General features: G+C 65.0%; 108 protein-coding genes, 2 tRNA genes, 1 other RNA gene and 1 pseudogene (1 of these 112 running past the window's edge). 75 read left to right on the top strand and 37 right to left on the bottom strand.

Annotated elements, in window-relative coordinates; all coding sequences use genetic code 11:
- The 10 genes from AB0O58_RS17295 to secA all read left to right on the top strand — a co-directional run.
- Positions 1–50: the final stretch of an amino acid permease gene (locus tag AB0O58_RS17295; protein ID WP_032401410.1), read on the top strand. Its footprint begins 1,462 nt before the window's first position; 50 of the gene's 1,512 nt are visible here — the last part of the coding sequence; its start codon lies off the left edge, out of view; its stop codon occupies positions 48–50.
- 299 nt (positions 51–349) lie between these two features.
- Complete coding sequence (locus AB0O58_RS17290) at positions 350–1,453, top strand: alkane 1-monooxygenase (RefSeq protein ID WP_283541586.1); 1,104 nt, start codon at positions 350–352, stop codon at positions 1,451–1,453.
- Between the two features lie 120 nt (positions 1,454–1,573).
- A complete protein-coding gene (gene ahcY, locus AB0O58_RS17285) occupies positions 1,574–3,058 on the top strand; it encodes an adenosylhomocysteinase (RefSeq protein WP_027496506.1) in 1,485 nt (494 codons plus the stop codon).
- Positions 3,059–3,075: 17 nt separating this feature from the next.
- Positions 3,076–3,741 (top strand): dTMP kinase, encoded by a 666-nt coding sequence (locus AB0O58_RS17280; RefSeq protein ID WP_283541562.1) that lies wholly within the window; start codon positions 3,076–3,078, stop codon positions 3,739–3,741.
- A 4-nt stretch (positions 3,742–3,745) separates the two neighbouring features.
- A complete protein-coding gene (gene mtrA, locus AB0O58_RS17275) occupies positions 3,746–4,423 on the top strand; it encodes an MtrAB system response regulator MtrA (RefSeq protein WP_027496508.1) in 678 nt (225 codons plus the stop codon).
- On the top strand, positions 4,420–6,102 hold the full coding sequence (gene mtrB / locus AB0O58_RS17270) for an MtrAB system histidine kinase MtrB (protein WP_032366296.1): 1,683 nt from the start codon (positions 4,420–4,422) through the stop codon (positions 6,100–6,102). The genes mtrA and mtrB overlap by 4 nt, the downstream gene beginning before the upstream one ends.
- Positions 6,103–6,119: 17 nt before the next feature.
- Complete coding sequence (gene lpqB / locus AB0O58_RS17265; RefSeq protein WP_094663248.1) at positions 6,120–7,880, top strand: MtrAB system accessory lipoprotein LpqB; 1,761 nt, start codon at positions 6,120–6,122, stop codon at positions 7,878–7,880.
- Positions 7,881–7,921: 41 nt separating this feature from the next.
- The gene (locus AB0O58_RS17260; RefSeq protein WP_027496510.1) at positions 7,922–8,605 is read left to right on the top strand and encodes a ComF family protein; all 684 of its coding nucleotides are present in this window, start codon (positions 7,922–7,924) and stop codon (positions 8,603–8,605) included.
- A 233-nt stretch (positions 8,606–8,838) separates the two neighbouring features.
- Entirely contained in the window at positions 8,839–9,507 is a 669-nt protein-coding gene (raiA, locus tag AB0O58_RS17255; RefSeq protein ID WP_027496511.1) for a ribosome-associated translation inhibitor RaiA, read from the top strand.
- Positions 9,508–9,827: 320 nt separating this feature from the next.
- Positions 9,828–12,749: a preprotein translocase subunit SecA gene (gene secA / locus AB0O58_RS17250; protein WP_283541561.1), complete on the top strand. Its 2,922-nt coding sequence runs from the start codon at positions 9,828–9,830 to the stop codon at positions 12,747–12,749.
- 45 nt (positions 12,750–12,794) lie between these two features.
- Here secA and AB0O58_RS17245 read toward each other — a convergent pair whose 3' ends face one another.
- Complete coding sequence (locus AB0O58_RS17245) at positions 12,795–13,391, bottom strand: Rv3235 family protein (RefSeq protein WP_141215098.1); 597 nt, start codon at positions 13,389–13,391, stop codon at positions 12,795–12,797.
- Between the two features lie 174 nt (positions 13,392–13,565).
- Here AB0O58_RS17245 and AB0O58_RS17240 point away from each other — a divergent pair, with 174 nt between their 5' ends.
- From AB0O58_RS17240 to AB0O58_RS17220, 5 genes are all read left to right on the top strand, one after another.
- Positions 13,566–15,011 (top strand): wax ester/triacylglycerol synthase family O-acyltransferase, encoded by a 1,446-nt coding sequence (locus tag AB0O58_RS17240; RefSeq protein ID WP_027496513.1) that lies wholly within the window; start codon positions 13,566–13,568, stop codon positions 15,009–15,011.
- Positions 15,012–15,022: 11 nt separating this feature from the next.
- Complete coding sequence (locus AB0O58_RS17235) at positions 15,023–15,547, top strand: hypothetical protein (protein ID WP_032366300.1); 525 nt, start codon at positions 15,023–15,025, stop codon at positions 15,545–15,547.
- A gap of 138 nt (positions 15,548–15,685) precedes the next feature.
- The gene (locus tag AB0O58_RS17230; protein WP_206497969.1) at positions 15,686–16,801 is read left to right on the top strand and encodes a ferredoxin reductase; all 1,116 of its coding nucleotides are present in this window, start codon (positions 15,686–15,688) and stop codon (positions 16,799–16,801) included.
- A gap of 108 nt (positions 16,802–16,909) precedes the next feature.
- Complete coding sequence (locus AB0O58_RS17225; protein ID WP_032370714.1) at positions 16,910–18,205, top strand: fatty acid desaturase; 1,296 nt, start codon at positions 16,910–16,912, stop codon at positions 18,203–18,205.
- A 129-nt stretch (positions 18,206–18,334) separates the two neighbouring features.
- Entirely contained in the window at positions 18,335–19,585 is a 1,251-nt protein-coding gene (locus tag AB0O58_RS17220; RefSeq protein ID WP_032370715.1) for a fatty acid desaturase, read from the top strand.
- A 48-nt stretch (positions 19,586–19,633) separates the two neighbouring features.
- Here AB0O58_RS17220 and rsgA read toward each other — a convergent pair whose 3' ends face one another.
- The 3 genes from rsgA to ybaK are packed head-to-tail and all read right to left on the bottom strand — an operon-like array spanning position 19,634 to position 22,434.
- On the bottom strand, positions 19,634–20,668 hold the full coding sequence (rsgA, locus tag AB0O58_RS17215) for a ribosome small subunit-dependent GTPase A (protein ID WP_283541558.1): 1,035 nt from the start codon (positions 20,666–20,668) through the stop codon (positions 19,634–19,636).
- The gene (gene aroA, locus AB0O58_RS17210) at positions 20,620–21,936 is read right to left on the bottom strand and encodes a 3-phosphoshikimate 1-carboxyvinyltransferase (RefSeq protein WP_283541557.1); all 1,317 of its coding nucleotides are present in this window, start codon (positions 21,934–21,936) and stop codon (positions 20,620–20,622) included. The genes rsgA and aroA overlap by 49 nt, the downstream gene beginning before the upstream one ends.
- A 6-nt stretch (positions 21,937–21,942) precedes the next feature.
- Positions 21,943–22,434, bottom strand: coding sequence for a Cys-tRNA(Pro) deacylase (gene ybaK / locus AB0O58_RS17205; RefSeq protein WP_032372692.1), 492 nt, complete (start codon positions 22,432–22,434; stop codon positions 21,943–21,945).
- A 91-nt stretch (positions 22,435–22,525) separates the two neighbouring features.
- Between ybaK and AB0O58_RS17200 the strand changes: the two genes are divergently transcribed.
- The 4 genes from AB0O58_RS17200 (at position 22,526) to AB0O58_RS17185 (ending at position 25,613) form a co-directional block, all read left to right on the top strand.
- Positions 22,526–23,302 (top strand): sigma-70 family RNA polymerase sigma factor, encoded by a 777-nt coding sequence (locus AB0O58_RS17200; RefSeq protein WP_027496521.1) that lies wholly within the window; start codon positions 22,526–22,528, stop codon positions 23,300–23,302.
- Positions 23,303–23,346: 44 nt separating this feature from the next.
- A complete protein-coding gene (rsrA, locus tag AB0O58_RS17195; RefSeq protein ID WP_027496522.1) occupies positions 23,347–23,634 on the top strand; it encodes a mycothiol system anti-sigma-R factor in 288 nt (95 codons plus the stop codon).
- 263 nt (positions 23,635–23,897) lie between these two features.
- On the top strand, positions 23,898–24,113 hold the full coding sequence (locus AB0O58_RS17190) for a biotin/lipoyl-binding carrier protein (RefSeq protein WP_027496523.1): 216 nt from the start codon (positions 23,898–23,900) through the stop codon (positions 24,111–24,113).
- A gap of 21 nt (positions 24,114–24,134) precedes the next feature.
- Positions 24,135–25,613: a sensor histidine kinase gene (locus tag AB0O58_RS17185; protein WP_027496524.1), complete on the top strand. Its 1,479-nt coding sequence runs from the start codon at positions 24,135–24,137 to the stop codon at positions 25,611–25,613.
- A gap of 152 nt (positions 25,614–25,765) precedes the next feature.
- Here AB0O58_RS17185 and AB0O58_RS17180 read toward each other — a convergent pair whose 3' ends face one another.
- Both AB0O58_RS17180 and AB0O58_RS17175 read right to left on the bottom strand, forming a co-directional pair.
- On the bottom strand, positions 25,766–26,020 hold the full coding sequence (locus AB0O58_RS17180) for a WhiB family transcriptional regulator (RefSeq protein ID WP_032366305.1): 255 nt from the start codon (positions 26,018–26,020) through the stop codon (positions 25,766–25,768).
- Positions 26,021–26,286: 266 nt separating this feature from the next.
- The gene (locus AB0O58_RS17175; protein ID WP_366238526.1) at positions 26,287–27,240 is read right to left on the bottom strand and encodes a diacylglycerol kinase family protein; all 954 of its coding nucleotides are present in this window, start codon (positions 27,238–27,240) and stop codon (positions 26,287–26,289) included.
- 253 nt (positions 27,241–27,493) lie between these two features.
- Here AB0O58_RS17175 and AB0O58_RS17170 point away from each other — a divergent pair, with 253 nt between their 5' ends.
- Complete coding sequence (locus AB0O58_RS17170; RefSeq protein WP_027496526.1) at positions 27,494–27,925, top strand: hypothetical protein; 432 nt, start codon at positions 27,494–27,496, stop codon at positions 27,923–27,925.
- On the opposite strand, the gene AB0O58_RS17165 is transcribed toward AB0O58_RS17170, so the two are convergent.
- On the bottom strand, positions 27,922–28,398 hold the full coding sequence (locus AB0O58_RS17165; protein ID WP_167328699.1) for a GNAT family N-acetyltransferase: 477 nt from the start codon (positions 28,396–28,398) through the stop codon (positions 27,922–27,924). The two genes, AB0O58_RS17170 and AB0O58_RS17165, sit on opposite strands and share 4 nt — an antisense overlap.
- Positions 28,395–29,054, bottom strand: coding sequence for an acid phosphatase (locus AB0O58_RS17160; protein ID WP_155288783.1), 660 nt, complete (start codon positions 29,052–29,054; stop codon positions 28,395–28,397). The genes AB0O58_RS17165 and AB0O58_RS17160 overlap by 4 nt, the downstream gene beginning before the upstream one ends.
- Before the next feature lie 196 nt (positions 29,055–29,250).
- On the opposite strand from AB0O58_RS17160, the gene AB0O58_RS17155 reads away from it, so the two are divergent.
- Together AB0O58_RS17155 and AB0O58_RS17150 are read left to right on the top strand one after the other, a co-directional pair.
- Positions 29,251–30,717 (top strand): DHA2 family efflux MFS transporter permease subunit, encoded by a 1,467-nt coding sequence (locus AB0O58_RS17155; protein ID WP_032372689.1) that lies wholly within the window; start codon positions 29,251–29,253, stop codon positions 30,715–30,717.
- A 56-nt stretch (positions 30,718–30,773) separates the two neighbouring features.
- Positions 30,774–31,568, top strand: a complete 795-nt coding sequence (locus tag AB0O58_RS17150; RefSeq protein ID WP_027496529.1) for a ParA family protein — start codon at positions 30,774–30,776, stop codon at positions 31,566–31,568.
- Between the two features lie 23 nt (positions 31,569–31,591).
- Here the strand turns inward: AB0O58_RS17150 and AB0O58_RS17145 are convergent, their stop codons facing one another.
- Both AB0O58_RS17145 and AB0O58_RS17140 read right to left on the bottom strand, forming a co-directional pair.
- A complete protein-coding gene (locus AB0O58_RS17145; RefSeq protein WP_366238525.1) occupies positions 31,592–32,845 on the bottom strand; it encodes a hypothetical protein in 1,254 nt (417 codons plus the stop codon).
- A 9-nt stretch (positions 32,846–32,854) separates the two neighbouring features.
- On the bottom strand, positions 32,855–34,411 hold the full coding sequence (locus tag AB0O58_RS17140; protein ID WP_366238524.1) for a DEAD/DEAH box helicase: 1,557 nt from the start codon (positions 34,409–34,411) through the stop codon (positions 32,855–32,857).
- 413 nt (positions 34,412–34,824) lie between these two features.
- On the opposite strand from AB0O58_RS17140, the gene AB0O58_RS17135 reads away from it, so the two are divergent.
- Both AB0O58_RS17135 and AB0O58_RS17130 read left to right on the top strand, forming a co-directional pair.
- A complete protein-coding gene (locus AB0O58_RS17135) occupies positions 34,825–35,559 on the top strand; it encodes a ferritin-like fold-containing protein (RefSeq protein WP_241257832.1) in 735 nt (244 codons plus the stop codon).
- Positions 35,560–35,697: 138 nt separating this feature from the next.
- Complete coding sequence (locus AB0O58_RS17130; protein ID WP_027496533.1) at positions 35,698–35,925, top strand: DUF3107 domain-containing protein; 228 nt, start codon at positions 35,698–35,700, stop codon at positions 35,923–35,925.
- A gap of 83 nt (positions 35,926–36,008) precedes the next feature.
- On the opposite strand, the gene AB0O58_RS17125 is transcribed toward AB0O58_RS17130, so the two are convergent.
- Entirely contained in the window at positions 36,009–36,662 is a 654-nt protein-coding gene (locus AB0O58_RS17125) for a TetR/AcrR family transcriptional regulator (RefSeq protein ID WP_027496534.1), read from the bottom strand.
- A 384-nt stretch (positions 36,663–37,046) separates the two neighbouring features.
- On the opposite strand from AB0O58_RS17125, the gene AB0O58_RS17120 reads away from it, so the two are divergent.
- The 3 genes from AB0O58_RS17120 (at position 37,047) to AB0O58_RS17110 (ending at position 40,193) form a co-directional block, all read left to right on the top strand.
- Positions 37,047–38,027, top strand: coding sequence for a DUF3152 domain-containing protein (locus AB0O58_RS17120; protein WP_094622501.1), 981 nt, complete (start codon positions 37,047–37,049; stop codon positions 38,025–38,027).
- A 76-nt stretch (positions 38,028–38,103) separates the two neighbouring features.
- Positions 38,104–39,270, top strand: coding sequence for an adenylyltransferase/sulfurtransferase MoeZ (gene moeZ, locus AB0O58_RS17115; protein WP_366238523.1), 1,167 nt, complete (start codon positions 38,104–38,106; stop codon positions 39,268–39,270).
- Between the two features lie 68 nt (positions 39,271–39,338).
- Complete coding sequence (locus AB0O58_RS17110; protein WP_027496537.1) at positions 39,339–40,193, top strand: TIGR02569 family protein; 855 nt, start codon at positions 39,339–39,341, stop codon at positions 40,191–40,193.
- On the opposite strand, the gene AB0O58_RS17105 is transcribed toward AB0O58_RS17110, so the two are convergent.
- On the bottom strand, positions 40,183–40,875 hold the full coding sequence (locus tag AB0O58_RS17105) for an FCD domain-containing protein (RefSeq protein ID WP_032372686.1): 693 nt from the start codon (positions 40,873–40,875) through the stop codon (positions 40,183–40,185). The genes AB0O58_RS17110 and AB0O58_RS17105 overlap by 11 nt on opposite strands.
- A gap of 98 nt (positions 40,876–40,973) precedes the next feature.
- On the opposite strand from AB0O58_RS17105, the gene AB0O58_RS17100 reads away from it, so the two are divergent.
- The 6 genes from AB0O58_RS17100 (at position 40,974) to AB0O58_RS17075 (ending at position 48,837) form a co-directional block, all read left to right on the top strand.
- Positions 40,974–42,215, top strand: coding sequence for an MFS transporter (locus AB0O58_RS17100; RefSeq protein ID WP_283541553.1), 1,242 nt, complete (start codon positions 40,974–40,976; stop codon positions 42,213–42,215).
- Between the two features lie 224 nt (positions 42,216–42,439).
- Positions 42,440–43,843, top strand: a complete 1,404-nt coding sequence (locus tag AB0O58_RS17095) for a nitrate/nitrite transporter (RefSeq protein ID WP_032372878.1) — start codon at positions 42,440–42,442, stop codon at positions 43,841–43,843.
- A gap of 59 nt (positions 43,844–43,902) precedes the next feature.
- The gene (nirB, locus tag AB0O58_RS17090; protein ID WP_032366317.1) at positions 43,903–46,398 is read left to right on the top strand and encodes a nitrite reductase large subunit NirB; all 2,496 of its coding nucleotides are present in this window, start codon (positions 43,903–43,905) and stop codon (positions 46,396–46,398) included.
- Positions 46,399–46,526: 128 nt separating this feature from the next.
- Positions 46,527–46,904, top strand: coding sequence for a nitrite reductase small subunit NirD (gene nirD, locus AB0O58_RS17085; RefSeq protein WP_283541552.1), 378 nt, complete (start codon positions 46,527–46,529; stop codon positions 46,902–46,904).
- A gap of 20 nt (positions 46,905–46,924) precedes the next feature.
- A complete protein-coding gene (locus AB0O58_RS17080) occupies positions 46,925–48,106 on the top strand; it encodes a uroporphyrinogen-III synthase (RefSeq protein ID WP_045841967.1) in 1,182 nt (393 codons plus the stop codon).
- The gene (locus AB0O58_RS17075) at positions 48,103–48,837 is read left to right on the top strand and encodes a sirohydrochlorin chelatase (RefSeq protein WP_080733166.1); all 735 of its coding nucleotides are present in this window, start codon (positions 48,103–48,105) and stop codon (positions 48,835–48,837) included. The genes AB0O58_RS17080 and AB0O58_RS17075 overlap by 4 nt, the downstream gene beginning before the upstream one ends.
- On the opposite strand, the gene AB0O58_RS17070 is transcribed toward AB0O58_RS17075, so the two are convergent.
- The 4 genes from AB0O58_RS17070 to AB0O58_RS17055 are packed head-to-tail and all read right to left on the bottom strand — an operon-like array spanning position 48,794 to position 52,150.
- Positions 48,794–50,575 carry an NTP transferase domain-containing protein gene (locus AB0O58_RS17070; protein ID WP_366238522.1) on the bottom strand — a complete coding sequence of 594 codons (1,782 nt, stop codon included), beginning with the start codon at positions 50,573–50,575 and terminating at the stop codon, positions 48,794–48,796. The two genes, AB0O58_RS17075 and AB0O58_RS17070, sit on opposite strands and share 44 nt — an antisense overlap.
- A gap of 13 nt (positions 50,576–50,588) precedes the next feature.
- Positions 50,589–51,035, bottom strand: coding sequence for a PaaI family thioesterase (locus AB0O58_RS17065; protein ID WP_228139195.1), 447 nt, complete (start codon positions 51,033–51,035; stop codon positions 50,589–50,591).
- The gene (locus tag AB0O58_RS17060; protein ID WP_027496546.1) at positions 51,032–51,373 is read right to left on the bottom strand and encodes an MGMT family protein; all 342 of its coding nucleotides are present in this window, start codon (positions 51,371–51,373) and stop codon (positions 51,032–51,034) included. The genes AB0O58_RS17065 and AB0O58_RS17060 overlap by 4 nt, the downstream gene beginning before the upstream one ends.
- Complete coding sequence (locus tag AB0O58_RS17055; RefSeq protein WP_032372875.1) at positions 51,374–52,150, bottom strand: alpha/beta fold hydrolase; 777 nt, start codon at positions 52,148–52,150, stop codon at positions 51,374–51,376.
- Between the two features lie 120 nt (positions 52,151–52,270).
- Here AB0O58_RS17055 and AB0O58_RS17050 point away from each other — a divergent pair, with 120 nt between their 5' ends.
- Both AB0O58_RS17050 and AB0O58_RS17045 read left to right on the top strand, forming a co-directional pair.
- A complete protein-coding gene (locus AB0O58_RS17050) occupies positions 52,271–55,588 on the top strand; it encodes an ATP-dependent DNA helicase (RefSeq protein WP_366238521.1) in 3,318 nt (1,105 codons plus the stop codon).
- Entirely contained in the window at positions 55,585–58,998 is a 3,414-nt protein-coding gene (locus tag AB0O58_RS17045; protein WP_283550098.1) for an ATP-dependent DNA helicase, read from the top strand. Before AB0O58_RS17050 ends, AB0O58_RS17045 begins: the two co-directional genes overlap by 4 nt.
- Here the strand turns inward: AB0O58_RS17045 and AB0O58_RS17040 are convergent.
- Positions 58,961–59,347 (bottom strand): membrane protein, encoded by a 387-nt coding sequence (locus AB0O58_RS17040; protein WP_032370928.1) that lies wholly within the window; start codon positions 59,345–59,347, stop codon positions 58,961–58,963. The genes AB0O58_RS17045 and AB0O58_RS17040 overlap by 38 nt on opposite strands.
- A 139-nt stretch (positions 59,348–59,486) precedes the next feature.
- On the opposite strand from AB0O58_RS17040, the gene AB0O58_RS17035 reads away from it, so the two are divergent.
- Positions 59,487–60,554 carry a TrkA family potassium uptake protein gene (locus tag AB0O58_RS17035; RefSeq protein ID WP_027496550.1) on the top strand — a complete coding sequence of 356 codons (1,068 nt, stop codon included), beginning with the start codon at positions 59,487–59,489 and terminating at the stop codon, positions 60,552–60,554.
- Between the two features lie 23 nt (positions 60,555–60,577).
- A complete protein-coding gene (gene nudC, locus AB0O58_RS17030) occupies positions 60,578–61,480 on the top strand; it encodes an NAD(+) diphosphatase (RefSeq protein ID WP_032370929.1) in 903 nt (300 codons plus the stop codon).
- Between the two features lie 7 nt (positions 61,481–61,487).
- Here the strand turns inward: nudC and AB0O58_RS17025 are convergent, their stop codons facing one another.
- Positions 61,488–61,757 carry a mycoredoxin gene (locus AB0O58_RS17025; RefSeq protein ID WP_366238520.1) on the bottom strand — a complete coding sequence of 90 codons (270 nt, stop codon included), beginning with the start codon at positions 61,755–61,757 and terminating at the stop codon, positions 61,488–61,490.
- A gap of 122 nt (positions 61,758–61,879) precedes the next feature.
- Between AB0O58_RS17025 and AB0O58_RS17020 the strand changes: the two genes are divergently transcribed.
- The 3 genes from AB0O58_RS17020 to AB0O58_RS17010 all read left to right on the top strand — a co-directional run bounded on the left by AB0O58_RS17020 (position 61,880) and on the right by AB0O58_RS17010 (position 64,923).
- Entirely contained in the window at positions 61,880–63,994 is a 2,115-nt protein-coding gene (locus AB0O58_RS17020; RefSeq protein ID WP_032366325.1) for an ATP-dependent DNA helicase UvrD2, read from the top strand.
- A 143-nt stretch (positions 63,995–64,137) separates the two neighbouring features.
- A complete protein-coding gene (locus tag AB0O58_RS17015; RefSeq protein ID WP_032366326.1) occupies positions 64,138–64,449 on the top strand; it encodes a hypothetical protein in 312 nt (103 codons plus the stop codon).
- A gap of 153 nt (positions 64,450–64,602) precedes the next feature.
- Positions 64,603–64,923 (top strand): WhiB family transcriptional regulator, encoded by a 321-nt coding sequence (locus AB0O58_RS17010; RefSeq protein ID WP_032401423.1) that lies wholly within the window; start codon positions 64,603–64,605, stop codon positions 64,921–64,923.
- A gap of 34 nt (positions 64,924–64,957) precedes the next feature.
- On the opposite strand, the gene AB0O58_RS17005 is transcribed toward AB0O58_RS17010, so the two are convergent.
- The 3 genes from AB0O58_RS17005 to AB0O58_RS16995 all read right to left on the bottom strand — a co-directional run bounded on the left by AB0O58_RS17005 (position 64,958) and on the right by AB0O58_RS16995 (position 68,778).
- Positions 64,958–66,268: an AarF/UbiB family protein gene (locus AB0O58_RS17005; protein ID WP_032366327.1), complete on the bottom strand. Its 1,311-nt coding sequence runs from the start codon at positions 66,266–66,268 to the stop codon at positions 64,958–64,960.
- Between the two features lie 95 nt (positions 66,269–66,363).
- Positions 66,364–67,251 (bottom strand): hypothetical protein, encoded by an 888-nt coding sequence (locus tag AB0O58_RS17000; RefSeq protein WP_032372873.1) that lies wholly within the window; start codon positions 67,249–67,251, stop codon positions 66,364–66,366.
- Between the two features lie 123 nt (positions 67,252–67,374).
- Positions 67,375–68,778: a zinc-dependent metalloprotease gene (locus AB0O58_RS16995; protein WP_032366328.1), complete on the bottom strand. Its 1,404-nt coding sequence runs from the start codon at positions 68,776–68,778 to the stop codon at positions 67,375–67,377.
- A 144-nt stretch (positions 68,779–68,922) separates the two neighbouring features.
- On the opposite strand from AB0O58_RS16995, the gene AB0O58_RS16990 reads away from it, so the two are divergent.
- On the top strand, positions 68,923–69,948 hold the full coding sequence (locus AB0O58_RS16990) for a PDZ domain-containing protein (RefSeq protein WP_032366559.1): 1,026 nt from the start codon (positions 68,923–68,925) through the stop codon (positions 69,946–69,948).
- 15 nt (positions 69,949–69,963) lie between these two features.
- On the opposite strand, the gene AB0O58_RS16985 is transcribed toward AB0O58_RS16990, so the two are convergent.
- Positions 69,964–70,542, bottom strand: a complete 579-nt coding sequence (locus AB0O58_RS16985; protein ID WP_155288788.1) for a PPA1309 family protein — start codon at positions 70,540–70,542, stop codon at positions 69,964–69,966.
- Positions 70,543–70,818: 276 nt separating this feature from the next.
- On the opposite strand from AB0O58_RS16985, the gene AB0O58_RS16980 reads away from it, so the two are divergent.
- Positions 70,819–73,779, top strand: a complete 2,961-nt coding sequence (locus tag AB0O58_RS16980; protein ID WP_366238519.1) for a UPF0182 family protein — start codon at positions 70,819–70,821, stop codon at positions 73,777–73,779.
- Positions 73,780–73,922: 143 nt separating this feature from the next.
- Here the strand turns inward: AB0O58_RS16980 and AB0O58_RS16975 are convergent, their stop codons facing one another.
- Positions 73,923–74,498, bottom strand: coding sequence for a transglycosylase family protein (locus AB0O58_RS16975; protein ID WP_032401398.1), 576 nt, complete (start codon positions 74,496–74,498; stop codon positions 73,923–73,925).
- Positions 74,499–75,000: 502 nt separating this feature from the next.
- Here AB0O58_RS16975 and AB0O58_RS16970 point away from each other — a divergent pair.
- Both AB0O58_RS16970 and AB0O58_RS16965 read left to right on the top strand, forming a co-directional pair.
- A tRNA-Met gene (locus AB0O58_RS16970) sits at positions 75,001–75,077 on the top strand.
- Positions 75,078–75,183: 106 nt separating this feature from the next.
- On the top strand, positions 75,184–75,696 hold the full coding sequence (locus tag AB0O58_RS16965; RefSeq protein WP_366238518.1) for a putative immunity protein: 513 nt from the start codon (positions 75,184–75,186) through the stop codon (positions 75,694–75,696).
- 2 nt (positions 75,697–75,698) lie between these two features.
- Here AB0O58_RS16965 and AB0O58_RS16960 read toward each other — a convergent pair whose 3' ends face one another.
- Both AB0O58_RS16960 and AB0O58_RS16955 read right to left on the bottom strand, forming a co-directional pair.
- A complete protein-coding gene (locus tag AB0O58_RS16960; RefSeq protein ID WP_202902204.1) occupies positions 75,699–76,319 on the bottom strand; it encodes a hypothetical protein in 621 nt (206 codons plus the stop codon).
- 5 nt (positions 76,320–76,324) lie between these two features.
- A complete protein-coding gene (locus tag AB0O58_RS16955; RefSeq protein WP_032366331.1) occupies positions 76,325–76,513 on the bottom strand; it encodes a hypothetical protein in 189 nt (62 codons plus the stop codon).
- A gap of 73 nt (positions 76,514–76,586) precedes the next feature.
- Between AB0O58_RS16955 and AB0O58_RS16950 the strand changes: the two genes are divergently transcribed.
- The gene (locus AB0O58_RS16950) at positions 76,587–77,126 is read left to right on the top strand and encodes a GNAT family N-acetyltransferase (protein ID WP_032401422.1); all 540 of its coding nucleotides are present in this window, start codon (positions 76,587–76,589) and stop codon (positions 77,124–77,126) included.
- Here AB0O58_RS16950 and AB0O58_RS16945 read toward each other — a convergent pair.
- From AB0O58_RS16945 to AB0O58_RS16930, 4 genes are all read right to left on the bottom strand, one after another.
- On the bottom strand, positions 77,099–78,379 hold the full coding sequence (locus AB0O58_RS16945) for an RNA polymerase sigma factor (RefSeq protein WP_366238517.1): 1,281 nt from the start codon (positions 78,377–78,379) through the stop codon (positions 77,099–77,101). The two genes, AB0O58_RS16950 and AB0O58_RS16945, sit on opposite strands and share 28 nt — an antisense overlap.
- Positions 78,380–78,395: 16 nt before the next feature.
- Positions 78,396–78,740 carry a YciI family protein gene (locus AB0O58_RS16940; RefSeq protein WP_027496565.1) on the bottom strand — a complete coding sequence of 115 codons (345 nt, stop codon included), beginning with the start codon at positions 78,738–78,740 and terminating at the stop codon, positions 78,396–78,398.
- A 184-nt stretch (positions 78,741–78,924) separates the two neighbouring features.
- Entirely contained in the window at positions 78,925–80,145 is a 1,221-nt protein-coding gene (locus tag AB0O58_RS16935) for an acyl-CoA dehydrogenase family protein (protein ID WP_032366333.1), read from the bottom strand.
- Between the two features lie 44 nt (positions 80,146–80,189).
- Positions 80,190–81,593 carry an acyl-CoA dehydrogenase family protein gene (locus tag AB0O58_RS16930; protein WP_205913876.1) on the bottom strand — a complete coding sequence of 468 codons (1,404 nt, stop codon included), beginning with the start codon at positions 81,591–81,593 and terminating at the stop codon, positions 80,190–80,192.
- 150 nt (positions 81,594–81,743) lie between these two features.
- Between AB0O58_RS16930 and AB0O58_RS16925 the strand changes: the two genes are divergently transcribed.
- Positions 81,744–82,112, top strand: a complete 369-nt coding sequence (locus AB0O58_RS16925) for a DUF1304 domain-containing protein (RefSeq protein WP_094717645.1) — start codon at positions 81,744–81,746, stop codon at positions 82,110–82,112.
- A gap of 45 nt (positions 82,113–82,157) precedes the next feature.
- Here the strand turns inward: AB0O58_RS16925 and hisN are convergent, their stop codons facing one another.
- Together hisN and AB0O58_RS16915 are read right to left on the bottom strand one after the other, a co-directional pair.
- On the bottom strand, positions 82,158–82,949 hold the full coding sequence (hisN, locus tag AB0O58_RS16920; RefSeq protein ID WP_363798024.1) for a histidinol-phosphatase: 792 nt from the start codon (positions 82,947–82,949) through the stop codon (positions 82,158–82,160).
- A 59-nt stretch (positions 82,950–83,008) separates the two neighbouring features.
- A complete protein-coding gene (locus tag AB0O58_RS16915) occupies positions 83,009–83,500 on the bottom strand; it encodes a carbonic anhydrase (RefSeq protein WP_027496570.1) in 492 nt (163 codons plus the stop codon).
- 202 nt (positions 83,501–83,702) lie between these two features.
- Here AB0O58_RS16915 and prfB point away from each other — a divergent pair, with 202 nt between their 5' ends.
- The 19 genes from prfB (at position 83,703) to AB0O58_RS16820 (ending at position 101,448) form a co-directional block, all read left to right on the top strand.
- Entirely contained in the window at positions 83,703–84,815 is a 1,113-nt protein-coding gene (gene prfB, locus AB0O58_RS16910) for a peptide chain release factor 2 (protein ID WP_027496571.1), read from the top strand.
- Positions 84,816–84,818: 3 nt separating this feature from the next.
- The gene (locus AB0O58_RS16905; RefSeq protein WP_032401394.1) at positions 84,819–85,718 is read left to right on the top strand and encodes a mechanosensitive ion channel family protein; all 900 of its coding nucleotides are present in this window, start codon (positions 84,819–84,821) and stop codon (positions 85,716–85,718) included.
- Entirely contained in the window at positions 85,715–86,164 is a 450-nt protein-coding gene (locus tag AB0O58_RS16900) for a hypothetical protein (protein ID WP_366238516.1), read from the top strand. Before AB0O58_RS16905 ends, AB0O58_RS16900 begins: the two co-directional genes overlap by 4 nt.
- An 86-nt stretch (positions 86,165–86,250) precedes the next feature.
- Complete coding sequence (ftsE, locus tag AB0O58_RS16895) at positions 86,251–86,940, top strand: cell division ATP-binding protein FtsE (RefSeq protein WP_027496574.1); 690 nt, start codon at positions 86,251–86,253, stop codon at positions 86,938–86,940.
- A gap of 66 nt (positions 86,941–87,006) precedes the next feature.
- The gene (gene ftsX / locus AB0O58_RS16890) at positions 87,007–87,912 is read left to right on the top strand and encodes a permease-like cell division protein FtsX (RefSeq protein WP_283313995.1); all 906 of its coding nucleotides are present in this window, start codon (positions 87,007–87,009) and stop codon (positions 87,910–87,912) included.
- A gap of 83 nt (positions 87,913–87,995) precedes the next feature.
- The gene (smpB, locus tag AB0O58_RS16885; protein ID WP_027496576.1) at positions 87,996–88,469 is read left to right on the top strand and encodes an SsrA-binding protein SmpB; all 474 of its coding nucleotides are present in this window, start codon (positions 87,996–87,998) and stop codon (positions 88,467–88,469) included.
- Positions 88,470–88,477: 8 nt separating this feature from the next.
- The gene (locus tag AB0O58_RS16880; RefSeq protein WP_366238532.1) at positions 88,478–89,332 is read left to right on the top strand and encodes a DMT family transporter; all 855 of its coding nucleotides are present in this window, start codon (positions 88,478–88,480) and stop codon (positions 89,330–89,332) included.
- Positions 89,333–89,363: 31 nt separating this feature from the next.
- Entirely contained in the window at positions 89,364–90,824 is a 1,461-nt protein-coding gene (locus tag AB0O58_RS16875) for an SDR family NAD(P)-dependent oxidoreductase (protein WP_366238515.1), read from the top strand.
- 65 nt (positions 90,825–90,889) lie between these two features.
- Positions 90,890–91,260: a transfer-messenger RNA gene (ssrA, locus tag AB0O58_RS16870) on the top strand.
- A gap of 116 nt (positions 91,261–91,376) precedes the next feature.
- Positions 91,377–92,069: an alpha/beta fold hydrolase gene (locus tag AB0O58_RS16865; protein WP_366238514.1), complete on the top strand. Its 693-nt coding sequence runs from the start codon at positions 91,377–91,379 to the stop codon at positions 92,067–92,069.
- Positions 92,048–93,334 carry an FAD-dependent oxidoreductase gene (locus AB0O58_RS16860; RefSeq protein WP_230593583.1) on the top strand — a complete coding sequence of 429 codons (1,287 nt, stop codon included), beginning with the start codon at positions 92,048–92,050 and terminating at the stop codon, positions 93,332–93,334. The genes AB0O58_RS16865 and AB0O58_RS16860 overlap by 22 nt, the downstream gene beginning before the upstream one ends.
- The gene (locus AB0O58_RS16855; protein WP_366238513.1) at positions 93,325–94,104 is read left to right on the top strand and encodes a DUF1365 domain-containing protein; all 780 of its coding nucleotides are present in this window, start codon (positions 93,325–93,327) and stop codon (positions 94,102–94,104) included. Before AB0O58_RS16860 ends, AB0O58_RS16855 begins: the two co-directional genes overlap by 10 nt.
- The gene (locus AB0O58_RS16850) at positions 94,101–95,402 is read left to right on the top strand and encodes a cyclopropane-fatty-acyl-phospholipid synthase family protein (RefSeq protein WP_366238512.1); all 1,302 of its coding nucleotides are present in this window, start codon (positions 94,101–94,103) and stop codon (positions 95,400–95,402) included. Before AB0O58_RS16855 ends, AB0O58_RS16850 begins: the two co-directional genes overlap by 4 nt.
- The gene (locus tag AB0O58_RS16845; protein WP_366238511.1) at positions 95,399–96,724 is read left to right on the top strand and encodes a cyclopropane-fatty-acyl-phospholipid synthase family protein; all 1,326 of its coding nucleotides are present in this window, start codon (positions 95,399–95,401) and stop codon (positions 96,722–96,724) included. Before AB0O58_RS16850 ends, AB0O58_RS16845 begins: the two co-directional genes overlap by 4 nt.
- A 56-nt stretch (positions 96,725–96,780) precedes the next feature.
- The gene (locus AB0O58_RS16840) at positions 96,781–97,512 is read left to right on the top strand and encodes a DUF1295 domain-containing protein (RefSeq protein WP_366238531.1); all 732 of its coding nucleotides are present in this window, start codon (positions 96,781–96,783) and stop codon (positions 97,510–97,512) included.
- 89 nt (positions 97,513–97,601) lie between these two features.
- Positions 97,602–99,242 (top strand): phosphoglucomutase (alpha-D-glucose-1,6-bisphosphate-dependent), encoded by a 1,641-nt coding sequence (gene pgm / locus AB0O58_RS16835; protein ID WP_027496584.1) that lies wholly within the window; start codon positions 97,602–97,604, stop codon positions 99,240–99,242.
- Positions 99,243–99,319: 77 nt separating this feature from the next.
- Positions 99,320–100,477: an MFS transporter gene (locus AB0O58_RS16830; RefSeq protein WP_045841964.1), complete on the top strand. Its 1,158-nt coding sequence runs from the start codon at positions 99,320–99,322 to the stop codon at positions 100,475–100,477.
- Between the two features lie 25 nt (positions 100,478–100,502).
- A complete protein-coding gene (locus AB0O58_RS16825; RefSeq protein ID WP_032372668.1) occupies positions 100,503–101,249 on the top strand; it encodes a DsbA family protein in 747 nt (248 codons plus the stop codon).
- A gap of 126 nt (positions 101,250–101,375) precedes the next feature.
- Positions 101,376–101,448 (top strand) — tRNA-Ala (locus AB0O58_RS16820).
- 114 nt (positions 101,449–101,562) lie between these two features.
- On the opposite strand, the pseudogene AB0O58_RS16815 reads toward AB0O58_RS16820, so the two are convergent.
- A pseudogene (locus AB0O58_RS16815) lies at positions 101,563–101,906 on the bottom strand (Lsr2 family protein).
- A gap of 549 nt (positions 101,907–102,455) precedes the next feature.
- On the opposite strand from AB0O58_RS16815, the gene AB0O58_RS16810 reads away from it, so the two are divergent.
- Positions 102,456–103,541, top strand: coding sequence for an N-acetylmuramoyl-L-alanine amidase (locus AB0O58_RS16810; RefSeq protein ID WP_230597463.1), 1,086 nt, complete (start codon positions 102,456–102,458; stop codon positions 103,539–103,541).
- Between the two features lie 11 nt (positions 103,542–103,552).
- Positions 103,553–104,611: a CobW family GTP-binding protein gene (locus AB0O58_RS16805; protein WP_094622397.1), complete on the top strand. Its 1,059-nt coding sequence runs from the start codon at positions 103,553–103,555 to the stop codon at positions 104,609–104,611.
- A gap of 5 nt (positions 104,612–104,616) precedes the next feature.
- Here the strand turns inward: AB0O58_RS16805 and AB0O58_RS16800 are convergent, their stop codons facing one another.
- From AB0O58_RS16800 to glp, 3 genes are read right to left on the bottom strand one after another with little or no spacing between them, the layout of a single operon-like run.
- The gene (locus AB0O58_RS16800) at positions 104,617–105,030 is read right to left on the bottom strand and encodes a molybdenum cofactor biosynthesis protein MoaE (protein WP_027496591.1); all 414 of its coding nucleotides are present in this window, start codon (positions 105,028–105,030) and stop codon (positions 104,617–104,619) included.
- Complete coding sequence (gene moaCB, locus AB0O58_RS16795) at positions 105,023–106,039, bottom strand: bifunctional molybdenum cofactor biosynthesis protein MoaC/MoaB (protein WP_045841881.1); 1,017 nt, start codon at positions 106,037–106,039, stop codon at positions 105,023–105,025. The genes AB0O58_RS16800 and moaCB overlap by 8 nt, the downstream gene beginning before the upstream one ends.
- Complete coding sequence (glp, locus tag AB0O58_RS16790) at positions 106,027–107,217, bottom strand: gephyrin-like molybdotransferase Glp (RefSeq protein WP_032390071.1); 1,191 nt, start codon at positions 107,215–107,217, stop codon at positions 106,027–106,029. Before glp ends, moaCB begins: the two co-directional genes overlap by 13 nt.
- Positions 107,218–107,396: 179 nt before the next feature.
- Between glp and moaA the strand changes: the two genes are divergently transcribed.
- On the top strand, positions 107,397–108,449 hold the full coding sequence (gene moaA / locus AB0O58_RS16785; RefSeq protein ID WP_283549262.1) for a GTP 3',8-cyclase MoaA: 1,053 nt from the start codon (positions 107,397–107,399) through the stop codon (positions 108,447–108,449).
- Positions 108,450–108,480: 31 nt separating this feature from the next.
- Positions 108,481–108,726, top strand: coding sequence for a MoaD/ThiS family protein (locus AB0O58_RS16780; RefSeq protein ID WP_032401382.1), 246 nt, complete (start codon positions 108,481–108,483; stop codon positions 108,724–108,726).
- Between the two features lie 30 nt (positions 108,727–108,756).
- Here AB0O58_RS16780 and nadE read toward each other — a convergent pair whose 3' ends face one another.
- A complete protein-coding gene (nadE, locus tag AB0O58_RS16775) occupies positions 108,757–109,602 on the bottom strand; it encodes an ammonia-dependent NAD(+) synthetase (protein ID WP_032366345.1) in 846 nt (281 codons plus the stop codon).
- A 66-nt stretch (positions 109,603–109,668) separates the two neighbouring features.
- On the opposite strand from nadE, the gene AB0O58_RS16770 reads away from it, so the two are divergent.
- Positions 109,669–110,451 carry a fructosamine kinase family protein gene (locus tag AB0O58_RS16770; RefSeq protein ID WP_048320249.1) on the top strand — a complete coding sequence of 261 codons (783 nt, stop codon included), beginning with the start codon at positions 109,669–109,671 and terminating at the stop codon, positions 110,449–110,451.
- Positions 110,452–110,461: 10 nt separating this feature from the next.
- Here AB0O58_RS16770 and AB0O58_RS16765 read toward each other — a convergent pair whose 3' ends face one another.
- Entirely contained in the window at positions 110,462–111,061 is a 600-nt protein-coding gene (locus AB0O58_RS16765) for a TetR/AcrR family transcriptional regulator (RefSeq protein ID WP_027496598.1), read from the bottom strand.
- Between the two features lie 104 nt (positions 111,062–111,165).
- Here AB0O58_RS16765 and AB0O58_RS16760 point away from each other — a divergent pair, with 104 nt between their 5' ends.
- The 5 genes from AB0O58_RS16760 to nrdE all read left to right on the top strand — a co-directional run bounded on the left by AB0O58_RS16760 (position 111,166) and on the right by nrdE (position 115,220).
- Complete coding sequence (locus AB0O58_RS16760) at positions 111,166–111,732, top strand: NAD(P)H-dependent oxidoreductase (protein ID WP_094717631.1); 567 nt, start codon at positions 111,166–111,168, stop codon at positions 111,730–111,732.
- 43 nt (positions 111,733–111,775) lie between these two features.
- Positions 111,776–111,898, top strand: a complete 123-nt coding sequence (gene ykgO, locus AB0O58_RS16755; RefSeq protein WP_027496600.1) for a type B 50S ribosomal protein L36 — start codon at positions 111,776–111,778, stop codon at positions 111,896–111,898.
- 402 nt (positions 111,899–112,300) lie between these two features.
- Positions 112,301–112,534 (top strand): redoxin NrdH, encoded by a 234-nt coding sequence (locus tag AB0O58_RS16750; protein ID WP_027496601.1) that lies wholly within the window; start codon positions 112,301–112,303, stop codon positions 112,532–112,534.
- A gap of 24 nt (positions 112,535–112,558) precedes the next feature.
- Positions 112,559–113,020, top strand: coding sequence for a class Ib ribonucleoside-diphosphate reductase assembly flavoprotein NrdI (gene nrdI, locus AB0O58_RS16745; protein ID WP_027496602.1), 462 nt, complete (start codon positions 112,559–112,561; stop codon positions 113,018–113,020).
- A gap of 94 nt (positions 113,021–113,114) precedes the next feature.
- Positions 113,115–115,220 carry a class 1b ribonucleoside-diphosphate reductase subunit alpha gene (gene nrdE / locus AB0O58_RS16740; RefSeq protein ID WP_230591982.1) on the top strand — a complete coding sequence of 702 codons (2,106 nt, stop codon included), beginning with the start codon at positions 113,115–113,117 and terminating at the stop codon, positions 115,218–115,220.
- Positions 115,221–115,343 lie beyond the last annotated feature (123 nt).

Genomic DNA, 115,343 nt, shown 5'->3' with positions numbered 1-115,343 from the left:
CGGTGATGGGTCTGCGCGAGGCGAAGAAAGTCGAGTCGCGACCCGAGTGAGACGCGGCCGAGTCGTCTTGCGAGGCCGGCCCCGACCGTCGATCGTGCGGGCGGGGCCGGTTTTCTCGGATCCGACGTGTCCGGGGTATCCGTCACACCCCTCGGTCCGAACGCCCGGCATGTTATACCCTTGAAAACAAACTGACAGGACCGCAAACATTCGGTGAGAGGGTGTGGCAACTGTGAGCGTGGACGGCCGAATCACCTCATCGGACGATTCGGGTGTCGCTTTCGGGGAGCGGAATTCGGCCGGGGCTGCACCTGCGGTTCGGCGGTGGGACAACAAGCGCTACCTGTGGATGCTGGGTCTGCTGGCACCGGCATCGGCACTGTTGCCGTCCCAGTTGGTGTACTGGACCGGCATGCCGGTGTTCTGGTGGAGCGGCGTCCTGGTGTTCTTCGTGATCATTCCGATCATCGATCTGCTCGCGGGCGAGGACGGTCACAACCCGGACGCGTCTGCGGCCGACGAGCTGCAGAACGACCGCTATTACCGCTGGTGCACCTACCTGTTCCTGCCCATCCAATTCATCGGTCTGATCGTCGCCTGCTGGATGTGGGCGTACGGAGGTCTGAGCGTGGTGGACAAGATCGGGCTCGCGGTGACGGTGGGCCTGGTCGCGGGAACCGGAATCAACGCCGCCCACGAGCTGGGCCACCGCGTCGAGCAGCACGAACGCTGGTTGGCGAAGGTGGCCTTGTCGCAAACCCTGTACGGACACTTCTTCGTCGAGCACAACCGCGGTCACCACGTGCGGGTGGCCACTCCGGAGGATCCGGCCAGTGCCCGGCTGGGAGAGAGCGTGTGGACGTTCGTGCCGCGCAGCGCTGTTCTCGGGCTGGCCTCGGCCTGGAAGCTCGAGGCAGGCCGGCTGCGTCGCAAAGGCCACTCCGTGTTTCACCCGTCGAACGCCCTGCTACACACGTGGCTGCTCAGCGCCGTTCTCTTCGTCACGCTGATGGTCGTCTTCGGCTGGGCGATCGCGCCGTATCTGCTGATACAAGCCGTCGTGGGATTCGTGCTCCTGGAGATGGTGAACTACGTGGAGCACTACGCACTGCTGCGCGAGACGAACGAGCGAGGCAGATACGTGCGGTGCGCACCGCGGCACAGTTGGAACAGCGACCGGCTGTGCACCAACATCTTTCTCTACCACCTGCAGCGACACAGCGATCATCACGCCAATCCGGGGAAGCGGTACCAGACCCTGCTCTCGTGCGACGAGGCCCCGCAGTTGCCTGCCGGGTACGCGACGATGGTTCTACTGGCAGCGGTACCGCCGCTGTGGCGTCGGGTGATGGACCCGCGGGTGCTCGACCACTACGACGGTGATCTCGTCCGGGCCAACATTCTGCCCCGAAAGCGCGATCGGATTCTGGCGCGAGCCCAGCAACACGGGTGACCGCGGGACCACTCGACGAATCGTCTCCCGGGCATCGGACCGATTCGCCGGGCAGGCGGTCGCCGCGCGCCGCGACCCGATAGCCTGGACGAAGACATTCAAGTCAACAGGAGAGGCAAGATGACGACCTCAGTTACGTCAGGATCGGCACTCACCGTGGAACACCGCGGTGGAATCGACTTCAAGGTCGCAGACCTGTCACTCGCAGAATTCGGCCGCAAGGAAATACGGCTGGCAGAGCACGAGATGCCCGGCCTGATCGCGCTTCGTCGCGAGTACGCCGACGTTCAGCCGCTCAAGGGCGCACGAGTATCCGGATCGCTGCACATGACCGTGCAGACCGCCGTGTTGATCGAGACGCTGGTGGCACTCGGTGCCGAGGTGCGTTGGGCCTCGTGCAACATCTTCTCCACCCAGGATCACGCAGCCGCGGCCGTCGTCGTCGGCCCGTACGGCACCGTCGAAGAGCCCAAGGGCGTTCCGGTGTTCGCCTGGAAGGGTGAGACCCTCGAGGAGTACTGGTGGGCCGCCGAGCAGATGCTCACCTGGCCCGAGCAGCCTGCCAACATGATCCTCGACGACGGCGGTGACGCCACGATGCTGGTGCTGCGCGGCGCTCAGTTCGAGAAGGCAGGCGTCGTTCCGCCGACCGACGACGACCAGGATTCCGACGAGTACAAGGTGTTCCTCGGCCTGCTGCGTCGCTCCCTCGAGGCGTCGACGACCAAGTGGACCGAGATTGCCGCATCCGTGCAGGGTGTCACCGAGGAGACCACGACCGGTGTGCTGCGGTTGTACCAGTTCGCTGCTGCCGGTGAGCTGTCGTTCCCGGCCATCAACGTCAACGACTCGGTCACCAAGAGCAAGTTCGACAACAAGTACGGCACTCGCCATTCGCTGATCGACGGCATCAACCGTGGCACCGACGTTCTCATCGGCGGCAAGGCCGTGCTGGTCTGTGGCTACGGAGATGTGGGCAAGGGCTGCGCCGAGGCACTCAAGGGCCAGGGCGCTCGCGTGACGGTCACCGAAGCAGATCCCATCAACGCCCTGCAGGCACTGATGGACGGCTTCGACGTGCGCACGGTCGACGAGTTCATCGAGCAGGCCGACATCGTGATCACCTCGACGGGCAACCTCAAGATCATCACGTTCGAGCACATGCGCAAGATGAAGCACCAGGCGATCCTGGGCAACATCGGCCACTTCGACAACGAGATCGACATGGCCGGCCTCGAGAAGGCTGCCGACGTCACGCGGATCAACATCAAGCCGCAGGTCGACGAGTTCCAGTTCAAGGACGGGCACTCGATCATCGTGCTGTCCGAGGGCCGTTTGCTGAACCTCGGCAACGCCACCGGTCACCCGTCGTTCGTCATGAGCAACAGCTTCTCCAACCAGGTCATCGCGCAGATCGAACTGTGGACCAAGCCGAGTGAGTACGACAACGAGGTCTACCGGTTGCCCAAGCACCTCGACGAGAAGGTTGCTCGCATCCACGTCGAAGCGCTGGGCGGCTCGATCACCAAGCTCACCAAGGAGCAGGCCGAGTACATCGGCGTCGACGTCGAGGGCCCGTACAAGCCCGAGCACTACCGCTACTGACCGAGAGAGTTCGGTCGTTGGGGAAGCTCTTCGTCATCGAGGGAGTCGACGGAGCGGGCAAGAACACGCTCGCCCGTCGGCTCGTCTCGGCGTGGGAACGCGACGGCCTGGCCGTCGTCAGGGTCGGGTTTCCCCGGTACGGCAGGTCGGTTCATGCCGATCTGGCGGCCGAGGCGCTGCAGGGGGAACACGGAGACACCGCGGGCAGCGTGCACGCCATGGCGCTGCTGTTCGCACTCGACCGCAAGGATGCGGCCGACGAGATCCGAAACTTGTTGTCCCGCAACGATATCGTGTTGCTGGACCGGTACGTGGCGTCCAACGCCGCCTACACCGCGGCGCGGTTGGAGCAGTCCGTCGACGGAGCGGCCGTCGAGTGGATCCGGTCACTCGAATTCGAGCGGTTCGGTGCGCCCGTTCCGGACGTGCAGGTGCTGCTGGACGTACCGGTGGCTCTCGCTGCGGAGCGCGCCGCCGCGCGTGAGAGTGCGGACGCCGCGCGCACCCGGGATGCCTACGAACGCGACGGCTCGCTGCAGACCCGGACCTCGGCCATCTACGGCCGTCTCGCAGAAACGAACTGGGCGTCGCCCTGGCGAGTCGTGCGCGCCGACGTCGACCCCGATCGACTCGCCGCCGACATGTTCAATCAGCCATCCGCCGAGCCGAAAGTGACACGATAGAGCCATGAAGCCTCGGATTCTGGTTGTGGACGACGATTCGGCTCTGGCGGAGATGCTCACCATCGTGTTGCGCGGTGAGGGATTCGAGCCGTTCGTCGTCGGAGACGGCACCCAAGCGCTGGCGGCCGTCCGCGAGAATCGACCCGATCTGGTGTTGCTCGACCTGATGCTTCCCGGAATGAACGGCATCGACGTCTGTCGCGTGCTGCGAGCCGACTCGGGCGTCCCGATCGTCATGCTGACGGCCAAGACCGACACCGTCGATGTGGTGCTCGGTCTCGAATCCGGGGCCGACGACTACATCATGAAGCCCTTCAAGCCGAAGGAGCTGGTGGCACGCGTCCGGGCACGACTGCGTCGAACCGAGGACGAGCCGGCCGAGCTGTTGTCGATCGCCGACATCGTCATCGACGTCCCCGCCCACAAGGTCAGCCGCGGCGACGAGCTGGTCTCGCTCACTCCGCTCGAATTCGATCTGCTGGTCGCCTTGGCTCGCAAGCCGCGTCAGGTGTTCACCCGTGAGGTTCTGCTCGAACAGGTGTGGGGCTACCGGCACGCCGCCGACACCCGCCTGGTCAACGTCCACGTTCAGCGTCTACGCGCCAAGGTCGAGAAGGATCCGGAGAACCCGGAGGTGGTGTTGACCGTGAGGGGGGTCGGGTACAAGGCCGGACCGCCGTGATCGGTTTTTCCCACTCTCGGCGACGAATCAACGGCAAGTTCTCCCCGCTCCTGCGTTGGTTCAGGTCGCTGAGCACATCGCTGGGTCATGCCTGGCGAAGGTCACTGCAACTGCGCGTGGTCGTCTCGACCCTGACGTTGTCGCTCGTGGTGATCCTGATTCTCGGCGTCGTTCTGACCAGCCAGATCACCGATCGGTTGCTCGAAGCGAAGCTGTCCGCAGCCACCGAGGAACTCGACCGCTCGCGCACCACGGTGGAGGGCAACCTCGCCGGTGCCGATGATTCTAGCGGCCTGTCCACTCGTCTCGAACGGGCGAGAGCTGCGTTGACGAACCAGGACCTCGACGCCGCGTCGACCACCGGGTCGGCAGGGTCCTTCGATCCTGTTCTGATCGTCGAGGGCGACGCGACCCGCGCGGAAGCGTCGGTCGGTCCGGTCGACCAGATACCGGCCAGCTTGCGCGACTTCGTCAAGAAGGGCCTGATCAGCTCGCAGTACGCCACCGTGACCGACAGTGACGGCGGATATTCCGGGTCGGCGCTCATCATGGGGTCGCCCACCGGTTCCGACATATCGGCGCTGCAGCTGTATCTCATCTTCCCGCTCGCCAGCGAAGACCGGACGCTCTCCCTGGTCCGCGGCACGCTGTTCATCGGGGCCGTGGTGCTGCTGGTACTACTCGCGGCGATCGCGATGCTCGTCGCGCGGCAGGTGGTGCTACCCATTCGATCCGCGTCCCGCATCGCAGTACGCTTCGCCGACGGCAGGCTCAAGGAGCGAATGCCGGTTCGCGGTGAGGACGACATGGCGAGGCTGGCGATGTCGTTCAACGAGATGGCCGAAAGTCTGTCCAAACAGATCACCCAGCTCGAGGAATTCGGAAACCTGCAGCGCCGGTTCACCTCCGACGTCAGCCACGAACTACGGACGCCGCTCACCACCGTGCGGATGGCCGCGGATCTCATTCACGACGCCAGTGACGATCTCGAACCTGCCCTCAAGCGTTCCTCCGAGCTGTTGGTCAACGAGCTGGACCGCTTCGAGACGTTGCTCGGTGATCTGCTCGAGATCAGTCGCCACGACGCCGGTGTCGCCGAATTGGCCGCCGAGCAACTCGACCTGCGGATGTGTGCACGCGCGGCGGTCTCCACGGTGCGTCACCTCGCCCGCGAAACCGGCACCGAGGTGATCGTCGACATGCCCGAGACGGCGGTCATCGCCGAGGTGGACCCGCGGCGCGTCGAACGTATCCTGCGCAACCTTCTGGCCAACGCCCTCGATCACGGGGAAGGCAAGCCGGTGCTGCTGCGCCTGAGATCGGATGCCGACGCGGCAGCCTTCGTGGTGCGCGACCAAGGAATCGGTCTGCGCCCCGGCGAGGAGAAGCTGGTGTTCAATCGGTTCTGGCGCTCGGACCCCTCCCGCGTCCGGCGCTCCGGCGGTACCGGCCTCGGGTTGGCGATCAGTGTCGAGGACGCCCGGCTGCACGACGGTAAGCTCGAGGCGTGGGGTGCAGTCGGCGAAGGCGCATGTTTCCGGCTCACGGTGCCACTGGTCCGTGGTCACAAGGTGATCGGCTCACCTCTGCCGTTGAAGCCGAGCACCAAGAAATACGCTCAGGGACAACCGATCCCGGCTATCGGTGCGCAGCGGGCCGCGTCGGAGTCGTCGACGTGATTCGCTCGTCTCGTCGGCTGTCTCGCTCGGTTGCAGTCTGCGCCCTGATCGCCGCCCTCGTCTCCGGTTGTGCCAGCCTGCCCGAGTCCTCGAGCCCCCAGGCCATCGGCACGTTGACCGACGGTGCCGCGCCGACCAGCGCCCCGGCCCCCGAACCCGGACGTGAGCCCGACCGGCTGCTCGACGACTTCTTCGAGGCCAGCGCAGTGTCGGCCAACCGCCACCAGGCCGCCCGACAGTTCCTGACCGAGGACGCGTCGAACACGTGGGACGACGGCGCTCGTACCGTCGTCGCAGATCGGATCGACACCCTGTCGGGGCCCCGAACTGCAGACTCTGCGCAATTCACGATTCGGTCGACGACAGCGGGAATCCTGGCTCCCGGCGGGGAATATCAGGCCGGATCGGACACCTTCGACATCGCGATCGACATGACGCGCGTCGACGGCCAATGGCGCATCTCGAAGCTGCCACCGGGTGTGGTCATCGATCGCTCGGCGTTCATGGACACCTATCAGCAGCGATCCATCTACTTCGTCGATCCGCTCGGTGGGGTGTTGGTGCCGGATGTTCGGTGGACGAGCGGGTCGCAGGATCAGCTCGCAAACCAGCTCGTGCAGCTGTTGATCGATGGACCCAAGTCCGCGCTGTCCGCAGCGGTGAGCAACGAATTGTCCGACGACGTCAGTATCCGGGGGCCCATCACCAAGGCCGACGGACAGACCACACAGGTCGGAGTCGGTCTCGGCGGCATCAGAATCGACTTCGGTGGTTTGCAGAACAAGGGCGACCGCGACCGAGAATTGCTTGCCGCACAGGTGATCTGGACTCTGGCCTCGGCGGAGGTGGCCGGGCCGTACGTGCTGCTCGCCGACGGACAACCCATCGACACGACCAAGCCGGACGGGTGGACGACGGCCGGGGTCGACTCCTTCGATCCACAGAGCTCCACCAACGAATCGGTCGGCCTGCACGCACTGGCCTCCGGTCGACTGCTCCGCGTCGAGGAATCCGCGACCACACCCGCCCCCGGGTACTTCGGGCAGGCACGGAATCTGCGCTCGGTGGCCTTGTCGAACGACGGAACACTCGTGGCCGGCGTTGCGGACACCGGTAGACCCGCTCCGGCACCGTCGAGCACATTGATGGTCGGTAGCTACGACGGTGGCGCGTTCCCGGTGGCCGAGGGGCAGTCGATCACGCGTCCGACATGGGGAGCCGATGACAACGCCGCCTGGGCGGTCATCGACGGCACCAACGTCATTCGCGCTGCCCGTGACCCCTCGACCGGTCAGGTATCGGTCATACCGGTCGATGCCCGCGCGGTCACCACCCTGGGAACTCGCATCACCGAACTCCGGCTGGCCCGCGACGGCGTTCGGGCCGCACTCATCGTCGACGGCGTGGTGTACGTGGCCACCGTGGTACGCGATCCGTCGGGCGTCTATTCGCTGACGGCCCCGCGCGCGGTTGCGATCGGACTCGGCAGTGACGCCACCAGCCTGGACTGGAGCACCGGCGAGGCCATCGTGATCGCACGGGTTGCCACCGATACACCGGTGGTCCAGGTGACGGTCGACGGCTCGAGGATGGACGCCCTGCCGTCGCGCAATCTCACCAATCCTGTTCTGGCGGTCGATGCGTCGCCGGAGACCGAGTACGTTGCCGACGCTCGCGCCGTGTTCGCACTCAACAACGCCGATCCGGTCGGCGACAGGTACTGGCGCGAGGTCACCGGCCTGGCCGGGGTGAAGGCCGTCCCGATCCTGCCCGGCTGACGTCCGGCGGGTGTCGGTGGCTACCGGCACACTTCACGATCATGAGAACGCTTCTCGACCTCGTCCTGCCCCTCGAATGTGCCGGGTGTGGGGTGCCGGGGGAGCAGTGGTGTCGCCGTTGTGAACAGGCGCTGTCGGTGCCGCCTGTCCGGGTGCGTCCGCGGGTCGATCCGGGGGTGCCCTGCTGGGCGCTGGGCACGTACACCGGTCCTCGGCGCAACGGGGTGATCGCACTGAAGGAACGGGGCCGACGGGCCGTGTCCGTGCCGTTCGGGCGGGCGCTGGCCGGTGCGGTGCACCAACTGCGTGCTGCGGGCGAGATCGATCCACCCGAGCTGAGTCACCTCGTTCTGGTGTGCGCTCCGTCCCGGGCGCGCGCAGCGCGAGTCCGAGGGGGTGATCCGGTGCTGCGGTGTGCGAGGAACGCAGCGACCGAGTTGGCACCGGAGCGAGTATCGGTTCCCCAGCTGCTGAAGATGGCCGGGGGAGTGCGGGATTCGGTCGGGCTCTCGGCAGGTCAGCGTCAACACAACGTGGCGGGCCGGATCGAACTGATCGGACAGTCGCGCCAGGGTATCGGCCGGCCGCGGCCGCGAACCGACGAACTGACCGTTCTTCTCGTCGACGACGTGGTGACCACCGGGGCGACCCTGGCCGAATGTGCAAGAGTGCTTACCGATTTCGGGATCTCGTTGGCCGGTGCGATCGTGGTGGCCAGCGCGTGAACGCGAGTCGACGAGACACGCCGACAACCAATTCGGGGTGAACGGTGGCACACGCGTCGATGACCGACTAACGTCGCGGACACGCTCCATCACGACGGAGCGGACCGGTAGAACGACCCGTAGAAACACGGACGTGAGGTGATGCCCCGGACTCGAGATGCCGGAAGGTTCCCCATTCGGCATGCACACCTGCCACGTCCAACAGTGGGCGTGGCCGATATCGGGAGGTACACGTGACGACCCCTTCACAAGCCTCGGTTTTCTTCGACGAGAAGCCTTCGGAAGAACCCGCCAAGAGCAATGCCGACGTTGTGGTCAAGGGCCGCAACGTCGAGATACCGGACCATTTTCGGATATACGTGTCCGAGAAACTGGCTCGCCTCGAGCGCTTCGACCCCTCCATCTACCTGTTCGATGTCGAACTGCAGCACGAACGAAATCGCCGTCAGGCCAAAGCATGTCAACGCGTGGAGATCACCGCGAAGGGCAAAGGCCCGGTCGTTCGTGCCGAAGCGTGCGCAGACAGTTTCTATGCCGCACTCGAAGCAGTGACCTCGAAACTCGAAAGCAGACTCAGGCGTACCAAGGATCGGCGCAAGGTCCACTACGGCGAGAAGAGACCCGTATCCGTCGCCGAGGCCACCGCAGAACTTGCCGAAGACGACACACTTGCGCTCGATCCCGAGACCAAGCTGGATTCGTTCGAGGACGATCAGACCGGCCCCGGGCACATTGTTCGCACGAAGGTTCACTCGGCGGCACCGATGAGCGTCGACGATGCGCTGTACGAGATGGAACTGGTCGGCCACGACTTCTTCCTGTTTCACGACAGCGCCACCGACCGGCCTTCCGTGGTGTATCGACGGCACGCCTTTGACTATGGCCTGATCAGGCTCACCTGACCGAGCGTGACGGCGAACGGGTCGTTCGCCGTCCGTGAAATATCCGACCACTGCAGGCTCGACGCCGGAAGACACGATCCCCACGTCGAGCCTGCAGTGCTGTGTCGGGGTTGTCCGAATGGTGGCGTGGTGTCGCTCGGGACCGACAGTGGGACTGCCGTACCCACAGCGAGACCGCCTACCATGGACGCGTTCGGGTTACTGCCGCGCGGACGTCACGGTGACGAACCCGTGCGCTCGTGCAGGTAGCAGTAACGCGTCGACTAACAGATTTGTTCGTGTCAGTACCCGTGAACCGAGGATCGAGGACGAGAAAACCCGTGCCGTCGCTGTCGTTTTCCAAGCTGCTCCGTGTTGGTGAAGGTCGCATGGTCAAGCGGCTCAAGAACATCGCTGACCACGTCTCGACCCTGTCTTCGGACGTCGAGAGTCTCTCCGACGACGAACTGCGGGGTAAGACCGCCGAGTTCAAGGAGAGGTATTCGTCCGGGGAGACCTTGGATCAGTTGCTGCCCGAGGCATTCGCGGTCGCCCGTGAGGCATCGTGGCGGGTGCTGTCCCAGCGGCACTTCGACGTGCAGGTGATGGGCGGAGCCGCCCTGCACTTCGGCAACATCGCCGAGATGAAGACCGGCGAGGGCAAGACCCTGACGTGTGTTCTGCCTGCTTATCTCAACGCCATCTCCGGCGACGGTGTGCACGTGGTGACGGTCAACGATTACCTCGCCAAGCGTGACTCGGAGTGGATGGGCCGTGTGCACCGCTTCCTGGGTCTGTCGGTGGACGTCATCCTGTCCGGGATGACGCCGGTCGAACGCCGTGCAGCGTATGCCGCCGACATCACCTACGGCACCAACAACGAGTTCGGGTTCGACTACCTACGCGACAACATGACGCACTCGCTCGACGATCTGGTGCAGCGCGGACACAACTTCGCCGTGGTCGACGAGGTCGACTCGATCCTCATCGACGAGGCGCGAACCCCACTGATCATCTCGGGCCCCGCCGACGCGTCGAGCAAGTGGTACGGCGAGTTCGCCCGGATCGCCCCCATGCTGAAGGTCGACACCCACTACGAGGTCGACATTCGCAAGCGAACCATCGGTGTGCACGAGGCCGGCGTCGAGCTGGTCGAAGATCAGCTCGGTATCGACAACCTGTACGAGGCGGCCAACTCGCCTCTGGTGAACTACCTGAACAACGCCATCAAGGCCAAAGAGCTCTACACCAAGGACAAGGACTACATCGTCCGCGACGGCGAGGTCATCATCGTCGACGAGTTCACCGGTCGCATCCTGGTGGGACGCCGCTACAACGAGGGCATGCACCAGGCGATCGAGGCCAAGGAGAAGGTGGAGATCAAGGCCGAGAACCAGACCCTCGCCACGATCACTCTGCAGAACTACTTCCGCCTGTACGACAAGCTCTCCGGCATGACCGGTACGGCCGAGACCGAGGCCGCGGAGCTGCATCAGATCTACGGATTGGGCGTCATTCCGATCCCGACGAACCGCCCGATGGTCCGCGTCGACAACGGCGACCTGATCTACAAGACGGAAGAAGCCAAGTTCGACGCGGTGGTCGACGATGTCGTCGAGCGGCACGAGAAGGGCCAGCCGGTTCTCATCGGCACCACGAGCGTGGAACGGTCGGAGTATCTGTCGAAGCAGTTCACCAAGCGCGGCGTCGCGCACAACGTGCTCAATGCGAAGTTCCACGAGCAGGAAGCGACGATCATCGCCGAGGCCGGGCGACAGGGCGCGGTGACGGTGGCGACCAACATGGCCGGCCGTGGCACCGACGTCGTGCTCGGCGGCAACCCGGACATCCTCGCCGACCTGAAGCTGCGTAAGCAGGGCTTGGACCCGGTGGAGACGCCCGAGGAGTACGAGGCCGCCTGGGAGCCTGCTCTGGAAGAGGTCAAGGCACAGGTCAAGGCCGACGCGGACACCGTGCGCGAGGCCGGTGGCCTGTACGTTCTCGGAACCGAGCGCCACGACTCCCGCCGTATCGACAACCAGCTCAGAGGGCGCTCCGGTCGTCAGGGTGATCCGGGCGAATCGCGGTTCTACCTCTCGCTCGGCGACGAGTTGATGCGTCGATTCAACGGCGGCGCACTCGAATCGATCATGACTCGGCTCAATTTGCCCGACGACGTCCCGATCGAGGCCAAGATGGTGTCCAAGGCCATCAAGAGCGCACAGACCCAGGTCGAGCAGCAGAACTTCGAGATCCGCAAGAACGTCCTCAAGTACGACGAGGTGATGAACCAGCAGCGCACCGTCATCTACGAGGAGCGCAGGCGCATCCTCGAAGGTGCCGACATGGAGGGCCAGGTCGAGGGCATGATCACCGACGTGATCACCGCCTACGTCGATGGTGCGACGAGCGAGGGCTATGTCGAGGACTGGGATCTGGAGCAGTTGTGGACGGCACTGAAGACTCTGTATCCGGTCGGTATCGACCACAAGGTTCTCTCGGGCGAGAACGAGGACGGCGAAAAGGGTGACCTGAGCCGCGACGAGCTGCGCGAGGCGCTGCTCGAGGACGCCCGCTCGGCCTACGCCGCTCGCGAGGCCGAGATCGACGGCATCGCAGGCGAGAACGGAATGCGGGAGCTCGAACGTCGGGTGCTGCTGTCCGTCCTCGATCGCAAGTGGCGCGAGCATCTCTACGAGATGGACTACCTCAAGGAGGGCATCGGACTGCGTGCGATGGCCCAGCGAGACCCACTGGTCGAGTACCAGCGGGAGGGCTACGACATGTTCCAGGGCATGCTCGACGGCCTCAAAGAGGAGTCGGTGGGCTTCCTGTTCAACCTCCAGGTCGAAGCAACCCCAGCCCCGTCAGGTCCGGCCGCGTCCGCAGGTCTCGCGGTTGCCCCCGGGTTGGCCTCACCCGTCGGATCCGGTCGCCCGGCACCTGCGGCAACGTCGGCACCTGCGGCCACGTCGGCACCTGCGGCCACGGGCGGTCAGCCTGCGGCCAAGGCGGCCCCGGCCCCTGCCGCTCCAGCTCAGGCAGCTCCCACAGCTCTGCGTGCCAAAGGACTCGACGAGCGGGACGAACAGAGATTGACGTTCTCCGGCCCGGCCGAGGGGGGCGGTACGGCTGTGCAGCGATCGGATGCTGCAGCGAGCGCGGAGTCGGCGGCCGAGGGAACCCGACGCGAGCGTCGCGAAGCAGCGCGAGCGCAGAACAAAGCACCGAAGAAGTCGACGCGCTCCAAGCGCAAGAAGTAGTCGGCCGGGTCGATCCGGCGCGACCTAGCCGGGCGACCCGTGTTCTCAACCCACTCGCAACGAGGTGACCGTCCATCCTGGCCGCCGCGGGTCGACCGCTTGCTCGATTCGGCCCGCGAAGGCGAAGGTGCGTGGACCGCGGGTGTACGAGCCGAATATCTCGGCCGACGTGTCCGATCTATAGGCGACGTGCACGCGACGCACCGCGGCGAATCCGAGTCGCCGTCCCGGTGGGGGCGTGCGGACGATGGTGCGAATCAGGTCGATCACGGGCGCAGTGAACAACGAGGACAGTTGCTCGGCACTGCGCCTGCGGTCGATCACCTCGATGAGCAACCGCATGGCGCGTTCGGCGCTCGCCCGCGCATCGGCGGGCACCACTTGCACGATCGGTCGATGGGGTGCCTCGGCCCGGCGGCGGGGGCGAGTGCTGCGTACCGATGCCGGATGGCGTTCCGGTGGCCTTTGCGGGCTCTCACCCCGTCCCCAGGTGTGCACCGCGCCTGCCGAGAGTGGCGGCTCGAACTGGGTCGGCCGCGACAGAAAGCAATGGTGCTCGGCGCGCAGCCGAGAGTCCGCCGGCGACGGTATCGGGCTGTCGTCCCCGGTGTCCGGCGGATCGTTGGATTCGATGACGCTCACACCGACATTGACGGTCGCGATCGAATTTCGGTTCCCGAGATCGGCGACACGTCGGTGCCCACCCGGCACTGGGACTCACGTCGCGAACCCACGTACTCTGAGTTCGAGCACACCGTGCAACAGGCGGTATCGATCGGGGCGCACCACGTGCGAGGACGGGGACCGAGACACGCGATGGCGACCAGACTGACGGCGCAGGATGCGTCGTTCTACTTTCTCGAGGCCGGCAGCAGTCCCATGCACCTCGGCTCGCTCGCCGTCTTTCGGACCCCGCGGAGCGGTTTCAGTTACGACCGACTGCTGTCGTTGGTCGAACAGCGACTGATGCTGGTTCCGCGCTACCGGCAGAAGGTCCGCGAAGTCGCGTTCGGTTTGGCGCGGCCGGTCTGGGTGGACGACGCGGATTTCGACATCACCTATCACATCCGTCGTTCGGCACTACCCAAGCCGGGGACGGACGATCAGTTGCACGACCTGATCGCGCGACTGACCTCACGGCCGCTCGATCGCACCCGACCGTTGTGGGAGATGTACCTGGTCGAGGGCCTCGCGAAGAATCGTTTCGCCATCTTCACCAAGTCTCATTCGGCCCTCGTCGACGGCGAGAATGCGCTCGACATCGGTCAGGTCATTCTGGACGCGAGCAAGAACCCCGCGCCGATGGCCGAGGAGCTGTGGATGCCCGCCCGTGAGCCCAAGGACTCGGTGTTGGTGCTCGACGCGCTCACCGAACTGGTGGTGCGTCCGGGCGAGAGCATCGAGACGTTGCGCGGCGCGGTCAACGGGGTTGCCGGTCTCGCGGGCGACGCATTGCGCGCCGCGGGCAAGGTCGCGGCCGTGCTGCGTACCGCGACACAGAGCGCCCCGTCCAGCCCACTGAACGCGCCGATCTCGCGAAATCGTCGGTTCGCCGTGGCCAAGACCGAGCTGGCGGATTACCGCAGGATCCACGACAGATTCGACTGCTCGATCAACGACGTCGTGCTCGCAGTCGTCACCGGCGCGCTGCGAAATTGGCTGCTCTCGCGCGGCGAACCCGTCACGGCATCGTCCACCGTGCGGGCCATGGTGCCGATGTCGGTGTACGTCTCGTCCGATCGAGTCGGCTTCGGTGAGGGCAGCGACATGTCCGGTGAGCCGGCAGAGGACGATCGCAGCGAAGTGTCCTCGTTTCTTGTCGACCTCCCGGTGGGGGAGTCGAACGCCGTCGTTCGGCTGTCTCACATCGCGCACGCAACCGAGGCGCATTCTCATCAGAGCCGCGGTGTGACGGCTCAGACGCTGATGCGGATCAGTGGGTTCGCTCCGGCGAGCCTGCATGCCATGGGTGCGCGGGCGGGTAGCCGACTCTCGCAACGAGTGTTCAACCTGATCGTCACCAACGCGCCGGGACCGCAGTTTCCGCTGTACGTCGGTGGTGCCCGGATGCTCGAGATGTACCCGGTGTCGCCGCTGTTCGAGAATCAGGCGTTGAGTATCGGGCTGACGTCGTACGACGGTTTCGTGTTCTTCGGGCTCAACGCCGACCGCGGAGCGATGCCCGATGTGGATGTGGTGACAGCGCTGTTGCACGAGGCGCTGGAAGAGTTGGTCGACGCCAGCAACGAATCGAGAGTGTGAGGTCTTTTGCAATGCGTGTCTACGTTCCGGCGACGCTGGAATTCTTGAAAGTGCTCGCAGCCGAGGGCGAGTTCAGTCCGGTCTCGCGCACCGCATTCGCGGTGACGCCCACCTTGCGTGAGGCGTACTCGTCGGGCGACGACGAGGAGTTGTCCGAGGTCGCGATGGGGGAGGCCGCGCGTGCCTCGCTGCGCCTGATCGCCGCGGCCGTCGACGACGAGGCGGACACGGGGACGGTGGCCGACGGCGTGGTCTACCGACGGGCGGTGATTGCCGCAGACGTCGACGATCCCACCCTGCGTCCCGATCTCGACGACGCTGTCGTTCGGCTGAAGGAACCGCTGCGAATGGATCAGGTCGCGTCGGTGCACGTCGATCTGGAAGGGGCCGAAGAAGCAGTTGCCAAGGCTGTCTCCGCCGTGGACGCAGCGGACATGGGCGATGCCGATGCAGAATTCGTTCTCGGTGATGCCGAAGACCACACGCTGGCGTGGTACGCCCCCCAGGAACTACCGTTTCTGCTCGATCTGCTGTGATCCTGCTCTCGGCCACGACCTGGCGATATCCGCGGTTGGGCTGCCTGCAGAGGTGACCAGGGGACTCAACCTACGGTAGCGTAACCTCGATGCCCGCACGCGGTTCGGTACGACGATCGAGGGGATGGGGAACACCCGATGGATCTGAAGAAGTGGTTGGAGGCCCCGGTGGCCGGTGTCTCGGCACCCAAGCGGCCGAGGCTGAACATGCTGCGTGGTGCTTTCACCCGCATCACCACTCCCTTACTGCCCGACGACTACTTGCACCTCGCCAACCCGTTGTGGTCGGCCCGTGAACTGCGCGGCCGCGTCGTACGCGTAGAGAAAGAAACCGCTACCGCGGTGACACTGGTGATCCAGCCCGGGTGGGGCTTCAATTTCGACTATCAGCCGGGTCAGTACATCGGAATCGGACTGCATCTCGGCGGTCGGTGGCACTGGCGCTCGTATTCACTGACCTCGCCGCCGAACTGGGAAGACAAGCTGATCTCCATCACCGTCAAGGCGATGCCCGAAGGGTTCCTCTCGTCACACCTGGTGGGCGGCGTGCCGCAGGGGACCATCGTGCGACTGGCGGCACCGAAGGGCAATTTCGCACTGCCCGTTCCGCCGCCCGCCAAGATTCTCTTCGTCACCGCAGGTAGCGGCATCACCCCGGTCATCTCGATGCTCAGAGCACTCGATCGCCACGGCGACATGCCCGATACCGTGCATATCCACTCGGCCCCCACCGAGGACGAGGTGATGTTCGCGGCCGAACTCGCAGCCCTCGAGAAGTCGCATCCCGAGTTCACCTCTCACGTGCAGCTGACGCGTTCCGATGGCAAGTTCGCTCTGTCCTCGCTCGACGAGCTGTACCCCGACTGGCGTACCCGCGACACCTGGGCCTGCGGTCCCGCGGCACTGCTCGAAGAAATCGAGAAGACGTGGAAGCGCGAGGGAATCGAGCACAAGCTGCACCTCGAGCGGTTCGAGATCTCACGCGCCGATACGTCCGGTTCGGGCGGAACCGTCACGTTCTCCAAGTCCGACAAGAAAGCGGCGGCGGACGGGGCGACCACACTGCTCGAAGCGGGCGAAAAAGTGGGTGTTCGGATGCCGTTCGGCTGCCGTATGGGTATCTGCCAGACGTGTGTGGTGCCGTTGACCGCAGGGCATGTGATCGACCTGCGTTCCGGTAAGGAACACAGCGAGGGTGACCGCGTCCAGACGTGCATTTCCGCGGCCGCGGGCGACTGCACATTGGAACTGTAGGTCTGTTTTTCGCACACTGCATTCTCAGGCTGCTGGGTTACGCTCACGTAGGTTGCCCACGCTGAACCCCGGTATTTCGGGCGCCGCACACAACTGTTGGAGGACCCGGTGGCCATCACCGACATCAAAGAGTTCGCTCACCTGACCGAAGAAGACATGGAAGCGTTCGGGCGCGAACTGGACGCCATTCGCCGCGACGTCGAGGACAGTCGCGGTGAACGCGATGCCGCATACATCCGCCGGACCATCCGAGCTCAGCGCATGCTCGAGCTCGGCGGACGCGCCGTGCTGCTCGGCAGCAAGTACCGGCCGGCATGGCTCGTGGGGACCGCGATGCTCAGCGTCGCCAAGATCATCGAGAACATGGAACTCGGCCACAACGTGATGCACGGCCAGTGGGACTGGATGAACGATCCGGAAATTCACTCCACCTCGTGGGAGTGGGACCAGACCGGACCGTCGGAGCAGTGGAAGCGGGCGCACAACTACTCGCACCACACGTACACCAACATCGTCGGAATGGACGACGACATCGGGTTCGGCATCCTACGGATGACCCGCGACGAGCCGTGGAAGCCGATCAACCTCGTTCAGCCGCTCGCCAACATCGTGCTGGCGACGACGTTCGAGTGGGGCATCGCGCTGCACGACTACGACGCTCAGAAGCAGCTCGACGGGGACCACGAAAAGGGCCTCTTCAAGTCACCGGCGGCCCGCGCTTTCGCGCGCAAGATCGCCAAGCAGGTCGGGAAGGACTTCGTCCTGTTCCCCGCCCTGTCCGGCCCGGCGTGGAAGTCCACGTTGACCGCCAATGCCACGGCCAACCTGGTTCGAAACCTCTGGGCCTACGCCGTGATCTTCTGCGGTCACTTCCCCGACGGTGCCGAGAAGTTCACGATCGGTCAGTTCGAGAACGAGACCCGTCCCGAGTGGTACCTGCGGCAGATGCTCGGTAGTGCCAACTTCGAGGCCGGCCCCGTCATGGCGTTCATGAGCGGAAACCTCTGCTACCAGATCGAGCACCACATGTTCCCGGACCTGCCGAGCAATCGGTACTCGGAGATCGCAGAGAAGGTGCACGCGCTGTGCGACAAGTACGACCTGCCGTACACGACAGGGTCGCTCGGTAAGCAGTACCTGTTGGCACTGCGGACCATCCACAAGCTGTCGCTGCCCGACAAGTGGTTGCGCGCAACCTCGGACAACGCGCCCGAGACATCGTCGGAGCGGCGTTGGCGCGTCGGCGATTCTCCGACCGTGCACGCACTTCGGATCGACCCGCTCACCGGCCAGCGCCGTGGACTGCGCTCGGCGATGCAGGAGGCGCGAGGAGCTCTGCGCAACGCGAAGAAAGAAGCCAAACGACAGGCGAAGGCGCTCCGGCGATCGGACGTCACCGCCTGATTGTGAATCGTCACACAGATTCGCGCCCGTAACCTACGCGACCGTAAGTTACGATACGGTAGGTGACGGAAATGCACACGGCTCACTACCGCACGCTGTGTGTTCACAACTGCCAGGAGGCTGTTTCCCATGGCGATTTCGGACATCAAGGAATACGCGCATCTGACCGACGCCGACATCGAAGCACTGGGCCACGAGCTCGATGCGATTCGGCGAGACATCGAGGCGTCCCGTGGTGAACGCGACGCCCGGTACGTGAAGAACACGATTCGGCTGCAACGCTCGCTCGACATCGGCGGACGTGCAGTCCTGTTCGCCAGTCGCCGCCGCCCGGCATGGCTGGTCGGTACCGCCATGCTCGGGGTCGCGAAGATCATCGAGAACATGGAGCTCGGCCACAACGTCATGCACGGCCAGTGGGACTGGATGAACGATCCGGAGATCCACTCCACCTCGTGGGAGTGGGACAACACCGGGCCCTCGGCGCACTGGAAGCAGACGCACAACTACATTCACCACAAGTACACCAACGTGTTGGGCATGGACGACGACGTGGGTTACGGCCTGCTGCGCGTCACCCGCGACCAGCGTTGGAAGCCGTTCAACATCGGCAACCCGGTCTACAACCTGTTGCTGCAGCTGTTCTTCGAGTACGGCGTGGCGCTGCAGCACCTGGAACTGGGCAAGGTGGCCAAGGGCCGCGTCCCACGTGAAGAATTCGAGCAGAAGCGTCGCGAGGTCCTCGAGAAGGTCGGCAAGCAGATGGGTAAGGACTACGTCCTGCATCCGCTGCTCACCGGACCTGCCTGGAAGAGCACGCTGACGGCGAACATCGTCGCCAACATGATGCGCAACGTGTGGACCAACACCGTCATCTTCTGCGGGCACTTCCCCGACGGTGCCGAGAAGTTCACCAAGTCGGACATGGAAGGCGAAACGCAGGGGCAGTGGTACCTGCGTCAGATGCTGGGCAGCGCGAACTTCAACGCCGGTCCGGTCATGGAGTTCATGAGCGGCAATCTCTGTTACCAGATCGAGCATCACCTGTTCCCCGATCTACCCAGCAATCGTCTGCGGGAGATCAAGGTTCGGGTTCTCGAACTCGCGGAGAAGTACGACCTGCCGTACACGACCGGTTCGATCGTGCATCAGTACTTCCTGTCGTGGCGAACCATCGCCAAGCTGTCGCTTCCGAACAAGTACTTGAAGGCGACCAGCGACGACGCGCCGGAAACCGCGTCCGAGCGTAAATGGGAACAGGCACCTGCAGGTCTGTTCGCCGTCGACCCCGACACCGGAAAGCGGCGTGGCCTCCGTACAGCGATCGCAGAAACCAAGAAGCGCAAGGGAATTCGCAGACTGGTCGGCAAAGCAGCCTGACCGACTCCGATTTCGAGTAGCGAAGCCTGGTACAGACCCCGTGGGTCTCTACCAGGCTTCGTTCGTTCGAACCGCTTCCAGCAGGAGCCGTACGGCAGCCACCCGTCGTGCTGCATCCCCGGTGAGCGTGTCGAGAGCGCACTCGGGATCTGCCGGGGGGCCCAGGTGAGTGCATCCGCGGGGGCAGTCCTCGATGGTCTCGGCGAGGTCGGAGAATGCGGCCACGACGTTCTCCGGCGAGATGTGCGCCAATCCGAACGACCGGATGCCGGGGGTGTCGACCACCCATCCGCCGCCCGGTAGCGGCAGCGCCACCGATTGCGTCGACGTATGGCGGCCCTTGCCGACGCCCGAGACCACCCCGGTCGCGCGATAGGCGTCGGGCACCAGTCTGTTGACGAGTGTCGACTTGCCGACACCGGAGTGTCCGATGAGCGCGGTGACCTTGTTCGTCAGCATGGCGGTCAGTTCGGTCAGGTCCTCGGACTGGCCCGCCAGTACCACCGGGACGTCCAGATCGGCGAACGACGCGGTGAACTCGTCGGGTGCAGCGAGATCGCTCTTGGTCAGGCACAGTACCGGTTCGAGTCCGCCGACGTACGCCGCGACGAGGGCGCGCTCGACGAAGCCGGTGCGGGGAGGTGGATCGGCGAGCGCTGCGACGATGAGCAGTCGGTCGGCGTTGGCCACCACGACGCGTTCGAACGGGTCGGTGTCGTCCGCGGTGCGGCGCAGCACCGTTCGCCGCTCGGCCACGCGCACGATTCGGGCCAGAGTGTCGACCTTGCCCGACAGATCTCCGACGATGCCGACCTCGTCGCCCACCACGATCGGGGTTCGACCCAGCTCGCGGGCCCGCATCGTCACGACCGGCCGAGACGGGTCACCATCGAGTACGCAGCCCCAGCGGCCGCGGTCCACGGACACCACCATGCCGGCTTCGGCGTCGTTGTGTTCGGGTCGAGTCTTGGTGCGCGGACGAGAACTCTTGCCCGGCCGGATGCGGACGTCGGACTCGTCGTAGCGGCGCGCGGTCAGGATCCGACCCCGCTGGGTGTAGAGGCGGACAACATCGTGTCCCACAGGTTCTCGAAGCCGGGGAGAGTCTTGGCGGTGGTGCCGATGTCGTCGACCTCGACGCCCGGGACGCGGAGCCCGACGATCGCGCCGGCAGTGGCCATCCGGTGGTCGGCGTAGGAGTGCCAGGTGCCGCCGTGCAGCGGTGCGGGATCGATGCGAATGCCGTCCTCGGTTTCCACCGCTCGCCCGCCGAGGCGCACAATCTCGGTCGTCAGTGCGGCCAATCGGTCGGTCTCGTGACCGCGTAGGTGGGCGATGCCGCGCAGGATGGACGGCCCCTCGGCCAGGGTGGCGAGCGCTGCGACGGTGGGGGTCAGCTCGCCGACGTCGTGCAGATCGAAGTCGATGCCGCGCAACGTGTTCGGACCTTCGACGGTCAGCACCCCTGCGCGTAGTTCGACCACCGCGCCCATCTGCGTGAGGATCTCGCGGAACACGTCACCGGGTTGAGTCGTAGACTCGGGCCAATTCGGTACTCGCACAACACCTTCGGTGACAGCGGCGGCAGCGAGGAACGGGGTGGCGTTCGAGAGGTCCGGCTCGATGCTCCAGTCCACGGGGGTGACCGAACCGGGATGCACGCGCCAGGTGTTCGCGTCTCCGCTCGATTCCGGGGTGTCGACTCGGACGCCCGCACGGCGCAGCATCTCCACGGTCATGTCGATGTGCGGCATGGACGGGACGGGCTTACCGATGTGATGGATTTCGATTCCCTCGTCGAACGCCGCGGCCGAGAGCATCAGGCCCGAGACGAACTGCGACGACCCCGAGGCGTCGATCTCGACGGATCCACCACGCAGCGAACCGGTACCGCGCATCGTGAACGGCAGTGCGCTGCCGTCGACGTCGGCGCCCACGGCGCGCAGTGCGTCGAGGATGGTGTCGAGCGGCCGGATGCGAGCCTGCTCGTCTCCGTCGAAGGACACCACGCCGTCGGCGAGCGCGGCCAGGGGTGGGACGAAACGCATGACCGTTCCGGCCAGGCCGCACTCGACGGATCCACCGTGCAGCGTTCCCGGTGTCACACGGAGAGACGTCGGATCGTTGCGGTCGGCGCCCACCTGCACGCCCAGTGTTTCCAGAGCATGGATCATCAAGTCGGTGTCGCGGCTGCGAAGCGCGCCGGTGACGGTCGACGGGCCGGATGCGAGCGAGGCGATGATCAGCGCGCGATTGGTGATCGACTTCGATCCGGGCAGAGTGACTGTCGCGTCGATGGGTCCATCGGCGGCGGGGGCTGTCCAAGTGCTCACCGGTCCATCTTCGCTCATCGGCGGTCAGTGTGCGGCGATGGGCGCGGTGACGGCGCGCGTGAGGCGAATGAGATCGGCTGGAGCGAGTTCGATCTCCAGGCCACGGCGACCCCCGCTGCACAGCACACGGTCGAACTCGAGTGCCGAGTCGTCTATGACGGTGGGCAGGGATCTACGTTGGCCGAGCGGAGAAATTCCACCGAACACGTAGCCCGACGACCGTTCGGCGGCAGCTCTGTCGGCCATCGCGACCTTCCGCGTGTCCAGAGCGGCTGCTGCCGCTTTCAACGAGAGCATTCCGGTGACGGGGACCACCGCGACGGCCAGCGAACGATCTGCGCGTTCGACGACCAGGGTCTTGAACACCTGCTCCGGGCGCACGCCGAGGCGCTCGCCCAGAATCTCGGCGGCCTCGCTGCCGAACGACTGCGTGCGCGAATCGTGCTCGTAGGTGTGCACGGTATGCGCCACCTTCCGTGCGGTGAGCAGCGCAAGAGCGGGAGTCGACGCAGCCATTCGTCGGACTCTATCGACTGCGGCGGGAACACCGCGGCGCGCGGCAGTGTTGTGACAGGGCAGATACGGATGCAGGCGGAAGGAATGACGAATGGCAGTGCTGACCGCGGGACGTCCCTTGGCGATCAAGGGGGTGATCTCGTCGCAGAAGCCGACTTCGGGCGCGGTAGCCTGGGTGGTGGAAGCTACCGAAGGGATCAGCGTGACAGAAGCCAGGACTCCCACCGAAGCGGACGAGAAGGCGATCGCCGAGCAGCGGGCAGCCGAGACCGAGGCCCAGCTGACCGAACGCTTCGAGCGTGACGCGTTGCCGATGCTCGACCAACTGTACGGTGCCGCGCTGCGGATGACGCGCAACCCCGCAGATGCCGAGGACCTGGTGCAGGAGACGTTCGTGAAGGCCTACTCGGCGTTCCGGTCGTTCCGTGAGGGCACGAACCTGAAGGCGTGGCTCTACCGAATCCTGACCAACACCTACATCAACTCCTATCGCAAGAAGCAGCGTCAGCCTGCGCAGTACCCGACCGACGAGATCAGTGACTGGCAGCTCGCCGCGACCGCTGAACACACGTCCACCGGACTGCGCTCGGCCGAGGTCGAGGCGCTGGACGCACTGCCGGACGACGACATCAAGGCCGCTCTGCAGTCGTTGCCCGAGGAATTCCGGATGGCGGTGTACTACGCCGACGTCGAGGGTTTCCCGTACAAGGAAATCGCGGAGATCATGGGAACGCCCATCGGAACGGTGATGTCGCGCTTGCATCGTGGGCGTAAGCAACTTCGAGGTTTGCTGGCGGGTGTGGCCCGCGACCGTGGATTCAACCGGGACGGCGCAGTCGACCGGCACGAGCAGGAGGTAGTCCAGTGACGCGCACCGGTGATTCCGGCGATGACATCATCGGCGGCGGTTCTGTGGGCGACGGCGGAGCCGACGCCGAATTCGAGCGACTGGATTGCTCGGCCGTGATCGCGGACGTATGGATCATGTTGGACAACGAGTGCGACGAGGCCAGCAGGCAACGGTTGCAGAAGCACATCGACGAGTGCGGATCGTGCTTCGAGGCGTACGGCATCGAAGAGAAGGTCAAGCGGCTGATCTCCCGTAAATGTGGCGGAGATCAAGCGCCCGCCGGGCTTCGCGAGCGACTCAGCGTGGAAATCCGACGTACGGTGCTGACCCGTAGCGTCGACTCCGAATAACCTGATCGTACCGACGACGAAGGGCCGAGAAGCAGTGCTTCTCGGCCCTTCGTGGCTGGTGGCAGAACGTCAGCTGTTGGGACGTTTGCCGTGGTTGGCCTTGTTGCCCTTACGAGCACGCTTCTTACGTCCACGCTTTCCCATGATGGGCTCCTCTCGTTTGTTCACTACAGTCTCCCACGTGTGATTGGCTTACTGCGACGGGCATGGTCTCCGGTGTGTGCCCGCCGCGGTTCGAGGTGTCGTGAGAGAGGGGTTCGCCGGTGTCCGAGGATGTTCGTGCGGAGATGGTGTCGACGGTGTTTCAGGTGGTCGTGGCCCGCGGTGATGCCGTCGAGGTCGGTGACACGTTGGTCGTGCTGGAGTCGATGAAGATGGAGATTCCCGTGCTCGCCGAGACCGCAGGCACCGTCACGTCCGTGGACGTCGCAGTGGGGGATGTCATTCAACAGGGCGACCTCATCGCTGTGGTGTCCTGACCGACGGCTGCGTGAGAACCCGTGTCGACCCTCAGTGACCTGCTGGCCGAACACACCGATCTGCCCGGTGCCGCGGTGGACCATCTGCAGCGCGTCGTAGGGGAGTGGCAGCTCCTGGCCGACCTGTCGTTCGCGGACGTATTGCTCTGGGTCGGTACCGACGATGTCTCGGACGGGTCGGCGGACGTGCTGTGTGTCGCCCAGTGCAGACCCACCACCGCGCCGACGGTGTTCACCCACGACATCGTGGGGACGACCATCTCCGAGTCCGAGCACCCCGAAGTGCTCGTCGCGTTGCAACAGCGAAAGATCGTGCAGGGTGGTGTTCTGACCCGCAGCGAGAGCATTCCCGTGCGATGTGGAGAGCACGTCATCGCCGTGCTGACCCGCGACACCAATCCGGCCCAGCTTCGTCCGCCGAGTGCGCTCGAGGTCGCGTATCGGGAATGTGCGGACGATCTGTGCCTGATGATCAGCGAGGGAACGTTTCCGACGCCGGAGGAGCGAACCGACGTCAACTCGTCGCCGCGGGCCGGCGACGGCTTCATCCGCATCGATACCGAGGGACGGGTGGATTACGCGAGCCCCAATGCGCTGTCGGCGTACCACCGGATGGGTTTGACGACGGAACTGTCGGGCCGTGACCTCGCGTCGGTGACGCGGTCTCTGGTGACCGACCCGTTCGATTCGCAAGAAGTGGCCGACCATATCCGGTCGTCACTGTCCGGCAACGTCGGGCACCGAATGGAAGTGGACGCCCGCGGCGCGACGGTTCTGGTGCGCACGTTGGCACTGCAGCCGCACGGTCGATCCGCGGGCGCAGCCGTACTCGTCCGAGACGTCACCGAGGTGAAGCGACGCGACCGTGCGCTGCTCAGCAAGGACGCGACGATTCGCGAAATCCACCATCGAGTGAAGAACAACCTGCAGACCGTGGCGGCTCTGCTGAGGCTGCAGTCGCGGCGGCTCGAGAACGAGGAAGCTCGCACCGCGTTGTCCGAATCCGTTCGCCGCGTGACGTCCATCGCGCTGGTGCACGAGATGCTGTCGATGTCGGTCGACGAAGAAGTGGATCTCGACGAGATAGTCGACCGGTTGGTGCCGATCATGCTCGACATCGCCACCGTCAACCCTCGGGTGCGGGTGGTCCGAGACGGCCAACTCGGTGTCTTCTCCGCCGAGCGGGCGACACCGCTGGTGATGGTGTTGGCCGAGCTGGTGCAGAACGCGATGGAGCACGGGTTCGACGCCGGATCGGTCGGCGTGGTGCGCATCGGTGCCGATCGTTCGTCGAAATGGCTCGACGTCGTCATCCACGACGACGGTCGCGGATTGCCCGCAGGGTTCTCGTTGGAGCGTTCGGACGGACTGGGGCTGCAGATCGTACGCACTCTGGTGTCGGTCGAACTGAACGGTTCTCTGGGCCTGCATCCGGCTCCTGGAGGTGGCACCGACGCCATGCTGCGAGTGCCACTGGGCCGTCGGGTGCCGCGAGCCTGACGGGCCGCTCGTGAACAGTGCGTTACGAACCGGCCGCACTGTGACGTGAGAACGCCCGATCCGTGGAAGCGCCCGCTATGCAGTCCGACATGCAGAAGGCCCGGTATCCGCTGAGCGGATACCGGGCCTACCGAGTGTTGTGTGCCTGCGTCCTAGACGGAGCTACGTGCGCGCGTACGTGCGTTGCGTCGCTTGAGTGCACGGCGCTCGTCTTCGCTCATTGCGCCCCATACTCCTGCGTCCTGGCCGGATTCGAGTGCCCAGGACAGGCATTCTGCGGTGACGGGGCACCGAGTACAGACGACTTTGGCATCGGCGATCTGCGCGAGCGCCGGACCACTGTTTCCCACCGGGAAAAATAGTTCCGGATCTTCATCGCGACAAATTGCCTTGTGGCGCCAGTCCATCCTCTGCTCCTTACCGGGCGCCGAAGCGCCGTTTCGTTTCTCTTCTGTTTCACGAGTGGGTAACCAATGTTTCCGCACTGTTGCTTGTGAATGCTTTCACGAACTCAGGTGAAGTCAAGGGATACGCGCGTGACCGTGGTCAAGCTCACTCTGTTAGGCTCGCTTTAGCCTTCTGCGCTCCTTTGTACCCCGACTCGGCAGATATTGCTCGTGATTTCGCAGGAAATTGCCCATCGAGCATCTTCGCGCCCAGGTCACAGTGGGTCTCACGTGACGGGCGCGACAACATCCAATGCGTCGGGAGTCGAGAAGAACTCCGCCTCGGTGCGTTCACCCAGATAGTCCCCGTCCATCTGCAGCCCCATCGGTTCTGCAGACGTGATTCGAACACTCGGGACGTCGTCGACTCGAATCAACTTGCGAGACTTCGGTTCTGCCCCTTTGGCCAACAGCTGACGCGACACCCGCAGCGTGGGGAACAGTGCCGTCGAGCGCATCGCGAACACACCGAGACCCGAATCGAAAGCGGTCCCGGGATTGGTATGGACCGGACGATAGTTCAAGAAGGTCCACGGACTCGAGTTCGACACGAACGCATAGTGCACGTTCTCGAACGGATCCCGCCCGGGAACCTCCACCGTCAACTGCGCCGGACGACGCTTGTGCTTGAAGAACTCCTGCACCGAGAACCGGAGATAACGCGTCGCCGACACGGGCGTACCGTCCTTCCGGCTCGCATCGATGGCCCGACACACTTCCGCGTCCAAACCCATCCCGGCATTGAACGTGAACCACCGGTTGTCGCAATGCCCCAGACCGACCGTCCTCCGCGCCCGCGCGTCCAGCAGACCGATCAACTGATTCGTGGCCGCTACCGGGTCCGCCTCGATTCCGAGAGAGCGCGCGAACACATTCGCACTACCACCGGGAACGACCGCAATAGGCGGAATCGCGCCGATCGTCACCGCCTGCATCGACGTCGGCAACGGAACCCCGAGCAGACCGTTGATGACCTCGTTCACCGTGCCGTCACCCCCGTGAACGATCACCAGGCCGACCCCGTCCTCACGGGCACCCCGAGCCAACTCCGACGCATGATCACGATGCGTCGTCTGCGCCACCGTCACTCGCAACCGACTCGACAATGCATGAGCCAACAGATCCCGAGCTGCAGCCGTCGTAGAAGTCGCATTGGGATTGACGATCAGCAGCGCACGCACAGGAACAAACACTAACCGGGTGGCTCGGCGGACTCCACCGGCACCACCCGGGTCGTTCCGCAGGCTCCACTCGCGCCCCCCGGGTCGTTCCGCAGGCTCCACTCGCGCCCCCTGGGTCGTTCCGCAGGCTCCACTCCCGCCCCCTGGGTCGTTCCGCGGGCTCCACTCCCGCCCCCTGGGTCGTTCCGCGGGCTCCACTCGCGCCACCCGGGTCGTTCCGCAGGCTCCACTCCCGGTTGCTTAGGCTGGTCCCGTGTCCACCCAACCCGAGAACCTCACCCCACCGGCCACTTTTCGATCCGCCGGGGTCCTCGTCGCAGCACAAGGTGCCGTCTCGCTGGTCGCGGCCTTCGTTCTCGTCGTGCGCGCGGTCTCCGGGGAGGGCGACAACGCTGTCGCCAACGGGTACGGCACGGCCGGGTGGTTCGGCGTGCTGGGCCTCGGCGTCGGCGCTGCAGGCGTCGCCCTGATTCTCGGCAAACGGTGGGGGAGGGCACTGGCAACCGTCGTACAGCTACTGCTGCTTCCGGTCGTCTGGTCGCTGCTCACCGGTTCACATCAGACCGTCTACGGCATCGTTCTGGGAATCGTCGTGGTTGCCGTGCTGGTGCTGCTGTTCAGTCCACCCTCGTCGCAGTGGATGGCGGCCGAGTACAGCGACGTCGACGACGAACCGCGTCTCTAGGACGCTTTCGCTGCCAGGTCCCTCAGGGCACCGTCGGTCAATCGGAATGTGGTCCACTCGTCCTGAGCCTGCGCGCCCAACGCTCGGTAGAACCCGATCGACGGAGTGTTCCAGTCCAACACCGACCAGGTCAGTCGCGTGTAGCCGTTGGTTTCGCACTCGGCCGCCAACGCTGCCAGCAGTGCGGTTCCGAACCCATGGCCGCGTGCGTCCGGCTGCACGTAGAGGTCCTCCAGATAGATTCCGTTGACCCCGTCCCAGGTGGAGAAGTTCAAGAACCACAGAGCGCACCCCACCACCACGCCGTCGTGCTCGGCGACGTGCGCGAACACCGACGGATTCTCACCGAACAGAGCCGACCGAAGGTGGTCGTCTCGGACCGTGCACAACGAGGACGCCTTCTCGTACTCCGCCAGTTCGTGGACCAACCCGCAGATGGCGGATACATCGTCTTCGGTGGCGCGGCGGATCATCGTGGACCTCCGGTCGGGTCGGTGCCGATCGAGCGATCGGTGGCTGCAGAGAGAATCGAGGGGTGAACATTGTGGGCGATGAGCTGTCGAAAGGAGTGCTCGAAACCGAGCAGTGAGTAGGCGGCCGGGGACAATGCGAAGCGCTTCCCTTCGGTGATGGACGCTTCCGTCCAGCCGGCGATCAGTGCTCGCGAGAAATGGCCGTGTCCCACCAGCACCACGTCCCGGCCTTCGAGCAGTGGAAGAACAACGGACAACACCAGTTCGACGCGAACAGCGATGTCACCGATCGACTCTCCGCCCGGGCACGGGTGCGTCCAGACGGTCCAGTGCGGCACTGTCTCGTGGATCTCCGACGACGTGATGCCCTCGTAGTCGCCGTAGTCCCATTCCGACAGCGCATCCCATGTTCGATCGACCTCGAGCCCCGCGAGATCGGCTGTTCGACGGGCCCGTTCGCGCGGGCTGCTGATGACCACCGGGTCGCGCAGTTTCAGCAGAGTCAGCAGTGAGCCGGCCTCGACTGCCTGCTGCTCACCGTGGGCGGTGAGTGGAACATCGGTGTTTCCGGTGTGCTTACCCGCGAGGGCCCATTCGGTTTCCCCGTGACGGAGCAGAACGACTCGGCCGGCCTCGACGGCTCCGTGGTTGGTCATGCACTCGATCATGCCTGCCGGTCGGGTGTGGGCTTCGTCATACCGAACCGGTGGATGTGTCCGAAAACGCGATTGAGTCCAGACCTACCGGACGGTTATTCTCTTCTGGATCTTCACCGTCGCAGGCAACGCAGTCCTGTCCGTCAGTGTGCTCACTGCATTGACCTCGTAGCTCTTCTCATCGATCTGGAGAACAATGACCGACTTGCAGAAGCCCGCGCCCTCCGGTGCCCCGGAGAAGCTCGACGGAGCGTTGCTGAAGATCGCCGGTGTCGTCGTTCTCGGCGCGATCATGTCGATTCTCGACGTCACCGTCGTCAGCGTGGCCTTGAGGACGTTCACCGACGTGTTCGAGACCACGTATGCCAACGCGGCCTGGACGATGACCGGTTACACCCTCGCCTTGGCCACCGTCATCCCGTTGACGGGCTGGGCTGCGGACCGTTTCGGCACCAAGCGTCTCTACATCACGGCACTGGTGCTGTTCGTTCTCGGTTCGGTGCTGTGCAGTTTCGCCTGGGACATCACGTCGTTGATCGTGTTCCGCGTACTGCAGGGCCTCGGCGGAGGCATGTTGATGCCCCTGGGCATGACGATCATGACGCGTGCCGCCGGCCCCGAACGGATCGGCCGCGTGATGGCCGTGCTCGGTGTGCCGATGCTGATCGGGCCCATCGCGGGCCCCATCCTCGGCGGTTGGCTGATCGAGGCCGCGAGCTGGCACTGGATCTTCCTCATCAACTTGCCGATCGGCATTCTCGCGCTGATCGCCGCAATCGTGATCTTTCCGCGAGACAATCCGACCCCGTCGGAATCGTTCGACTTCCGCGGCATGCTGATGCTCTCGCCCGGTCTGGCCCTGTTTCTCTACGGTGCGTCGTCGGTCGTCGAAACCGAGACCGTGCTGGCCGTCAAGGTGCTGGTTCCGGTCATCGTGGGCCTGGTGCTGATCGTGTTGTTCGTCTTCCACGCTCTGCGCGTCGAGCATCCGTTGATCGACCTGAGGCTCTTCCGGAACCGCTCACTCACCGTCGCGGTCATCACGACCACCTTCTTCATGGTCGCGTTCATGGGCGCAGGGTTGCTGTTTCCCAGCTACTTCCTGCTCCGCGGCGAGTCCACACTGTCGGCCGGGCTGCTTCTCGCACCGCAGGGTATCGGCGCGATGATAGCCATGCCGATCGCCGGAGTGATCGCGGACAAGACCGGTCCAGGACGAATCGTGCTGATGGGCATGGTCCTGATCACTGCAGGCATGGCGGTGTTCACCCAGGTCGGCACCAGCACGTCGTACACGTTGTTGATCGGAGCCTTGTTCGTCATGGGGCTGGGGCTCGGCTCGACGATGATGCCCATCATGACTGCTGCGCTGCAGACGTTGACGAACGAAACAGTCGCTCGCGGTTCGACATTGATGAACATCGTCCAGCAGGCCGCCGGATCGATCGGAACCGCGTTGATGTCGGTGGTGTTGACCGCGCAGCAGAAGCCGGCGCTGACGGCCTCGAGCCAGCTCGAAGCATTCGACATCTCGGCGCGCGCGTTCGGGACCACCTTCATGGTCGCGTTGGTGCTCATCGTCATCACGTTCGTGCCCGCGTTCTTCCTGCCCCGAACCAAGCACGTTTCTCAGGAATCCGCGCCGCCGATCGTGATGCACTGACGCGCCCGGAACCGACAAACCTCGCTCGAGCGGCGAATCTAGGCAAGGATCAGGGCGTGACGACAATTCTTGCGGTAGCGAATCAGAAGGGCGGCGTGGCCAAGACCACTACGGTCGCCTCGCTGGCAGCCGCGCTGCACGCACTCGACCGACGCGTTCTGGTGGTCGATCTCGACCCGCAGGGATGCCTGACGTTCTCGCTCGGTCACAACCCGGACAAGCTCGACTCGTCGGTGCACGAAGTATTGACCGGGGACGCACAGGTCGAGGACGTGCTGATCGAGACGGCGGAGGGGATCGTGCTGTTGCCCGCCACGATCGACCTCGCGGGTGCGGAGGCGCTGTTGCTCATGCGCGCCGGTCGCGAGTTCGCACTCAAGCGTGCTCTGGCACCGATTCTGCAGGATTTCGACGTGGTCGTCATCGATTGCCCACCCTCGCTCGGTGTTCTCACGCTGAACGGTCTCACGGCAGCGCAATCGGTTCTGGTCCCGCTCCAGTGTGAGACGCTCGCTCACCGCGGCGTCGGACAACTACTGCGGACGGTGTCCGAGGTGCAGCAGATCACCAACCCCGACCTCGCACTGCTGGGTGCACTGCCCACCCTGTTCGATGCCCGTACCACCCACAGCCGTGACGTGCTCGGCGATGTTTCCGACCGGTACTCGCTGCCGGTCCTCGCTCCGCCGATCCCCAGGACGGTGCGTTTCGCGGAGGCGAGTGCATCCGGCGCAACGGTGCTGTCGGGGCGAAAGAACAAGGGCGCGCAGGCGTATCGCGAGCTGGCCGAGAACTTGTTGGCCCACTGGGAGGGCACAGCGGAACTGAAGACGTACGACCCCGCGGAGTAGCTCCTCCAATCGGCCGTCCTCGATCAACCCAGCGCGACCAGGTCGGAACCGCGCTGCTCGACGACGACATCGCCGATCACGGAGGTCTGCACCGGTCCGTCGTAGTCGCCGCGATCGATCGGAATCTCGGCAATCACCGTGCCGGTGGCGAGCTCGACCACCGCGATCGCGTCGGGCACGGGAACCAGTAGCCTGCCGGCCATGACGGCACCGCTGCCGAGGGCCCCGGGCATGGACCACGCCGGAGTCAGGTCGGTGGAGTTCAGTGCCTGGACTCCCGAGCCGGTGAACCAGGTGAACACCGAACCCTGTTTCGCTGCCGGCGAGGCGGGCGGTGCGGATGCTGGGCCGAGGCCCGCGGGGAGAGCGAACTCGGAGACGGCCGTGGCGGTGTCGTCGTAGAGCGCGATGCGCGCAGGGACACCCTTTGCGGACGGAACATACAGCGCGACAAGGCTTCCCGTCAGAGCCAGCACGCGTCCGGATGTCGGCTCCTGCCCCGAGGTGACGAGATCCGGGACCACCGAGGATCCGTACTCCTCGGGTTCGCTCGCATCCTTGGGGGCAGGGTTGAGCAGAGACAGTCGTGCGGCCGGCTCACCCGGGCACTGTTCGAGCACTGCCGTCCGCGAATTGGACGACGTGGTGGACAGGAGCGTGCATCCGGTTCTCGGCTGAGTACCTGGGTTGACCGGAGCATCGACGCGCCCGTATTCGAGTGTGCGCACCATGTCCGAGCGCCACAGTTCCATCCGAGTGTCACCTCGCGAGGTCACGTAGGTGCCGTCGGAAGAGAGGTGCACCGAGTCGTCTGCGTCGGACGTGCGCTGTGCTGTGCGGACGCCGGTCGATCCGTCGAGCGTGGTCACCTGCGAGCAACCGCGGTCGTCGCGGTAGACCGAGACGGCAGTGTTCCAGGAGGCGATCACCGAGCACAGGGGTAGGTCTCGCGAGTACGACCACGCCGGGTCGCCGGAACGGGGGTCGTGGCCGACGACCGAACCGCCATCGGCGGTCACGACTGCCGAACCGGTCACGACCGGAACCGGCGTATGCGCCGAATCCGTCGCCGAACTCGGTGCCCGCCACAACTCGGACAGGGCGGCGGGCACGGAGGCGGCCGCCTCGGACGGCGCGAGTGGATTGTCGGCCGTGACAGAGGTGGTGCCCCGAGCGTCACCCGTGAGCCAGGCGACGCTCGCGGCCACGACCACCGTCACCGCGATGACTGCCGCGACGACGAGATCGGTTCTCGACCTACGTTCTGGAGCCAGCACGGCTGGAGATTACTCCGACGCGCTCGCCGTCGACGGCCCGGTCTCGGCGGACGATCCGCTCGTGCGGCGACGGCGTCGGCGACGAGGAGCGGTCTTGGTCGACGCTTCCGGTGTCGACGAATCGGTCGAATCCGACTGTGCTGCAACAGGATTCGCGGTCGATGCGGAGGCGTTGACCGAGTCGGTCGAGGTCGAGGCCTGGTCCCCGTCCTGTCCCGCGCGGGTGCGACGGCGGCTGCGTGAGCGGCGCGGCTTGCTCGGTGCGGACGCCTCTGCCGACGGTGCTGCGGACTCGGTGTCGGGGGCCTTGTCAGCGGCCTGCTCCGCGGCTCGCGCGGGTGCCGCCTTGCGTACGGTGCCGGTCGCATCGGTGGGGATATCGAGCTCGGCGAACAGATGCGGCGAGCTCGAGTAGGTCTCGACCGGATCCGGCATACCCAGATTCAGGGCCTTGTCGATCAGCTGCCAGCGCGGGATATCGTCCCAGTCGACGAGGGTGACGGCGATACCGGTGCGCCCTGCACGGCCGGTACGGCCGATGCGGTGGACGTAGGTCTTCTCGTCCTCGGGGCACTGGTAGTTGATGACGTGGGTGACGTCGTCGATGTCGATACCCCGGGCCGCGACGTCGGTGGCGATCAGCACGTCGATCTTGCCGGTGCGGAACGCCTTGAGAGCCTTCTCGCGTTGGACCTGCCCGAGATCTCCGTGGACCGCGCCGACCAAGTAGCCACGCTCGGCGAGCTCGTCGGAGACCTTCTGCGCGGTGCGCTTGGTGCGGGTGAACACCATCGTCGCGCCGCGGCCTTCCGCCTTGAGGACCTTGGCGACCATCTCGACCTTGTCGAGTGCATGCGCCCGGTAGACGTGCTGGGCGGTGCGATCGTGCACGGCGGAGGACTCAGCCTCTTCGGCCCGGATGTGCGTCGGCTGCGTCAGGAACGTGCGCGCCAGCGTGATGATCGGGCCGGGCATCGTCGCGGAGAACAGCATCGTCTGACGCTTGTCGGGGACCATGCCCAGGATGCGTTCGATGTCGGGAAGGAACCCGAGGTCGAGCATCTCGTCGGCCTCGTCGAGAACCAGGACGCCGACCTTGCCGAGGATCAGGTGGTTCTGCTTGGCGAGGTCGAGTAGACGGCCGGGGGTGCCGACGACGACGTCGACGCCGTTCTGGAGCGCGCTGATCTGAGCTTCGTACGGGCGACCGCCGTAGATGGAAAGAACCTTCACCGGGCCGTTCGCGCCGCTGAGGTACTTCGATGCATTCTCGAGGTCGGAGCTGACCTGAACACACAGCTCACGGGTCGGCACGATGATCAGCGCGCGTGGCGTGCCGTCGAGCGGGGTCGTTCCGGAATTCTCCGTGGCGAGACGATGCAGAAGGGGCACGCCGAAACCGAAGGTCTTGCCCATTCCGGTCCTGGCCTGCCCGATGAGGTCGTCGCCCGCGATGGCCAGCGGAAGAGTGAGCTCCTGGATGGCGAAGGTGCGCTCGATACCCATGTCGGCAAGTGCGCGAACGATGTCGGCGTCGACGTTCAACTCGGCGAACGTCGGTGGCACATGCGTGTCGTCCAGTTGGGCCGACAGGGTGGTGTCGCCGGTCTCGGATTCTTGGTCTACGACTATCTTGCTCAGGGGACTGGCCTTCCTCGTGGTCGAACGTACGCACAAGGAAGGGCACAGGCCTATTGCCGGCCGAAGTCGATGCCCTCAATCCGATGTGATGTCGCCGTCAGCCTCAGCGCGGCCGCGAACTGTGACGTTCGCTGCGGCGAAGCTCTCGAGGCGACCCGGATCAGGTGCGCACACATTATCGATGATCGCCGCATCGGCTTTCGGTCCGTGTGACAGGTCCGCGAGCAACGATCGACACCATGGTAGCTTGCCCGGCCCGATTCTCCACGGTCGACGGGTCGCGGCAGGTGTGACGCGCCCCGCGACGGGGCGTCGGACACGGGTCTACGATTCGTGGAATGGGAGCCCATTCGTCGGAGTCGTCGTCGCCCGCAGTTGCATCCACCGCCCTCGTCGGGTCGAGCGATCCGAACAGAGGGGAGCCCGCGATCGCACACGATCACCCGGGCGTTCCCGACTTGTTCGCCGTGCTCGCCTACGGCGAGATCTCTGCGTTCTACCGGTTGGCGGAGGACGCTCGAATGGCTCCGTCCATGGAAGGCCGGGTGGCGCTGGCGAGTATGGCCGCCGCCGAGATGAGTCATTTCGAGACGTTGGAACAGGCTTTGTCCAACCGTGGCCTCGACGTGTATTCGTCGATGGATCCGTTCGTGCGGGCTCTGGACGAGTACCACGCCTCCACCACGCCGTCGACCTGGTTGGAGTCGTTGGTCAAGGCATACGTGGGTGACGGAATCGCCGCTGATTTCTACCGGCAGATCGCGCACAGCCTCGCCCCCGACGTCGCGGAGATCGTCCGCGACGTGTTGGCCGAGACCGGGCATTCGGAGTTCGTCGTCCACGAGGTGTCCGAACGGGTCCGGGCGAGCTCCCAGGACAAGGCACGCCTGATGTTGTGGGGGCGTCGACTGCTCGGCGAGGCGATCACGCAGGCCCAGTTCGTGCTCGCGCAGCGCGAGTCGCTGACCGATCTCGTCATCACCGCGTCGGGCGACCTCAACGGGGTCGTCGCTCTGTTCGATCGCATGCAGGAGCAGCATGCCGAACGGATGTCCTCGCTCGGGTTGGACTGATCGGCTCGATCGGGCACCGGGCGGGGCGGGTCCCCGCCCGGTGTTCGCTGACAGCACAGGCCTGGAAGCGGCTGCGGCACGCGGGCTGCACTAGCCTGGCGAGAACAGCGTCAGTTGTCGAGAGTTCGGAGGTTGACCGTGGAGGTCAAGATCGGTGTGTCGGAGAGTTCCCGTGAGCTCGTCGTGAACAGTGCGCAGTCCCCGGCCGAGGTCGAAGCGCTCGTATCGACCGCCTTCGCAGGTAAGGACGGAGTGCTGTCGTTGGAGGACGAGAAGGGACGCAAGTTCTTGATCCAGACCGCCAAGGTGTCGTACGTCGAGATCGGCCCGTCCGATCCTCGCAAGGTCGGGTTCGCAACCACCTGAGACGGCCGGTAACACCACACGCCCCTCGTTCTTCTCGAACGAGGGGCGTGTGGCGTATGTGGGCGGGATGCCCGACCGGCTGGTTACGGAGACTGCAGCGGAACGTGCGACAGGCCGCCCCAGGCCAGTGAAACCGTGGTGTCGACGGCGTCTTCCTTGGAGATCGGCCGATCTGCTTCGAGCCAGTAGCGTGCGGTGAACTGGCTGGCACCGACGAGGCCGACGGCCAGCACTCGTGCTCGGTACGGATCGAGTCCGGAATCGTGGGCGACCAGGTCGAAGACGGCGTCGACGCATGCTTCGGTCGCCTGCTCCACGCGGGCGTTGACCTGAGGGTCACCCATCAGATCCGACTCGAAGACCAGGCGGAAACCCTGGGTGTCGGTGTCGACGAAATCGTAGAACGCCAGAACCGCAGCGCGGACGCGTTGCTTGTTGTCGGTCGTCGAACGCAGAGCCTGACGAACCCCGGCGATGAGGGTGTCGACGTAGCTCTGCAGTACCGCCAGGTACAGCTCGAGTTTGCCGGGGAAGTGCTGGTAGAGAACCGGTTTGCTGACTCCGGCGCATTCGGCGATCTCGTCCATTCCCGACGCGTGATAGCCGCGGGTCACGAAGATTTCGCTCGCAGCAGCCAGCAGTTGCGCCCGACGGGCATCACGCGGCAGCCTGGCGCTGCGGCGGTTGCCGGTGGTGGCCGGACGGTCGGAGGACCTCCGGTCGTCGAGATCTGTCATCAAATATGTTCCCATCGCGTCGACAGCTGCGCTCGTCTTGGTTCGACAACGTGCGGTCCGGCGTGAACTTCCGGCGGGTGGCCTTCGGTTCGGACCGCTCGTAGCGCAGATCACGGGCAACGATACTCGTGGCCGTCGGCACCGCTGGGATCCTGGGGGATCCTTGTCGGAAACGGGCGATCTCGAATCACATCGCATGGTTTGTTTGTACGATGTTTGTCGTACCGAGAGCCCGATAGATCCGTCCCCGGTATCGGCGTGCCGAGCGGCGAGCGAGCAGGATTGTGAGATCGTGAGCGAGTGACTGACCGAGGCGAGCCGCGAATTCGCGGCGGTGTGCAGTCCGGCGGGTTCGACGAGCGGTCGGACGATCTTCCACGAGGCGTGGGTGGTCGTGGGTCGCATCAGCCCTTGCGCGCGCAGTGGGACCCGACGCAGCGCGAGGTCAAGGACCGCAGTCGCCGCCCCGAGCGTGACGTGCGTAAACAAACCAAGTTGGGAAAGTTCGCCGCCACCTACGGCTGGCGGGCGTACGCGGTACCGATCCTGATCGCCGTCACCGCGCTCGTGGTCGTCGATGCCGTTAGGGCCGGTGACCCGGTCGTCGGCACCGCCTCTCAGGGCACCTCCCAGGACCCAGGGTTCGGCACGCTGAGCTCCGATACGTCCGGAACCGGAATCATCGGGGTCCCGCCGCAGGCCGACGGCAACTTCGCGGAAACGATCTCGTCCGGTGAGCTGCCCGACGGTGGACCGTTCGCGGTGCAGGGGGCAGGCACCTGGCACACCGTCGCCGGCAGCACCGAGCAGGTCGGCCAGGGAACCGAGCGGGTGTTCACCTATACCGTCGAGGTCGAGGACGGTGTGGACACCGTCGGTTTCGGCGGCGACGAGTCGTTCGGCCGTCTGGTGGATCAGACGTTGGCCAACCCCAAGAGCTGGACCAACGACCCACGTTTCGCGTTCCGCCGTATCGATCAGGGTGACCCGGATTTCCGGATCTCCCTGACGTCGCAGATGTCCATTCGGCAGGCGTGTGGATACGACATCCAACTCGAGGTGTCCTGCTACAACCCCGGCATCGAACGGGTCGTGCTCAACGAACCCAGATGGGTACGCGGAGCGATCTCCTTCCAGGGAGACATCGGTTCGTACCGTCAGTATCAGATCAACCACGAGGTCGGGCACGCCATCGGCTACCAGCAGCATCAGCCGTGCGAAACCGACGGCGGGCTGGCACCGGTGATGATGCAGCAGACGTTCGGAACGGCCAACGACGACATCGCGCGGCTCGACCCCGAGGGCGTCGTGCCCATGGACGGCAAGACCTGCCGGTTCAACCCGTGGCCCTATCCGCGCGGGTGAGCGATCGCGGATTAGATTCGAAGGCGGCGAACGCAGTTATGTGGTCGCCCCGTCGAGTCGAGGAGTGTCGCTGAGCGTGGTCCACCTACCGCCACTGGTCGAAGCCACCGGTGAACTGACCTCCGAGGAGGTTGCCAGGTACAGCCGTCACCTGATCATTCCGGACGTCGGAACGGACGGCCAGAAGCGGTTGCGGAACGCCCGCGTGCTCGTGGTCGGAGCCGGCGGACTGGGTTCGCCTGCGCTGCTGTACCTCGCGGCCGCCGGCATCGGAACTCTGGGCATCGTGGAATTCGACGACGTCGAGCTGTCCAACCTCCAGCGACAAGTCATCCATGGGCGGTCCGACGTCGGACGACCGAAGGCCGACAGCGCACGGGACTCGATCCTCGAACTCAACGACGGCGTCTCGGTGGTGCTGCACAGGGTCCGCCTCGACTCGTCCAACGCGATCGACATCTTCGGCAATTACGATCTCGTTCTCGACGGCACCGACAACTTCGCCACCCGATACCTCGTCAACGACGCGGCCGCACTGGTCGGTATCCCGTACGTGTGGGGTTCGATCTACCGGTTCGAGGGGCAGGTCTCGGTGTTCTGGGATGCAGCTCCGGGCGGCGTCGGGATCAACTATCGAGATCTGTACCCCGAGGCTCCGCCGCCGGGAATGGTGCCCTCCTGCGCCGAGGGTGGCGTCCTGGGCGTGCTCTGCGCCTCGATCGGGTCGGTCATGGTGACCGAAGCCATCAAGTTGATCACCGGAATAGGCGAGACGCTGCTGGGACGGCTGATGATCTACGACGCGTTGGCCATGAGCTACCGAACCGTCGGACTGGCCCGTGATCCGCACCGAACCCCGATCACGGAACTGATCGATTACGACGCCTTCTGCGGGGTGGTGCCGGCCGTCGAATCCGACGACGCCTCGATCAGCCCCGAGCAGCTACGGGCGATGTTGGATTCCGGACGCGAGGTCGCCTTGATCGACGTGCGTGAGCCGGTGGAGTGGGACATCGTGCGGATCGAGGGCGCTCGGCTGATACCGCGCGGGCGAATTCTGTCCGGGGCGGCGTTGGCCGAACTGCCACAGCAGGTACCGATCGTTCTGTACTGCAAAACCGGCATCAGGTCCGCGGAGGTTCTCGACGCTCTCGTCGGTGCCGGTTTCACCGACGCAACCCATCTCGACGGCGGAATCGTGGGGTGGGCCAAGCAGATCGAGCCCGGCCTGCCCATCTACTGACGTGGCGGCTGGGCCGCATGCGCGCGTCGTCCGCAGAGCTCTGCCCGATCGGCGGTACCGTGGCGTTCGTGAGCTCTGTCGAACCTCCTCAGCACGTGATCTCTACGTTCGGGCTGCGCGATGTCGAACCTGCGCCACTGGGTGCGGACTGGGACGGAGGGTGGCGTCTGGGTGACGTCGTGCTCTCGCCCGTCGCCGATCACGCTCGCGCAGCCTGGTCTGCGAAGGTGCGAGAAACACTGACTGTGGACGGTGTGCGCCTCGCTCGACCGGTGCGCTCGACCGATGGTCGATACGTCGTGTCCGGTTGGCGTGCAGATACGTTCGTCGCAGGCGAACCCGAGCCTCGCCACGACGAAGTGGTCTCGTTGTCCATGCGGTTGCACGCAGCGACCGCGCAGTTGGAACGTCCCCGCTTCTTGGTGCAGCCACCCGTCGCCCCGTGGGCCGACGTCGACGTGTTCGTCGCGGCCGACCGGGCCGCCTGGGAGGCCGTTCCGCTACGGACCGCTCGCGGTGCGGGTGCGCCGGAGCCGTCGTCGAGTGACGGCAAGAGCAGCCTCGAATTGGTCAAACAGCTTGCGACACTGCGTAAGCCCGTCGAATCGCCGGACCAATTGGTACACGGCGACCTGTTCGGGACGGTGTTGTTCTCCGGCAGCGATGCTCCGGGGATCAGCGATATCACCCCGTACTGGCGTCCGGCGTCGTGGGCTGCCGGCGTCGCCGTGGTGGACGCGCTCTCGTGGGGAGACGCCGACGACGGTCTGGTGGGCCGGTGGGACGATCTACCGGAATGGCCGCAGATGCTGTTGCGCGCGTTGATGTTTCGTCTGGCTGTGCACGCACTTCATCCGCGGTCGACGTCGGAGGCATTTCCCGGCCTCGCGCGCACGGCAGATCTGGTGCGTCTCATTCTGTAGGTTCGGGCGCGTGGCCCGGAGCGGCGGAGAGTTCGCGGAACAGCGACCGGGCGGAGGCGATTGCCCGGGCCGAATCACCGTCCACGATCGCGTCGACGAGGGCTGTGTGCTCGGCGACGTAGTCGTCGTCGTGAGCGGTGGCGTGTTCTCTGATCGTCTCGTGGATCACCGGTAGCAACGAGTCGTAGAACTCCAGGTAGATCGCGTTGTGGCTGGCGGCGACGATGCTCCGATGCAGGCGCGCGTCGATTCGTACGGCGTCGGCCAACGGCACGTCGCCGCTCGACCAGGCGACATTGCGGTTCTCGAGGGCGTCGTTCATCTCTCGGATGTCGTGCTCGTCGCGTCGATCCGCAGCCAATGCTGCTGCGGTCACCTCGAGAGTTTCCCGGAGCTCGGTGACGTCGCGATAACGGGCGTCCGAGAAGTACTTGCCCAGGGTGCCGCCGAGGTCCGAGCAGGTCATGACGAACGTTCCCGACCCCTGCCGTCGCTCGACCATGCCGGCGTGGACGAGTGCCTGAACGGCCTCACGAACCGTGTTTCGCCCGGTGCCGGTCATCTCGCACAGCTCCGGTTCGGTGGGAATTCTGCTGCCGACCGGCCATCGTTTCGACGTGATCTCGTCGCGCAGGGCTGCAGTGACCTGGGTGATCAGGCTCGATCGGTGGACCTGGCGCACGGAGGCTCCTCGTTCTGGGGGCGGTGCAGTGCTCGGGGTGCTGCGCCGACGATGATACTGCGTTGCACCCGATGATCCGGTCATCCTATGATTACGCGGTGAGTGCGCCTACCGTTTCCGAGACCACCCAGACCGGTACATCACTCGTTCGCGGCCGACTGCTGGTGTTCGCTGCCATCGTTCTTTCTGCGCTGACGCTGCGCGCCGCCGTGACGTCCATCAGCCCTCTGTTCGGCAGGATCGCAACGGATCTGCAGTTCGGGGATGCCGTCATCGGCGTCGTCGGGATGCTGCCACCGGCGATGTTCGCCGTGTTCGGGTTGGCGACACCGCTTCTCGCCAAGCGCACCGGTCTCGAGCGCGCCGCCCTGCTCGCCATGGCGTTGACCACGATCGGGATGGCCACCCGGGCATTCGCGCAGAACACGGCGTCGTTGCTGGCGCTGTCCGCGATCGCCCTCGCCGGCATGGGTATCGGAAACGTCGTCATCCCACCTCTGGTCAAGCGGTACTTCTCGGATCGACTCGCAGTGGTCAGCACCATCTACATCTGTGCACTCCAGATCAGCACCATGATTCCGCCGCTGCTCGCGGTTCCGGTCGCCGATGCCCACGGGTGGCGGCTCTCCATCGGGGTCTGGGCGATCGTCGGTGTTGCCGCAGCATTGCCGTGGCTCGGTGTCGTGATCGCCCGACGTGGTCGCGACGAGAAGGACGTCTCTGCCGAGGCCGGTTCGGCGGCCGTGCACACCCGATCCGGCGGCCGCATCCATCGATCCTCGCTCGCGTGGGGAATGGTGATGATGTTCGCGATGACGTCGCTGATCACGTATTCGATGTTGACGTGGCTGCCGACGCTGTTGATCGACTCGGGTATCGGCGAGGGGTTGGCCGGAGCCTCGGTCGCCGCGTTCGGAGCGATGGGCCTGGTCACGTCGCTGGCCACGCCGACCCTCTGCGCAAAACTGCGAAATCCGTTCGGCCTCGTCCTGGTCGCCGCGGTGTGCTACCTCTGTGGGTTCTCCGGCTTGCACTTCTCGCCTGCCGCCGGAACGGTGATCTGGGTGTGCCTGATCGGCCTCGGCACGATGACCTTTCCGATGTCGCTGACGCTGATCAATCTCAGGACCCGCACCGCGGTGGGCTCATCCTCGCTCTCGGGCTTCACCCAGGGGCTGGGCTACGTGGTGTCGGCCACCGGACCGATACTGTTCGGCTTCCTGCACACCGTGTCCGGCGGTTGGGGATTGCCGCTGACGCTGCTCACCGGATGCGTTGTGATTCTGCTGGTCGGCGGCTATCTGTGCTGTCGACCTCGGATGCTCGAAGACTCCTGGTGACCCGGCTCGTCGACGCGTTCGATCTCACGTACGCGCCGACGAGCGGGTGAGAACGAGTTAATCAGCGGGTCACCGCACGCAGCGCCGCTGCAACATGGCTTTCCTATCTTGGTGTCACTCACCGAACCAGGAGGCCATACGTGACCAGCCTTTCTCGCAGCGCTTCAGCCGAAACCGGCTCTGCTGCCACCGCACCCGTTCCGCCCGGGACCGTTCCCGTCTCGGTGAATCACCGGATCGCGCATTGGAATTCCGAGGACGTGCAGGCGTGGGAAGGCGGCGGTAAGCAGATCGCCAAACGAAACCTGATCTGGTCGGTCGTCGCCGAACACGTCGGCTTCTCGATCTGGTCGATCTGGTCGGTGATGGTGCTGTTCATGCCGTTGTCGGTTTACGGCATCGATGCCGCGGGCAAATTCTTCCTGGTGGCAGTCCCCACTCTCGTCGGTGCTGTCCTGCGTATTCCGTACACGTTCGCCACGGCGAAATTCGGCGGGCGCAACTGGACCATCTTCAGCGCTCTGGTGTTGTTGATTCCCACGCTGTTGACGATGTACTTCATGTTGAACCCGGCCTCGTACACCACGTACATCATCGTGGCGGCGTTCGCCGGAGTCGGCGGCGGTAACTTCGCCTCGTCGATGACGAACATCAACGCCTTCTATCCGCAGCGCGAAAAGGGATGGGCCCTCGGACTGAACGCCGGCGGAGGCAACATCGGCGTACCGGTCATCCAGCTCATCGGTCTGCTGGTCATCGCTACCATCGGCAACACCGCACCCGAGATCGTCTGCGCCGTGTACCTGGTGTTCATCGCGATCGCCGCCGTCGGTGCCGCGCTGTACATGGACAACCTCGACAACCAGAAGACCAACGGCCGCTCCATGATCGACGTGTTGAAGTTCTCCGACGCATGGTGGATCGCCTTCCTCTACATCGGTACGTTCGGATCGTTCATCGGCTTCAGCTTCGCATTCGGGCAGGTACTCCAGATCAACTTCCTGGCCGGATTGACCGACGGGGCACCCGCCACGGCGGCTCAGCAGGCCCAGGCCTCGCTGCACGCTGCACAGATCGCGTTCCTCGGGCCACTGCTGGGGTCGCTGTCGCGTCCGTTCGGCGGCAAGCTCGCCGACAAGATCGGCGGCGGAAAGATCACCCTGTACACGTTCGTGGCCATGACGTTCTCCACCGGAATTCTGGTAGCGGCCAGCACCTGGGACGACTCGACGCCCGGGGCGGCCAGCGGCACTGTGATGGTCCTCTTCGTCATCGGATTCATCGCACTCTTCTTGCTCTCGGGCCTCGGCAACGGGTCGGTGTACAAGATGATTCCCGCGATCTTCGCTGCGAAATCTGTTGCACTGCAGGGCATGACGGTCGAGGAACAGCAGCACTGGTCCCGCAAGATGTCCGGCGCACTGATCGGGATCGCCGGTGCCATCGGCGCACTCGGCGGTGTCGCCATCAACTTGGTGCTGCGGGCGTCGTACTCCGGTAGTGCGAAGTCGGCAACCACAGCGTTCTGGGTGTTTCTCGGCTTCTACGTGGTCTGCGCGATCGTCACGTGGGCGATCTACCTGCGCAGGACAAATTCCGCCGACGCCGACGCACCGGTAGCCGTCTGACGCTCGGTGTAGGCGCACTCAAAACACTCTGCACGGCAACGAAATCGGAAGGACCCGCAATGAAGAACGCGGTAGTGGTAGGGCACGGAATGGTAGGGCACAGGTTCGTCGAGGCGCTGCGGGCGCGCGACGAGGGTGCCGAGTGGAAGATCACGATCCTGTGCGAGGAAGCTCTGCCTGCGTACGACCGGGTGGGTCTGTCGTCCTACGTCGGTGCCTGGGACCACAAGGAACTTGCGTTGGCGGGCAACGACTATCCGGGCGACTCCCTCGTCGAGATGCGTACCGGGGTGCGGGCCGAACGCGTCGACCGTGACCACCGAACCGTCGTCACCTCGGCCGGCGACACCGTGGAATACGACGCGCTGGTCCTCGCCACCGGCTCCTACCCGTTCGTCCCGCCGATCGCCGGACACGACCTGCCCGCGTGCTTCGTCTACCGCACCCTCGACGACCTGGACAGGATCCGTGCACGCGCCGACGCCGCTGGACCGGGAGCCGTGGGCGTGGTCGTCGGTGGCGGCCTGCTCGGCCTCGAAGCGGCGAACGCGTTGAAGAAGATGGGCATGACGCCGCACGTCATCGAGTTCGCGCCGCGATTGATGCCGCTTCAGGTGGACGAAGGCGGCGGTGCGCTACTGGCCCGCCTCGTCACCGATCTGGGGTTGAACGTGCATGTGGGAGTGGGCACGTCGTCGATCACCGAGAACGACAGCGCCGGATTGACGGTCGAGCTGAGCAACGGCGATACGATCGACGCGGCGCTGCTGGTGTTCTCCGCGGGGGTACGACCGCAGGACCGGCTGGCTCGCGAAAGCGGCCTCGACGTCGGCGAGCGCGGCGGTATTCTGGTCGACATCGGCTGCACCACATCCGATCCCGACGTCTACGCCATCGGCGAATGTGCTGCGGTCGAAGGCCGATGCTACGGACTCGTCGCGCCCGGATATTCGACGGCCGAGGTGGTGGCCGACCGATTGCTCGGCGGCGCAGCGGAATTCCCCGGAGCGGACATGTCGACCAAGCTCAAGCTCATGGGCGTCGATGTGGCGAGCTTCGGTGACGCGATGGCCGCAACTCCGGGTGCGCTCGAGGTGGTCTTCAGCGACGCACCCAAGGGCACCTACGCCAAGCTCGTCGTCACCGACGACGCCAAGACGTTGCTCGGCGGCATCCTCGTCGGCGACGCATCGGCGTACTCGTTGCTCCGGCCGCTCGTCGGACGCGAATTGCCGGGCGATCCGGGTTCGCTGATCTCTCCGGCGGCCGAGCAGGTCGGCATCGGAGCGCTTCCCGACGACGCCGAGATCTGCTCGTGCAACGGTGTGACGAAGGGTGCGATCTGCTCGGCTATCTCCGACGGTGCGTGCGATCTGGCCGCGGTGAAGAGCTGCACCACGGCAGGCACCACCTGTGGAGGATGCTTGCCGTCGATCAAATCGCTGCTGGCGGCATCGGGAGTGGTGCTGTCGAAGTCGTTGTGCGAGCACTTCTCTCAGTCGAGGGCCGAGTTGTTCGAGATCGTGCGGGCGACGAACACCCGAACTTTCTCGTCGTTGATCGCCAAGTACGGATCGGGTGCCGGCTGCGACATCTGCAAGCCCGTCGTGGCCTCGATTCTCGCGTCCACCTCGTCGGATCACATTCTCGACGGTGAACTGGCGTCGTTGCAGGACACCAACGACCACTTCCTGGCCAACATCCAGAAGAACGGCACCTATTCGGTGGTGCCTCGGATGCCGGGAGGGGAGTGCACGCCCGAGCAGTTGATCGTCATCGGTGAGGTCGCCCGCGACTTCGGGCTGTACACCAAGGTGACCGGCGGGCAACGCATCGACATGTTCGGTGCCCGCGTCGAACAGCTTCCCGAAATCTGGAAGCGGCTCGTCGACGCAGGCATGGAATCGGGTCAGGCGTACGGAAAGTCGCTGCGTACGGTCAAGAGCTGCGTCGGGTCCAGCTGGTGCCGCTACGGTGTTCAGGACTCGGTGGGAATGGCCGTCGACCTCGAGAACCGGTACCGCGGACTGCGTTCGCCGCACAAGATCAAGTTCGGAGTGTCGGGTTGCGCACGTGAGTGCGCCGAAGCCCGCGGCAAGGACGTCGGCATCATTGCCACCGAAGGCGGCTGGAATCTCTACGTCGGCGGCAACGGTGGCCAGTCGCCCAAGCACGCCCAGTTGCTCGCGTCCAACCTCGACGACGCCACACTCGTCAGCTACATCGACCGCTATCTGATGTTCTACGTCCGCACCGCGGACCGCCTGCAACGCACCGCACCGTGGCTGGAATCGCTCGATGGGGGATTGGACCACCTCAAAGCCGTCGTCTGCGAGGACAGCCTGGGCATCGGCGCAGAACTCGAGGCAGACATGGCACGCCATGTCGCCGGCTACAAGGACGAATGGGCAGGGGTGCTCGAGGACGAGGAGAAGCTCGGCCGGTTCGTGTCCTTCGTCAACGCTCCGGCCGAGGCCGATCCGACCATCGCGTTCGACGAGTCCGGCGCACGCAAGGTGCCCGTGCTGATGGGGATGCCGCGCATCGGAGCGTGACGTGCTCGAGTGACGGGTTCCTGACAACCGACAGGTCACGAACCTGAGCGCATGTGCACAGGTGGGTAATCGCCGCTTAACGGCCAAGAAACACGGGCAGCGTCAAATAGCTGACCAGGAGGTACGCCATGACTGTCATCGATTCACATACTTCGGTACCGAACGATTTTTCGCGAGACTGGACCCCGGCCTGCACCCTCGACGCTCTCATCCCGGGTCGCGGGGTAGCGGTGCTGCTGCGCGGCGGCACCCAGGCGGCACTGTTCTTGCTCGACGACGGTCGACTGTTCGCGGTCGGCAACATCGATCCCTACGGCCGCGCTGCAGTGATGTCGCGTGGTCTGGTCGGCGACCGCGGCGGCGAGCCCACCGTCGCGTCTCCGCTGCTCAAGCAGGTCTTCTCTCTCGTCGACGGACGTTGCCTCGACGATGCGGAGGTCTCGCTCGGCTCGTTCGAGGTCGCCACGGTCGAGGGTGTCGTGCTCGTGCGCGGCGGATCTACGTGACCGAAAATGCCGGGGCGGACATGCCTCTGGCCGGGTTCACCGTCGGGGTGACGGCGTCGCGTCGCGCCGAGGAGTTCGCGACTTTGCTCGAGCGGCGTGGGGCCAGCGTGATGCACGCGCCTGCGATCAGGATCATCCCGCTCGCCGACGACGCAGAGTTGGAACGCGTCACCGCGGCGATCATCGCTGCACCACCCGAGATCACCGTCGCCACCACGGGAATCGGTTTTCGTGGCTGGATCGAGGCCGCCGACGGTTGGGGGCGAGCCGAAGAACTCGGTCGTGCTCTGGGTGCGTCGCGACTGTTGGCGCGCGGTCCGAAGGCTACCGGTGCCATTCGCGCGGCGGATCTACGTGAAGAATGGTCGCCTGCCTCCGAGTCGTCCGCCGAAGTGCTCGAACATCTGCTCGCCGAGGGCGTCGAGGGCAAACGCATAGCGGTACAACTTCACGGCGCGACCACCGAGTGGGAGCCGGTTCCGGATTTCTGCGAGGTACTGCGTTGCGCCGGAGCCGAAGTGGTGCCGGTGCCCGTCTACCGTTGGACGGCACCCGACGATCAGAGTCCGATGGATCGCATGATCGAATCGGTCGTCGTCGGTGATCTCGACGCCATCAGCTTCACCTCGGCACCGGCGGTCGCGTCGATGCTGATGCGTGCCGACGAGAACGGCGTACTCGAGCCTCTGCTGCAGTCGATGCGTACGCGAGTGCTTCCGGTGTGCGTGGGGCCGGTCACCGCAGCCCCGCTCGAACAGCTGTCGGTTGCCACCACTGCGCCTGCGCGTGCGCGGCTCGGCGCGCTCGCCCGTCACATCGCCGAGGAGCTGCCCAGGAGAACCGGTCGCCTGCACGCAGGCGGGCATGTGGTCAGTGTTCGGGGACGGTGTGTGGTGGTCGACGGGGAGGTGCGGCCCGTGTCCCCGGCCGGGATGGCGCTGATGAAGACGCTGAGTCGTAATCCGGGGCGCGTGGTCTCCCGTGAAGACCTGTTGGCCTCGTTGCCCGGAGGGGGTGGCGATACCCACGCGGTGGAGACCGCCATGACCCGACTCCGTTCCTCACTGGGGGCACCCAAGGCGATCCAGACCGTGGTCAAACGCGGCTACCGTATCGCGTTGGACTATATCGAGACCGAATCCGACTGTGATGCACACGAACCCGCGGGGGCTGTTGCCGTGAGCGAGGGGAGTAAGTACTGATGGAACCCACCTTGGTGTTGGTCGCACACGGCACTCGAAACCCGCGCGGTGTGGAGATGGTCGCCGCGCTTGCCGACGCCGTCTCGAAGCAGATCGGTACTACGCGTGTCGCCTTCGTCGACGTGCTGGGACCGTCCCCGTCCGAGGTGCTGCGCGACACTCCGGAATCGGCGGTCGTCGTTCCGGCATTTCTGGCATCGGGTTATCACGTCCACACCGACGTGCCGCGCGAGATCACGGACAGTGCGCACTCGTCGGTCGCCGTCACCCGTGCCCTCGGGCCGGACCCGGTGCTCGCGCGAGTGATGGTCGATCGGCTCCGGGACGCCGGCTGGCGAGCCGGCCAGAGCATCGTGCTCGCGGCCGCAGGATCGTCCGATCCTCGTGCGTTGCAGGAACATCGGATCGCGGCGGCCATGCTCGCGGACGCCGCTCGGGCACCGGTGAAGATCGGATACGTGGCCACCAGTACGCCGACCGTCGCGCAGGCGGTGTCCGGACTGCGGGAAGCCGCGCACGATCGAGTGTTCGTGGCGAGCTATCTGCTGGCTCGTGGGCTCTTCCACAATCGGCTGGCCGACGTGGGAGCCGACGGCGTCGGTGCGCCGCTCGGGGTGCATCCGGCCATCGTCGATCTCGTCGTCGAGCGGTACCACGAGGGTGTTCGGCTGCTGGCCGGTTCGGAATTCAGTACGGTAACGGAAGAATTGTCACCGGCTCGTCGTCGCTGACGTCGGCGGGTATCACGGCGAGAGCATCACGGCCGACGAGGTGCGCCAGATGAGCTGTCCGGACCTTGACGTCGGCTCGCCAGCGGGTACCGTCGGCCACCACGGGAACGATTCGAGGGATCGGGGCTCGAACCTCGGATGCATTGGACAACAACCCCGTTCGCGGTGAACGCGGAATGCGAGCGGTGAGCGCGTCGACGATCGTCGGTGCGGTCAGCAGCGCCGTGCTCACTGCCGCGAGCGGATTTCCGGGGAGGCCGAGGACAACCGTACCGTCGGGCAGGGTCGCGGTGATCTGGGATCCGCCGGGTCGCACGCGCACTCGCCCGACGACGGTTTCGGCACCGAGGGCGGCGAGCGTGGAGCGTAGCTGATCGGCGGCACCTCCTCCGGTGGCTCCGACCACGACCACGAGGTCGATGTTCTCGGTACTTCCCAAGAGGTCGGCGAACGCGGTCGCCGTGTCGTCGAGCAGCAGTGCGTCCACGACGGCGATTCCACAGTGCGCCAGATACTCCGGCAGCGCCGATCCGAGTACATCCCTGGTCTCCCCGGGTGCCAGTGGACCCGATACCCGAATCTCGTTTCCGCTGATCACAATTCGTGCGCGAACCGGCCCCCGCACGTCGAGTTCGGTCACCTCCGCGCTCGCGGCGAGTGACCGAACAGCAGTGTCGATCGCGGTACCCGAGGCAACCAACTCCGTTCCGGGAAGCCAGTCCTCGCCGCGGCGACGCGTGTCGTCTCCCGACGTCGCCGTCGGTGCGCGTTCTACGACGCCGGCCGGTGTCGTGACCGCGTGTTCGTCGCGAACGACCGCAGTGGCACCGGGAGGAAGCGCTGCGCCGGTCGCGATGCGTACCGCGCTGCCGTCGGCGAGTCGCGCGATGCCGGACGTCCCGGCGTAGGCGATATCGGGCCGCAGCGTCCACGGAGGGGGTCCGCTCACGGCAAATCCGTCCATCGCGGAGATATCGACCGCAGGCAGTGCCGTTGCCGCCACCAACGGTTGCGCGAGCACGGTCCCCGCCGTGTTCTGCAACGGAATTCGATGAACAGGGAGGGCGGCTACTCGCTGTCGAATTCGTTCGTGCGCGGCGTCGATGTCGAGTACGTCCTCCGATCTCGACGCGGCTGCGGCGCGCGCGGCTACCAGATCGGCAGGGGTATCGCAGTCCTCGATATCGGCAACCGTGACGACGCGGTGCTCGTTCGGTACGAGTGCGCGCATCGGGGCGCCCTCGACGGTATCGAGCGCCGCCACCGCCGAGCGCAGCGCGCTGTAGCGCCAGACTCCGAGCAGGAACTGGATGCGACCGGTGGCGTCGGCCGCGAACACTGCGTCGGTCTCGACTCGGTCGAAGTGATCGATCAGAGACTGCACCGCAGAAGCATTCAGCAGCGGTATGTCCGACGCGACGACTGCCACCAGATCGGCTGTGCCGTCCAGTGTTTCGAGCCCGGCGGCCAGAGCTGCCACCGGGCCGCCGCCGGCGGGGGACTCTCGGGTCTGCACGACCGAACCCGGTACTGCGTCGCGTGTGGGGCCCACCAGTACCGTTCGGCGACAGTCCGAGACGGCCGACACTGCAATGTCGACCAGTCGTCGTCCGCCGACGGTGAGCGCGGGCTTGTCGACTTCTGCAGATGGCGAGCCGGCAAGGCCTGCCATTCGCGATCCGCGACCACCCGCGAGCACGATGGCGTCGCAGATCGGCTCGGTCGACGAGCCGCTCACCGGTGCGATCCCATCACGTCGGCAGCGGCACGTTCTGCAGTCGAACCTGGCCGCGCGCGATGGTCTTACCGCTGTCGGTCGCGGTGATCGTGACCAGCCAGAGTTGCTGAACGCGGCCCTGCTGCAACGGTTCCGCGAGAACATCCACCCGTCCGCCTTTGCTGGCGCGCAGGAAATCGGTTCCGTTGTGCACTCCGACCGCGAACTCGCCGCGATCCTTGACCGCCTCACTCGCACCGATGCTCGCGGCGCTTTCCACAGCGCTGGTATAGACCCCACCGTGCACGACGCCCCAGGGCGTGAAATGTTCCTCGGTCAACTCGATGTGCCCCGCTACCCGCGTGCCCGAGACCTCGTCGATCACCAGGCCGGCCGCGGCGACGAAAGTGCTCGCCTTGGACAGGGCGAACTTCGCCGTAGGGCGTGGATCGAACTGCCCGAGCCGATCTCCGATGTTCATCCTTCGAGATTAGTGGTCGACGTCGGAGGCTGGGGGAGCGCCCCGAAGTCGAAGCGAACGGACTTCAGCGACACTCGCCCGTCGCGGATCTCGACACCTTCACCGCGCAGCGTCTCGAGTTGTCTCGTCGCCAGATGCGCCGCAGGCTTTCCGCTAGCACCCAGGACACGATGCCACGGCAGATCGGCGGAGTCGGTCCGCATGATCCACCCGACGATGCGGGGGCTGGACAGGTCGGCCGCCGCTGCGATGTCCCCGTAGGTGGCAACGGAACCGACGGGAATTGACGCGACCAACGCGCGCACCCGTTCCACCTGCGCCTCGGTGATCGGAGCCATCTACAGCAGGGATCGCACCAGCTCGGCCACGTCGGCCGGCTTGGCCTGGCCGACCATGTGATCGCAGTCGAGTTCGACGGTGCGCAGGTTCTCGCCGAGCTTGTCTCTTAGCGCGGACACGAATTCTTCGGTCACATAAGGAGGTTCGACGCGCATGGCCCGCACCACGATGGTCGGGACGCTCTCGGCGGGCACCACGATCGGACGAGCGAGCTCGCCCCACGTCGCAACGATGGCCGGAATCGACATTCGCCACGCGACCTTCCCGCCGTCGGCAGGGACCAGGTGATCGGCGACCTCGCGGTCGAGCAACTCGGTGGGCACGTCCGCCCAAGCCCCGTGGATCTTCTCCGAACGCGCCTCGTCGGCGTCGGTGTAATCGGGGGACTTCGCAGTGGCCTCGGCGACCTCGAGCAGCTCCTCCGGCGGCAAGGCAATCGCAGGATCGAGCAGCACCAGCGCGCGCACCACCTCCGGGAACCGCTGTGCGAGATGCACGGCCAACGCGCCGCCGTACGAATGTCCGAGCACCACGACCGGACCGCGCGCATGGGCGTCGAGCACGGCCTTCAGTGCGGTGACCTGAGCGTCGATGTCCCACGGTGGAACGGACGGAGAACGGCCGTGGCCGATCAGATCGGGAGCCAGAACGCGGGCCTCGGGCAGGTGATTCTCGGCGAGGTCCCACCAACGGGCACCGTGGCCGGTCACACCGTGAACGGCGAGGATTTCGGGACCGTCTGCGGGTCCGAACGTATGCAGATTCAACTCGGGCACGTGAACCACTATGCCGCATCGAAGGCCCCGGTTTCGAAAGGGACGGGTCGGCTGCCGCCCCCGGGCCGCCGGATCGGGGCACGGCCCTTCGTGTCGGTGGGTCGTGATTGCATGTCCCGCATGAGCACGGACGGCAGACACGGCGCGACGGTCACCCTCGTCCGTGCACCCAGGGTGGCGCAGCCGGCCCGCCGGTGGACCGATTCCGCTGCCCGGTTGCTGGCGTGGACTCCCGATTCGGCGGCGGAGGCGGCTCAGGGCGCTCCTCGATGGAACCCCTGGCAGGTGCTCGGCGGGCCCGGCTCGGGAAAGACAGCGCTCGTGGCGGACTACGCAGTCTCCCGAATCGTGTCCGGCGATCCGGAATCGGTCCTGGTGCTCACTCAGTCGAAGCGCGCGTCCATCACGCTCCGCGAGCAGATCACCGCCGGTCTGTTCAGCGGCGATCACGCGCTGCGCGCCACGCGCGAACCGCTGGTACGCACGGTGCACTCGTATGCGTTCGCGGTACTGAGGTTGCAGGCCTCCCTCTACGGCAATCCGCCTCCTCGACTGCTGACCGGTGCCGAGCAGGACGCGGTGGTCCGCGAGATGCTGCGGGGCGACATCGAGGACGGAGCGACCGACTGGCCGGATCGATTGCGCCCGGCTCTCGGTACTGCAGGATTTGTCACCGCGGTGCGAGACATGATGCTCCGATCAGCAGAACGCGGAATCGGACCCGAGGATCTGGTCAAGCTCGGCCGCACGCACGGCAGACCCGAATGGATCGCCGTCGGCAAGTTCGCGGCTCGATACGAACAAGCCATGTTGCTGCGCGGCGCAGTCGGCGTCGAAGCCGCAGGGGCCACGGCACCGGGCCTCGACGCGGCCGAGCTCATCGGCAGCGCACTGATGGCGTTCGCCACCGATCCGGACCTGCTGCGCAGTGAGCGCGCCCGCATCCGGCACCTCGTCGTCGACGATGCACAGCACCTCGATCCGCAAGCTGCGCAGCTGATTCGGCTGATCGGCACCGATACCGAATCGACCGTGATCGCCGGGGACCCCGATCAATCCGTCTTCACGTTCCGTGGAGCGGATCCCACGTTCGTGGCCGATCTGCTCGATGCGGACTCGCCTCGACGGGTGGTTCTGACGCGGAACTTTCGATCGGTGCCTGCAGTGGCGGAACTGACCGACATCGTGGCGGGGCGACTGCCCGGGCTCGGTCGGCACCGCAGTCCCGAGCCGGTGGCCACGGCTCGGTTCGGCGAGCCGGAGGCCCGGGTACACGTCGTGTCTTCGCCTGCCAAGGAAGCCGCGATCATCTCCGACGCCATGCGACGCGCGCACCTGATCGACGGAATGCCCTGGTCCGAGATGGCGATCGTCGTGCGGTCGGTCCCGCGTACCGTCGCGCCGCTGCGTCGCGCTCTGCACGCGGCCGGTGTCCCCATGATCACCCCGGCTTCGGAGTTGCCGTTGCATCGCCAGCACGGAGCGGTGGGCTTGCTGCTGGTGCTGCGGGCGATCTCCGACCCGTCGTTCGACGGAGAGGATGCGCTGGCTCTGCTGTCCGGCCCGATCGGGGGTGCCGATCCGGTAGGTCTGCGGCGGCTGCGCCGAGGTGTCCGCAGACTCGAACTGGCCTCGGGCGGCGAGCGCGATTCGGCCGAACTGCTCAGAGTCGTTCTCACCGGCGAGACGCGAGAGAAGTTCGGGTGGATCACTGGTCTGTCGGACGTGGAAGCGGCACCGCTGCGACGAGCACTGAGCGTCGTTCGTAAGGCGCGAGCGGTGGCTCGGGAAGGCCGCGGAGTCGAGGACGTGCTGTGGGCTGCGTGGCAGGCGTCCGGACTCGAGCGGCGTTGGGCCGCCGCGTCCGCGTGGGGTGGGTCCGCAGGTGCTCAAGCCGATCGAGACCTCGACGCGGTGGTCGCACTCTTCGACGCCGCGGCGGCCTACGTCGACAGGCTGCCGCGCGCGCAGCTGGGCGGATTTCTCGATTACATTGCGCAGCAACAGATTCCTACCTCGAGCTCGAACCGTTCGACCGCGCCGGCCGATGCGGTGACGCTGCTCAGCGCGCACTCGGCAGCCGGTCGCGAATGGGAACTGGTGGCGGTCGCCGGGGTTCAGGAGGGGCTGTGGCCGGGTCTGCGAGCGCGCGGCAGCCTCCTCGGAACCGACACGCTCGTCGATCTGGTGTCCGGCAAGGTCGACGCGGCTGCGGCCCTCGACGGACGACTGTCGAAAGCTGCACCGCTCCTCGCCGAGGAACGCAAGCTCTTCCTCGTGGCGTGCAGTCGCGCGCGCTCCACTCTGCTCGTCACCGCCGTGGACTCGAGCACGGGCGATACCGATCTGGTCCGCTCCCGATTCGTCGACGAACTCCGGGGAGTCGACGGCGACGCAGATCCCGTCCCGCTGCCCGAAGTTTCCGAGCCGCCGACCCCGCACCGGGTGTTGGCATTACCGATGATGGTCGCCGAGCTTCGCGGGGTCGTCTGCGATCCCGTTGTTGCCGAACATGATCCGGACAAGCGAGCACGCGCCGCGCGGCACCTGGCCACACTCGCCGAGGCCGGCGTCCGAGGCGCACATCCCGACGAGTGGTTCGGGATTGCGGGGCTCAGCACCAGCGAGCCCCTGTGGCACCTCGGCGACGGGCCGGTCCCGCTCTCGCCATCGACGGTGGAACAGCTCACCACCTGCCCGCTGCGCTGGATGCTCGAACGTCACGGAGGAAACGACGGCACCAACACTCACGCCGTCACCGGAACCCTCGTGCACACTCTGGTGCAGGCGGTGGCAGGCCGGATCCCACCGGACCAGCTCAGGCGGGCACTCGAGACGGCGTGGGATGCAGTCGATCTCGGATCACAGTGGTTCTCGCGTCACGAGCTCGATCGAACCGGGGCGATGCTCGACACGTTCGAGAATTGGCTGCAGGGCACCCGAGGCGAGCTCACCGAGGCGGGCGTCGAGGTACAGGTCGACGGCATTCTGGCCGCCCGATCCGAGGACGAGATTGCGGTCGCCCTGCGCGGCCGGATCGATCGGCTCGAACACGATCCGGACGGCCGCCCGGTCGTCATCGACGTCAAGACGGCCAAAACGGTGATGTCCAAGGAAGACGCGCGCAACCACCATCAATTGGCCACGTATCAGGTCGCCGCTGCCGCGGGTGCGATCGAAGGTGAGCCCGCGGGCGAACCCGGGGGTGCTCGGTTGGTGTTCGTGGCCAAACCGCACAACAAGGACGGCGCGACGCAGCGGATCCAGGAGGTGCCGACACCGGAGAAACTCGAGGAATGGCGAGACACCGTCCACCGGGCGGCCTCGGCGACGCAGGGTCCCGTCTTCGAAGCCAGAGTCAACGACGGGTGCAGACATTGCCCCGTCAAATCCAGTTGCCCGGCCCACGAGACAGGACGGCAGGTGACCGAGCAGTGACCGCCTCGGCGACGCGCAGCGCAACCGTGCGGGTCTCACCCGTCGAACTGTCCCGCGCCCTCGGGCAGAAGCACCCACCCACCGACGAGCAGGCGGCGGTGATCGCCGCCCCACCCGGTCCGACGCTCGTCGTGGCAGGCGCAGGGGCTGGGAAGACCGAGACGATGGCCGCGCGAGTGGTGTGGATGGTGGCCAACGGGTTCGTCGATCCGGATCAGGTACTCGGACTGACGTTCACCCGAAAGGCCGCGCAGCAACTGACGTCCCGAATCCGCGCTCGGCTGGCGCGGCTCGCCGGGTCGGATCTGGTGCGCGCGCTGGATCCGAGTCTGGCACTGCGCGAACGGATTCTCGCCGCGGAGCCGGAGGTGAGCACCTACCACTCGTATGCCGGGCGACTGCTCACCGAGCACGGCCTGTTGCTGCCCATCGAGCCCTCCGCGACGCTGCTGTCGGAGACCGAACTGTGGCAGCTCGCGCATCGTGTGGTCAGCACGTGGGACGGCGATCTCGACACCGACCGAAATCCCACGTCGGTGACGGAGGCGGTACTCGCCCTCTCCGGTCAGCTGGCCGAACATCTGGTGGACCCCGACCAGCTGCGCGAGGCGCACGTGGAACTCGAGAAACTGGTGCACACACTCGGCCCCGGTCCACGTCAACGTGGCGGGCCGACCAAGGAGCTGCTCAACATCCTCGATGCCCAACATCAACGAATCACGTTGTTGCCCTTGGTGGAACGACTCGCGCAGACGCTTCGGCACGAAGGGGCACTGGATTTCGGTTCGCAGATGTCGATGGCGGCGCGGGTCGCGGCCGAACATCGCGAAGTGGGAATCGCAGAGCGGCAACGCTTTCGGCTCGTTCTGCTCGACGAATACCAGGACACCGGTCATGCCCAGCGGGTGCTGCTGTCCTCACTGTTCGGATCCGGTAGCGATGCCACCCTGGCGCTGACAGCCGTGGGCGATCCGATGCAGTCGATCTACGGGTGGCGAGGGGCGTCAGCGGCGAACCTGCCGCGGTTCGCCACCGATTTCCCGCAGGCGGACGGCAGTCCCGCACCGCGGCTCGAACTCCTCACCAGCTGGCGCAACCCGCCCGAGGCACTCGCTCTCGCCAATCTGATCACCGACCCCCTGCGCCGTGTCGGTGTACCGGTGCCGACCCTGCGGGCCCGGCCGGGCGCGGTGCCCGGCGATGTACGGCTGGCCGTCACCGACACCGTCCTCGACGAACGGGAATGGATCGCCGACCGAATAGCCGAGCGCTACCGCGACGCCCTCGAACTGGACCGGCCTCCGCCCAGTGCCGCGGTACTCGTGCGGCGCAACGCCGATGCCGAGCCGATCGCCGAGGTGCTGCGTAGCCGTGGCCTACCCGTCGAGGTGGTCGGGCTCGGCGGATTGCTGCATGTGCCGGAGGTCGCCGACATCATCGCGATGCTGCGTCTGGTGGCCGATCCGACTGCGGGCAGCTCGGCCATGCGCATCCTCACGGGCTCCCGATGGCAGATCGGGGCCGCCGATCTGCGGGCGCTCGCTCAGCGCGCCAGGGAGCTCGAGATTCGGGGCGGCTACGGCACCGCGGGCCGTGTCGACGACCCACAGGCGCTCGACGCCGCGCTCGGAAGTGCCCTGCCGGGGGAACAGTCGGAGCAGGCCGGTCTGGCCGACGCCATCGCCGATCCAGGTTCGGCCGAACGATATTCGGAGGCCGGGCACCGACGCATCACTGCGCTCGCCGGAGAACTACATCTGTTGCGCGACCGTATCGGGCAGCCGCTGACGGAACTGGTCGCCGACATCGAACGCATCATGGGCATCGGGGTCGAAGCGCAGGCGCGGACACCGTTCGGTGTCGATGGTGCAGTCGGGCGCGAGCATCTCGACGAATTCGCCCATGTGGTGGCCGATTACGCCGACAATCCAACGGCCACGGTCACCGGATTCCTGTCGTTCCTCGCGGCGGCAGAGACTGTCGAGGACGGGTTGGCTCCGGGCGAGGTCGAGGTAGCCCCGCATCGAGTACAGGTGCTGACGGTGCATTCGGCGAAGGGCCTCGAATGGGAGGTCGTGGCCGTACCGCACGTGGCGACCGGAGTGTTCCCGTCCTCGAACGCCTCGTCGACCTGGCTCGGGGCGATGGCCGAACTGCCGCCGTCCCTGCGCGGCGACCGCGCTCTCGACGGTGAGGGTTCCGAGGGGGTACCGGTACTCGAGCTCGAGGACCTCTACAACCGAAAGGACCTCGAGGACGCCGTCAAGCGGCACAAGGATGCACTCGCTCGGCGTCGGCTCGCGGAGGATCGTCGACTGTTCTACGTTGCACTCACCAGAACCGAACGGGTGCTGCTGGTCTCGGCGCATCAGTGGGACGAGACGTCCACGAAGCCTCGTGGCCCGTCCGAGTTTCTCGACGAGCTCCACCGGTACACCTCGACGGCCGAGGACGCCGTCGCGGTGGTCGAGCAGTGGGCACCGGCCCCCGAAGCCGGAGCCGTCAACCCGTTGGGGGCAGAGCCGCATACGGCATCCTGGCCGCGAGATCCGCTCGGGCCGAGGCGAGGCGCGATCGAGAGTGGTGCGGCCGACGTTCTGCGGGCCCTGGCCGACAAGGCCGACTCCCACCATGATTCGGACGAAGACGAGGACGAGGACGAGGACGACCCGGAGAAGTGGGGCTTCGACGTCCGGACCTTGCTGGCCGAGCGCTCGGCGCGGGCCGTTGCCGGGGTCGATGTCGCACTACCCGAAAACCTGTCGGTGACTCAGCTGGTCGACTTGGCGGCAGATCCGGATGCGCTCGCCTCGCGACTGCGCCGGCCACTTCCGTTTCCCCCGAATCCGTTGGCGCGCCGTGGAACAGCGTTTCACGCGTGGATCGAGCGACGGTTCGGCGCGACCCGCCTGCTCGATCTCGACGAACTACCGGGCTCCGCCGATACCGGTGCTTCTGCCGATGTGGACCTGGACACTCTTCAGCGGGCGTTCGAGGCCTCCGATTGGGCTCTGCGCAGTCCGGTGGAGGTAGAGGTGCCGTTCGAGACGTCGGTGGCAGGAACAGTGCTGCGCGGTCGGATCGACGCGGTGTTCGCCGACCCGGACGGCGGCTGGACCGTCGTCGACTGGAAGACCGGAGCCGAACCGTCTGCGTCCGAGCAGCAGGCGGTGGCGATGCAGCTGGCGGCGTACCGGCTGGCGTGGGCGGAGTTGATGTCCGTCGGTCGTGCGGAGCCGGTACCGCTCGATCGCGTCCGTGCGGCGTTCCACTACGTCCGCAGCGGTCGTACCATCTCGCCCGAAAAGCTGCCTGACGCAACAGCTTTGGCGGCGCTGCTCGAAGGCCGATCCGTCGTGGACGACATCGACACTACGGTGCCAGTCGACGAGCTTTCAGAGCCTCGGTGACCAGTGGGATCTGCAGGGGGAGACGAGCGATCATGGCGGCCTTCAAGGCCGGTGACGTCTTGGAGCTGCGTACGTACTTCCATGCGAGGTTGATGTTGGCGGGGAAGACCGCGACGAACAGGCCCGCTGCCAACGCACCGCCCACTCGACGGGTGCGGGGTGCGGCCAACGTGGCAGCCACAGCGAGCTCGGCTACTCCCGATACCTGGGTGTACGTCCGCGCCGAACCTGGTAGGGCGGTCGGTACCTGCGCATCGAAGAATTGGGGAGTGACGAAATGGAGTACTCCGGCGCCGGCGAGCAATCCCGCGAGACGCAGCGCTGCGGCCTGACTCGGTCTCTGTGTCATGCACACACCGTGCCACACGGTGCTGCATCCGCCCATCCGGTCCGCTCGAAGCGGTCGGTTGTCGACGCAGAAGCGCGGCATGGGGTTACGCTGCGTGCCGTGAATGATCTCGACTTCGGTGAGCACCTCGGTGGGCGACGTGGGAGGTAGGTTGCGCACGCGCCTGGGGGACAGCGGCGCGTTGACCGACAAGCCCGATTTCGCGCTGGTAGGTGTGCTGAGGGTTCCGGAAATCGAATCCAGCCCGTGGAGCGCGATCTACAAGCGGGTTCTGATGGCGTTGGGGATTCTCTTTCTCGCGGCGTTCGTCGTCTACCTCGATCGCGACGGCTACAGCGACAATCAGAACGGCGAGCTGTCGTTCCTCGACGCGTTCTATTACGCGACGGTGTCGTTGTCGACCACCGGATACGGTGACATCGCGCCGATGAGTCCGTCTGCGCGTCTGGTCAACATTCTGGTCATCACCCCCTTACGAGTCCTGTTCCTCATTCTGTTGGTCGGCACCACGCTGTCGGTTCTCACCGAGCGGTCTCGACAGGCATTCAAAATTCAGCGATGGAGACGCAGCGTGCGCAATCACACCGTGGTCATCGGTTTCGGTACCAAGGGCCGAACCGCAGTCGACGCGATGCTCGGCGACGGAGTCTCGGCCTCGGACATCGTCGTGGTCGACACCGACCAGACCGTGCTCGACGCGGCCTCGGCGATGGGTCTGGTCACCGTCCACGGCTCGGCCACCAAGTCCGATGTGCTTCGGCTCACGGGCGCTCAACATGCCGCGGCCATCATCGTGGCGACCAATCGCGACGACACGGCGGTCCTGGTGACGCTGACGGCCAGGGAAATCGCTCCGAAGGCCAAGATCGTCGCCGCGATCCGAGAGGCCGAGAACACGCACCTGGTGCGCCAGTCCGGCGCGGATTCGGTTGTCGTCTCGTCCGAAACTGCGGGTCGGCTGCTCGGTATCGCCACGTCCACACCGTCCGTCGTGGAGATGATCGAGGATCTTCTCACCCCGGAGGCAGGCTTCGCCGTCGCAGAGCGAGAGGTGGAGCGGGACGAGGTGGGCGGTTCACCGCGTCATCTGGCCGACATCGTGTTGGGAGTGGTCCGCGGCGGCAAGCTGTTCCGGGTCGGATCACCCGAGGTCGACGCGATCGAGGCAACCGACCGACTGCTGTACATCCGTCGCGTGGCCGACTGAGCAGGCCCAGTAGGGTCGTGAGCGTGCCGAATTTTCAGCTCGTCCATCCACCTCGACTGTCTCGATCACCGCTCGACCGGGCCGAGGAATTGCGCCGCGACACAGCGGCACTGGCCGCCGGTTGGTCCACGGCTCGCATACTCGACGTGGACGGTCGCGGCAGATTCGCAGTGGACGACGGTGGTCTGGTCTTCGTCGACGCCGCAGACGTGGCCACGGAACCGACCGAGGACGCGGTCTTCCTCGGAATTCATGGCGACCGGCACCTGTGGACCCGACGCGTCGAACTACTTCAGGGCACGCTGGGAGACCTGCGAACCGACGGCGAGCGCCTCGACAGTGTGTCGCTGTCGATGGTCACCGGGGCTCTGGCCATCCTCAATTGGCACGCCAGTGCGCGGTTCAGCTCGCTCGACGGCGCTCCGTCCGTTCCGTCGGCTGCAGGCTGGTCGCGGACCAGCACGTCCTCGGGTCACGAAGAGTTTCCGCGCACCGATCCTGCGGTGATCTGCCTGGTTCACGACGGCGCGAATCGAGTGCTGTTGGCGCGCGCACCGATGTGGCCCGAACGTCGGTTCTCGGTGTTGGCCGGATTCGTCGAGGCCGGCGAATCGCTGGAGACCTGTGTCGCGCGGGAGATCAAGGAAGAAGTGGGGCTGGACGTATCCGGCATCGAATATCTCGGCAGTCAGCCGTGGCCGTTTCCGCGTTCGGTGATGATCGGCTTCTCGGCCGTCGCCGACCCGGATCAGCCGCTCGCGTTCCAGGACGGCGAGATCGCCGAGGCGCACTGGTTCGAGCGGACCGAGGTCGTCGCCGCCCTCGAACTGGGCGACTGGGGATCGGAGTCGACGTCTCGATTGCTGCTTCCCGGATCCATCTCGATCGCTCGCGGGATGCTGGAGGCGTGGGCAGCGACGACCTGACGCTCGATCAGAGCGACAGAGCGCGCTTGACCTCGGCGAGACTGGGGTTGGTTGCCGTCGATCCGTCCGCGAACTGCACGGTGGGCACGATGTGGTTTCCGTTGTTGACGCTGCCGACCAACTCGGCGGACTCGGGGTTCTGCTCGATGTCGATCTCGGAGTAGGCGATTCCCGCCTCGTCGAGCTGAGTCTTGAGCCGGCGGCAGTACCCGCACCAGGTGGTGGAGTAGACGGTCAGCGCGGCCGGGGTCTGTGGGGTGTTCTCGGTAGTGGTCACGGAGACAGTCAACAGCAGGGCGCAGGTGATTGTTCCGTGACGGCGGCCTCGGCGAGTCTCGGCGAGTCTCGGCGGCGTCGGGCCCGGACATCGCTGTCGGTAGGCACTGACACAATGGACCCATGGCTGACGACGCGATGACTGCCGGTCTCGATCCGGAGCAATCCGCGGCAGTGCTGGCCCCTCGCGGTCCGGTCTGTGTGCTCGCCGGGGCCGGAACGGGCAAGACCCGCACGATCACTCGACGCATCGCGCATCTCGTGTCCGCGGGGCACGTGTCCTCCGGCCAGGTATTGGCGGTCACCTTCACCGCGCGGGCGGCCGGTGAGATGCGCGGCCGTCTTCGAGAACTCGGCGTCGGGGGAGAGGGACCTCCGGTGCAGGCTCGTACCTTCCACGCTGCCGCGATGCGCCAGCTCAAATATTTCTGGCCACAGGTCGTCGGCGACACCGGGTGGCAGTTGCTCGACCGTAAGTTCACCGTGGTCTCGCAGGCGGCGAACCGAGCCGGCGTGTCCACCTCCACCGACGCCATCCGCGACCTCGCGGGCGAGATCGAGTGGGCGAAAGGCTCGTTGATCGCCCCCGAGGACTACCCGCGCATAGCGGCGAGCAACCGACGCGACGTTCCCATGGACGCAGCCAAGGTCGCTGCGGTGTACGCGGGTTACGAAGAACTCAAATCTCGCGGCGGCGACGGCATGTTGCTCGACTTCGACGATCTGCTGTTGCACACCGCCGCGGCGCTCGAAGAGCACTCCTCGGTGGCCGACGAATTCCGAGAACGTTATCGCTGCTTCGTCGTCGACGAGTATCAGGACGTGACGCCGCTCCAACAGCGGGTTCTCGACGCCTGGGTGGGCGATCGTGACGACCTCACCGTCGTCGGGGATGCGAATCAGACGATCTACTCGTTCACCGGAGCGTCCCCTCGCTACCTGCTCGACTTCTCTCGCAAGTATCCCGAGGCCACGGTTGTCCGTCTCGAACGTGACTACCGATCGACACCGGAGGTCGTGTCGTTGGCCAATCGCGTGATCGGTGCCGCGCGGGGTCGCATTGCGGGCACTCGGCTGCAGCTGATCGGTCAGCGTGATTCCGGTCCGGAGCCGGAGTTCTTCGAGTACGACGATGAGCCCGCCGAAGCGGACGGAGTGGCACGCGCGGTGAAGAGGTTGATCTCGAAAGGCGTCGAGCCTGCCGAGATCGCAATTCTGTACCGCATCAATGCGCAGTCCGAGGCGCACGAGCAGGCCCTGACCGAGCTGAAGATTCCCTATCAGGTTCGCGGCGGCGAGGGTTTCTTCACTCGACCCGAGGTGCGGCAGGGAGTCAATGCACTGCGCCAGGCTGCGGGCCGAGACGATCTACCCGACGGTTCTCGTGCCGGGGACGGCCTGACCGGTCTGGTTCGGGCCGTGCTGGCTCCACTGGGGTTGACCGCTACCGAGCCGACCGGTGCGCAGGCGCGGGAGAAGTGGGCCTCCCTGGGAGGTCTCGTGCAACTCACCGAGGAATTGTTGGTGCACGACCCCGAACTGACCCTCGACTCACTACTCGGTGAACTCGCGGCTCGCGCCGAGGCGCGACATCCACCGACGGTGCAGGGCGTGACGCTGGCCTCGCTGCATGCGGCGAAGGGGCTCGAGTGGGATGCAGTGTTCATCGTCGGGCTTGCCGACGGAACGCTGCCGATATCTCACGCGATCGGCAACGATCCCAGTGCGAACAACGAGGCCGCCGTCGAGGAAGAGCGTCGCCTTCTCTACGTGGGTGTCACCCGGGCGCGGGTCCACCTGCACCTGTCGTGGGCCCTGGCCCGTAACGAGGGTGGGCGCAAGTCGCGTCGCCGCTCCCGATTCCTCGTCGGATTGGTGCCCGAGGATTCGCCCGCGTCGCGCATCGCGGCACCCGCGGCCAAGAGGTCGGGGCCCAAGTGCAGAATCTGCGGTAAGCCGCTGATCGGGACGTCGGCCACGATGCTCGGACGATGCGATAGCTGCCCGTCCAACGTGGACATCGCCCTGCTCGACGCGTTGAAGTCGTGGCGCCTGGACAAGTCTCGTGAACTCAAGGTGCCCGCATACGTCGTGTTCAGTGACAACACGTTGACTGCTATCGCGGAACAGCAACCGCAGGACGAGCGTGGACTCGTTGCGATACCGGGAATCGGGGCCAAGAAGCTCGAGCGCTTCGGCGAGGACGTGCTCACGGTGGTGCGGTCCTCCGACCGGTAACCGTCTACCGAACAGACGCCGTAAAACTGCTGGTCAAAAATAACTTGTGCAGATCTCGGCGGGGGGCTTAGTCTGTTTCTCGTGTCGCGGGAGACCGCACACTGCCCAGTCCGCCCACGAGACCAGAACAGGAGCTGAAGAACATGATCGACACATTCGACATCGCCGGTGCAAGAGCAACCGTCGTGCTCAGCCCTGTCTGCGGTGCAACGCCCTTCGGCGATGCGCTGGTCGGTACGCCCGCTGCTGCGGCCGTAGCCGCCGGCTCGGTTGCGCAGACGTGGATTCGTCCCACCGCTTTCGGCCCGATGCACCAGTCCGCATCGGAAGCCCTCGGGTCGAATTCCGCCCCCGGCGTCCTGGCGTTGGCAGCACCCGCTGTGTACACCCATCGACGTCACCGCGCACCACGCGCGTCCGTGTTCGACAGCAGATACCGACTTCACTGTAGGTAGACGCTTCGATTTGCCCACCAGGCCACGGACCCGCACTCGCGGACCGTGGCCTTTGTCGTTCAGGTAGATCCTCTACCCGAGCGTGAGGCCGACATGGTTCGCATCACCCCTCGAACCGATAACGACGCCGCACGAAAAGTAGAGGAGACCGACGTGTCAACCGCCACGATCCGGACGACATGCCGACCAGAGTCCGAAACCGCCTACGCAGCAACAAGTTTCGCCGAATCGGCGGAGCTCGAGCTGTCGGTGCCTTGCCGAGCGGCGAACCCCGACATGTGGTTCGCCGACACCCCTGCCGAATTGGAGCAGGCCAAGGCGCTGTGCGCCGAATGCCCCATCCGCCGAACCTGTCTCAGCGCCGCATTGGATCGCGCCGAGCCATGGGGCGTATGGGGTGGCGAGATCCTGGAACAGGGTGTTGTCATCGCACGCAAGCGTCCTCGCGGACGGCCACGTAAGAACGCGGCATGAAGCTCGATCCGGAGGTCCGGCTTCACCGAGTGATTCACTCGGTGAAGCCGGGCAACCATTCCGTCAGAATTGCCATGTACGGCGCATAGGCGTCGAGCTGCGCGCAGATTCCCACCAGGCCACCCAGTACCCGGAAGATCATCACGTACTCCGGCGGCATGTTCAGCGAGCGAACGGTGCGGAACTGTGCGCTGTTGAAATCGGCTGCGGTGCCTGCCGCTTTCTGCAGCCACGCCCGAGTGAAGTGAAACGACTCGGTGTGAATCGGGTCTGTGAACGGGCGAAGGTAATCGGCAATTTCCTTCTCCGTCACCGTGCGACCCGGCACCACGAAGCCACTTTCGGTGCACAGTTCGACCAGTTCGTCGAACTTGTCGTCACGAGCGAGTGCGACCATCCGGCCGAGGACCGGAGGCAGGCCGTCGGGCATCGGAGCACATGCCCCGAAATCGATGACGCCCATTCGGCCGTCGTCGAGCATCATGAAGTTTCCCGGATGTGGGTCCGCGTGCAACAACTTCGCGCGTGCGGGAGACTCGAACGCGAACCGCGCGAGTAGTTCGCCGGCTCGATTACGCTCGTCCGCAGTTCCGTGCGCGATCACATCGGCCAGGGGTCTGCCCGTCATCCATTCGCTCACAACCACTTTCGGGGCGCTGGCGACGATCTTGGGTACCGCGAACCGAGGATCGCCCGCGAATTCCTTGCTGAAGGCGCGCTGATTGGCTGCCTCGATGCGGTAGTCGAGCTCGTCCTCGGTGCGCGCCGTCAGCTCTTCGAGCACGGGCTTGACGTCCGTACCGGCGAGCACCGTACTGAACAGATTCGCGAAACGAGACAGAGTCTTGAGGTCCGACCGCAAGGCGTCGTCCGCACCCGGATACTGGATCTTGACCGCGACGTCGCGCCCGTCCGCCCACGTAGCTCGGTGGACCTGGCCGATGCTGGCCGAGGCGATAGCGGTGTCGTCGAAACTCTCGAACCGTGATCGCCACGCCGTACCCAGTTGTTGATCGAGTACGCGATGCACCGTCTTGGCCGGCATGGGCGGGCCCTGAGCCTGCAGCTTCGTCAGTGCCTCACGGTAGGGCTCCGAATACTCCTCGGGGACGGCGGCTTCCATCACTGACAGCATCTGACCGAGCTTCATGGCCCCGCCTTTGAGCTCTCCGAGTACGGAGAAGAGTTGCTCGGCTGCTTTGGCGGCCATGTCCGCGTCGATCTCGTCGCGGTTTCCGCCGGCGAGCTTCTTTCCGAAGCCCATCGCGGCACGTCCGGCCATTCCCAGGGGAATGCTGGCTAGTTTCGCGGTACGAGTGGATCCACGGCGCGGTATGTCTGACACAGCTCCATCATGGCTGAACCTTCCGACAAATGCTCGGACCGGTGAAACCCTGGCCTCGACGGCCGAGGTGGGCGGGTGGTCGAGTGACCGTGTCGTCAGTACCAGCAATCGCAATGCGGATGTCGCGTCCACTGTCTTTTGTGCACGGACGTACCGGTGGCCGCGAAACTCAGCTCCATCGTGCAGTCGGTGGTTTCGGGCATCGTTCCGTCCGTGCGATCGATGAGGGTTTCGAGTTGCGCGAACGCGAACGCCGCCGTGGCCAACACCGTGGCGGTACTCGCCTGGCCCACCGTGCCGAGCAGATGTGCGGACAGGTGCGGCCACTCCGGGTCGAGATCACAGCGGGTGAGATCGGCGCAGCGCAGGCAACTCGTCTGTCCGGGCACCACGAACGGGCCGACGATTCCTTTCCCGTCCCGCAGTCGCACCTGCAGGTGCGGGATCCTTTTCCGCACCAGATCGGTCACCAGGCGAGGCTCGGCGACGAGGTCGTCGGTGAGCACGACCACGTCGTACTGCCACGAGTTCACGGCGAGGTGCGGATAGCGTGTCGGGGTCAGGCTCGTTCTGGTCACCGCGACACTGGTGCGCCGCAACCCGGCGGTCAGCGCATCCGAGAGCGGCCCGCGGCCCACGAGATGCACGGAACGAATGTCGCGCAGTTCACTCGACGGAGCGTCCGCGTTGCTCGACGCCGGGCCACTCGTGCCGTGTACGAGCAGGCCCGAATCGTCCAATTCGGCCAGCATCGACGACACTCGGTTCGCGGACAAACCCAACGTCATTGCGTGACAGACGATGTGAGGCCGGGAACGTCCTGCCGCGAGAAGCCGCAGGATCTCGAGTATCGAGCCCGGTTCCGCACCGGGAGGGGGAGTGACGACGACGCTGGTCTCGGGGCTCCACCCCAATTGAACGGTTCCGTCCCGTCGCGGCAGGATGGCCACCGCGGGATCGAGTCGAACGGTCGATGTGATCATGAACCACACTGTGACACTCGGTCCGACGGCAAACGCCCGCTCGGAGCACGTTATCCACAGGGGAAAATAGGCTTCGAGCAGGCGTTCGACGGGACTGACGGCATTGGTGTGCGCCGTCCGGGTTCAGGGTGTGGAAGAGCCCTTGTCCGGATGGTCGTCGCCGTCCTCCGAGGCGTCGTCCGTGCCGTGTTCCGCTCGTTCGGCGGCCTCCTTTGCCTCCATCGCCTCGAGTTGCGCGATGGGGTCGTCGAAGCTGGAGGTGCCGCCGCCGACGACTCGATCGATGAACGCCGCCGGATTGTCCAGGTCGGATGCGTCGGGCAGGAGATCCGGGTGTGCCCACACCCCGTCGCGGCCCTCCACGTCCGCGGCGGCCAGTAGTTGGCGCCACAGATCGGCGGCCTCGCGCACCTTGCGGGGACGCAACTCGAGACCGACCAACGTCGCGAACGTCTGCTCTGCCGGGCCGCCGGAGGCGCGGCGACGGCGAATGGTCTCGGCGAGGGCAACCGCGCCGGGGAGACGGTCGCCGAGTGCGGCCGTGACCACGGTCTCCACCCAGCCCTCCACCAGTGCCAGCAACGTTTCGAGACGTTCGAGAGCGTGCTTCTGCTCGGGTGTGGTCTGCGGCTCGAACGAACCCTGCTGCAGCAGCGCTTCGATCTTCGACGGATCCGTCAGCGCCGACGGGTCGAGCCCGGCAGCGGCTTCCTCGATTGCCGAGAAATCCATGCGGATGCCGCGAGCATATTCCTCGACAGTGGCGAGAACCCGCTGGCGCAGCCACGGGACGTGGCTGTACAGCCGCTGGTGTGCAGCCTCGCGGGCGGCCAGGAACACCAGCACCTCACGCTCGGGCTGTTCGAGACCTTCGCTGAACGACGCGATCGCCGACGGTAGCAACGCGGCCGTGCCCGACGGGCCGAGCGGGAGACCGATGTCGGTGGAGGTCAGGACTTCTTTCGACAGTTGGCCCAGTGCCTGACCGAGTTGCGAGCCGAACGCCATTCCGCCCATCTGGGTCAGCATGCCCATCATCGGTCCGGCCATCTGCTGAGCCTCCGGCGGCAACCCGGAGGTCCACATGCCCGAAATCTGCTCGGCGACCGGATCGCACAGCCGCTTCCAGGTGTCGATGGTGTTGTCGAGCCAGTCGACCGGCGTCCACGCTGCAGTCTTGGTGGCACCGGCAGGCAATGTGGTGGCACCGTCCAGCCAGAGCTCGGCGAGGTGGGCGGCCTCGGTGATGGCCTCACGCTCCCCGGCCGACACCGGGCTGAAATCGCCCATCTGCTGTCGGGCCAATTGCTTGGCGAGGTCGTAATTGACCGGTCCGGCCGACGATCCGCCCGACCCCGCGGCACCCATGCCGCTGAGCATCTGGCCGAACTGGGTGAGCATCTGGCCCAGTTGTGCAGGGTCGAAGCCCTCGGCCCCGAACCCGAAACCGGCGGGGTTACCCGACCCGTCCGGATCCTTCTTCTTGTCCGGGTCGTCGTCGGAAGCACCGAAACCAAAATTGCTCATGGCTCAACGGTACAAGCCATGAGCACTCGGAGCGCGAAAGATCGTCACGCTGACGGCGAACAGAACGGCTTCGTCGCATCGTGCGTCGGGCTCCGGCAGGGGCGGTATCCACGCCGCCGCACGTTCGGATCTAGTGTCTACCGAGTGAACCGAAGGATCGCCACACTCGTCGCAGCGCTGGTACCGGTCGTGGTGCTGGGCGTCACCGGCTCGGTCGTCACCGTTCCGTTCGCGGCACTCGGCCCCGGGCCGACCTACAACACTCTCGGTGACGTCGACGGCGTGCCCGTAGTCCAGATCGATGGCACCGACGTCGACCCCACCGCAGGCCATCTGAACATGACGACGGTGGCCGTGCGGGATCAGCTCAATCTTTTCGAGGCTCTCGGGTTCTGGGCCAGTGGGCGTCAGGGACTGGTCCCTCGTGAGGAGGTATACCCACCGGACAAGTCGAAAGAGGAAGTGCAGGAAGGTAATCAGGCCGATTTCGAGCAATCGGAATCCAGTGCCGAACTCGCCGCTCTGCATCACCTCGACCTCCCTGTGTCACTGTCGGTGACGAGCGTGGCCCAGGACGGCCCCGCCGCAGGCGTGCTGAACATCGGAGACACTCTGGTTGCGGTGGGCGGCACCCCCGTCTCGACGGCAGGCGCGGTTCGCGAGGCCGTCAGCGCCAAGGCACCCGGCGATTCGCTCGACATCGACTACGTGCGTGATGGTGCCCCTCGTACGGGTTCCGTTGTGCTCGGGGCCAGGCCGGACGACCCGTCCAAGGGATATCTCGGTGTGACGCCCGAGGAGCAGCCCGACGTTCCGTTCGACGTGAAGTTCAATCTCGCCGACGTCGGTGGTCCGTCCGCCGGCTTGATGTTCAGCCTCGCGGTGGTGGACAAACTGAGTCCCGGCGAGCTGAGCAACGGCGAATTCGTGGCGGGAACCGGCACGATCGACGCAGCGGGAACGGTCGGCCCCATCGGCGGTATTCCCTACAAGCTGATAGCAGCTCGTGAGGCAGGGGCCACCACGTTCCTGGTGCCCGACGCCAATTGTGGTGAGGCGCAACAGAACGTGCCCGACGGTCTGCGCTTGGTGCGAGTCGAATCGCTGGACAACGCGATCGACTCGCTCCGAGCGATCGGGTCGGGCGAAGACGCTCCGACCTGTAGCTGACCCGCTCGGTCGTATTTATTCGTCGTCGACCACATCGAACGTCGCGTACAGACCGTGGACGACGTTGGGTGCCAGGTCCTCGGCGATGCGAAGGTCGATGGGAGCGAACGGATCGGCGTCCTCGTCCGGATGCAGTTGCAACAACGTCAACGACGGCCCGTCCTTGAGCACTGCCACGATCAGCCGCGCGTCACGCTTCTCGGGATGGTTCTCGGCGGCCGATCGCGCCGCGTTGTCGGCCGCGTCGGGATCTGCGAGAAGCGGCATCAGCGCATCGTCGAGTGCCGACTCCGCCGCCGGGGGGAGTACGACGATCTCCTGGACGAGTGCGCATCCCACGACGCCCTCGGGCCACGTCGACGTGGCGAGGAATTCGTCGAGGGCGGGGGAGCCGCCGGTGATGTCCTCGGGCAACGAATGTTGCTGGATCGGTGTGAGTGCAGCACCGTCGGCCAGATCGTCGAGCAGGCCGGGTTCTGCCGCGGCGAGGGCAGCGGTGGGCACCAGCGCGAACATCTGGGGCGATTGGCCCCACCCGCCCGCGTCGACGAAGTCCGCCACCTCACGCGCGCACCGCGCCAATGCCTCGGCGATGCCGGGTCCGCCCGACTCGGGGTCGAAGTCGTCTCCGAAATGTTCCTGGCCGGGCAGTCCGTCACTGTCGTTGCTCACCGCACTATCCTCGCATCCGAATGGTTCCACGAATGTCGATGCTCCTGACCTGCGATCCGGCGGGGCCGCAGTACGGGCGTCACAGCCGTAGGATCAACGTACGTACAGTAGGGCGAAACGGACATGCGGCGCACGCGAGGTGCGCCGTGACAGTCATCTGCGGCGCCATCGGCGTCGCCCGAAGTTGGAGTGTGGCACGTGGGCATGAGGCCCCCCACCGGTATGCCGTCGTTGTCGCGGCGAAGCCGGATCTTGCTCGTATTGGCCTTGGTAGTAGCAGCTTTGCTGCTCATCGGTCCGCGGTTGATCGATATCTACACGAACTGGTTGTGGTTCGGAGAAGTCGACTTCCGCGGCGTCTACACCACCACTCTGTTGACCCGGTTGGTGATCTTCCTCGTCGTCTCGGTCGTCGTCGGGCTCATCGTCTTCGGCGCGCTGGTCGTCGCGTACCGCAATCGCCCGGTGTTCGTTCCGGTGGCCGGACCCAACGATCCGATCGCTCGATACCGCACCACGGTGATGAGCCGATTGCGGTTGTTCGGCATCGGAATCCCGGTCGTGGTCGGTTTCCTGTCCGGCATGATCGCGCAGACGAACTGGGTCACCGTGCAGCTGTTTCTGCATGGCGGCGACTTCGGCCAGACCGACCCGCAGTTCGGCCTGGACGTCGGGTTCTACTCGTTCGATCTGCCGTTCTACCGCTTCATCCTGAACTGGCTGTTCGTTGCCATCCTGGTTGCATTCTTCGCAAATCTGGTGACGCAGTACGTCTTCGGCGGCATTCGTCTCGCCGGCCGAGAAGGAGCGCTCACTCGCGCGGCGCGGATTCAGCTCGCTGTGCTGGCCGGCACCTTCGTCCTGCTCAAGGCCATCGCCTACTGGTTCGACCGATACACGTTGTTGTCGAGCAGTCGTAAGGAGCCGACGTTCACCGGTGCCAGCTTCACCGACATCAATGCGGTGCTGCCGGCGAAGCTGATTCTGTTGGCCATCGCGGTCATCTGTGCTGTTGCCTTCTTTGCGGCCATCTTCCTTCGTGACCTCAGAATCCCCGCCTTGGCCACAGCCCTGTTGGTGTTGTCGTCGATCCTCATCGGTGCCGTCTGGCCGTTGGTGATGGAACAGTTCTCGGTTCGTCCGAACGCGGCCGACAAGGAGAGCACGTACATCGAGCGCAACATCGCGGCAACGAGGTCTGCGTACGGCTTGACCGATGACGTGGTCTCGTACCGCGACTATTCGGGTGAAGCGTCGTTGAGCCCGAGCGAAGTGGCATCGGAGTCGGCCACGATGTCGAACATCCGGTTGCTCGATCCGAACATCCTCGCGCCGACGTTCACTCAGCAGCGTCAGATCCGTAACTTCTACGGATTCCCCGACACACTGGCCGTCGACCGCTACCCGGACGCGGACGGCAACCTCCGCGACTACGTCGTCGCCGCGCGTGAGATCTCACCGCAGACTCTCGACGCGAACCAGCGTGACTGGATCAACCGCCACACCGTGTTCACTCACGGAAACGGCTTCGTTGCTGCTCCTGCCAACTCCGTCGACGAGGCTGTCGCCGACGAGTCCAGCGGCGGGCGTGGTGGTTATCCCAACTACCAGGTGAACTGGATCGAGAACAACGCCGAGGGAACCGTGCGTAAGGACGGCCCAGGTGACCTCGATCAGCCGCGCATCTACTTCGGCCCGGTCATCGCGAATTCCGACGCCGACTACTCCATCGTCGGCTCGGCCGGCGAACCCCGTGAGTACGACACGGACAGCAAGAGCTACTCCTACACCGGTGCAGCGGGTGTCGACGTCGGCAATTTCTTCAACCGACTCGTGTTCGCGAGCAAGTACGCCGAGCGCAACATCCTGTTCTCGAGTGTGATCGGTGACGAATCGAAGATTCTGTTCAACCGTGATCCCCGAGACCGCGTGCAGAAGGTCGCGCCCTGGCTCACCACCGACGGTTCGACGTACCCAGCGATCGTCGACGGCAAGCTCGTCTGGATCATCGACGGCTACACAACGCTGGACAACTTCCCGTATGCCCAGCGGATGTCGCTCGAGGATGCCACTGCCGACAGCATCGAGTCGACGACGACGCGCGCACTGCCGAGCCGGGAAGTCTCGTACATCCGGAACTCGGTCAAGGCCACCGTCGACGCCTACGACGGCACTGTCAAGCTGTACGAGCAGGACGAGAACGACCCGGTGCTCAAGGCATGGGAAGGCGTGTTCCCCGGAACGGTCATCCCCAAGAGCGAGGTGTCTCCGGAATTGCGGGATCACTTCCGGTACCCGGAGGACCTGTTCAAGGTTCAGCGTGAACTGCTGACGAAATACCACGTCAACGATCCGCGAGAGTTCTTCACCAATAACGCGTTCTGGGAGGTTCCGACCGACCCGACCGCGGAGAACACTGCCGCCAAGCAGCCTCCGTACTACGTCGTCGCGTCCGATATCTCCAACGAGGAGAACCAGGCCTCGTTCCAGCTGACCAGTGCGCTGGTGGGGTATCGCCGAGAAGTGCTGGGCGCGTATGTCAGCGCGGATTCGGATCCGGAGAACTACGGCAAGATCACCGTGCTGAGGCTGCCGACCGATACGTCCACTCAGGGCCCGAATCAGGTACAGAACCAGATGACGACCACGACGGACGTCTCCGAAAGCCTCGGCATCGTGCGCCGGGAGAACACTGTCGAGTTCGGCAATCTTCTGACCCTGCCCGTGGGCAACGGCGGTCTGATCTATGTGGAGCCGGTCTACGCCTCGCGCACCAACGAGGCGTCGGCGTACCCGCAGTTGATCCGGGTGTTGGTCTCGTACGAGGGTCGTGTCGGTTACGCCGCCACGCTGCCCGAGGCCATCGAGCAGGTATTCGGGGCCGGTGCCGGACGGACCGTCACGGCGCCGGGGGAGACCGACGGCAGTACCCAGCCGGGTGCCGTACCCGAGACGACCCCGTCCGAGGGCGGTTCGACGCCGGCGAATCCGGCTCCGTCCACCGGTGGGTCGACCACCAGGGACGCCGCTGTCACCGGGTTGAACGACGCACTCTCCGCCGTGCGCACCGCACAGCAGAGCGGCAACCTGGCGCAGCTCGGCACCGCGCTGGAGAACCTGCAGACAGCTGTCGACGCGTACAACCGGGCCGGTAGCTGATCGGCACTGTTCCACCGGGTTGACTGCAACGACAGAGCCGCCTCACCGAATCGGTGAGGCGGCTCTGTCGTTGTTCGCTACATCGGATGCGCTGGGCATCCACTGCGAGCGGAACGAGGCAGTTCTAGCGAACTGCCGGTGAATCAGCGTCCGATGGGCGCGAGCACTGGAGCGTTCGCAGCAGCGAAGTGCTGGAACTGGGTGCTCAGGCCGTACTGGTCTGCGAGCTTGGATGCTGCATCGAATGCGCCCTGAGCGGCCTGTGTAGCTGCTGCGACCTCGGGTGCGACGGCAGGCGCAGGCGCAGGGGCCGGTGCCGGTGCCGGTGCTGCCTGAGGAGCCGGTGCCGGTGCCGCTTCGGGCTCGGCTGCCGAGGTGCCGGTGGTCAGCTGCTGACCACAAACGGGCCATGCGCCCGGTCCCTGGCTTTGCAGGGTGTTCTCCGCGACGCGGATCTGCTCGGCCTTGGAGGCGTTGGCCGGGGATCCGGTTCCGCCGTTGGCCGTCCAGGTGCTCTGCGAGAACTGCAGGCCGCCGTAGTAGCCGTTTCCGGTGTTGATGCTCCAGTTGCCACCGCTCTCGCACTGTGCGACGCCGTCCCAGTTGTGGGGGGCTGCGTTGGCGGTTCCGGCAGAAACGCCGAGCGGAATGGCGACGGCTGCGCCGGCGATGGCGGCCAATCCGAGTGCGCGCTTACCGAAGTTGTTCTGAGTGGTCATGCGGGGTGAATCCTCTCCGCGCTCGACTGGCGCGACTGGCCTGCGAATCGTTACGCCGGTGGTGATGGCGATGACGACCAGGCACTTCGTATCGTCGCGGCTCTGCCCCCGTACGTATTGGGGACCACACCCGCGGGGCAGAGCGAAAGAAGCGGCGGGGTGGTGCAAGCCCAGCGGTTTAGGGCCGTCCGTGAAGGTAGTCGAGGATTCACTCACCGTCACTGAGCGGATATGGGATGCCGACCGTCCACATAGTGGGATTGGGCCCCCTGTTCGTGCAGCTCGAGCCGCATTGTGGCGGGAATGTTTCACCTTCGTGACCCGACCGTTATGTGACTCGAAACACGCAAGAAAAGAGACCCGGAGCACTATTTCGAGGGGCTGCGAACGTGCTGTTCGGGTCGGCTCGGCCGCGCGTCGAGCCTGATCGGCTGGGACCGAGCACCCCGTGGTCACGTGATTTGCATTCGTCGTACACGCAGGGGTAACTTCGTAGATGCAACGCGGGGTGGAGCAGCTCGGTAGCTCGCTGGGCTCATAACCCAGAGGTCGCAGGTTCAAATCCTGTCCCCGCTACCACTCGAAGAAGCCCGAGACCACACGGTCTCGGGCTTTTTTGTGCTCTGATAGTCACCGTGCAATCACGTTGGACTGCCCGATGCCCGTGCGAAGAGGGCGACCGAGGATGATCCTGCCCGCTGTTCGAGATCCCCGGCTCGTCACCGCCCGGCGCGGGGGACTGCTGTCCGATGACGATCATCGGGCCCTGGCACTCTGGGCTGCTGCCTGTGCCGAACACGTGCTGCCTCTGTTCGAGAGCTCGGTTCCGTCGGACGCCAGACCGCGGGAAGCCATCGACGGGATCGGCGCGTGGGTACGCGGTGAGCTGCCGATGATGGAGACCCGCGCCCTCGGCGGACACGCGATGGGCGCAGCGCGTCCCCTTCGCGGAGCGGCTCGATTCGCCGCCTACGCCGCAGGCCAGGCCGCATGCGTGGCGCACGTGGCCGAACACGAGCTCGGAGCAGCGGCGTACGCCATCAAGGCAGTTCGAGCTGCGGCACCGTCGTCGAGCGCAACCGCCGCGGCGTATGCGGAAAATGAGTGGCAGAGGGAACAGCTGCCGGACAGCGTGCGGGCTCTGGTGTTGGAGGACCAGCACAGGAGAAACAGCATCTGCTGGTACGTGTTCGAGTAGATCTACAGAACCGTGACCGTGAAGGACTGGGTGTCGACGACCAGAGCGCGAAGATCGTGCGGCCTCAGCTGATCTGCGGCAAGCAGTGACGTATCGGGACGAAACCGGATCGTGGTACCGGTCCGATCCGTAGGGGCAGTCGACACCAATTCGGTGGCGGGCAACCCGTGCTGGTATCGACGGGTCCACGAGCCCTCACTGCGACGGTTGGTGTGCTCGAGCACGTCCGACAGCGCTGCAACAGTCGACATTCCGCGGCGGGCATGTCCGTCCGCCAACAGCACTGGCTCCAGCCGGTCGAAGAATCGAACATCTGCAGTGCTCACAACGGGCTTGCGAATTGCGAGTCCGCGGTCGAACCGTGTGTCGGTACCTCGTCCGAGGTCCGTTACATCGATCGTGCCGTCCGAGTCGAACGTGATGGTCGCGTGACCGCCTCCCTGATCCTCGGCTTCGTCCACCGCATACGCGAGGACTTCGAGAACCAGGTGCAGCACTCCACCCGGCGCGTACTCACCGGGGCGGCTTCTGATGTGCGAGAGGTGATCTCGATCGACGTCCATCGACCAGTCGTGCGTCGTGGTGGACCAAGTGCTTCGGCCGGACACGGAGGGGTCGGGCACCGACGTCAGTCCGAGACCTGCTCCCGTGCATCGTCGCTGGTGACGATGTCATCGTCGTCGGTGGTCGCAGCATCCTCCGGCTCGTCTGCGGTGAGGTCGACGGTGTCCGCGCCCTCGAGAGCCGTCAGTTCCTGTTCTGCCTCTGCGATGAGGCCCTTTGCATTCTCTTCGACCTTCTTGATCCACTCGGCCATGACTGTCACCCTTCGCTCGATCGTCTACCACCGGTCTACCAGACTCGAGCCCTCTAGGATCATCGGTGTGCGAATGAAGACCCCACGACTGGTTCTCGACGAGCCTGCAGATGCGGATCTCGACGCGTTGTACGAGATCTGCAGTGATCCGCAGTCGTGGACACACTTTCCGAGCTTGCGGCACAACGACATCGGTACGACCCAACGTATGGTGCAGAACTGGACTGCGCAGTGGCGTCGAGATGGATTGAGCACATGGATCGTTCGTGAGCACGGCAGCGACATGATCGGCGGCTACGGCGGGTGTTCCATCCGACAGAATGCCTTCTGGAATCTCGGCTACCGTCTCCATCCTGACGCGCAGGGCAAGGGGTACGCCGCAGAAATGTGTCGAACCGCAGTCGAGTGCGCGTACCGAACTCGGCCCGAAATGCCGGTCGTGGCATATCTTCTCGAACACAACCTCTCATCCGCTCGCGTGGCAGAGCGCGCCGGCCTGAAGCTGGTATCCCGTGGACCCGATATCGGCAACCCCGATCCCGAGGCCATCCGATTGGTGTACGCAGACCGACCGCTGACGGCCGATCAGGTGGATGCTGTGCTGTCCGCCTGATCCCGTGCGTCGGCAACCTCGGCCAGTCGTCTTCCCAGCAAACGCTTCTCGGGTGCCGTTCGCGCGAGATCCAGTGCTTTCCGGTAGTGCACGGCGGCCTCGTCCATCCGGCCCAGTCGGTGCAGCAGATCGGCCTTCGCCATCGCGAACGGGTGGTACCGGCGCAGGACCGGCTCAGCGGCGATGGCGTCCAACAACTCGAGCCCGGCCTCGGGCCCTTCGGTCATTGCGACGCCGACGGCCCGGTTGAGCGCGACGACCGGTGATGGTGTGAGTGCCATCAACACGTCGTACAGGGCCACGATCTGAGGCCAGTCCGTGCCCGCGGCGTCAGCAGCCTCGTCGTGTAATGCCGCGATGGCGGCCTGAACGGAGTACGGGCCGGCCGGCCCGCGGGTCAGGGCCTCGCTCACGAGTTCCGATCCCTCGGCCATGAACGCGGCATTCCATACGCGCCGGTCCTGATCGGCCAACAGCACGATCTCGCCGTGTTCGTCGATCCGGGCGCGGCGTCTGGCGTCGGTCAGCAACATCAGCGCCAGCAAGCCCGTCACCTCGGACGTGCCCGGCAGAGCCGCGTGCAGAACTCTGCCCATACCGATCGCTTCGTCTGAGAGATCGACGCGTCCGACTCCATCGCCGGATGTCGCCGAGTACCCCTCGGTGAAGATGGAGTAGACGACCTCGAGCACCATCGGCACTCTTTCCGCGAGCTCGTCCGGTCCTGGAACGCGAAACGGAATGCGAGCTGTGCGAATCTTGTTCTTGGCCCGCACTATTCGCTGTGCCGCCGTGGCAGGAGGGATGAGCAGTGCGCGCGCCACCTCTGCTGTGGACAGACCCGCGAGACACCTCAGCGTCAGGGCGAGTCGGTCCTGGGCAGCAAGAGCCGGGTGGGAGCACGTGAAGAACAGCTGGAGGCGATCGTCGGGCACACGATCGTCGAGCGCATTCGAGCCGGACGGGTTGTCGCGGTCCGAGTTGATCTGTAGTGCGGCCATTTTCGCAGCCAGTGTCTCATCGCGTCGGAGGCGGTCGACTGCCTTGCGCCGGGCTGTGGTGAGCAACCAGGCCCCTGGCTTGGCCGGTATGCCATCGATCGGCCAATGCTTCAGAGCCGCCTCGATGGCATCCGACGTCACCTCCTCCGCGAGGTCGAGGTCACGGTAGCGCTGCACCAACGACGCGAGCAGCATCGAGCGCTCGGCACGGAAGACCGATGCGATCGTTCGACTGACGTCGACCTTGCTCACCGAACGATCCCGCGCGTCAGAATTCTGCGAGCGGGCGCACGACGACGGTGCCGCCGTCCTTGGAGCCGGGGCAGCGGGCCGCCCACTCGAGCGCGGCATCGAGGTCGGGAACGTCGATGACGTCGTAACCCCCGAGTACCTCGTGCGACTCGGCATACGGGCCGTCCGTAACGGTCCGTTCGCCCGTGCTCGGATCGACGCGTACCGCGGTAGCAGTGGTCAAGTCGGCCAGCGCGTGCCCGGCAACGTAGACCCCGGCCTCCTTCAGTTCCTTCTCGTACGTCATCCAGTCCTCCACACTGCTGCAGCCGGGTGCAGCACCGGGGGAGGTGTCGGCGTTGATCAACAGGATGTACTTCATGGTGCGCTCCCTGGTTCGGTACCTCGGTGTCGCGGCGCGATTCGCCGTACACGAAGACGACGATCGAGACATCACGATATCGACACGGACCCTCGACATTTCTTCCAAGCGCACGAAAGCGGCACCGGACGCACAGTCCGGTGCCGCTTGTCGATCACGTGCCGACTCGATGACGAGCCACTGCTTACTTCAGCTCGGCCGAGGACTTTCCGAGTACGCGACGGGCAACGATCAGCTGCTGGATCTGCTGCGTGCCCTCGAAGATGTCGAGAATCTTGGAGTCACGGCTCCACTTCTCGAGCAGCGGGCGCTCGGAGTAGCCGTAGGTACCGGCCAACTCGACTGCTTTGAGGGTGATGTCGACTGCGGAGCGTCCGGCCTTCGCCTTCGACATCGACGCCTGCAGCGAGTTGGGCTCCTTGTTGTCTGCCATCCATGCCGCGCGCAGTGCGAGCAGGTGCGCGGCTTCCCAGTCTGCTTCGAGTCGCAGGAATTCTGCGGCCGCCGCGTGCTGGTTGTAGGCGGGAGTCTCGTACGAGATGTCGACTCCGGCATCGACCAGGATGGACCGCAACTCCTCGAGTGCGGCACGGGCGACGCCGATCGCCATTCCAGCAACCAGAGGGCGAGTGTTGTCGAACGTCTGCATGACGCCCGCGAAGCCCTTTTCGACGTTGACCTCGGCGGTGCCGAGCAGGTTGTCCTTCGGGATGCGGCAATCCTCGAGCAGCAGGGCTGCGGTGTCGGACGCCTTGATGCCCAGCTTGTGCTCGAGGCGGGCAACCGACAGGCCCGGAGCGTCACGCGGGACGACGAACGACTTGATGGCCGCGCGGCCGAGAGACTTGTCGACCGTTGCCCACACCACGATGTGGGTGGAACGCTCACCGGCGGTGACGTAGATCTTCTCGCCGTTGAGCACCCACTCGTCGCCGTCGAGGACAGCGGTGGTGGTGACTGCCGCGGAGTCCGAGCCGAAGCTGGGCTCGGTGATGGCCATCGAGGCCCACACCTTGCCGAAGCGCTCGAGCTGCTCGTCGGTGGAGACCGCGGCGATAGCGGAGTTGCCGAGTCCCTGGTACGGGATCGACAGTGTGAGGCCGACGTCGCCCCAGCAGGTCTCGATGACGTTCACCAGAGCGGACATGTTGCCGCCGTTGGAGTTCGCGGTCTTGCTGGGCTTGGCCGACTCGCTGTCCTTCTCACGGCCACCGGCCGCTCCGCCGATTTCGCCACCGGCGTCGGACATGCCCTCGACCATGGACGCCATGGTGTCGAGTTCCACCGGGTACTCGTGCTCGGCGAGGTCGTACTTGCGGGAGATGGGGCGGAAGATCTCGGCAGCGACCTGGTGAGCCTGATTCGCCTGCGCCCGAAGCTTCTTGGGAAGTTCAAGATTGATCATCGTGTGTGTCCTTGGGTGAGTGCCATGGAATTCGGGGCGGCGAGCTAGATGAGAACGATGCCTTCGGCGACGCCGACGGACCGTAGATCGCGGTACCAGCGCTCGACCGGATGTTCCTTGGTGAAGCCGTGTCCACCGAGCAACTGCACACCGTCGGAGCCGATCTGCATGCCCTTCTCGGACGCCAGGCGGCGTGCGAGGGCCGATTCACGAGTGAACGACAGTCCCTGCTCGGCGCGAGACGCGCCACGCAGCGTGACCAACCGCATGCCGTCGAGCTCGATGGCGATGTTGGCGACCATGAAGGCCACGGCCTGGCGGTTACTGATCGGCTCGCCGAACGCAACGCGCTCGTTGACGTACGGAACGACGTAGTCGAGTACGGCCTGGCTCGTACCGACGGCCAAGGAGGCCCAGCCCAGACGGGCCAAACCGATGGCGGCGCTGTACTCGGCGGCGCGCTGGTCGGCGTCACCATCACCGAGCAGAGCCGACTCGGGCACTGCCACGTCGGTGAGGATCAGGCGACCCAGTCCCGCGGCGCGCAGACCCATGCTCGGATCCGCTTCGACGACGAGGCCCTTGGAATCGGACTCGACGATGAAGAAAGTCGGGCGACCTTCGAGTTCAGCGGCGATGACGAACAGCTCGGAGCTGCCGGCCGCAGGCACGAGGCTCTTGACTCCGTTGAGCTTGTACCCGCTGGGGGAGCGAACGGCCTTGGTCTGCAACGCGTACGGATCGAACAGTGCGCGGGGCTCGTTGACGACCACTGCTGCGTTCGGCACCTTCTCGCCGACGAATGCCGGGAGGTACGTCTTCTGCTGCGCGTCCGTTCCCCACTGAGTGAGGGCGACAGCGACACCGCTGGGCGCGAGGATCGGCAGGGCCAGGCCCATATCGCCGTGGGCGAGAGCCTCGGCGACGAGGGAATTGGTGACCGCACCGCGCTCGCTGGCGGCACCGTCGAGTTCCTCGGGAACGTTGATGAGCGTGATGCCGAGTTCGGCCGAGCGACGAACCAGGTCCTCGGGGGAGGAGGCGTTGTGATCTGCCTCGAAGGCGGCCGGCCGGAGAATTTCCTCGGCGAACTCCTTGACCGTTTCGACGATCATGCGCTGCTCGTCGTCGGGCGTCAGGTCGAAGTAGCTCAGGTTCTTCGCGGCACCGTCGTCGAGACGCTTGGGCTTGCCGCCTCCGGTGACCTTGGCGAACGTACGGTTGGCGGCACCGAGAGTCTTGAAACCGGTTTTGGTGCTCTCGTACGTGACGCGGTCGATCGTCTGTCGGAGGTTGTACTTCTCCGCCAGTTCGGACCCGGTGATGGCCGTCAGAACGCGCATGGCGGTTCCGATCGCATCTCTCTTGAACGGGTTGAGGCCAACCGCAGAAGTATCGCGGGGCACCTTAGGGGCCTTCGCGTCGACCACACTGTCTTGCTTGCTCATGATTACCAGTTCCTCGGCGTCGGGCACGGACTTCACAGATCTTACTCCCGAGTAAGTTAGCTGTCTACTGTCGAGTAAGTACTGGTGGCGCACGACACCGTGGCGGGTCTTTCGTATCCTGCGTCGTACCGATGTGACAGGCTGTTTCCCGTGCATCCGATAGCTCAGATCTTCGCCGCCCTCGCCGCGGTACTCCATGTCGTCATCTTCGTCATGGAAAGCGTGCTCTGGTCCAAGCCGGCCGTGTGGGCGAAGTTCGGTGTCGCCAGTCAGAGCGACGCCGACATCACCAAGCCGATGGCCTTCAATCAGGGCTTCTACAACCTGTTTCTCGGCATCGGCATCGTGGTCGGCCTCATCGTCGGCGGCTCGGCCGGCGACGCGATCGTCTACTTCGCGTGCGCCAGCATCGTCGGCGCGGCTCTGGTGCTCGCCACCGGCGGAGCGAAGTACTTCCGGCCCGCGTTCGTGCAGGGAATCACCCCGCTCCTGGCCCTGGTCCTGGCCGCAGTCCTCTGACGCCTCGCTGTTCTCACCGTCCGTCTCCGGTGAGTGCCGACCGATTCACGCAGCGGGGGAGAGGCGGCCGAGGATGTCCTGGTGCAGCAGCCCGTTCGTGGCTACCGCGCTCCCGCCGTGCGGCCCGACGCGTCCGTCGAGCGAGGTGAACGTCCCGCCCGCCTCGCGCACCAGAACATCGAGTGCCGCCAGATCCCACAGGGAGACCTCCGGCTCGGCGGCGATGTCGAGGGCTCCTTCGGCGAGCAGGCAGTACGAGAAGAAGTCGCCGTAGGCGCGAACTCGCCACACGTCATCGGTCAGTCCGACGAAGCGGTCTCTCGTTCCGAGGTCGGCCCAGCCGGACAGGCTGGAGAAGCTCAGACTCGACGCGGAAAGTGAGTCGACTTTCGACACGTGGATTCGACGGGCGGTTTCGTCGCCGACGCTCGTCCACGATCCCAGCTGGTCGGCGGCCCACCATCGGCGATGCAACGCCGGGGCGCTGACCACTCCGACGGTGGGAACGCCGTCCTCGAGCAGCGCGATCAGCGTGGCCCACACGGGTACGCCGCGCACGAAATTCTTGGTGCCGTCGATCGGATCGACGACCCATTGGCGGCCGCTGAACGTAGCCGTGCCACCGAACTCCTCGCCGAGCAGAGCATCGTCGGGACGCTCCGATCCGAGCTGCGCCCGAATCATCGTTTCCACGGCCAGGTCTGCGTCGCTGACCGGTGTGAGATCCGGCTTCGAGTCCACCGTCAGGTCCATGGCGAGGAATCGTCCACGAGTGATGATGTCGGCTTCGTCGGCGAGCCGGAGGGCGAGATGCAGATCGGCAGAGTAGTCGGTCACCGCAGAAGACTATCGCCGCGCACGGGCCTGCTCGTACGCGGCAATATGGGTGGCCGGGCCTATCCGGTGACTTCGTTCAACTTTCCGGTGGCAACATCGAAGACGAACCCGCGAAGCGACTCGTGTTTCGTGACGAACGGGCTGAGCTCGATGCGCGCCAAGGACTGCCGAACGTCGCGGTTCAGATCGGGGAACGATTCGGCAGCCCAGTTGGGCTTCAGACCCGTTTCTTCCTGGAGGTCGTTCTTGAACTCGTCGTCGGTGAACGTGAGCATGCCGCAATCGGTGTGGTGGATCAGGATGATCTCCTTGGTGCCGAGCAGCCGCTGGCTGATGGCCAGTGAACGAATCTCGTCGTCGGTGATCACCCCACCCGCATTGCGGATCACGTGTGCTTCCCCGTCGGCCAGGCCGAGAATCCGGTAGACGTCGAGCCGGGCGTCCATGCACGCGACCACCGCGACGTGCTTCGACGGCGGCAGCGGTAGAGGGCCGTCGAACTGGGCGGCGTATGCCTTGTTGTTCTCGAGGTACTGGTCGGTGACGGTCATACGAGACTCCTGTGTCCATCGAATGTCGCTGGCACCGTGCGGCGGCAGTGATGTCGACGTGCGCATATGTCGACGCGTCGAAAGCTAACAGCGGACGAGGTGCCCGAACAGGGTTCGAATCAGCACGGTTCGAACCCCTGGATGAGCATGCGTCTTCGGGGGCGGTCGGTGACGGGTTCGTGTGCCGGTAACCTTGACTCTCGTGCATCCCGACGTTTCTGCAGACCTCGCCGAGCTCGACACCACTCTGTCCACAGTCGAGTCCGTTCTCGACGTCGAGGAGCTGCGGCGACGCATCGACGAGCTGGAACATCAGGCCGCCTCACCCGACCTGTGGAACGACCAGGAACACGCTCAGCAGGTGACCAGTCAGCTCTCCCATGCGCAGGCCGAACTGCGCCGCGTCGAAGAGCTCCGGCAGCGCCTCGAGGACATGCCGGTTCTGTACGAGTTGGCCGAGGGAGAAGAAGGCGAGGCCGCCGCATCCGCCACCGCCGATGCCGATGCCGAACGCGCCTCGCTCCGAGAAGACATCGCTGCCATGGAAGTTCGAACGCTGCTCTCCGGCGAGTACGACGCCCGCGACGCCCTCGTGAACATTCGGTCCGGTGCCGGCGGAATCGACGCCGCCGACTGGGCGGAGATGCTCATGCGCATGTACATCCGCTGGGCCGAGAAGCACGGGTACGGCGTCGAGGTCTACGACACGTCCTACGCCGAAGAAGCCGGGATCAAGAGTGCGACCTTCGCGGTCAAGGCTCCGTACACCTACGGCACGCTCTCGGTGGAGCAGGGCACACACCGGCTCGTCCGGATCAGCCCGTTCGACAACCAGGGTCGTCGTCAGACGTCGTTCGCCGAGGTCGAGGTGCTTCCGGTCGTCGAGACCACCGACCACATCGAGATCCCCGAGAACGACATCCGGGTCGATGTCTACCGCTCGTCCGGGCCCGGTGGACAGTCGGTCAACACCACCGACTCCGCTGTTCGATTGACGCACATTCCGACCGGAATCGTCGTGACCTGCCAGAACGAGAAGTCGCAGCTACAGAACAAGGTATCCGCCATGCGCGTGCTGCAGGCCAAGCTTCTCGAGGTCAAGCGCAAGGAAGAGCGGGCCGAGATGGACGCGCTCAAGGGTGACGGCGGCAGCTCCTGGGGCAATCAGATGCGCTCGTACGTGCTGCACCCGTACCAGATGGTCAAAGATTTGCGTACCGAGTACGAGGTCAACAATCCGTCTACTGTTCTCGATGGAGACATCGACGGCTTCCTGGAATCGGGAATTCGATGGCGAATGCGAGGGGAGCAGTAACCGATGACGTCCTGGCTCGACCCGACGCTCGACTTCAAGCTCAACGCACTCGGAATCGTGCTGTACATCCTCGGTGGACTGCTGGCGGCGCGGTTCGTCACGTGGACCGGCTCCCGGATCACCGCTCGTATCGATCAGAACTACCAGCACAGCGACGCGCTCGTCCGGTCGGAGGCCGCCAAACACCGTCATGCGTTGGCTCAGGTCATCACCTGGGTGCTGGTCACGCTCATCTACATCCTGGTCACCATCGAGGTGCTGCGTCGTTTCGGCTTCGGGGTCGGTGGGCTCGTGGCACCCGCCACGGTCATCGGAGCGGCACTCGGCTTCGGCGCGCAGCGTGTGGTGCAGGACATTTTGGCCGGATTCTTCATCATCACCGAGCGTCAGTACGGCTTCGGAGATGTCGTTCAGATCGCCGTCAACGGATCGGCAGAGGACGCCGAGGGCACCGTCGAGGACGTCACGCTGCGGGTGACCCGGGTGCGTAGCGTCGACGGAGAGGTCATCACCATCCCGAACGGGCAGATCGTCAAGGCGATCAACCTGTCGAAGGATTGGGCGCGCGCCGTCGTCGACGTGCCGGTGCCCAGTACCGCCGATCTGACGCAGGTGAACGCTCTGCTCCGTGCGGTCGGCCGGGACGCATTCGCCGATACGCGGTTACGTCCGCTACTGCTCGACGAACCGACCGTGATGGGCGTGGAGAGCATCGAGGTGGGGCAGGTGAACGTGCGCCTGGTCGCGCGGACGCTGCCGGGCAAGCAATTCCAGGTGGGACGAGAGCTTCGGGTGAGAGTGGCCGCCGCGCTGCAGCCCGAGGGCATCAACGTTGCCCCCGACGTCAGTACGGCCGGAGTTGCACCGGAATCATCGGGACGAGATCGGACGGAAGACCAGTGAGTACACCCGATACCGGAACCGAACGCTCGCAACGAAATTGGCGGCAGTGGCGCATTCCGGCCAAGATTTACGGTCGTGTCAGAACGTCCACCGTCGCGTTCGGCATCTGCTTCGTGCTCACCGGCCTGCTGTACGGGCAAGTCAGCGAAGATATTGCGAAACGAGACAGTGAACGTGTCCAGGGTCCGGTTGCGGTGAGCCCGGACGAGCTCATCGAGCCGAGCGAGTCGCAGACGTACGTACCGACCCCGTCACGTCTGTCGACCACCAGCTCACCCAGCGCGACCACCGAACCGGAGCCCTCGACGAGCGCCGACGACACCGGGACCCAGTCGACCACGACCACCGCCCCGCCGACCACGACGACTGCCCCGTTCGGTGTGCCCCTCCCGCCGGCAATTCAGTCGCTCATCCCGTCCCGGCCTGCACCGACGTCGTCGCGCTGAGGCACTCTTTACTGCCTCTCGGGACTCGCCGCGGTGCCCGCTCGCTTCCGGCGGTTACCGGCGGGTAAGGACTACACTGGCGACCCGTGATCAGCACCTCGAATGTGTCCAAGTCCTACAAGACCTCGACCAGGCCCGCTCTGGACAAGGTGACGGTCTCCATCGACAAAGGCGAGTTCGTGTTTCTGATCGGGCCCTCGGGTTCGGGCAAGTCGACATTCATGCGCTTGCTGCTCAAGGAGGAGACGCCGACGTCCGGCGATATCCACGTAGCGGACTTTCACGTCAACCGGCTCGCTGCTCGTCGCGTCCCGCGGCTACGGCAGAGCATGGGGTGCGTGTTCCAGGACTTCCGACTGCTGCAGCAGAAGACCGTGGTGGAAAACGTCGCGTTCGCGCTCGAGGTGATCGGCAAGCCTCGATCGATGATCAAGCGCACTGTTCCCGAGGTGCTGGATCTGGTGGGACTCGGCGGCAAATCCGACCGTCTGCCCAACGAGTTGTCCGGTGGCGAGCAGCAGCGTGTGGCGATCGCCCGGGCGTTCGTCAATCGCCCGCTGGTGTTGCTCGCGGACGAGCCGACCGGAAACCTGGATCCGGACACCAGCCAGGACATCATGCTGCTGCTCGAGCGCATCAATCGCACCGGAACCACCGTGCTGATGGCGACCCACGACAACCACATCGTCGATTCGATGCGTCGACGCGTCGTGGAACTGGACAACGGACGAGTCGTTCGTGACGAGGCCCGAGGGGTCTACGGCGTCGGCCGCTGACGCCGACGACCGAACTCGACCGCTCAGACTTCTCGACCGAACGAATCGAAGGGCTCGGATTCCGCGATGCGCGCAAGTTTCATCTTCAGTGAGGTCTTCACCGGCCTTCGCCGCAACATCACCATGACGATCGCCATGATCTTGACGACTGCAATCTCGCTCGGCCTGTTCGGCGGCGGGTTGCTCGTGGTGCAGATGGCGGGAAAGACCCAGCAGATCTTCCTCGATCGGGTGGAGGTGCAGATTTTCCTCACCGATGACATCTCTGCCACCGACGCAGATTGTGCCCAGGACACGTGCGCTACGTTGCGCTCGGATCTCGAGAACACCCCCTCCGTGGTCTCGGTGCAGTACCTCAACCGTGAGGACGCGGTGAAGGACGCGACCGAGCGAGTGTTCAAGGACCAACCCGAACTGGCCGAGTTGGTCAGTGCCGACAGCTTTCCGGCCTCGTTCAAGGTGCGTCTGAGCGATCCGGAACGATTCGGAGTAATCAACGACAACTTCGAGAACCGTCCGGGTGTGCAGAGCGTGCTCAACCAGCGAGACCTGGTGGAGCGGTTGTTCAGCGTCCTCAACGGAGTGCGCAACGCAGCGTTCGCGATTGCCACAGTGCAGGCGATCGCTGCGATCCTCCTGATCGCCAACATGGTTCAGATCGCCGCGTTCACCAGACGAACCGAGGTCGGCATCATGCGGCTCGTCGGTGCCACCCGGTGGTACACCCAGCTGCCGTTCCTCCTCGAAGCCGTGGTCGCAGCTCTGGTCGGTTCGGCGCTGGCGATCGCCGGGCTGTTCACCGCGAAGAACATGTTCATCGACGACGTCCTCTCCGACGTCTATCAAGCCAACATTCTGGCTCGGATATCGAACAGTGACGTGCTGTTGGTCTCGCCGTTCCTCGCACTCGTCGGAGTGGGAATGGCAGCGGTCACCGCCTACATCACATTGCGCCTCTACGTGCGCGAATAAATTCGGTTGCCGATCGGTTCTATGCTGGAGCGGTTGCCGATGAGGCGGCGTCATGCATCGAACGCTCGAGAAAGGGCCCTGCAGTGAGAGAGAAGGGCCGCAAGGCCATTGCGACCAATCGCAAGGCACGGCACAACTACTCCATACTCGACGTCGTCGAGGCCGGAGTCGCGCTCGTCGGCACCGAGGTCAAGAGCCTGCGCGACGGCAAGGCCTCCCTGGTCGACGCGTTCGCGACCGTCGATGACGGCGAGATCTGGCTGCGCGGGCTGCACATCGCGGAATACACACTCGGAAGCTGGACCAACCACGCACCGCGTCGAAACCGCAAACTTCTCCTGCACCGTCGCGAGATCGACCGCCTGGCCGGCAAGGTCAAAGAGGGAAACCTGACGTTGGTGCCGCTGTCGATGTACTTCTCGGACGGCAAGGTCAAGGTCGAACTGGCTTTGGCCAAGGGCAAGCAGGACTACGACAAGAGGCAGTCGTTGGCCAAGCGCACCGCCGAACGCGAAGTCACTCGTGAGCTCGGGCGTCGAGTGAAGGGCATGCGCTGACCGCTGTCCTGCTCGCTCTGGTAGCTGCCGTGGGCTACGGGGTGAGCGATTTCGTCGGCGGTGTCGCGTCCCGTCGAGTCGCAGCCCTGCGGGTGGTCATCGTGTCCTACCCGCTGTCGCTCGTCATCGTGTTGCTCGTCGCTCCTTTCGTCGGCGGGACCATCGAACTCCCCGCAATGCTGTGGGGCCTGGCGTCGGGTGTAGCGGGCGGCGTCGCCGTGTGGTGGTTCTATCTCGCGCTCGCGGCCGGGCCGATGGCTGTGGTGTCCCCGGTGACGGCTGTGTTGGTCGCCGGGATCCCAGTTCTCGTCGGGTTGTCGATGGGGGAGCGCCCAGGAGTCATCGCGTTCGTCGGCATCGCGGTGGCGCTGGTGGCTGTCGTGCTGGTCAGCAAGGAGTCACCGGACGAGGTGACCGGCGAGGTCGCGGGCGGCCGGGAGATGAAGTTCACCCGCACCGTGGCTTGGTTGACGATCGGGTCGGGTGTCACGTTCGCCTTCGCCTTCATCTTCCTGCATCAGATCGGCGACGGCAGTGGGCTGTGGCCCCTCGCGGCCTCCCGCGCATCGGCCACCGCGGTGGTCTGGGCCGTCGCGTTGGCGTCGGGGCATTTCGCACCGCCACACGGCAGCGTGCTCAAACTCGCGGCGTTCGTCAGCGTGCTCGACGTGGTCGCCAACGCCGCGATGATCTACGCGTACGAGGGCGGTCTGCTGTCGTTGGTGAGCGTCATCGCCTCGCTCTATCCGGCAGCGACGGTGCTGCTGGCGATGGTGATGCTCGGGGAACGAGTCGGCACACTGCAGAAAGTAGGAATGGCGTTGGCACTCGGGGCCATCGCCATGATCGCGCTCGCGGGTTGAACTTGCCCGCGCACGGGTAATGAACCCGTTTATGACTGCTTCCGGTTCTACCTCCGATGGCCCCACATCCGAGAACGCGTCGTCTCGGCCGCGTGTGCTGGTCACCGGTGCCACGGGATATCTGGGCGGTCGTCTGGCACCGCGCCTGCTCGACGAGGGCTACCGAGTTCGCGTGTTGGCTCGGACCCCGAGCAAGCTCGACAACGTTCCGTGGGCGGCGGACGTCGAGATCGTCCAGGGTGACCTCAGTGATCGGGAGTCACTGAAGGAGGCGCTCAGCGGCGTCGACGTCATGTACTACCTGGTGCACTCGATGGGCACCGCGGGCCATTCCGATTTTGCCGAGACCGAACGCGACAGCGCCGAGAACGTGGCCACGGTCGCTGCGGATTGCGGCGTCGGGCGCATCGTCTACCTCGGGGGCCTGCACCCGCCGACAGGAGAGCTGTCCCCACACCTGAAGTCACGCGCCGAAGTCGGTCGCATTCTGATCGAGTCGGGAGTCCCGACGATCGTGCTGCAGGCGGGCGTCGTCATCGGGTCCGGTTCGGCCTCGTTCGAGATGATTCGCCACCTGACCAATCGGTTGCCGGTGATGACCACCCCGCGGTGGGTACACAACCGTATTCAGCCGATTGCCGTACGCGACGTGCTGCATTACCTCATCGGGGCCGCGAGCGCTCCGGTCACCGAGTCCCGCACGTACGACATCGGCGGGCCGGACGTCATGCAGTACGGCGAGATGATGAACATCTACGCCGACGTGGCCGGTCTGCGCCAGCGTCGCATCATCGTGCTGCCGGTGTTGACGCCTCGCCTGGCCGGTCACTGGATCGGGTTGGTGACGCCGATTCCGCGCGGATTGGCGATGCCGCTCATCGAATCGTTGCAGTACGACGCCGTCGGTCACGAAATGGATATCGACGCCGTCGTTCCACGTCCGGCCGAAGGCTTGACGGGCTACCGAGATTCGGTGCGGCTGGCTCTACGCAAGATCGACGACGGCGAAGTCGAGACACGGTGGACCGACGCCACCGGAACTGCGGCCCCGTCGGATCCGCTTCCCTCCGACCCGGATTGGGCTGGAGAGGTCGTCTACACCGATACCCGGGTGGCCCGAAGCGGCGCGCGTTCGAGCACCATTCGGCCCGCGCTCGAACGGTTGGCCGACGCCGAGGTGCTCGCCGGTTGGCACCGTGACGCCACGGGGCCGGATGCGTCCGCCTCGGGAACCGAACACACCACCCGGCTGAAGTCGTCGCGACGGCTGCCGGGAGAGGCGTGGTTGGATCTCACGGTCGGTGGCACCGCCAAGCAGCCGACGATCGAACAGCGACTCGTGTTCTTTCCTCGCGGATTGGCCGGGCGAGCCGTGTGGTACGCGTCGTTGCCCGTACGCAGGGCCGTTGCTCGTCGAATGCTGCGGACAGTAGTGGAACGAGTCGAGTCCGACGCCGGTGCAGCCGCGGCGCAGGGACCTGCCGGCCGTTAACGGGATGAATATGGCCGATCGACGCGTTACACTGAACAGCCCGGACACGGTGTCCGGGAACATACGGGGCTGAACGGTTTCGACTTTGTATGTTGAGTCAGGGGAAGCGTGTCGGTGCAGGCGAGAGACCACCGTAAGCGTCATCGCAACCTTATAAGCGCCGATTCCAATCAGCGCGACTACGCACTCGCTGCCTAAGTAGCGACTGCGTGTCTGTCAGTCCGGGCTTGCCCTCGGCCCGGGTACTGGCATCAGCTAGAGGGCTCACCGATTCATCCGGCCGCGGGATGATGAGGAACATCAAACAGTGGCTGGGATCGTCATCCTGACTTGTTCGCGAGATCGGGAGATCCAAGTAGAGGCATAGCGGACTGCACACGGAGAAGCCCTGGCAATGCAGCAGAGGACCCGGGTTCGATTCCCGGCAGCTCCACTGTGAAGGCCGGGCCGAGAGACTTTCTCTCGGCCCGGTCTTTTTTTGTGTCGGACACCTCACAAACACTGCTGTCGACCCGGTCCCACCCGCAGGGGGCTCGGTGCCGAATAGAGAGCATGAGCAACCAGCGGACCCCAGTTCTCTACACGGGGAAGCGGCTGTCGTCGCCGTCGATGGTGGTATTGGTTCTGAGCGGTGGCAAGGACGTGAGTCGCGCGCGCAGCAGGCCGTGGCACCTGGCGGGGTTGAGAATGTGGCCCCTCACCTGGGCGCTTCGGCGGGCCGGACGTAGCCGCGACATCTCGGTCCAACAACTGCGATATCGATTCCGCGGCTGGAACGCCCCCGAACGGACGCCGGTAGAGGACGCGCGGTGGGCGCTGCGCCGCATTCGTGACCGCAATCCCGAAGTTCCTGTGGTCGTGGTGGGGCACTCGATGGGCGGGCGCACAGCTGCTGCGCTGATCGACGACCCGTCGATCGCGGGTGTCGTTGCGCTTGCTCCGTGGTGGCCGCAGGGTACGGAGGCCGACGGATTCGACGAGAAGCGCACGCTGCTCGTGGTGCACGGAACTGCCGACCGGTGGACCGACCCGCGAACCTCCCGTCGTGCGACCGAACGCGCGATGGCGAACGGTGCCGACGCCGAATATCTCTCGGTGCCTGGAGGCCATTTCATGCTGCGTGATCCGCGCGTGTGGTCGCGCGTCACTCGTGACTTCGTTCTCCGTATCGCCGACGAGTCAAGGGCGCGAGCCGATTCGAGCGAATCCGGTGCGTCGACGGGCTGCAGGGGAGAATCGTCGTGACCCGCCGTGTCGCCGTCGTGGGTAGCGGGGTGGCCGGCCTCACGGCGGCATACGCGCTGTCCAAGAACTCGTCGGTGACGTTGTACGAGGCCGACTCTCGGCTCGGCGGCCATGCGGACACCCACTTCGTGGACGGCCCCGGTGGTCCGGTGGGCGTCGACACCGGGTTCATCGTGCACAACGACCGCACGTATCCGACGCTGCTCCGTCTGTTCGACCAGCTCGACGTGCCGACGCAGGATTCGGACATGAGCATGTCCGTTCGGTGCGACGGTTGCGGGCTCGAATACTCGGGCGGACAGGGAATGCGGGGCATTCTCGCGCAGCGGACCGCGGTCCTCCGGCCTCGCTTCGTCTCGATGCTGCTCGACGTCAAGCGTTTTCATCGTCTGGCGACCGAGCTACTCGAGCGCGAGGACGCCGCGGACACCGAGACGACGCTCGCTCAATTCTTGGAGCAGCACTCGTTCTCCGCATACTTCGAATCCCACTTCATGACACCGTTGGTGTCCGCGGTGTGGTCGTGCGATCCGGACACTGCTCTCGCCTACCCGGCTCGCTACCTGTTCACTTTTCTCCGCCACCACGGAATGCTCACCGTCACAGGATCTCCCACCTGGCGTACCGTCACCGGCGGGTCGATCGAATACGTTCGTCGGGTTGCGGAGCACATCGACGAGGTGTTGCTCGACAATCCGGTACATGCTGTCTACCGGTCCGGGGATTCGGTGCAGATCCGGGACGGCCACGACGACCTGCGCACGTTCGACGCCGCCGTGATCGCAGTCCATCCCGGTGCAGCGCTGAAGATGCTCGCGGAGCCGACTGCGCTCGAACACAGCGTTCTCGGAGCTATGCCGTATTCGGTCAATCACACTGCACTGCACACCGACTCGTCGGTGCTGCCACGAAACATCAGAGCGAGAGCGTCGTGGAACTACCACCTCCCGTCCTGTAGCGCCAAACCCGATCGAGTTCTGGTCAGCTACGACCTGACGAGGTTGCAGCGATTGGGTGACAGCGATCGAAGGATGCTGGTCACCCTCGGGGGAGCAGATCGCATCGACCCGAACACGGTGCTCGACGAGATGACCTACGAGCACCCGCAGTACACCCCCGAATCCGTCGCAGCGCAGCGTCGGCTGCCCGAATTGGACACCGATACGGTGTCGTTCGCCGGGGCGTACCACGGGTGGGGATTCCATGAGGACGGTGCGTTGTCCGGAGCGCGCGCCGCGCAACGGGTGGGGGCCTCGTGGCTCTGACGTCGGTTCTGCCGAACACCCGGGCGCACGGGGCGGCGCTGTATCTCACTCGGATCGATCACGTCCGACGAGCACCGATACGAAATACGTTCTCGTACAAGAGCTATAGCTGGTTCGTCGACCTCGACGCACTTCCCGAACTGCCGCGGATCCTGCGGCCACTCGCATCATTCGATTCCCGCGACCACATGGGTGACCCTGGTGCCACCATTCGCCAGAACGTCGATGCCTTCTTGGCAGAGAGCGGAATCGATCTCGGCGGCGGTCGCATCACGATGTTGGCCAGCGCGCGGGTGTTCGGGCGCACGTTCAACCCATTGACTGTGTACTGGTGTCACGACCGCGACGGAGACCTCCGCTGCGTGGTGGCCGAGGTGCACAACACCTACGGGGAGCGATACCGGTACCTGTTGGACACCGGTCGCCACGGTGAGGCACGGACTTCCAAAGAGTTCTACGTCTCACCGTTCAATGACGTCGACGGCGAGTACTCCATGCAGCTGCCCGAGCCGGACGCCACACTCCGGCTGTCGATCGTCCTCGAACGTCTCGGTCACCCTCCGTTCGTGGCGACCGTCGTCGGCCGTCGCCGCCAGGTGACGACGCGATCGATTCTTCGTACCGCACTCGAGATCCCGATGGCACCGCTGCGAGTGGTGATACAGATTCGCTGGCAAGGCATTCGGCTCTGGGCGCGGGGTCTGAAGATCGTGCAGAAACCTGCCCCTCCGGGGGCGCGGAGCGTTCAGAAGGAAGGAGCTCACAGATGACGACGGTGTCTCGAACCGATTCCGTGTCGCACCCGTCCGGTCCCGGGCCGCGCCCGCTGGTCGATCCTCGGGTCTGGCCCCAGATCGCCCACGTTCCCGGTGGCGTGAAAGTTGCGGTCGCCGCGCCCGTTGCCGACTTTCTCTTCCGTCGTGCGGTCGCGGGATTGCAGGTCCGAGTCGCGATGCCGGACGGCACAGTGATCGGGGCCGGATCGTCCGACGCACCGTTGATGACGGTCTATCGGCCACACGACTTCGCCGCGCGCGTCGGCGACAGCGGCCTCATCGGATTCGGTGAGGCATACATGGCCGGAGACTGGGATGCCGAGGATCTCACCGCTGTGCTCGAGGTCTTCGCTCGTCGAATGGCGTCGCTGATTCCCGATTCCTTGCAGCGACTCCGTGGGCTCTACGTCCCGAAACCTCCACGGAGTGAACGCAATACGACGAAGAACACTCGATCCAACATTTCGCGTCACTACGATCTGTCGAACGAGCTGTTCGAGCTCTTCCTCGACGAGACCATGACCTACTCGAGTGCGTTGTTCGCCGGATCGGGACCCGACGACAGCATGGAGCTCGCCGACGCCCAGCGCCGAAAGATCGACCGGCTACTCGATCGCGCAGGCGTCGGCGAAGGAACCAGGGTCCTCGAGATCGGCACCGGATGGGGCGAGCTGGCCATTCGCGCGGCCGCTCGCGGCGCGACGGTCCGGTCGGTGACACTGTCGGTGGAGCAGCAGGAGCTCGCGCGTAAGCGTTGCGCGGCAGCGGGATACAGCGATCGAGTACAGATCGATCTCCTCGACTACCGGTTGGTGGACGGCCGATACGACGCCATCGTGTCGGTCGAGATGATCGAGGCCGTCGGTCATCAGTACTGGGCAACCTATTTCGAGACGATCGATGCACATCTGGCACCGGGCGGACGCGTGGCGATCCAGGCCATCACCATGCCGCACGACCGGATGCTGGCCACCCGCAATACGTACACGTGGGTGCACAAGTACATCTTTCCCGGCGGGTTCCTGCCGTCGGTGCGGGCCATCGAGGAGGTGACCGAGCAGCACACCTCGCTTCGGGTTCGCGAGCGCCTGTCCATGGGTGATCACTACGCGCGAACCCTGGCCCTGTGGGACAGTCGCTTCCGTGAATACCGCAGCGAGGCAGCGGATCTCGGGTTCGACGAAGTATTCGCGCGAATGTGGCACTTCTACCTCTGCTATTCGGAGGCCGGATTCCGATCCGGGTACCTCGATGTTCAGCAGATCGTGCTCGATCGAAGGGACGACCGATGACCACCTCGACAAGTACCGTGGACCGGACCGATCGCAGCGTCGGTGTTGCACACCGAATTGCCGAGTTGATGGAACCCCTGGTGGGTGGCCCGCTTCCCGTCCGGCTGCAGGCGTGGGACGGATCCGTTGCCGGCGACGCCCTGGCACCGAAAGTGATGTTGCGGAGCCCCAGCGCTCTTCGTCGATTGCTGTGGAGCCCCGGTGAACTCGGTGCTGCGCAGGCGTACGTCACCAGGGAGTTGGACGTCGACGGCGATCTTGCCGCGGCTCTCGATCATGTCTGGGGTGTGGTCCGTGAGCGCCGGCTCTCGGCAGTACGACCGGGGCCGGCATCGTTACTGCGGCTGGCGCGGCTGGCCAAGGATCTCGGCGTGTTCGGCCGCCCACTACCGCCACCCGCGTCGCAGGCCTCGGTGAAGGGGCGGCTGCACTCGTTGCTTCGCGACCGCGCTGCGATCAGCCACCATTACGACCTGTCGAACGACTTCTACGAACTGGTCCTCGATTCGCACATGGCGTACTCGTCGGCCTACTGGACCTCGAATTCGCCGGATTACACCCTCGATGATGCCCAGCGCGACAAGCTCGACCTCGTGTGCCGAAAGATCGGGCTCGACAAACGATCCGGGCAACGGTTCCTCGACGTCGGCTGTGGCTGGGGGTCTCTCAGCCTGCATGCGGCACAGGAATACGGAGCGCAGGTCGTCGGAGTGACCATCTCGCGCGAGCAGAAAGCCTTCATCGACAAACGAATCGCCGACCGAGGTCTGCAGGACAACGTCGAGATCCGAATCCAGGATTATCGGGAGATTCCGGACGGGCCCTTCGACGCGGTGGCGTCGATCGAGATGGGTGAGCATGTGGGGGAGGCCAATTACCCGACCTACACCGCCGCACTGCACACCAACGTCAAGCCGGGTGGGCGAGTACTGATCCAGCAGATGTCGCGAAGAGAAGGCGACAACCCCGGCGGCGGGGCATTCATCGAATCGTTCATCGCGCCCGACATGTTCATGCGCCCGGTCGGGCGGACCGTGGCCATGATCGAGGAGGCCGGACTCGAGGTTCGCGACGTCCATGCTCTGCGGGAGCATTACGTGCGGACCGTCGATGTCTGGACGGAGCGCTTCGAGGCGCGGTACGGCGACGTGGTGGTCATGGTCGGGGAGGAGGTCGCTCGCGTCTGGCGGCTGTACCTGATCGGCGGCGGAATGGCTTTCCGGGACAACAGGATGGGCGTCGACCAGATCTTGTCCGTTCGCCCGGTCGAGGGGTCGTCCGGGATGGAACCGGTCCGCCCGGTGTGGGTGGCCGCGCGGTGAATTGGTCCGACTTCTTCACCGTGTCACTGGCGAGTCTCGGCGGTACCGCTGTCCTGATGATGGTCACCGCCCTCGTCGGTGCCCGTATCGGACGACACAATGTCGTGGATGTGACGTGGGGTGGCGGCTTCGTTCTGATCGCGCTGATCTCCGCTGCGACCGGAACCGGTGATCTATGGCGACGACTCCTGCTCGTCGTGCTCGTCGGAGTGTGGGGGCTTCGTCTTGCGCTGCACATGGTGCAGCGCTCACGCGGACACGGTGAGGATCCGCGGTACACCGAGCTGCTGTCCAAGGCCACCGGCAACAGAACCTGGTATGCCCTGCGGAAGATCTATCTGACGCAGGCGGTTGCGCTGTGGTTCGTGTCCCTTCCACTGCAGGTATCCGCCGTCTCACACGGATCGGTTCTACCCGTCGTCGTACTCGGCGTAGTGATCTGGCTACTCGGATGGACGTTCGAGGCAGTGGGCGACGCGCAATTGAAGGAGTTCAAGGCCGACGCGTCGAACAAGGGCAAGATCATGGACCGTGGTCTGTGGTCCTGGACGCGGCATCCCAATTACTTCGGCGACTCGGCAGTGTGGTGGGGCCTGTTCCTCGTCTCGGCCTCGGCGTGGCCTGGGGTGTTCACGCTTCTGTCGCCCGTCGCGATGACGTACTTCTTGGTGTTCGCCACCGGGGCTCGACTGTTGGAACGGAGCATGGAGAAGCGTCCGGGGTATCGCGAATATCAGCAGCGAACCAGCTATTTTCTGCCACGGCCACCGAAACGGCAGAGCAAGTAGCTCGCGGGTGGGGCAGCGGCGTTAGGGTTGAACGAGAAATTCGGTTCGTCGACCGGATTCGGTTCGTTCGAGGATTGAGGAGGCGCATCGTGGCGCACGAGAGAGCTGGAACCACTGCACTGCCGGAGGATCTGGTGGATCTCTCGCAACTCGTCACGGCGTACTACTCGCGCATTCCGGACGTGTCGGAGCCGAGTCAGCAGGTCGTGTTCGGGACCTCGGGTCATCGAGGTTCGAGCCTGGATTCGGCGTTCAACGAGGCGCACATCGTCGCCACCACGCAGGCCATCGTGGAATATCGTTCCGCGCAAGGCATCACCGGGCCACTGTTCATCGGTCGAGACACCCATGCATTGTCCGAGCCCGCGTGGACGACGGCTCTGGAGGTGTTGGCAGCCAACGACGTCGACGTTCTGGTGGACTCGGGGGATCGCTACACCCCGACGCCCGCCGTCAGTCATGCCATTCTCCGGTACAACGAGTCGGGGCCGACCGCGAAAGCCGACGGCATCGTGGTCACACCGTCCCACAATCCGCCGCGTGACGGCGGGTTCAAGTACAACCCTCCGCACGGTGGACCGGCCGACAGCGATGCGACGTCGGTGATCGCTGCCCGCGCCAACGAGCTTCTGCGCGAGGGCATTACCGGTATCAAGCGTGTGACTCTCGCGCAGGCGTTCGCGGGAAGCGTCTCGCGGTACGACTTCCTCGGCACCTACGTGGACGACCTCCCGAATGTGCTCGATCTCGATGCGATCCGCGCCGCCGGAGTTCGCATCGGTGCGGATCCGCTCGGCGGTGCCAGTGTCGACTACTGGGATGCGATCGCCGAACGACACAACCTCGATCTGACCGTCGTCAATCCGTTGGTCGACGGCACGTTCCGCTTCATGACGTTGGACACGGACGGCAAGATCAGAATGGACTGCTCGTCGCCGAACGCGATGGCATCACTGATCGCAGCCCGGGATCGATTCGACATCGCCACGGGCAACGACGCCGACTCCGATCGACACGGCATCGTCACTCCCGACAGTGGTCTGATGAACCCCAATCACTACCTCGCGGTCGCGATCGACTATCTGTTCACCCACCGACCCGGGTGGTCACCGACCGCGGCAGTCGGCAAGACGCTGGTGAGTTCCTCCATGATCGATCGCGTCGTCGCCGGTCTCGGACGAAAGCTGCTCGAGGTCCCGGTCGGGTTCAAGTGGTTCGTGCCGGGCCTGCTGGACGGCGAGCTCGGCTTCGGCGGCGAGGAGAGCGCCGGTGCCTCGTTCCTGCGGCACGACGGGCGAGTGTGGACCACGGACAAGGACGGAATCATTCTGGCGCTGTTGGCCTCGGAGATCACCGCGGTCACCGGATCGACACCGTCGCAACGCTACGCAGAATTCACAGCCGAGTACGGCGATCCGTCGTACGCCCGAGTCGACGCCCCGGCAACCAGGGAGCAGAAGGCTGTGCTCGCCAAGTTGTCGCCCGACCAGATCACCGCCACCGAATTGGCGGGGGAGCCGATCACCGCGACGCTGACCGAGGCTCCCGGAAACGGGGCCGCACTGGGTGGGCTGAAGGTGACAACGGAGAGCGCCTGGTTCGCAGCTCGTCCGTCGGGAACCGAGGACGTCTACAAGATCTACGCGGAGTCGTTCCAGGGCAAGGAACACCTCGCCGAGGTCCAGGCTGCAGCACGTGAATTGGTCTCGTCCGCTCTCGAGAGCTCGTGACCGACTCACCGACACCCGACCACGACAGCCCGGCCCCCGAGCCGGCATTCCAACCCGGAGGCAAACTCCCACCGGAGATCTGGGTACTGGTCTCGGCAGCGTTCGTCATCGCCCTCGGATTCGGCATCGTCGCGCCTGCCCTGCCGCAGTTCGCTCGAGAATTCGGCGTCGGATACACGGCCGCGTCGGCAGTGATCAGTGCCTTCGCTCTCATGCGGTTGCTGTTCGCGCCTGCGAGCGGCGCTCTGGTTCAGCGGCTCGGCGAACGACCCGTCTACCTGATCGGACTGTTGATCGTGGCGGTCTCCACCGGTGCGTGCGCTCTGGCTCAGACGTACTGGCAGCTGCTGGTGTTTCGCGGACTCGGCGGGATCGGGTCGACGATGTTCTCGGTGTCTGCTCTCGGACTGCTGATCAGAATCAGTCCACCTACCAGTAGAGGCCGCATCTCCGGGCTGTACGCGACCGCTTTCTTGCTGGGAACCATCGGTGGTCCGCTCGTCGGCGGCGCGCTCGTCGGTTTCGGTCTGCGGGTGCCGTTCGTCATCTATGCCGTGGCTCTGGTGATCGCCGCTGCCGTCGTGTACTTCACCCTCGGCAATTCCGATCTGGTCAAGCCGGAGAAGGGAACTGCGCCGCCGACGATGTCGTTGCTCGCTGCTCTGCGAATCCCGTCCTATCGGGCCGCCCTGGCGTCGAATTTCGCAAACGGATGGGCCGTGTTCGGTGTCCGGGTGGCGCTGGTGCCGTTGTTCGTCGTCGAGGCAATGCAGCGGTCCGAGGTGTTCGTCGGGATTGCTCTCACGGTGTTCGCAGTGGGTAACGCACTGGTTCTCACCACTGCCGGTCGCCTGTCCGACGTACGCGGACGCAAACCGTTCATGCTGGGCGGTTTGGCGGTGTGCGGCCTGGGAACGGTCGTGATGGGCTATGTCCACGATCCGGTGTTGTTCCTCGCGGTGTCGTTGATCGCCGGAATCGGATCGGGCCTGATGAGTCCTGCCCAGCAGGCCTCGGTCGCCGACGTGATCGGCTCCAAGGCGCGTGGAGGACCCGTGCTGGCTGCCTTCCAGATGGCGTCCGACGTGGGCGCTGTGATCGGCCCGATCGTGGCCGGAATGATCGTGGAACGGGTCTCGTTCGGTCCGGCTTTCGCCGTGACGGGCGCACTGCTTCTACTGGCGGGATTGTGGTGGTCGCGCGTTCCGGACACCCTCGAGCGCGAGCGCAGCTGACGGATACGTCCGTAGTATTCGCTCTGTGAGCGAGAAGAAGACATCCAGCACGAAACACACTCCGCAGGCCTCGTCGAATACCGTGACGTACGTTCTGGGCGGTATTGCATTCCTCGTGGTGGTCGCGGTCGTCGTGGTAGCGATCCTGTGGCAGCGAGGCAGCGACGCGCCCCGGAACGACGGGTACGGATCGGTCAAGAATCCCGAGGTCGAATTGTCGTTGCCGGGAGACGGTGTCGTCGTATTGGCTCGTCCGGGCGCGCAGCGCGTCCTCGATATCTACGAGGACCCGATGTGCCCATTCTGCAGTGATCTCGAGGTGAAGCACGGCCAGGAATTGGCTCAGAAGATCGACGACGGCATTGTCTCGGTCAACTACCACCTGATCAATTTCCTCGATGCGAGCTCGGCCTCGGGTGACTATTCGACGCGGGCCGTTGCGGCGTCGCACTGCGTGGCCGCCACCGAGAATGCGCGGGTCTACTCGGCTTTCCACGCCGCGCTGTTCGACCCGGAATTCCAGCCGGAGGAAGGAAGCGACTCCGACCGAACCGATGCCGAGCTGGCGGAGCTGGCAACGTCGAACGGAGCGAGCGATCTTGCGGTGGAGTGCATCACCACGGGCGCTCAGCGTGACGCAGCGGTGGCGGACGCGACGACCGGTCGGGACGCCTTGGCCGCATCGGGCGCACGCGGAACTCCGGGTGTTCTGGTGGACGGACAGGTGGTCGACGCGCTGGGCGACTCGGAATGGCTGGCTACGGTCGGCTGATCGGGGTCGAGCGCGGGGGCCCGTACCGGAGCATCGAGTACGGGCCGCACCAGCTGATTTGTTGCTGCCGCGAGCGATGGTGTAACTTCGTTCGAGCAACCGCATGAGCGGGAGCACGCAGTACTCGGGGCTATGGCGCAGCTGGTAGCGCACCACACTGGCAGTGTGGGGGTCAGGGGTTCGAGTCCCCTTAGCTCCACCGAGAAAGCAAAAGCGCCGCCCATCGGGCGGCGCTTTTGTTGTGTCTATGGCTTCGGCCACCGAATCGGCGTCTGCAGATTGGGTCCTGAGACGCCGATTCGGAAGGCGGGGGTCAGTGAGCTGCGTCGAACGCCTGCTCCACTTCGGCGGGTATTCTTCCGCGCGCAGAAATGTTGTGGCCGTTCGCCTTCGCCCATTCTCTGATGGCTTTGGTCTGATGGCGTCGCGCTTCGCCCCGGTGGCCGGGGAACTCGACTTCTTCTGTCGCTTTCCGCCCACCTTCGTCGAGTGCTCGATGTAATAGTCGAGCTTGCGGTGGAATTCTTTGGCGTTCTTGTCGCTCAGATCGATTTCGTAGCTGACTCCGTTGACCGAATAGGTTATGTGTTCGCCACCGGATTCGATCGGTTTTTCGTCGATGTCATCGACTAGTTGCACATAGACTTTTCTGGCCATGCTGAAGCTCTCCAATGGTGCAGGGAATGATGCGGGGGGATGTCCAGATCGAACTGTGTCGACTATACGGCCGAACAATGTGTATATCCATGCTGGCCGATCGATTGTTACCGGTTTCGCAGCATTGCCACAGAATCTGCAGATGTATTCGTCGAAACCGACGTGGCGCAGGCATTAAGTGTGTGCGCAGTGCGAGGGATCGCTGTTGCGGTGAACAAAGACAAACTGTCCGGTATTCATAGGAAATTCGTTCTCGGGGTCGGTTCGAGCCGGCGGCCGGTTTCGGAGTTTCGCGGCACTTGTGTCGCCGTCGTGGGAAACATGAGAAGGCTGGGCAGATCGCAACGGATCGATCACGAAATGCACTCCTTTGGCTAACGAAATTCGATCAGGGACTCGAATGGATCGATCTCTGGTTCACTCGAGCAGCAAGTGTCCGTTGTGACGCACGGTAGCTCCTGATGCCAATGGGAACCGCGTGGCTCGACGGCGTCCGAGGTGCCGAGAGGGGAGTGGCGCGACCGGCTCCACCGGAGCGCCCACGAGTCGATGAAATCTTCACGAACAGCCGGGTCGGCTGCGGTGACGCTGATGTGCGCAGGTCTACTGAGTGCTGGAGCGCTCGTCGGCGCACCGGTATCGGCCGACCCGTCCGCGCCCGCCACTGCGCCGTCGGCGACACCCGGCACGGAATCGGCCGGACGAGAGTTGACGGGAAAGACGGTCTTCCTCGATCCGGGTCACCAGGGCACAGCTCACTCGGAGAATCTGCAACGGCAGGTCGACGACGGGCGCGGCGGTACCAAGGATTGCCAGACCACGGGCATGACCACGGTGGACGGGGTGCCGGAGCACACCATCAACTGGAAGGTCTCGGAGCTGGTTCGGTCCAGTCTGGAGAGTCTCGGTGCGACGGTGAAGACCAGCCGCGTCGACGACACCGGGTGGGGCGGGTGCGTCGACGATCGGGCTCGCGCTGCCAGCGCGTCCGGAGCCGATGTGGCCGTCAGCATTCATGCGGACTCGACGAGCACGACGACCGACACCGACAAGCACGGATTCCATCTGATCGTGCCGACACTGCCGATTCCGAATGCGGCGGCCGATGCGGCTCAGTCGGAGGGCGGGCGCTCGGCCTCGAAGCTGATGAGAGATTCCTACGTTCGCGCCGGGTTCGATCCCGCCAATTACTCGGGCGTCGTCGACGGGATCCAGGAACGATCCGACGTCGCGGGGCCCGCACTGACGACTGTTCCGTTGGTGTTCGTCGAGATGGGCAATGGTTCCAACCCGGACGACGCGGCGGTGCTGGAGAGCTCGGACGGTCAGGTGAAGCATGCGATCGCCATCTCCACCGGCATCATCGACTATCTCCTCGGAGCCGAGGCTGCCTCGTCGCCGGACGTCGCAGTTCCCACCGCCTCTGCGCCGACACCGACGAGCGCGACTGTCCCCGCAGCTACGTCGACGTCCGTAGCGGGTCGTAGTGCCTTGTCTCGACTGCTCGAAAGCGTCTCGCCGTATGTCGAATCGTTCGGTGTCGACGGGTTGAAGGGATTGGTGACCGACGAGAACGTCAGCAGCGTCTCCACCTTCGCTCGAGGCCTCCTGAATCGAATTGTCGCCGCCCGGTAGTCTCGACCGGCGTGGCGCGTCGACGAATTCCGGTGGTGATCGTTGCCGGCTTTCTGGGTGCCGGCAAGACCACTCTGCTCAATCATCTGTTGCGCAACGATGCGGGAATTCGGATCGGCGTCGTGGTCAACGATTTCGGTGCGATCAACATCGATTCCATGCTCGTTGCAGGACAGGTCGATTCGATGGTGTCACTGGGCAACGGATGCATCTGCTGTGCGGTGGACATCACTGACATGGACGCGATGTTCGATGCGCTGGCTCACCGCCGTTCGGCCATAGACGTGATCGTGGTGGAGGCCAGCGGATTGGCGGAGCCACGGAATCTCATTCGAATGGTGCGCGGCAGCGAGAACGAGTTCATCGTGTACGGCGGATTGGTGGGAGTCGTCGACGCAGTCGAATTCGCGGATACCCGCACCCTGCATCCCGAAATCGATCAGCATCTGCAATTGGCGGATCTGGTGGTACTGAACAAGTCCGACGCCGTCGAGGATTCGGAGCGCTCTGCGGTGGTGTCGACGGTTCGGTCCATTGTCGGCGACGTCCCTGTCGCAGCTGTGTCGTTCGGACGCGTCGATCCTCTGTTGTTGTTCGACCGGCCCCAGAACGGGCCGGTCGAATCCGCACTACCCGTGCAATTGTCCTTCGACGAACTTCTCCGCGAGCACCTCGACGACGACAGCTGCCACGAGCACGGACACCACCGACACCTGCATGCGCAGTACTCGCATACCGAGTTCGTCAGCACTGCAGCGATGGAGCCGCGTCGGCTGATCGCATTTCTCGAGAACCCGACCGGAAACCTCTACCGCATCAAGGGTGTCGTGCATTTCGACCTGCCGGGACACCAGCAGAAGTTCATCGTGCAGACGGTGGGGCGACACATTCGGTTCGAGAGTGCAGCGTGGTCACGGGATGAAGCCCAGCAGACATCACTGGTGCTGATCGGCACCGAACTCGATGCGGACGCGGTCGAACATCGACTGCGGGCCTGCGTGCGCGGCCCTGACGACGCAGTCGACGCCTCGGCCATGTTGCCGGTCCATCGATACCTCGAGCCGGCGTAGGTCTTCTACAGTCCGACCCATTCGGTGCGCCCGCCTTCGAAGCCCTGCCGTTTCCAGATGGGTACCTCGGCCTTGATGCGTTCGACCAGTCGGGCGCACGCCTCGAACGCCTCGGCGCGATGAGCCGATCCGACTGCGGCCACAAGTGCGAGATCGCCGACCCGCAAGTCCCCGACGCGATGCACGGCAGCGACCGCAAGACCGGTTTCGGACGAGACCTCCGAGCAGCATCGGCTCAAGAAGCGTTCCGCATCGGGGTGGGCGCGGTATTCGAGAGTTTCCACGGCGTGGCCACCGTCGTGGTCACGAACGATTCCGCTGAACAGCACCACGGCGCCGTGGTGCGAATCCTGTACCGCGGCTTCTACTTCGGCGGTCGTCAGCGGCTCGTTCGAGATGCGGGCGACGAGTTCAGTCATCGTGGGGTCCTCCTCCTGAGATCTGGGCGAGTACATGATCGAGGAGCGGATCGAGAACGGCCAAGCCGTCTTTCACGCCTCCCGGTGATCCGGGCAAGTTGACGACGAGGGTACGTCCGATCAACCCGGACACTCCGCGACTCAGCACCGCGTGAGGCGTCGCGGAGGTTCCCTTGGTGCGGATCTGGTCTGCTATTCCTGGCATCTCGATGTCGAGCAGTGCCGCCGTGGCCTCCGGAGTTGCATCGGTAGGGGAGACGCCGGTTCCGCCGGTCGAGATGATCAGCGACGGCTCGCCGCGTAGCGAGTCGCGCAGCCCGGCCTCGATGTCGGCATCGGCGTACACCAGCGGGCCACGCACCGCGAAGCCCCGATCGGTCAGCCAGGACGCGATGGACGGGCCGGTGGTGTCCGGGCGGGTCCCGCGAGCACCGCCGGTGGAGGCCACGAGCACGACCGCCGACTTCGTCCCCTCCGACGGCCGAGCGTCGTCGTCGGGGGCGGTCGCCTTCGCATCACGCTGCCAATGCCCGTGCTTACCACCGTCTTTGGTGATCAGCCGGACGCCGTTCATCGTCGCACCCGGGTCGACCGCCTTGACCATGTCGTGCAGAGTCAACCCGGCAACCGCGACGGCGGTGAGGGCTTCCATCTCGACGCCGGTTCTACCGGTCGTGCGGGCGGTGGCCTCGACCGTGATGGAGGTGTCGGTGAATCCGAAGGAGATCTTGACCGACGAGAGCGCGAGTTGATGGCACAGCGGAATCAGATCGGACGTGCGCTTGGCAGCCGAGATACCGGCGATCCGAGCGGTCGCCAGCACATCGGCCTTCGGCATGCCGTCCGCCTGCACCAACCCGATGACCTCGGGCGTGGTGACGAACTCGCCTGCCGCCACAGCCGTTCTTGAGGTCTCTTTCTTGTGCGCCACATCGACCATGCGGGCGCGGCCCTCGTCGTCGAGGTGCGACAGGGGGTTCTGCGGAACTTCGGTGGTCACAGCGGCCATACCTCCACGGGTGATCCTGCGGCGAGTTCGGTTGTCTCGGCGGCGATGTCGATGAGCACGTCGGCCCACGCCAGTGCGGCCACCAGGTGGGACCCAGGTCCGGCGACCAGTTCGACCCGGCCGTCGTCACGCAATTTCCCGCGGAGCAGTTGACGCCTGCCCGGCGGCGAGATGATCGACTGGAACAGAGTCGCAGGGCCCGACAAGACCGGTGGCAGGCCGGCCGATCGCCGAACGATGTTGCGCGCGAACATGATGTACGACACCACGGTGCTGACGGGGTTGCCGGGGAAACTCAGGACCGGGGTCCCGTCGAACATCGTGATGCCCTGCGGTCCACCCGGTTGCATCCGAACCGATCCGAACTGTCCACCCAGCGGCGCGAGAACGTCCTTGACCACCTCGAAGTCGCCCATCGACACTCCACCGGAGGTGATGATGAGCTCCGCCGATTCGGCTGCGGAGGTGAGGATGCTTCGGAAGCGTTCCGGATCGTCGGTGCTGCGTGCGACGGTGACCACGTCGGCACCGCTCGCGCGCAGGTGCGCGGCAAGAGTGATGCCGTTCGAGTCGAAGATCTGACCGGGCGAGAGCGTCTCGCCTGCGTCGGCCAACTCTGCTCCGGTGGTCACCACGGCCACCCGAGGACGCGACCGTACGTCGACGGTGGCCAGTCCGACGGCCGCGAGAACCGAGATGTGCCGGGGCTCGAGCACTCTGCCCGCGTCGATCAGGACCGTTCCCGCGCGTACGTCGCTACCCTGTTCGCGCACGAATTCGCCAGCGACGCGGGCTCGTTCGACGGTTACCGCACCTGCGGTGGTCACCGTGGTGTCCTCCACGGGGACGATGGCGTCCGCTCCGTCGGGTATCGGTGCGCCGGTCATGATCTTGGCTGCGCTACCGGGCGTGAGCGTCGACGGTCGGGTGGGTCCGGCAGCGATGATCGTCGATACCGGAAGCGTCACGGGCGCAGACTGCACCGAGCGAGAATCGACCGCATAACCGTCCATCTGCGAATTTCGGAACAGAGGTAGATCGACGGGGGAGGTCACGTCGTGGAATGCCACCCGCCCCAGTGCGTCGGCCAGCGGCACTCGTTGGGCTGCTCGGGTGCCCAAGTCTGCGAGCAGCGACTCGATCGCTGCTGCGTGCTCCTCGACGGATACGGCGCTCACAGTGCAGGTCCGGTGATCGCTCGAGTGTGCTCAGCCGTCATGGCTGCCAATCCTAGGCACGCCGACACGACGGGCGCGTGTGGGCTGCGGCATACTGGGTAGACAAGCCGATGTGAGACATGCAGGAACAGACGGATTCGAGGTGTGAGGTGACGGTGGACAGTGTCACGTCCCTCGGGATCCCGCGTATCGGTGCAGCTTCCTCGGGGTCGTCGTTCGGCCCGGTGGACGATCGTCCCGACGTGCCGCATCTGATCGATCGATTCGGGCGGGTGGCACGCGATCTGCGCATCTCGATCACCGAGAAGTGCTCGCTGCGGTGCACGTACTGCATGCCGGAGGAGGGGCTGCCGGCAATTCCCACAGCCGACCTGCTGACAGCTGGCGAGATCGCTCGGGTCGTCTCGGTTGCCGTGCGCCTGTTGGGAATACGCGACGTGCGTTTCACCGGCGGCGAGCCTCTGATGCGTCGAGATCTGGACGAGATCCTTCGTTCGTGCTCCGCTGTGGCGGACGGCGTGCCGTTGTCCATGACCACCAATGCCGTCGGTCTGGAACATCGTGCGCAGGCCCTCGCCGAGGCCGGTCTGACGCGCGTCAACGTGTCGTTGGACTCGGTCGATCGCGAACAGTTCGCGCGCTTGACTCGACGCGATCGTCTGCCGTCGGTGCTGGCCGGCATCCGGGCGGCCAAGAAGGCGGGCATCGGTCCGGTGAAGGTCAATGCCGTACTGATGCGAGATACCCTCTCCGGGTCCGTGGATCTGCTCCGGTGGTGTCTGGACGAGGGGGTCGCGCTTCGATTCATCGAGCAGATGCCACTCGACGCCGATCACGAATGGGCCCGCAACAACATGATCGACGCCCAGACGTTGCTCGACGAGCTGTCCACTGCGTTCGATCTACGTGAAGTGGGTCGCGCCGATCCATCCGCTCCCGCCGAGGAATGGAGCGTGGACGGTACGGAGGCGACCGTGGGAATCATCGCGTCCGTCACGCGCTCGTTCTGCGGCGACTGTGATCGAACGAGGCTCACTGCCGAGGGGACCATCAGGTCCTGCCTGTTCAGTGACGACGAGACGGATCTTCGCGCGGCGCTGCGGGGCGGTGCCACCGATGACGAGTTGGCAGCAGTATGGCGCGGAGCCATGTGGAACAAATGGGCCGGGCACGGCATCGACGCCGAGGGCTTCGTGCCACCGACCCGCAGTATGGGAGCAATCGGTGGTTGAGATACAGCCCAGCACGACCGGTAGTCGAACGATGCAGGTGGAGGTGCGGTACTTCGCGGCCGCCGTCGACGCGTCCGGCTGCGAGTCGGAACACCTCACTCTTCCGGTCGGTTCGACGCTGGGAGAATTGCGCGAGGCCATCCGTTCTCGGTACGGAGCCCCGATGGAACCGATTCTGCGGGTGTCGGCATATCTGGTCGGAGACGAGTTGACCCGCGATCTGGGTCGGTCCGTAGGCCGCAGAGTCGACGTACTGCCGCCGTTCGCCGGCGGCTGATCGTCACCGATCGCCGCCGACGAAGGTCGGTCAGTGACCGTTCTTCCACCAATCGTCGAACGGTGTCACCGGAACGGTTCGCTTGTGCCGCGTCGCGGCGAACATCTTCTCGAGCTTGTCGGCCACTTCCTCGGTGACGTCCTTGCCTTCGAGGTAGTCGTCGATCTGCTCGTATGTCACGCCGAGGGCCTCCTCGTCGGGTAGAGCCGGTCGGTCGTCTTCGAGATCCGCGGTGGGGACTTTGCGCCAGGTACTTTCGGGCGCACCGAGCTCGCGCAGCAGCGCAGCGCCTTGACGCTTGGTCAGGCCGGTCAGTGGCGTCAGATCCACCCCGCCGTCGCCGAACTTGGTGAAGAAGCCGGTGACCGCCTCGGCCGCGTGATCGGTGCCGACGACCACATATCCGAGTTCGCCGGCGATCGCGTACTGGGCGACCATGCGTTGGCGAGCTTTGATGTTGCCGCGCACGAAATCTCGGACCTCGCCGGTTCCCAGAGCCTCTGCGGTCGCAGCGGCTGCGGCATCGGAGGCCTCCTTGATGTTCACCGTCACCGTGCGGTCGGGATCGATGAACTTCAGTGCGATCGCCGCGTCGTCCTCGTCGGCCTGCACACCGTAGGGGAGCCGTACGGCGACGAATTCGGCCTCGTGCCCGTCGGCTCGTAGTTCGGTCACCGCCCGCTGTGCGAGCTTGCCGGTGAGCGTGCTGTCCTGTCCGCCGCTGATCCCGAGTACGAAACCGGAGGCCGGGGTCGACGCGAGGTAGTCCTTGAGGAAGTCCACGCGCCTGCGGACCTCCGTCACCGGATCGATGGTCGACTGTACCGCCAGCTCACGCATGATTCCGGAGCGCAATTCCGAGTTGATGTGTCCCATCCGATCATCCTAATGACGAGTGCGGGTACGCGTTCGGGTCGAGAAGGATGCGTAGTGTCGTTCGACGTGAGCGGATCCACCGATACCTTCGTCAAGCGAGATACCCGCGCGCACCCGGACTTCTTCGAGGCCGAGGCGACGGGACTCGCGTGGCTCGGTGAGACAGGGGTGCCTGTCGTCGGTGTTCTCGATCGCGGACCGACGTTCATCGAACTCGAGCGGTTGACGGCCGCGCGTCCCACCGAGATCGCGGCCCGTCGATTCGGGCGCGCACTGGCCCGGATGCACGACGGCGGCGCGGCCGGATTCGGGGCTCCGCCGAATCGCCCGGACGGCACACCGTTTCCCGGGCAGTTGTTCATCGGCTCGCGGCCCATGACCAACACTGTCCACGCCACGTGGGGTTCGTTCTACGCCGCCGAGCGAGTGCTGCCGTTTCTGCGGATCGCGGTCGACGCCGGAAACGTGACGCAGTCCGAGGCGGCGACCGTCGAGGCGGCGTGCGAGCGGGTGGCGGACGGCGAGTTCGACGATGATGAACCGCCCAGTCGAATCCACGGAGACCTGTGGAACGGCAACGTCTTCTGGACCGATGCGGGTGTCGTGCTCATCGATCCCGCGGCACACGGCGGCCATCGCGAAACGGATCTGGCGATGGCGGCACTGTTCGGCTGTCCTCATCTGGACGCCATGGTCGACGGCTACGAGTCCGTGCACCCGCTGCGGACGGGGTGGCGCGACCGAACCGCCCTCCACCAGTTGCATCCTCTGGCCGTGCATGCGGCCGGACACGGCCGTTCGTACGGAACTGCCTTGCATTCGGCAGCACTGTCGACCCTCGCGACGTGACCGACAACCGCTATGGGACGCGAGTTGCTCTGCGCACCAGATCTTCCCACCCGTCGGCCAGACGATCCATCGTCATTCCGAGGTCTCGGTACTGGTGCAGCACCAACGTGGCTTCCAGGGGGGTGAGCAGCCAGTAGGTGAGAAGTTCCAGGTCTCCCTCCACGCCGGCTGCACGGAGCAAAGACAGAACGTGTGTGAAATTGACCATGTGCGCCGGAGCCGAATACCGAGCGTCGGCCGAGCTTTCCGCGGCCCGCAGCACCTCGCCCTGAACCCTGACGAATTCCAGCCGTGCCCGACCGAACGCGACGAGGCGGTCGATGGGATCGGCACCGGGCCCGAGCGGCGGTTCGCCGAACATGAACGAGCTCTGCAACATCTTCTCGGTGTGATCCAACAGGGCTCGCATCAACCCGGCGCGGTTGCCGAAGCGCCGGAACACGGTGCCTTTGCCGACGCCGGCCCTCGTTGCCACGGCTTCCATGGTGACGGCGTCGGCACCGAGGGTCGCCACCAGCTCCGTCGCGGCGTCGAGGAGCAGCCGGCGGTTGCGGGCAGCGTCACAGCGTTCGGAGTCTTCGCCTACTACGGGCAGCATCGGACCGGTCACCTGTTCAGGGTACCTCGCTGAGGAATACAAGTGGACCGCGGTCCGTTTGGATGGTATGAATTGACACGACGATCACGTCATCCGAACTTTCGAAGGAAGATTTCATGTCAGACGCACACGTACTCGTTCTCGTCGGAAGCCTGCGCGCCGAATCGGTGAACAAGCAGATTGCCGAGACTGCAGTCACCGTCGCACCGGCCGATGCCGAGATCGTGGTCTACGACGGGCTGGGCGACGTTCCCTTCTACAACGAGGACATCGACGTCGACGGCTCCGTGCCTGCGGCCGCCCTCGCACTGCGCGCCGCTGCCGAGAAGGCTTCTGCGCTGCTGTTGGTCACGCCCGAATACAACGGCACCATTCCGGCCGTGCTGAAGAACGCCATCGACTGGCTCTCACGTCCCTACGGTGCCGGTGCCATGGTGGGCAAGCCGGTCGTGGTCATCAGCGCATCGCCGAGCGGCAACGGAGCCAAGTGGGCCCACGAGGACACGAGCAAGGCCGTCCGCATCGCCGGCGGATCCGTACTCGAGGACGTCCAGCTCTCCATCGGCGGCACCATCGACAAGTTCGGGGCCGCTCACCCGCGTGAGAACGCCGAGGTGTCCGGTGAGATCGGCCATGTCGTGGCCGAGTTGGTCAAGGCGTCGAAGGAACTCGTCAGCGCCTGACCGCTTGATGGTATCGGGAATCGTTTTCATGTAGCCTGGTCTCATGAAGGTGAGAAATTCTCTGAAATCGCTCAAGAACAAGCCCGGCGCCCAGGTGGTTCGCCGCCATGGGGTCGTGTTCGTGATCAACAAGAAGGAGCCGCGGTTCAAGGCGCGTCAACGCTGACACTCGCGTGATCCACGTGACGGCCCCTCGGAGCAATTCCGAGGGGCCGTCGTCGTGCGCGGGTGTCTTCGGTGATCGTCACTGCCGGGGTGACGGTCCGTAGTGACGAAAGACACCTCGTTCTGTGACGTCCGACACGCCGATGCGGGGTGAACGAGCATCGGTCGCACGGCCGTGACCAGCGAATACCACGCATGTTGTTCGCAACATCTCGTGTTCTAGGCAGATGGGGGACACTAGGTGTAGTGTTTGACCCGCCGAGAGACCACAACTCGAAGAGCCCGAACGACGTGGGTTCGAGCAGGTCGCAGTCGCCCTGAGCGGGAGATGTTCTCGGTGCCACACGCAGAGCACATCGTCGCCATCGGTGCACCCGACGGCGACAACGGAAAGAGGGACACCATGAGCATCACCGTTTACACCAAGCCCGCCTGCGTCCAGTGCAATGCCACCTACCGCGCCCTCGACAAAGCGGGTATCGAGTACTCCGTCATCGACATCTCGCAGGACCCCGAGGCACGTGACTACGTCATGGCGCTCGGTTACCTGCAGGCCCCCGTCGTCGTCGCCGGTGACGACCACTGGTCCGGTTTCCGCCCGGATCGCATCAAGACCCTCGCGACGAACGCTGCTTGAACAGATCGAGAAAGTGAGTGAGCGGTGAGTTCACAACAGCAGTCCTCGAACTCACTCGTCTACTTCTCCAGCGCGTCGGAGAACACGCACCGTTTCGTATCGAAGTTGGATATCCCCGCGACGCGCATTCCCTTACGAGATCCGGACGGCACGTTTCGCGTCGACTCTCCCTACGTCCTGATCGTGCCGACGTACGGCGGAGGAACGACGTACGCCGGCCGCGACACCAACTACGTCCCCAAGCGTGTGATCAAGTTTCTCAACGACAAGCACAATCGGTCGTTGATCAGAGCCGTCATCGCTGCCGGAAACACCAATTTCGGTGACTCCTTCTGCTTTGCCGGAGACGTCATCTCGCAGAAATGCGCGGTTCCGTATCTCTACCGCTTCGAATTGATGGGCACCCCCGAGGACGTAGTGCGAGTCCGCGAGGGACTCGAAGACTTCTGGGAACGGGAAGTCCGTCGCGCTGCCCACACGCACTGAGCATCAACCACCACAGACCAGTAGGAGCACCGCCGTGGCACCGACCATCACCGACGCAGCACCCGCACCCGCGACCGTTCGCAGCGACGGTGACATGGACTATCACGCGCTCAACGCGATGCTCAATCTCTACGGGCCCAACGGTGAGATCCAGTTCGAGAAGGACCGCGAAGCTGCCAATCAGTACTTCCTGCAGCACGTCAACCAGAACACCGTGTTCTTCCACGACCTGGACGAGAAGCTGGACTACCTGGTCGAGGAGAACTACTACGAGCCCGAGGTTCTGGACCAGTACTCACGTGAGTTCGTGAAGTTCCTGATCAACCACGCGTACTCGAAGAAGTTTCGATTCCCGACCTTCCTCGGCGCGTTCAAGTACTACACCTCCTACACGCTCAAGACGTTCGACGGTAAGCGCTACCTCGAACGCTTCGAGGACCGTGTGTGCATGGTGGCATTGACGCTGGCGGCCGGTGACGAAGCCCTGGCCACCGATCTCGTGGACGAGATCATCGCCGGCCGATTCCAGCCCGCGACGCCCACCTTCCTCAACTCGGGCAAGAAGCAGCGCGGCGAGCCCGTCTCGTGCTTCCTGCTCCGCATCGAAGACAACATGGAGTCCATCGGACGATCCATCAACTCCGCGTTGCAGCTGTCCAAGCGCGGCGGCGGAGTTGCATTGCTGCTGAGCAACATTCGCGAAGCAGGTGCGCCGATCAAGCGGATCGAGAACCAGTCGTCCGGTGTCATCCCGATCATGAAGCTGCTCGAGGATTCGTTCTCGTACGCCAACCAGCTCGGGGCACGCCAGGGCGCGGGCGCGGTATACCTGCACGCGCACCACCCCGATGTGTACAAGTTCCTCGACACCAAGCGTGAGAACGCGGACGAAAAGATCCGCATCAAGACGCTGTCCCTCGGAATCGTCATCCCGGACATCACGTTCGAGCTGGCGAAGAAGAACGAGGACATGTACCTGTTCTCGCCGTACGACGTCGAGCGCATCTACGGAGTGCCGTTCGCCGACATCGACGTCTCGGAGAAGTACTACGAGATGGTCGACGACAAGAGGATTCGCAAGACCAAGATCAAGTCGCGTGAATTCTTCCAGACCCTCGCCGAGCTGCAGTTCGAGTCCGGCTACCCGTACATCATGTACGAGGACACCGTCAATCGTGCGAACCCGGTGAAGGGCAAGATCACTCACTCCAACCTGTGCTCGGAGATTCTCCAGGTCTCGACGCCGTCGACGTTCAACGACGACCTCTCGTACAGCCATGTGGGCAAGGACATCTCGTGCAACCTGGGCTCGCTGAACATTGCCAAGACGATGGATTCGCCCGATTTCGGTAAGACCATCGCGGTGGCGATCCGTGGTCTGACTGCGGTGTCGGATCAGACCCACATCTTCTCGGTACCGTCGATCGAGCAGGGCAACAACGACTCTCACGCGATCGGCCTGGGTCAGATGAACCTGCACGGCTACCTCGCCCGCGAGCGCATTCACTACGGCTCGACCGAGGGAATCGACTTCACCAACATCTACTTCTACACGGTGTTGTTCCACGCCATCCAGGCGTCGAATCAGCTGGCGAAGGCGCGCGGCCAGTACTTCAAGGGTTTCCCGGATTCCAAGTACGCGTCGGGTGAGTTCTTCGACAAGTACACCGACCAGGTGTGGGAGCCTGCGACACCGAAGGTCGCGAAGTTGTTCGCCGACTCCGACGTCGCCATCCCGACCCAGGCCGACTGGGCCGCGCTGAAGGCGTCGGTGCAGGAGTACGGAATCTACAACCAGAACCTGCAGGCCGTTCCGCCGACCGGTTCGATCTCGTACATCAACAACTCGACCTCGTCGATTCACCCGGTGGCGTCGAAGATCGAGATCCGTAAGGAAGGCAAGATCGGCCGCGTCTACTACCCGGCACCGTATCTCGACAACGACAACCTGGATTACTACCAGGATGCGTACGAGATCGGCTACGAGAAGATCATCGACACCTACGCTGCCGCAACGCAACACGTCGATCAGGGCCTGTCGTTGACGCTGTTTTTCAAGGACACGGCCACCACCCGCGACATCAACCGCGCGCAGATCTACGCATGGCGCAAGGGCATCAAGACGCTGTACTACATCCGTCTGCGTCAGATGGCCCTCGAGGGCACCGAGGTCGAGGGCTGCGTCAGCTGCATGCTGTAGGGCTTCGCCGTCGTGCGCGTTTTGCGTACCTGGAGGGGCGCAAAAGACACACGACGCCAGGGGAGGAAACCCCGGCGAGGGAGCGCGGCCCACGGACCAGGGCGGGGGGGGGGGGGGGGAAGA

The sequence above is a fragment of the Rhodococcus sp. NPDC080181 genome (assembly GCF_040702225.1).
Classification (GTDB): domain Bacteria; phylum Actinomycetota; class Actinomycetes; order Mycobacteriales; family Mycobacteriaceae; genus Rhodococcoides; species Rhodococcoides fascians.
The sequence above is the reverse complement of the archived record's forward strand: the minus strand, read 5'-3'. Positions and strand labels throughout refer to the sequence as shown.

Excerpts from the sequence above, each read along its gene's own strand:
- AB0O58_RS16905 (WP_032401394.1), top strand. The coding sequence starts at position 84,819 with ATGACGTCCTGGCTCGACCCGACGCTCGACTTCAAGCTCAACGCACTC.
- AB0O58_RS17260 (WP_027496510.1), top strand. The coding sequence starts at position 7,922 with ATGAGAACGCTTCTCGACCTCGTCCTGCCCCTCGAATGTGCCGGGTGT.
- AB0O58_RS17240 (WP_027496513.1), top strand. The coding sequence starts at position 13,566 with ATGGCGACCAGACTGACGGCGCAGGATGCGTCGTTCTACTTTCTCGAG.
- AB0O58_RS16850 (WP_366238512.1), top strand. The coding sequence starts at position 94,101 with ATGACGACGGTGTCTCGAACCGATTCCGTGTCGCACCCGTCCGGTCCC.
- AB0O58_RS16865 (WP_366238514.1), top strand. The coding sequence starts at position 91,377 with ATGAGCAACCAGCGGACCCCAGTTCTCTACACGGGGAAGCGGCTGTCG.
- AB0O58_RS17200 (WP_027496521.1), top strand. The coding sequence starts at position 22,526 with ATGGCAGTGCTGACCGCGGGACGTCCCTTGGCGATCAAGGGGGTGATC.
- AB0O58_RS17060 (WP_027496546.1), bottom strand. The coding sequence starts at position 51,373 with ATGGCTCCGATCACCGAGGCGCAGGTGGAACGGGTGCGCGCGTTGGTC.
- AB0O58_RS16940 (WP_027496565.1), bottom strand. The coding sequence starts at position 78,740 with ATGAAGTACATCCTGTTGATCAACGCCGACACCTCCCCCGGTGCTGCA.
- AB0O58_RS16995 (WP_032366328.1), bottom strand. The coding sequence starts at position 68,778 with ATGAGCAATTTTGGTTTCGGTGCTTCCGACGACGACCCGGACAAGAAG.
- nrdE (WP_230591982.1), top strand. The coding sequence starts at position 113,115 with ATGGACTATCACGCGCTCAACGCGATGCTCAATCTCTACGGGCCCAAC.
- ahcY (WP_027496506.1), top strand. The coding sequence starts at position 1,574 with ATGACGACCTCAGTTACGTCAGGATCGGCACTCACCGTGGAACACCGC.
- AB0O58_RS17040 (WP_032370928.1), bottom strand. The coding sequence starts at position 59,347 with ATGACACAGAGACCGAGTCAGGCCGCAGCGCTGCGTCTCGCGGGATTG.
- AB0O58_RS17290 (WP_283541586.1), top strand. The coding sequence starts at position 350 with ATGCTGGGTCTGCTGGCACCGGCATCGGCACTGTTGCCGTCCCAGTTG.
- AB0O58_RS17220 (WP_032370715.1), top strand. The coding sequence starts at position 18,335 with ATGGCGATTTCGGACATCAAGGAATACGCGCATCTGACCGACGCCGAC.
- AB0O58_RS17165 (WP_167328699.1), bottom strand. The coding sequence starts at position 28,398 with ATGATCCGCCGCGCCACCGAAGACGATGTATCCGCCATCTGCGGGTTG.
- AB0O58_RS17080 (WP_045841967.1), top strand. The coding sequence starts at position 46,925 with ATGCCTCTGGCCGGGTTCACCGTCGGGGTGACGGCGTCGCGTCGCGCC.
- nirB (WP_032366317.1), top strand. The coding sequence starts at position 43,903 with ATGAAGAACGCGGTAGTGGTAGGGCACGGAATGGTAGGGCACAGGTTC.
- AB0O58_RS16800 (WP_027496591.1), bottom strand. The coding sequence starts at position 105,030 with ATGACTGAACTCGTCGCCCGCATCTCGAACGAGCCGCTGACGACCGCC.
- AB0O58_RS17135 (WP_241257832.1), top strand. The coding sequence starts at position 34,825 with ATGGGAGCCCATTCGTCGGAGTCGTCGTCGCCCGCAGTTGCATCCACC.
- AB0O58_RS16915 (WP_027496570.1), bottom strand. The coding sequence starts at position 83,500 with ATGACCGTCACCGACCAGTACCTCGAGAACAACAAGGCATACGCCGCC.
- AB0O58_RS17155 (WP_032372689.1), top strand. The coding sequence starts at position 29,251 with ATGACCGACTTGCAGAAGCCCGCGCCCTCCGGTGCCCCGGAGAAGCTC.
- AB0O58_RS17180 (WP_032366305.1), bottom strand. The coding sequence starts at position 26,020 with ATGGACTGGCGCCACAAGGCAATTTGTCGCGATGAAGATCCGGAACTA.
- AB0O58_RS17160 (WP_155288783.1), bottom strand. The coding sequence starts at position 29,054 with ATGACCAACCACGGAGCCGTCGAGGCCGGCCGAGTCGTTCTGCTCCGT.
- AB0O58_RS16965 (WP_366238518.1), top strand. The coding sequence starts at position 75,184 with ATGATCCTGCCCGCTGTTCGAGATCCCCGGCTCGTCACCGCCCGGCGC.
- moaCB (WP_045841881.1), bottom strand. The coding sequence starts at position 106,039 with ATGGCCGCTGTGACCACCGAAGTTCCGCAGAACCCCCTGTCGCACCTC.
- AB0O58_RS17050 (WP_366238521.1), top strand. The coding sequence starts at position 52,271 with ATGAGCACGGACGGCAGACACGGCGCGACGGTCACCCTCGTCCGTGCA.
- AB0O58_RS17020 (WP_032366325.1), top strand. The coding sequence starts at position 61,880 with ATGGCTGACGACGCGATGACTGCCGGTCTCGATCCGGAGCAATCCGCG.
- AB0O58_RS16840 (WP_366238531.1), top strand. The coding sequence starts at position 96,781 with ATGATGGTCACCGCCCTCGTCGGTGCCCGTATCGGACGACACAATGTC.
- AB0O58_RS17230 (WP_206497969.1), top strand. The coding sequence starts at position 15,686 with ATGGATCTGAAGAAGTGGTTGGAGGCCCCGGTGGCCGGTGTCTCGGCA.
- AB0O58_RS17015 (WP_032366326.1), top strand. The coding sequence starts at position 64,138 with ATGATCGACACATTCGACATCGCCGGTGCAAGAGCAACCGTCGTGCTC.
- AB0O58_RS17065 (WP_228139195.1), bottom strand. The coding sequence starts at position 51,035 with ATGAACATCGGAGATCGGCTCGGGCAGTTCGATCCACGCCCTACGGCG.
- ykgO (WP_027496600.1), top strand. The coding sequence starts at position 111,776 with ATGAAGGTGAGAAATTCTCTGAAATCGCTCAAGAACAAGCCCGGCGCC.
- AB0O58_RS17000 (WP_032372873.1), bottom strand. The coding sequence starts at position 67,251 with ATGATCACATCGACCGTTCGACTCGATCCCGCGGTGGCCATCCTGCCG.
- mtrA (WP_027496508.1), top strand. The coding sequence starts at position 3,746 with ATGAAGCCTCGGATTCTGGTTGTGGACGACGATTCGGCTCTGGCGGAG.
- AB0O58_RS16955 (WP_032366331.1), bottom strand. The coding sequence starts at position 76,513 with ATGGCCGAGTGGATCAAGAAGGTCGAAGAGAATGCAAAGGGCCTCATC.
- AB0O58_RS16875 (WP_366238515.1), top strand. The coding sequence starts at position 89,364 with ATGACTGCTTCCGGTTCTACCTCCGATGGCCCCACATCCGAGAACGCG.
- AB0O58_RS16975 (WP_032401398.1), bottom strand. The coding sequence starts at position 74,498 with ATGACCACTCAGAACAACTTCGGTAAGCGCGCACTCGGATTGGCCGCC.
- nirD (WP_283541552.1), top strand. The coding sequence starts at position 46,527 with ATGACTGTCATCGATTCACATACTTCGGTACCGAACGATTTTTCGCGA.
- aroA (WP_283541557.1), bottom strand. The coding sequence starts at position 21,936 with ATGAGCGAAGATGGACCGGTGAGCACTTGGACAGCCCCCGCCGCCGAT.
- AB0O58_RS16810 (WP_230597463.1), top strand. The coding sequence starts at position 102,456 with ATGAAATCTTCACGAACAGCCGGGTCGGCTGCGGTGACGCTGATGTGC.
- nadE (WP_032366345.1), bottom strand. The coding sequence starts at position 109,602 with ATGGGACACATCAACTCGGAATTGCGCTCCGGAATCATGCGTGAGCTG.
- AB0O58_RS17125 (WP_027496534.1), bottom strand. The coding sequence starts at position 36,662 with ATGACAGATCTCGACGACCGGAGGTCCTCCGACCGTCCGGCCACCACC.
- AB0O58_RS16780 (WP_032401382.1), top strand. The coding sequence starts at position 108,481 with ATGCAGGTGGAGGTGCGGTACTTCGCGGCCGCCGTCGACGCGTCCGGC.
- AB0O58_RS16935 (WP_032366333.1), bottom strand. The coding sequence starts at position 80,145 with ATGATCAATCTTGAACTTCCCAAGAAGCTTCGGGCGCAGGCGAATCAG.
- ybaK (WP_032372692.1), bottom strand. The coding sequence starts at position 22,434 with ATGGCTGCGTCGACTCCCGCTCTTGCGCTGCTCACCGCACGGAAGGTG.
- AB0O58_RS16950 (WP_032401422.1), top strand. The coding sequence starts at position 76,587 with ATGAAGACCCCACGACTGGTTCTCGACGAGCCTGCAGATGCGGATCTC.
- AB0O58_RS16750 (WP_027496601.1), top strand. The coding sequence starts at position 112,301 with ATGAGCATCACCGTTTACACCAAGCCCGCCTGCGTCCAGTGCAATGCC.
- AB0O58_RS17235 (WP_032366300.1), top strand. The coding sequence starts at position 15,023 with ATGCGTGTCTACGTTCCGGCGACGCTGGAATTCTTGAAAGTGCTCGCA.
- AB0O58_RS16845 (WP_366238511.1), top strand. The coding sequence starts at position 95,399 with ATGACCACCTCGACAAGTACCGTGGACCGGACCGATCGCAGCGTCGGT.
- ftsX (WP_283313995.1), top strand. The coding sequence starts at position 87,007 with ATGCGCGCAAGTTTCATCTTCAGTGAGGTCTTCACCGGCCTTCGCCGC.
- AB0O58_RS16760 (WP_094717631.1), top strand. The coding sequence starts at position 111,166 with ATGTCAGACGCACACGTACTCGTTCTCGTCGGAAGCCTGCGCGCCGAA.
- AB0O58_RS16930 (WP_205913876.1), bottom strand. The coding sequence starts at position 81,593 with ATGAGCAAGCAAGACAGTGTGGTCGACGCGAAGGCCCCTAAGGTGCCC.